Here is a 110,564-nt window from a genome sequence, read left to right as displayed (position 1 = left end):
TACGACACGGCGATGGCCGACCAGCTCGACACCGCCATCGAGCAGAAGGGCAAGGGCGACCTGGCCGCCCTGCTCGCCGGCAACGACACCTGGACGGTCGTCGGCTGAGTGCGCCGCCGTTCTACGAAGCCCGGGACCTGAGTTCCCGGGCTTCGTCGTACTCCCGGCGGGCCTTCTCCACGTCGCCCATGCGGGTGTCGGTCCACCGCGCCAGGGCGCGCACCTGCTCCGCCGCCTCCCGGCCGAGGGCGGTGAGCGAGTAGTCGACCCTGGGCGGGATGACGGGCTTGGCGTCCCGGTGGACCAGGCCGTCGCGCTCCAGGGTCTGGAGGGTCTGGGTGAGCATCTTCTCGCTGACGGTACGGCCGCCGAACCGGCTGACCGCGCGGCGCAGCTCGCTGAACCGGTACGGCCGCTCCAGCAGTTCGATCAGGACGAGGACACCCCAGCGGCTGGTGACGTGCTCCAGGACGAGGCGGTGGGGGCACAGCGCCTCGGCGTCCGTCATCCGGTTGCTTACCGTCATGCCAGTACCTTACTTCAAAGTGGGTACTTTCGCTTGGTTAGTGCACTACCTATGGTGAGTGGCATACGGCCCACCGAACCTCTCGGCACCCAAGGAGTCCCCACCATGAGCATCGTCGTCACCGGAGCCACCGGACACCTCGGCCGGCACGTCGTGGAGCAGCTGCTGGAGAAGGTCCCGGCGGAGCGGATCACCGCGGTGGTGCGCGACAAGGAGAAGGCCGCCGGCCTCGCGGCACGGGGAGTGCGGCTCGCCGTCGCCGACTACAACGCCCCCGAGACCTTCGACGGCCTGTTCTCGGCCGGGGACCGGGTCCTGCTGATCTCGGGCAACGAGTTCGACAAGGGCCGGGTGCGGCAGCACGAGGTCGTCATCGACGCGGCGCGGGCGGCGGGCGTCGCGCTGCTCGCCTACACCAGCGCCCCGGGCAGCCTGCGGGCGGCGCTCGCCGACGACCACCGGGCCACCGAGGAGGTGCTGCTCGCCTCGGGCCTGCCGTACAGCCTGCTGCGCAACGGCTGGTACCACGAGAACTACACCGAGAACCTGGCGCCGGTGCTGGAGCACGGCGCGGTCGTCCAGGCCGCCGGCGACGGCCGGATCTCCTCGGCCTCCCGCGCCGACTACGCGGCCGCCGCGGCCGCGGTGCTCACCGGCGAGGGGCACGAGAACACGACGTACGAGCTGGGCGGTGACGTGGCGTGGGGCTTCGCCGAGTACGCCGCCGAGCTGAGCCGGCAGACCGGCAGGGAGATCGTCTACAACCCGGTCTCCGTCGAGGCCCTCACCGGCATCCTGACCGGCGCCGGGCTGCCCGCGCCGCTGGCCGCGATCCTGGCCGGCGTGGACGCCTCGATCGAGAAGGGCGAACTGGCGGTCTCCTCCGGCGACCTGTCCCGGCTGACCGGCCGGCCGACCACTCCGCTGGCGGACGCCGTCGCCGCGGCCCTCAAGGACTGAGCCCTTCCCGGCATCCGGAGGGACCCCGCCGACGGGCGGAACCCCCCAGGTCAGCCCCTTGCGGCGCACCCGGCTCATGACTGTCATGACCGTATGGCGATACGGGCATGACAGCCGGGGGTGCTCGGCGTTACCTTCGTTCTCGCGTGCCTGACATGAGAGGGAGGGGCCCGTGGCCGGGACATCCAAGGGCGAACACCGGATAGGCCTGCTGAACGGCTTCGCCGCGTACGGCATGTGGGGTCTGGTCCCGCTGTTCTGGCCGCTGCTCAAGCCCGCCGGAGCGGTCGAGATCCTCGCCCACCGCATGGTCTGGTCCGCGGTCTTCGTCGCCGTCGCCCTGCTCTTCGTGCGCCGCTGGGCCTGGGCCGGGCAGCTGCTGCGCCAGCCGCGCCGGCTCGGACTCGTGGCGGTGGCGGCGGCCGTCATCACCGTGAACTGGGGCGTCTACATCTGGGCCGTGAACTCCGGCCACGTCGTCGAGGCGTCCCTCGGGTACTTCATCAACCCGCTCGTCACCATCGCGATGGGCGTGCTCCTGCTGAAGGAGCGGCTGCGGCCCGTGCAGTGGGTGGCGGTCGCGACCGGCTTCGCCGCCGTGGTCGTCCTGACCGTCGGCTACGGCCGGCCGCCGTGGATCTCGCTCTGCCTGGCCTTCTCGTTCGCCACCTACGGCCTGGTGAAGAAGAAGGTCGCCCTCGGCGGCGTCGAGTCGCTGGCCGCCGAGACCGCGATGCAGTTCCTGCCCGCGCTCGGCTACCTGCTGTGGCTCGTCGCGCACGGCGGCAGCAGCTTCGTCGACGACGGCCCCGGGCACGCGGCCCTGCTCGCCTCCACCGGCATCGTCACCGCGCTGCCGCTGGTCTGCTTCGGCGCGGCGGCGATCCGCGTGCCCCTGTCCACGCTCGGACTGCTGCAGTACCTGGCGCCCGTCTTCCAGTTCCTGCTCGGCATCTTCTACTTCCACGAGGCCATGCCGCCCGAGCGCTGGGCCGGATTCGGGCTGGTCTGGCTGGCGCTAATACTGCTCACGGGCGACGCGCTGCGCTCCGCCCGTCGTGGGGCCCGGGCGCTCCGGGAGTCCGGTGGCGTGCCGGCCGCGGTGTCCGACAGCCCTGTCGCGGCCGGTACCGCCGTCGCGGCCGGCGCGGTGGTCGCCGGGCCGGAGGCGGAGAGCCTGGCCACCGCCCCCGGCCCGGACCCCGAGGTCGCTACGCCGTAACTCCGGGCACGGGGGGGACGGCGCGGTGGGCCGGGCGGAACGGCACGGAAGACGTTCGTCCGGCGGGCCGTCGCGGCTATAAGTGGTCACCATGACCCAGGCACCCGCTCCCACCCCCGCCCCGCTGCACTGGAAGCTCGTCATCGACGCGGGCGACCCGCACACCCAGGCCGACTTCTGGGCCGCCGCGCTGCACTACACGGCCGAGGACAACAGCGCCCTGATCGAACAGCTGCTGTCCGCCGGCGCGCTGCCCGGCGCGGCCACCGTGGAGTACCACGGCCGGCCCGCCTTCCGTGACCTGATCGCCGTACGGCATCCCGACGACCCGTACGACCCGCGGACCGGCACCGGGCTCGGGCGGCGGCTGCTGTTCCAGCGCGTGCCGGAGACGAAGACGGCGAAGAACCGGCTCCACCTCGACCTGCACACCGGCCCGGGCGAGCGCCCGGCGGAGGTGGCACGGCTGGAGGCGCTGGGCGCGCGCGTGCTGCACGAGGTGAAGGAACCCTCCGGCGAGTGGGTGGTCATGGCCGACCCGGAGGGCAACGAGTTCTGCGTGCACTAGTCCCGCCGCCGCCCGTACGGCGGTGGCGGGCCGTGCGGTGCGGGCGCGCCGACGCCCGTACCGCGTACGCCGGTTACGCCTGTGCGGCGCGGGACGCCCGGTCGGTCAGCCGGACCATCCGGGCGCGGGCGGAGTCCAGGGGGCGCGGGTCGTCGGCCGCGGGGCCGGGCTCGGCGCTGAGGTCCGTCCACAGCTCGATCAGGTCGCGCCCCAGCCGCAGGCCCTCCTCGGGATCGCGCACCGCACGCCAGGCGGTCGCCGCGCTCTGCACGTTGCCGTAGGCCGCCTCGGCGTCCCGTGCGTCGCGGCGGAGCCGGGCGAGGTCGAGGGACTGACTGAAGGCGCGGACCGGGTCGCCCGCCAGGTAGGCGATGTAGGCGTTCAGTTCGCGCAGGTGCAGCACCTCGGTGTGGTGCGGGCCCAGCACGGTGGACGCCTCGGTGACCGTGCGGTCGGCGAGTTCCGCCGCCGTGTCGATGTCGCCCGCCCGTACGGCCTCGTTGATGCGGGTCATCGGCTCGGTGAGCAGCTCGGCCCCCTCGGCGGTCTCGGTCAGCGGACCGTCCCCGAGCACCTCCTCGGCGACGGCGTCGAAACCGCGGGGCGGGGTGTGGGTGGGGGCGGAGGGGATCTCGGGCTCGGGCTCGACGGTACGGGTCCGGGGCGTGTCGGTGCGCGCCACCGGCCCGCCGGCGAGGACCGCCGACACGTCCATGACCGGCGCGGGCAGGTCCAGGACGGGCGTGGGCAGGTCCGGCACCGGCGGGACCACCTCCGCGACCGGGGCCGCGGCCACGGCGAGCGGGACGGCGTCCACGACCGGCGGGGCCTCGTCGAGGACGGGCGGGGCCGCCTCCATGACGGGCGGGGGGCCGAACTGCCCGGTCGGCGCCAGTACGGTCCCCGGCGGCAGCGGCTGCCGGGCCGGAGTCCGCTCCGCCGCCGGCTCCCTGCGGCGGGCCAGCCGGACCGGCTCCCCGGTCACCCGGCTGGAGCCGTCCGCCGAGACCTCCAGGGGCACGACGCAGCCGGCGCTGTCGTCGTGCACGCTGGCGCGTATGGGCGCGCCCAGGCTGATGGCCAGGCGCTGGAGGTGGTTCAGGACGGCCTGCTGGATCTGCTCGCCCGGTGCCGCCACGACGGACGCCCCGCCCACCGACGCGCTTCCCGCGCCGAACACCCGCACGGCCACCACCGCCGGGTGCGCCGCGGGCTGCTGCGCCCGCTTCTTCTCGAAGCTGAGTCGAGACATCGGTTTTCCCTCACTCCCCCGGCGTCACGATCCGGTCGTACGCGTCCCTGTCGTCCAGTGTGGACTTTCCCCACGCCCTGTGCGTCACCGTGACGTCACAGCCTCGCACCAGCCACCCTGGAGAAAGTTGCTTGCATGTGCATATGATGCGCGCGTCTTTATTTCTGTGCCGACATCGCTCGTCTCTGGGGGACCCATGAGCCGCCGCTTCCTCTTCGTCCTGGGCAGCGCCCGCGCCGAGGGCAACACCGAACTGCTGGCCCGCCGGGCCGCCGAACAGCTGCCCGGTGACGTCGAACAGCGCTGGATCCACCTCGCCGAACAGCCGCTGCCCGGCTTCGTGGACCTCCGGCACGACAGCGACCACGTACGCCCGCCGTCGGACACCGCGACCGGCCGGCTGCTGGACGCCACCCTCGCGGCCACGGACATCGTGATCGCCTCGCCCCTGTACTGGTACTCGGTCTCCAGCCTCACCAAGACCTACCTGGACCACTGGTCCGGCTGGCTGCGCACCCCGGGCGTCGACTTCAAGGCCACGATGGCCGGACGCACCCTCTGGGGCGTCGCCGCACTGGCGGACGAGGAGCCGTCCGTCGCCGACCCGTACGTGGGCACGCTCAACAACTCGGCCGCCTACCTGGGGATGCGCTTCGGCGGGGTCCTGCTCGGCAACGGCAGCAAGCCCGGCGACGTACTGAAGGACACCGGGGCACTGACCCGCGCGAAGACGTTCTTCGCGCAGGACGCGCCGCTCGCCCGCTTCCCGCACCGGACCGCGTAGGACCGCACCGCCCCCGGGCCGCCCCGGGGGCTACGCGCTGATGTCCTTCGCCGCGAACCGCGCCCAGGCCGCCGAGCCGAACACGGCCGTGTACAGGGCCTGGAGTCCGAGGTTCGTCGTCAGGTCGTCCCAGTAGACGGGATCGCGCATCAGATCGGCGAAGGACAGCCAGTAGTGCGGGAAGAGGTACGGCTGCAGCGCGTGCAACTGGGGGATCTGGTCGAGGATCTGCACGGTGATCAGCAGGCCCACGGTGGTCGCCATCGCCGCGATGCCGCTGCCGGTGAGGGTCGACACGAACAGGCCGAGCGCGGCCACACCGGTCAGGGACGCGGCGACGACCAGGGCGATCAGCAACGCCCGGCCCAGGCCCTCGGCGAAGCCGATCCGGGTGCCGGAGATGGTCGTCAGATCGCCGAGCGGGAAGAGCAGGGCGCCGACGATCAGCGCCGAGACGGCGACGACCAGGGTGGCCAGCAGACAGAACACCATCACGGTCGTGTACTTGGTCAGCAGCAGGCGGGTCCGGCCGGCCGGGGCGACCAGCAGATAGCGCAGGGTCCCCGCGCCCGCCTCCCCCGCGATCGCGTCGCCCGCGACGACGCCGACGGCCATCGGCAGGAAGAACGGCAGCGTCGCCGCCAGTGCCGTGAACACCAGGAACAGGCCGTTGTTGGTGATCTGCGAGATGAACGCCGGACCGCCGCCGCCCCCGCCCGCCGACGAGCCGCCCCTGGTCTCGATCCTCACCGCGATCCCCACCAGCACCGGCACCGCCGCCAGCACACCCAGCAGGGCGAGCGTGCGCCAGCGGCGGACCGTGGTGACGATCTCGCTGCGCAGCAGCCCGAAGGTCCACAGGAGACGCGGCCGCCGGACGGCCGCCTCCCCGGGCGGCGCGGGAACCGGCGTGCCGCCCCCGCCGGCCGGGCCCGGGACCGTCTCAGCCCGCGACATCGAAACCCTCCCCCGTCAGTGCCACGAACGCGTCCTCCAGCGAGGCCCGTTCGAGCGTGAGGCCCCGGACGCGCACGCCCGCGCCGACCAGGGCCGCGGTCACCTCGGCGAGGTCCCGTGCGGGCGGCTCGCCGGTGACCCGGTCACCGTCCGCGGTGACGTCCCCGACACCCTGCTCCTTGAGCACCCGGGCGGCATCGGCCGCGTCCGGGGTGAGCACCACCAGCCGGCCGCGCGCCCCGGCCCCCAGGTCGGCGACCGCGCCCTGGGTGACGAGCCGGCCCCGCGTCATCACCGCCGCGTGCGTGCAGACCTGCTCGATCTCGTCCAGGAGGTGCGAGGAGAGGAAGACGGTCGTGCCGTCGGCGGCCAGTTCCCGGATCAGGGTGCGGATCTCCCGCATGCCCTGCGGGTCGAGGCCGTTGGTCGGTTCGTCCAGGACGAGCAGTCTGCGCGGCTGGAGCAACGCCGCGGCCAGGCCGAGGCGCTGCTTCATGCCGAGCGAGTACGCCTTCGCCTTCTTGCCCGCGGCGGCCGCGAGGCCCACCCGGTCCAGGGCGGCGGCGACGCGGACGCGCCGGGTGCGCGGGTCGGCGGTCGGGTCGGCGGCGTCGTAGCGCAGGAGGTTGTCCCGGCCGGACAGGAAGCCGTACAGGGCGGGGCCCTCGATGAGCGCGCCGACCTGCGGCAGGACCGCACGAGCCGCCCGCGGCATGGGGCGGCCCAACACCCGGGCCGTGCCCGAGGTCGGCTCGATCAGGCCCATCAGCATGCGGATGGTGGTGGTCTTGCCGGAGCCGTTCGGGCCGAGGAAGCCGAAGACGCTGCCCGCCGGGACGGTCAGGTCGAGACCGTCCACGGCGAGCTGTCCGCCGCGGTAGCGCTTGGTGAGTCCGCGCGTGGCTATGACGCCCTCGGGCGCCTGCGCCGGGTCGTGCTCCCGCGCGTCCTCCGGGTCGTGCCCCTCCCGCTGCGTGGCGGACGGTGCGTCCATCGGCTCCCCCCTCGAATCCTCGTGCCCGGGAAGGATTACTTCCCCGTGTCCGCCGCCTTCACCAGGGCCTCCTTGGTCACGGCGCCGGCGTAGACCTTGCCGTCGTCGGTGATCAGGGCGTTGACCAGGCGGGTGGAGAACACCGTGCCCTTGCCGAACTTGCCGGAGACCTGCTCGCCGAGCGAGCCCAGGAAGCCGCCCAGGTCACCGCCCTGGGAGCCGGTGGGCAGGCCGCCGCCGGCGCCGGTGTCGAAGGTGGCGACGGACGTCCAGCCCTTGCCGATGACGGTGGCTCCGTCCAGGCCCTTGCCGAAGTCCTCCCCGCCCTTGCCGAAGTCCTCCCCGCCCTTGCCGAAGTCCTCCCCGCCCTTGCCGAAGTCGTCGCCGCCCTTGTGGGCGTGCTCCCGCCCCTTGGGGCCGTCCTCGTCCTCGGTGACCTTCGCACCCCTGGGCGGGGTGAAGTCGAAGGTCGAGGCCGCCGGCTCGGCGAAGGAGACCTGGGTGAAGCCCGCGTCGAGAACGGCGGCCCCGCCGCTCCTCGGCGTCAGCGTGAACTTCAGCGGCGTACCCGTCTTCGCGTCCACCGCGATGCTGATGGCGCCGACCGTGCTGCCGGACTGCTTGGGCTTGATCAGCAGCTTGTAGGCGTCGCGGCCGGCGACCCGCATGGTGCCGTCGACGGTGACGGACGTGGTGTCGTCCACCGACTTCAGCGCCTCGCCGGCGAAGTCCTCGGGCGTGGCGGGCGGCTTCGCCCGGTGGTCCTCGCCGGAGTCGGCCGCGGTGGAGTGGTAGACCTCGTTGCTCTTGCTGTCGTAGCCCCAGACGTCCTTGCCGTCGTGGATGAGGCTGTACTCGGCGCCCCGCTCCAGCAGGGAGAGCTTCTGCCGGTCCGGGCCGTCTGCCGCCACACGCAGGGTGTGGCTGCCGCTGACCAGCTCGGTGAGCTTGGACTGCGGGTCGGCGGAGGAGCCGTCGCCGGAGCCCGGGGCCGCCCCCGAGGCGAGGCTGTTCTCCAGGCCGCCGAGGTCCGGCAGGCCCAGATCGGTGTTGATCTTCACGGTGCCGGACAGCTGCTGGGTGTCCGACTTGGCGATCTTCTCGATGAGCTGCTGTGCGCTGATCCTGGGCAGGTCGGGGTCACCGGAGTCGGCGAGTGCCGGGACCAGCCCGATCGTGGCCGCCGCCACCCCCACCACCGCGACCGGTACGGCGTACCGGGCGGCCTTGCGCCGGCCGGAACGCGCGTCCTCGTCCCGCGCCGCGCCCGCTGCGTCGTCGGATTCGTACGGTGCCATGTGTGCGTTACCTCCGTCGTCGGCGGCGGCTGTCCTCACGCTGGTCCACCTGAGCCGCCATTCTCACCCGAATCGGTGAGGAGTGGTGATTTCCGTGGTGTCCATCTGACCAAATCGGCCGTGAGGAAGCGTCAGACTGCGGCAGCAACTCGGTGTACGCCTGCGGTATGACACGCGGGGGCGGCGTCTCCCCCTACCCGTAGGGGTCGGCACCGCTCCCCCAGGGGAGAGACCGTCCGGGGCGCCGTTCCGCGGGCGCCGTTCCGTGGGCGCCGTTCCGTGGGCGGCCGGACTAGCCGGCGCGGTGCACCACCGCGTCGCACAGCTCGATCAGCGCCGCCTTGGCGTCGCACTCCCGCAGCGGCGCCAGCGCCGCCCGGGCCTCCTTCGCGTAGCGGATCGTGTCCTGGCGGGCCTGCTCCAGCGCGGGGTGGGCGCGCAGCGCCGCCAGCGCCTCGGCGTGCCGGGCGTCGTCGCTGAGGTCGGAGTCCAGCAGCTCGCACAGCGCGATGTCCTCGGCCAGCCCGAGCCGGGCGGCCCGCTCGCGAAGCCGGAGCACGGGCAGCGTGGCGATGCCCTCGCGCAGGTCGGTGCCCGGGGTCTTGCCGGACTCGTGGGAGTCGGAGGCGATGTCCAGGACGTCGTCCGCGAGCTGGAAGGCGACCCCGAGCCGCTCGCCGTACTGGGTGAGCACGTCGACGACCGTCTCGTCGGCGCCGGACATCATCGCGCCGAACCGGCAGGAGACCGCGACCAGCGAGCCCGTCTTGCCGCCGAGTACGTCCAGGTAGTGATCGACCGGGTCGCGGCCGTCCGTGGGACCGGCGGTCTCCAGGATCTGGCCCGTGACCAGCCGCTCGAACGCGAGGGCCTGCACCCGGACCGCCTCGGGACCGAGGTCGGCGAGGATCTGGGAGGCCCGGGCGAACAGGAAGTCGCCGGTCAGGACCGCGACGGAGTTGCCCCAGCGGGTGTTGGCGCTGTCCACACCGCGGCGCACGGCCGCCTCGTCCATCACGTCGTCGTGGTACAGCGTGGCGAGGTGGGTCAGCTCCACGACCACGGCCGAGGGCACGATGCCCGGCGCGTAGCGGTCGCCGAACTGGGACGCGAGCATCACGAGCAGCGGACGGAACCGCTTCCCACCGGCCCGTACGAGGTGCTGCGCGGCCTCCGTGATGAACGGGACCTCGCTCTTGGTGGCCTCGAGCAAGCCTTCCTCGACAGCCGTCAATCCTGCCTGGACATCGGCTTCCAGAGCCTGGTCCCGCACGCTCAGCCCGAACGGCCCGACGACGGTCACGAGGGGTCTCCTGTCTGCTGGTGTCTGCTGGCGCTTACACGGTTTGTCGATAGGTCGCTGCCATCACTCAAGTCAGCGTATCCGGTCCTCTTTCGATCACCGATAGCGCCCACCGGTCCAGCCTGGGCGGTATCGGATCATGACCGGTATGATTGTGATCGTTTGGTAAGAATGGACATTTATCGACTTAACAGGAATCCGCACACTTTGTCGCGAATCACGGCGTGAGCGGAGTAATGCCGACGCCACCCCGTGGACACCTCGGGAGCACACCGGGAGCGGCGACCCACTCGGGCGCAACGGATACAACGGGCACATCGGGCGCGCAACAGCACCCGACACCCACCCGGACACCCCCTTCTCTCGTCGCCGCACTTCACCTCTTCGCGCGCCGCGGCCACCACCACAACGACCGGCGCCTCGTCGCGGGTTCCGCCGCAATGCCACCTCGGCCGCAAATCACCTGAATCCCTCATGTCTGATTTGCATTATTTTGCTATTTCGTGAGTTGGCTCACTCGGGCGGGAGAATCACCCACACCCACCGGTACCCCCTTCTCCCCATGCCCTACTGGCGAGTTGAGAGTTGGCAACCGCAAAGGATCAAGCGTCTCAAAAGCCACAGACCAAGGTCAAATAGGGTGTTGTGCGAATCGGGTACTTGTTCCCGACATGTGCTCTCGCATACGTTCCGGGCCGTCGGGCGGACGCCTAATCCTGCCGCCGCCCGCGTAACCCATCGACGAACTCATTTCGTACGGCAGGAGCGGGGGACCCAGGTAAGTCATCGCCGTACCGGTCGGCACACGTCGCACCGGAACGGCTAGGGGTGAAGCCGTGCCTCCCCAGGGCACGGCCGGGCACCTCCCCGCCCGAACCCGACAGCTCACCTCGCAGGCGACGGAGAGGAACTTCCCCATGCCTGCTGCCGCTCAGCCCCGCCGCACCCGGAACAACCGCCTCGTCCGCACCATCGCCGCCCTCGGCACCGGCGCCGCCATCGTCGCCCTGCCGCTCGTCGGCGCCGCGAGCGCCTCCGCGGCCCCCACCACCGCCCCGACGGCCTCCACCACCCCCGCCGGGTACCCGAACAACCTCGACGGCTGGATCCGCGAATCCCTCGCGATCATGGCCGAGAAGAAGATCCCGGGCACGTACAACGGCATCCACCGCAACATCATGCGGGAGTCCTCCGGCAACCCCAACGCCATCAACCTCTGGGACTCGAACGCCGTCAAGGGCACCCCGTCCAAGGGTCTGCTCCAGGTCATCGACCCGACCTTCGCCACCTACCACGTGGTCGGCACCTCCTTCGACCCCTACGACCCGGTCGCGAACATCACCGCCGCCTGCAACTACGCGGCCGCGCGGTACGGCTCGATCGACAACGTCTTCGGCGCGTACTGACGGACGGGTCCGGCCCGTACCGGCGGACGCACCGGGCACGTTCCGGCGGACGTGCCCGGCGCGCACCGGCGGCGGACCGGAACCCGCCCGGCATCCCGCACCCGACGCCCGGCGGACCGGAGCGCACCGGCACCTGACGGACCGGCGCGCACCGGCCTCCGGGCGAACGGAGCAGTGCCGAACGGCCGGTCACCCGGCCGGGAAGAGTCCTTCGAGGACGACGGCCACGCCGTCGTCCTCGTTCGACTCGGTGACCTCGTCGGCCACCGCCTTGAGTTCGGGGTGCGCGTTGGCCATGGCCACACCCCGCGCGGCCCAGTCGAACATCGGGATGTCATTGGGCATGTCCCCGAAGGCCAGCGCGCGTTCCGGACCCACTCCGAGCCGCTCGGCGGCCAGCGCGAGCCCGGTCGCCTTGGTCACCCCGCGCGGCTGGAGCTCCACGGTGCCCGGCCCGGACATGGTGACGGTCGCCAGCGAACCCACCGCCGCGCGCGCGACAGCCGCCAACTCGTCGTCGCACAGGGTGGCGTGGCGCAGCAGGACCTTGCTGATGGGCTCGCACCACAAATCGTCGCGCCGGCCCACCCGGAGCGCGGGCAGCGTGGGGTGCGGCATCAGATAGCCGGGCTCGATGAGGGTGAGCCCGTCCACGCCGTCCTGGTCGACGGCCGCGAACACCTGGCCCACCTCCGCCTCGATCTTGCCGAGCGCGGTCTCCGCCAGCTCCCGGTCCAGCCGGACCGACCACAGCAGGCGGTCCGCCGCGGCGTCGTAGACCTGAGCACCCTGTCCGCACACCGCGAGCCCCGTGCAGCCGAGGTTCGCCAGCAGCGGCCGTACCCGCGGAGCCGGCCGGCCCGTCACCACCAGATGCCGGGCACCCGCTCGCGCCACCCGCGCGAGCGCGGCGAGCGACCGGTCGGAGACGGTGTCGTCGCCGCGCAGCAACGTCCCGTCCAGGTCGGTGGCGATCAGTGCATATGCCGGGGTGGGTGCCATGATCAGAGAATACGGACACCGCGCCCCGCCGACTCACCGCTCTCTCCACGTACTTACGTGCTGTTCGGCCCCAAGTGGCGTACCCCGGACCCTCGATGGCCCAGCCGCACCTCAGCCGTGCCGCGCGGCCAGGTGCTTCGCCAGACGGGGGAGGCGAACTCCGTACCGCACACGAAGCGCATCACCGGCCCGTGCGAGGGCGCCGCCGGACGGCCCCGTGAAGTACTGGCATGGCACCGAGGAGACACAGCCGGGGCCGAGCCTCGACGTGCCGCGGCTCACCGCGAGCCGGCTGCGCGGCCCGTGGCCGAGGAAGACTGTCGCCGCGATGTCGACGCGGTAGCCGGTGGCAGCGACATGGTCTGCGGTGAGCCGCTCGGTACGGCCGCCGAGGGTGCGGACGGTCAGGACCGGGTTGCCGTCGGGGGGCCTCGGCACCCACCAGCCGCTCGATCTCCTGGACCCGCACCCCGCTGTCGAAGCGCTCGCGCAGCCGCGCCGAGCGGGCCGGGCACCCGGCGGACCAGGTGGTGGTGGCGGGCGGGCTCGGGCAGGTAACGGTAGAGGTACGGGTAATTGCTGAGCGCTCATGGTGCGAGCAACGATTCGACCGATCAGCGGCGTCTGTGCCGCCGACTCGCCGCGCGCCGTCCGGAGTGCTGAAGGCTGCACCCCCCGAGGGCTGCGGGAGGTGCAACGCCGGAGTTGCTGGTGGCGAAGCCCGAGAGCTGCGGGCGGCACAGCCCAAGAGCTGCGAGAGGCACTGCCCAAGACACGCATCTCAGCCGTAACGTGTGGCGCGACCACATGGAACGCATCGCCATGCATGGCTCGGATGAGAGTGAGGCAGTACCCCCATGCCCCCCTTCGACGTCCCCGAGGGCGACCCCTTCGGCCCGCACAACCTTCCCTACGGCGTGTTCTCGCCCTCCGGCAGCACGGAACGCAGGGTCGGCGTCCGGCTCGGGGACCACGTGCTCGACGCGGGCGCCGCGGCCGTCGCGCTCGGCTCGCCGCACCACCCGCTGCTGGCGCAGCCCACCCTCGACGCGCTGCTCGCCGCCGGGCGCGCGGCCTGGTCCGACGTGCGGCGCGCCCTGACGGAGTGGGTGACGTCGTCCGCGCACCGGTCGACGATCGAGCCGCTGTTCCACCCCCTGTCGTCGGTGACCCTCCATCTGCCCTTCGAGGTGGCCGACTACGTCGACTTCTACGCCTCGGAGAACCACGCCCGGAACGTCGGCCACATCTTCCGGCCGGACGCCGAGGACTCCCTCACCCCCAACTGGAAGCACCTGCCGATCGGTTACCACGGCCGCTCCGGCACGGTCGTCGTCTCGGGCACCGACGTCATCCGGCCGTCCGGCCAGCGCAAGGGCCCCGGTGACCCCGCTCCCGTCTTCGGCCCGTCGATCCGGCTGGACATCGAGGCGGAGGTCGGCTTCGTCGTGGGCGCGCCCTCCGCACTGGGCCGGCCGGTCGCGCTCGGCGACTTCCGCGAGCACGTCTTCGGGCTGTGCCTGCTGAACGACTGGTCCGCGCGCGACATCCAGGCCTGGGAGTACGTCCCCCTCGGCCCGTTCCTCGGCAAGTCCTTCGCCACCTCGGTGTCGGCCTGGATCACGCCGCTGGAAGCACTGGAGCACGCGCGCGTGGCGCCCCCGGAGCGCACGCACCCGCTGCTGCCCTACCTGGACGACTCGGCCCCGGGGATCGAGCCCGGCGGTTACGACCTGCGGATCTCCGTCGCCATCAACGGCCATGTGGTGTCGGAACCCCCCTTCTCGACCATGTACTGGACCGCCGCGCAGCAGCTCGCCCACATGACGGTGAACGGCGCCTCGCTGCGCACCGGCGACCTGTACGGCTCCGGCACGGTCAGCGGACCCGAGGAGGCCCAGCGGGGTTCGCTGCTGGAGCTGACCTGGAACGGCCGCGACCCGCTGGAGCTCCCGGACGGCAAGAGGGCCTTCCTGGAGGACGGCGACGTGGTGACGATGTCGGCGTGGGCCCCGGGCCCCGACGGTCGGCGCGTCGCCCTGGGCGAGGTCACCGGGCGCGTCGTGTCGGGCTGAGCGACCGCCTGAACCCGTGCTCGGCCTGTCGGAGAACGCGGGACGTCGCAGGCCCGGGCGCGGGCGCCCGGGCCTGTGGAGGAAGAGGTGCGGCAGGCTGTCCGAGGGCCTGACTCCTGCCGCCCTTCTTCGTCATACTGACGGGGACACGCACCCCATGCGGCGCGCCGCCGCGCGCCGCTCCCTTGGCACCACCGAGACCCGCGCCCCTCTCCGACCAGGAACCGGAGCCCCGGCATGACCGTCTGCCTGCTCCTGCTGAGCGTCGTCGCCCTGACGGCCGCCGTGCCCATCCCGCGCGCGTTGACGCGGGCCGCCTGGACCGAGCGCGATCCCGTGGTCGCGCTGTGGGTGTGGCAGTGTCTCGTCGCCACCGTCCTGCTGTGCTGCCTGGCCGCCCTGATCCTGGGAGCGGCAGCCGTCTTCCACACCGTGCGCGACCACGTGTTCGCCCCCGCCCCTCCCGCCGTCACCGCCGCGTACGACCTCTCCGCCGCCCCGGTGTGGGCGGCCGTACTCACCCTGCTGCTGGCGTGCGGGGCCGCCTGGACAACGGCGATGCTGGCCCGGGAACTCGTCGAGGCCCGCCGCAGCCGCGGTCAGGCCCGGGCACACCTGCGCGAACGCGCCCCCGAGCTGCCGGCCGGACTGCCGACGGCCCGCGGGCCGATGCTGGTGCTGGAGGACGAGTACCCGGACGCCTGGTGGATGCCGGGGCACCCACCGCAACTGGTCGTCACCACCGGGGCCCTGCACCGGCTCACGCACCACCAGTTGGACGCCGTCCTCACACACGAGCGCGGCCACGCGCGCGCCCACCACGACTGGCTGCTGCACCTGTCCACCGCACTCGCCACGGGCTTCCCACGCGTCCCGCTCTTCGCCCATTTCTGCGACCAGACGCACCGCCTGGTCGAGCTGGCCGCGGACGACACGGCGTCCCGGCGCTGCGGGCACCTCACCACGGCCCTCGCCCTGATCGAGCTGAACCAGCACCGGGGTGTCCTTTCCTGCGCCTCCAGCCACCGCCTCCTCGGCGAGCGCGTGGACCGCCTGCTGGAGCCCCCGCCGCGGCTGCTGCGCCGGCACCGGGCCCTGACGACGACCGTGGCCGCGCTGGTGCCCCTGCTGCCCCTGCTCATCACCTTCGCGCCGGGGCTTACGGCACTGTCGTGACCTGCGGGCGGTGACGGCACCGCTGTCGCTGCCGGCCCGGTGTCGGCACCGGCGCCGCAGGGGGGAGCCGAAGCCCCCGGGGGGAGAGAAAGTCGGCGCCGGGTTGCGACCGGGTGGCAGATCTCCCCTTTGGCTCGGATGAACTCCCAGGTCAGCAGCGTTTTCCACACACCCTCACCTGGCGCAACACTTCAGCAACACCCCTTTCCCTACCTTCTCGGTATGGTTCCAGCCATGCCACCCACCGACCGCCCCCGCGACCATGCCGGTCAGGGCGCAGCGACCACCGTCGCCGCCCACCGCACGCGTCGCCGGCTGCGTGCGGACCGGGCCCGGCAGCTCGCCGACCTGCTGCGCCGGCAACTCCTCACAGGCGCCTACCAGGACGGCACCCTCCCCCACGAGTCGACCCTCGCCACCGACTACCGCGCGACCCGCAACACCGTCCGCCAGGCCCTGGACCTGCTCCGGGCGGAGGGTCTGGTGGACCGGTTGCCCGGGGTCGGAACCGTGGTCGTCGCCCGTAAGTACCCGCACGGGCTCGACCGTCTGATGGGCCTCGCGGAAACCCTCCGCGAACACGGCCGCGTCACCAACGAGGTCCGCACCATGGGCCCCTCTCCCGCACCCGCCCCGGTCGCCGAGCGTCTCCACGTCGCGGCCGGCGCCGACGTCCTGTGCATCGAACGTCTGCGCCGCCTCAACGGCCTGCCGCTCTCCCTCGACCTGACCTACATCCCGCTCGACATCGGCACCGCCCTGCTCGACGCCGACCTGGAGAACACCGACGTCTTCCGGCTGCTGGAGACGATCACCGGCCGGCCTCTGGGCCACGCCGAGATCACTCTGGAGGCCGTGAACGCGGACGCCCACTCCGCGGCCGTGCTCGAGGCCCCGCGCGGCGCCTCCGTGCTCATGCTGGAACGCCTCACACACCTCGACGACGGCCGCCCCGTGGACCTGGAGTTCATCCGCTTCCGCGGCGACCGCATCACCATGAGCGGCCTGCTCCACCGGTCGTAACCACCCGCCAGTACGCCTTCCACGCGTGTGCGTATTCCCGCCCGCACGCGACCCTGCCTGCACGTTTCCTGGAGACAGCCATGCCCTTGGCGCCCCAGCGGGCCGACGTGCCCGTGACCATCGACGAGTCGAAGTGCATCGACGGCTGCACCCTCTGCGTGGACATGTGCCCGCTGGATTCCCTGGCCATCGACACCAGCAGCGGCAAGGCGTACATGCACGTCGACGAGTGCTGGTACTGCGGCCCGTGCGCGGCCCGCTGCCCCACCGGAGCCGTCACGGTCAACATGCCCTACCTGCTCCGCTGACCTTCCGAACCGCTCCGGTGAGAGGCCCGACCACCATGAAACGCACGGCAGTTTCCCTGTCCGCCGCCGCTCTCCTCCTGCCCCTGTCCGCCTGCGGCGGCAGCGCCGAGGCGGGCAGCGGCTCCACGGTCACCGTGACCGTCGGCTACCAGTCCAAGACGATCAACACCGTCACCGCGGGCACCTTGCTTCGTTCCCTCGGGTACTTCGAAAAGCAGCTCAACTCCCTGCACGACGGGCACACCTACAAGGTCGACTGGCAGGACTACGCCACCGGTGCGCCGATCACCGCCCAGATGACCGCCGGGAAGATCGACATCGGTTCGATGGGTGACTTCCCGCTGCTGCTCAACGCGGCCCGCGGCAAACAGCTCGGCCGACCCACCCACCTGGTGTCGGTCACCGGCTACAACCTGCGCGGCGGCCTCAACACCGTGGTCACGGCGCCGCACTCCGACCTCACCTCGCTGAAGGACCTCGAAGGCAAGAAGGTCTCCACGAGCGTCGGCTCCGCCGCGGACGGCACTCTCGTACGGGCCCTGCAGCGCGCCGGCATCGACCCGAACAAGGGGATTTCCAAGCTCAATCAGCAGCCCGCGGTGGGTGCTTCCGCACTCTCCGCCGGCAGCGTGGACGCGCTGTCCCAGTTCGTCGCCTGGCCCGGCCTTCTCGCCTACCAGGGCAAGGCGAAGGCCCTGTACGACGGTGCCCGGCTGAACCTGCCCACCTTCCACGGGGTCACCGCCCGCGAGGACTTCACCGAGCAGCACCCGACGGTCCTGAAGGCCTTCCTCAAGGCGCAGGCGCAGGCGACGGACTACCTCAAGGGCCGGCCTGTCGCCGCCGCCGAGAAGGTCGCCGAGGCCACCGGACTGCCCGCCGAGGTCGTCTACCTGTACAACGGCGCGCACGGTATCGCCACCTTCGACCCCGCAGTCAAGCCGCAGCTGGTCGCCGCGCTGAAGCAGGACGTGTCCGTGCTGAAGGCCGCCGACCTGACCGGTGACGTCGATGTCGACTCCTTCGTGGACGACCAGAACGTGAAGAAGGCCCTCGGCGCGTCGTACGCCAAGCGGCTCGCCGCTTCGCCCCCGCCGGCCGCGAGCGAGGCGTGGGTGAAGGGCCGTGAGAAGACGGTCGCCTTCAAGACCCCGAAGAAGCTCCTGACCTATGTGGCCGGGCACCGCGATGCCGTCCGCGCCGCCTACGTCCCCGACACGACCACCGGCACGCTGTGGTTCGCCGACAAGGCGGTCTGGGTCGCCGACGGCGGACAGTTGCTGCCGTTCGTTGCCCCGGACACCGCGCAGGAGTACGTCTCCGCCCACGGCGACGCCCGTACTGTCTCCTACCGTGCGGCCCTGGAGCAGGCCTCATGACCCGGCGGCCCCTGGCCCGGTATGTGCTGCGGACTGCGTCCCTCGCCGTCGCCCTGGGCCTGTGGCAGCTGCTGACCAGCCTGGATGTCGACCTCTGGCTGCGTTTCTCGCAGTTCCCGACGGTCACCGATATCGCCCACGCCTTCTCCGACCGGGTCTCCGGCGCCGACTACTGGACCGACCTGACCGACAGCCTCACCCGCATCCTCACCGGTTTCGCGCTCGCGGCCGTCCTGGGCGTGGCGACCGGCGTGCTCGTCGCCCGCTCGCGCCTCGCCGAGGATCTGCTCGGCCCGGTCCTGGAAGTGATCCGGCCGATCCCGGCCATCGCCCTGGTGCCGGTCGCGATCCTCCTGTTCCCCTCCAACGAACAGGGCATCGTCTTCATCACGTGCACCGCCGCCTATTTCCCCGTGCTGGTCTCGACCCGGCACGCGGTCCGCGCGCTGACCCCGGTGTGGGAGGAGGCGGTGCGCACCATGGGCGCCGGCCGGCTGCGGATCCTGGGGTCGGTCGTGCTGCCCGGGGCGCTGCCCGGCATCTTCGGCGGGCTGTCGGTCGGCATCGGCGTGTCGTGGATCTGCGTGATCTCCGCCGAGATGATCTCCGGCCAGTACGGCGTCGGTTACCGCACCTGGCAGGACTACACGATCGTGAACTACCCGGGTGTCTTCGTCGGCATGGTCACGATCGGTGTGCTCGGCTGGCTCACCTCCACGGCCGTGGAACTCCTCGGCCGGCGACTGACTCGCTGGCTGCCCCGCACCTCGTACGTCCCCGGCGGCCGCACTCGCGCGGTCCGCCCGCTCCCCGCCCCAGCTCGCGCCGATGACGACGCCGAGCACCAGCCCCAGTCCGAGCAGCAGGGCAAGGACGACACCGAGGAGGCCCGCGATGAGCACCTCGTCTGAGACCGTCACCGCTCCGGTCGCACCGGCACCCGAGGGTGTCCGCGGCACTCGGCTCGCCTTCCGCGGCGCCGTCCTCGGCCGTCCGGACGCTGCGGTCCTCGCCGACGTGGACCTGGAGGTCTCCCCCGGCGAGATCCTCACCGTCGTCGGCCCCTCCGGCTGCGGCAAGTCCACGCTGCTGCGCACACTCGCCGGGCTGCTCGCCCCGCTGGGCGGCAGGGCCGAGGCGGACGGCAGCCTGTTGACGGGACCGTCGGCCGACCGCGCGCTGGTGTTCCAGGAGGACGCACTGCTGCCCTGGCGCACACTGCGCGGAAACGTCGAACTCCCGCTCGCCATCAGGGGCGTACCGCGCGCCGAGCGCCGTTCCCGGGCCGAGGCCTGGCTGGAGCGGGTCGGCCTCAACGCGCAGGCCGGACAGTTGCCGCACCGTGTGTCGGGCGGGCAGCGCCAGCGCGCCCAGTTGGCCCGCGCCCTGGCCGACAGCCCGCGGGCGGTCCTCATGGACGAGCCCTTCGGCGCCCTGGACGCCCAGACCCGTTCCGGCATGCAGGACCTGCTGGTCGAGGTGTTGCGGGGTACCGGCGCGACCGTCGTCTTCGTCACGCACGACGTGGACGAGGCCCTCTTCCTCGGCGACCGTGTGACGCTGCTCGGCTCGGGCCGGGTGGCCGCCGTACGGGACGTGCCGTGCCCGCGTGACCGTGCCGCGTTCGACGCCCCGGCCCGCGTGGCGCTGCGCCGCGACATCCTCACCTCGCTCGGATCGTGAAAGGCACCCCGGTGACCACCCCCGCGCCCACCCTCCCGGAGATTCCCGCCGTCGCCGACGCCGAGGAGCTGACCTGCGACGTCCTCGTCATCGGCGGCGGCACCGCCGGCACCATGGCCGCGCTGACCGCCGCCGAGCGCGGCGCGGACGTCCTGCTGCTGGAGAAGGCCCATGTCCGGCACTCCGGTGCGCTCGCCATGGGCATGGACGGCGTCAACAACGCGGTCATCCCCGGCCGCGCCGAGCCCGACGACTACGTCGCGGAGATCACCCGCGCCAACGACGGCATCGTCGACCAGTCCACCGTCCGGCAGACCGCCACCCGCGGTTTCGCCATGGTGCAGCGGCTGGAGTCGTACGGGGTCAAGTTCGAGAAGGACGAGCACGGCGAGTACGCGGTCCGCCAGGTCCACCGCTCCGGCTCGTACGTACTGCCGATGCCAGAGGGCAAGGACGTCAAAAAGGTCCTGTACCGGCAGTTGCGGCGGCGCGAGATGCGGGAGCGCATCCGGATCGAGAACCGGGTGATGCCGGTCCGGGTGCTCACCGTCGAGGGGCGGGCCGTGGGCGCCGTCGGCTTCAACACCCGCACCGGTGTCTTCGTCACCGTCCGCGCGGGCGCGGTGATCCTCGCGACCGGCGCCTGCGGCAGGCTCGGACTGCCCGCCTCCGGCTACCTCTACGGCACCTACGAGAATCCGACCAACGCCGGTGACGGTTATGCCATGGCCTACCACGCCGGCGCCGAGCTGACCGGCATCGAGTGCTTCCAGATCAACCCGTTGATCAAGGACTACAACGGCCCGGCCTGCGCCTACGTCGCCAACCCGTTCGGCGGTTACCAGGTCAACCGGCACGGCGAGCGGTTCGTCGACTCCGACTACTGGTCCGGGCAGATGATGGCCGAGTTCGCCGCGGAGGTCGCGGGCGACCGGGGCCCGGTCTACCTGAAGCTCAGCCATCTCCCCGAGGAGTCGATCTCCGCGCTGGAGTCGATCCTGCACTCCACCGAGCGGCCGACCCGCGGCACCTTCCACGCGGGCCGCGGGCACGACTACCGCACCCACGACGTCGAGATGCACATCTCCGAGATCGGGCTGTGCGGCGGGCACTCCGCCTCCGGGGTCCGCGTCGACGACCACGCCCGCACGACCGTCCCCCGTCTGTACGCCGCCGGCGACCTCGCCTGCGTCCCGCACAACTACATGATCGGCGCCTTCGTCTTCGGTGACCTCGCGGGCGCGGACGCCGCCCAGTACACGGCCTACGCCGGTGAGCTTCCCGCGGACCAGGTCCGCGAGGCACACGAGTTGATCTACCGTCCGCTGCGCCATCCGGACGGCCCGCCGCAGACCCAGGTCGAGTACAAGCTGCGCCGCTTCGTGAACGACTACGTCTCGCCGCCCAAGTCGGGCGCGCGGCTGTCCCTCGCCCTGGAGTCCTTCGAGCGGATGCGCGCCGACATCGCCGCGATGGGCGCCCGCACCCCGCACGAGCTGATGCGCTGCGTGGAGGTCTCCTTCATACGCGACTGCGCGGAGATGGCCGCCCGCGCCTCCCTGGCCCGTACCGAGTCGCGCTGGGGCCTCTACCACGAACGTCTCGACCATCCCGAGCGGGACGACGCCTCCTGGTTCCACCATCTCGATCTGCACAAGTCCCCCTCGGGTGCGATGGAGTTCACGGCCCGTCCCGTGGCTCCCTATCTGGTGCCGGTGGAGGGGTTCACGCCTGTCGGCGGCTCCTCCCGGCATGTGGGCGAGGTCCTGCCCGAGCACATGGCCACGGCCGGCCCACGTGAGGTGGCACCGGTCGCCACCGGACCGGCCTCCGCTCGTGCCGCCGATCCCGCCGACCGGGCCCACGCCCGGGACACCGCCGCCTCCCCGCGGCTCCTGGAACTGCTGGAGCTCGCGGAGGCCCAGCCCGAACTGTCGGAACTTCAGTCCTACTTGGCAGACACCGAGGCCGATGTCCGCCGTACGGCGGTCTCGGTGCTGACCGAGACCGTGCCGCCCGGTACCGGTCAGGCCCTCGCCGGTGCCCTGCTGGACTCCGACGGCGGCGTCCGCGCCGCTGCCGCCGCCTCGCTGCGCGAGCTCGTCGAGGCCCTGCCGCCCGAGCCCGCCCTGGGCACAGCCCTCACCGCCGCGCTCGCCCAGGCCGACCCCGTGGTCCGTGCCGCCGCCCTCGATGTGCTGCGCGCTCTGCGGCTCGGTGACGCCGGGGTGTTCGCGGCCGCACTGGACGATCCCGACATCACGGTCCGCACCGAGGCCGTGCGGGCACTCGTCTCCGTGGACGCGGTCGCGCCGCTGGCGGGTGCCGCGGACGATCCCTCCCGGGAGGTCCGGGTCACCGTGGCCAAGGCCCTGGCCGCCGTCGGCCCGGAGTCCCTCACCGCGTCCGGCCGGGGGCTGCTCACCGGCACCCTGGACCGGCTCACCGAGGACGCCGATCCGCTGGTGCGCGGCGCGGCGCTCGGCTCTCTGGCCACCACCGGCTGCCCTGCGCCGCTCGCCGCCCGTGCCGTGTCCGCCCTCTCCGACCCGGCCTGGCAGGTGCGGTCCGGGGCCGCGACCGCGCTGTCGGCCGCGCCCGCCGACACCGCGGTCCCCGCCCTCGCGAAAGCGCTCGCCGATCCGAACGCCGACGTCCGCAAGGCAGCGGTGCTGGCGCTGGCCCGGCATCGGTCCACCGAGCAGGCCCGGGCGGCCCTCTCCACGGCCACGGCGGACTCGGACGCGGACGTCAGGGCCTACGCGGCACGGGGACTGTGACCTCGCCCGCGGCGTGCGGCGACCCGCGCCGCGCCCCGCACGGGCGGGCTATATCCAGTCGTCGGGCTCGGGCTCGTCGGGCCAGTGGTCCTCCGGGTCCCCAGCGCCCGAGGGGGCCGTGGCTGGGGCCGGGGCCTCACCGTTCAGGGAGGCCAGCACCTCGAGGACGCCCTCGCCGTAGGTGACGAGCTTCTTCTCGCCGACGCCGTTCACCGTGCCCAGCTCACGCACCGAGGAGGGCCTGCGGGAGACGATCTCGCGCAGGGTGGCGTCGTGGAAGATGACGTACGCCGGGACGCCCTGTTCCCGCGCCTGCTCGGCACGCCAGGCGCGCAGGGCCTCGAAGGCGGGGAGAAGCTCCTCGGGCAGTTCGGCGACGGCCTTGGCCTTGCGGTCGCCGCCGGAGCCGCCGCCCGACCGGGACCGCGATCCGGCCGGCTTCTCGGGCTCCTTGCGCAGCGGCACCTCCCGCTCCCGCCGGAGCACCGAGCCGCTGCTCTCGGTGAGCACCAGCGTGCCGTACTCCCCCTCGACCGCGAGCAGGCCCTGGGCGAGCAGCTGGCGGACGACGCCCCGCCACTCGCCCTCTGCGTGGTCCTGCCCGATGCCGAAGACGGACAGCTGGTCGTGGTCGAACTGGATCACCTTGGCCGTGCGCTTGCCGAGCAGGATGTCGACGATCTGCATCGCGCCGAACTTCTGCCCGCGCTCGCGCTGCAGCCGTACCACCGTCGACAGCACCTTCTGCGCGGCGATCGTGCCGTCCCAGGTCTGGGGCGGGGTGAGGCAGGTGTCGCAGTTGCCGCAGGCCGACCCGTCCGGGTCCTGGCCGAAGTAGGCGAGCAGCTGGCCGCGGCGGCACCGGGCCGTCTCGCACAGCGCGAGCATGGCGTCGAGGTGGGAGGCGGCCCGGCGGCGGAACGCCTCGTCGCCCTCACCGGACTGGATCAGCTTGCGCTGCTGGATGACGTCGTTCAGGCCGTACGCCATCCAGGCCGTGGACGGCAGACCGTCACGGCCCGCGCGGCCGGTCTCCTGGTAGTAGCCCTCGATGGACTTGGGCAGGTCCAGGTGGGCGACGAAGCGGACGTCCGGCTTGTCGATGCCCATGCCGAAGGCGATGGTCGCGACGACGACCAGGCCGTCCTCGCGCAGGAACCGGGACTGGTGCTCGGCGCGCATGGCCGCGTCCAGGCCCGCGTGGTACGGCACCGCGTCGATGCCGTTGGCGGTCAGGAACTCGGCCGTTCGCTCCACCGAATTGCGTGAGAGGCAGTAGACGATGCCGGCGTCGCCCGCGTGCTCCTCGCGGAGGAAGGCGAGCAGTTGCTTCTTCGGGTCGGCCTTGGGCACGATCCGGTACTGGATGTTGGGCCGGTCGAAGCTGGCGACGAAGTGGCGGGCCGCCGGCAGGTTCAGCCGCTGGGTGATCTCCTCGTGGGTGGCGTGCGTGGCTGTGGCGGTCAGCGCGATCCGCGGGACGTCCGGCCAGCGCTCGCCGAGGAGGGACAGGGTGAGGTAGTCGGGGCGGAAGTCGTGGCCCCACTGGGAGACGCAGTGCGCCTCGTCGATCGCGAAGACCGAGATCTTGCCGCGGGACAGCAGGTCGAGCGTGGTGTCCAGGCGCAGCCGCTCCGGCGCCAGGTACAGCAGGTCCAGCTCGCCGGCCAGGAACTCGGCCTCGACCATGCGCCGCTCGTCGAAGTCCTGGGTGGAGTTCACGAAGCCGGCCCGCACGCCGAGGGCGCGCAGGGCGTCGACCTGGTCCTGCATCAGGGCGATCAGCGGTGAGACCACCACGCCGGTGCCGGGCCGGACCAGGGCCGGGATCTGGTAGCAGAGGGACTTTCCGCCGCCGGTGGGCATGAGGACGACGGCGTCGCCGCCCGCCACCACGTGCTCGATGATCCCCTGCTGCTCGCCCCGGAAGGCCTCGTATCCGAAGACGCGGTGCAGTGTGGCCAGCGCCTCGCTGTCGGCCGCGCCCGGCCCTTCGGTCACCATTGGCATCTCGCTGATTCCGCCCGTCGCGCCCATCGTCCTGTCCCCCGCCGGTCCCCCGTGTGTGTCGTCCGTCGACCACTGCGTCCACCATAGGCGCCTGCGCCGACAGTGCCGGACGGTTGTCCACAGGCCTGGTGTGCTTGTCGTATCGCACCGGGAGGTCGGTCGCCCGGCGGAGCCCGGCCGACGTGCGACGGCCCCGGTTCCCCTCCCGAGCGGGAACCGGGGCCGTACGGCCGTGCCGTGCGCGTCAGCGCACGAAGACTCCCGCCTGGCTCGCCAGGTTCAGGAAGTACTGCGGCGCCACGCCGAGCACCAGCGTCACCGCCACGCCCACGCCGATCGCCGCCATGGTCAGCGGTGAGGGGACGGCCACGGTCGGGCCCTCCGGCCTCGGCTCGCTGAAGAACATCAGCACGATCACCCGGATGTAGAAGAACGCGGCGATCGCCGAGGAGATCACACCGATGACGACCAGCGGGGCCGCACCGCCCTCGGCCGCCGCCTTGAACACGGCGAACTTCCCGGCGAACCCGGAGGTCAGCGGGATACCGGCGAAAGCCAGCAGGAACACCGCGAACACGGCCGCCACGAGGGGCGACCGGCGCCCGAGTCCCGCCCACTTCGACAGGTGGGTCGCCTCTCCGCCCGCGTCGCGCACCAGCGTGACCACGGCGAACGCGCCGATCGTCACGAAGGAGTACGCGGCCAGGTAGAAGAGGACGGAGGAGACGCCGTCCTTCGAGGTGGCGATGACACCCGCGAGGATGAATCCGGCGTGCGCGATGGACGAGTACGCCAGCAGTCGCTTGATGTCGGTCTGCGTGATGGCGACGATCGCACCGCCCAGCATGGTGATGACCGCCACCGCCCACATGACCGGCCGCCAGTCCCAGCGCATCCCGGGCAGGACGACGTACAGCAGGCGGAGCAGCGCGCCGAACGCGGCGACCTTGGTGGCCGCGGCCATGAAGCCGGTGACCGGAGTGGGCGCGCCCTGGTAGACGTCGGGCGTCCACATGTGGAACGGCACCGCGCCGACCTTGAAGAGCAGGCCCATCACGACCAGGGCGGTGCCGATGAGCAGCAGTACGTCGTTGCCCATGGTGCCGGCGAGCGCCGGGTCGACGTTGGTGACGGTGCCGTCGACGACCTGCGCGATGCGCGCGTACGACACGGAGCCCGCGTAGCCGTACAGCATGGCGATGCCGAACAGCGTGAACGCGGAGGCGAACGCGCCGAGCAGGAAGTACTTGACCGCGGCCTCCTGCGACATGAGCCGCTTGCGGCGGGCGACCGCGCACAGCAGGTACAGCGGCAGGGAGAAGACCTCCAGGGCCACGAACAGCGTCAGCAGGTCGTTGGCCGAGGGGAACACCAGCATGCCCGCGATCGCGAAGAGCAGCAGCGGGAAGACCTCGGTGGTGGTGAACCCGGCCTTGACGGCGGCCTTCTCGCTGTCGCTGCCGGGCACGGACGCGGCCTGTGCGGCGAAGGAGTCGACCCGGTTGCCGTGGGCGGCCGGGTCGAGGCGGCGTTCGGCGAACGTGAACAGGCCGACCAGGCCAGCCAGCAGGATCGTGCCCTGCAGGAACAGCGACGGCCCGTCGACCGCGATCGCGCCCATGGCGGCGATGTGCGCCTTGGTGGTGCCGTATCCGTCGGCCGCGAGTGCCACGACCGCGGCGAACGCGGCGCACAGGGCCACGACGGACACGAACACCTGCGCGTAGTACCGGGACTTGCGCGGGACGAACGCCTCGACGAGCACGCCGACCAGCGCGGCGCCGACGACGATCAGGGTCGGCGACAGCTGTCCGTATTCGATCTTCGGCGCGTCGATCTTCGAGATCGGGTCGGCCGCGGTTGTCCACAGGCTGTGGACGGCTGCTGCGCTCACTTGGCCGCCTCCACCTCGGGCTTGGGGTCCTTCTTCTGGACGTCGGACATGGTCTGTTTGACCGCCGGATTGACGATGTCCGTGACGGGCTTCGGGTAGACGCCCAGGAAGATCAGCAGAACGATCAGCGGGGCGACGACCACCAGCTCACGCGCGCGGAGGTCGGGCATCGCCGAGACCTCGGGCTTCACCGGGCCGGTCATCGTCCGCTGGTAGAGGACGAGGGTGTAGAGCGCGGCGAGCACGATGCCGAAGGTGGCGATGATGCCGACGGCCGGGTAGCGCGTGAACGTGCCGACCAGGACGAGGAACTCACTCACGAACGGCGCGAGGCCCGGCAGGGAGAGGGTGGCGAGACCACCGATCAGGAAGGTGCCGGCGAGCACCGGGGCGACCTTCTGCACGCCGCCGTAGTCGGCGATGAGCCGCGAGCCGCGCCGGGAGATCAGGAAGCCGGCGACCAGCATCAGCGCGGCCGTGGAGATGCCGTGGTTGACCATGTAGAGCGTGGCGCCGGACTGGCCCTGGCTGGTCATCGCGAAGATGCCGAGGACGATGAAGCCGAAGTGCGAGATCGACGCGTACGCCACCAGCCGCTTGATGTCCCGCTGGCCGACGGCGAGCAGGGCGCCGTAGACGATGCTGATGAGCGCGAGGACGAGGATCACCGGCGTCGCCCACTTGCTGGCCTCCGGGAAGAGCTGGAGGCAGAAGCGGAGCATCGCGAAGGTGCCCACCTTGTCGACGACCGCGGTGATGAGGACGGCGACCGGGGCGGTGGACTCCTGCATGGCGTTGGGCAGCCAGGTGTGCAGCGGCCACAGCGGCGCCTTGACCGCGAAGGCGAAGAAGAAGCCGAGGAACAGCCAGCGTTCGGTGTTCGTCGCCATGTGCAGCGAACCGTTGGCGCGTGCCTCGGCGATCTCCTGGAGGGAGAAGTTCCCGGCGACCACGTACAGGCCGATCACCGCGGCCAGCATGATCAGGCCGCCGACCAGGTTGTAGAGCAGGAACTTGACCGCCGCGTACGACCGCTGGGTGGCGGCCGTCTCCTCGCCGTGCTCGTGGGCACGGTCCCCGAAGCCGCCGATGAGGAAGTACATCGGGATGAGCATGGCTTCGAAGAAGATGTAGAAGACGAAGACGTCGGTGGCCTCGAAGGAGATGATCACCATCGCCTCGACGGCGAGGATCAGCGCGAAGAAGCCCTGGGTGGGGCGCCAGCGGCGGCTGCCGGTCTCCAGCGGGTCGGCGTCGTGCCAGCCGGCCAGGACGATGAACGGGATGAGCAGGGCGGTCAGCGCGATCAGCGCCACCGCGATGCCGTCCACGCCCACTTCGTAGCGCACCCCGAAGTCCGCGATCCAGGGGTGGGACTCGGTGAGCTGGTAGCGGGCACCGTCGGGGTCGAAACGGACCAGGACGACGGCCGCCAGGGCGAGCGTCGCGAGCGAGACGACCAGCGCCAGCCATTTGGCGGCGGTGCGTTGTGCGGCCGGTACGGCGGCCGTGGCGACGGCCCCGAGCGCCGGGAGCGCCGCCGTCGCTGTCAGCAGAGGAAAGGACATCGGTATCAGACCGCCCTCATCAGCAGGGTCGCGGCGACCAGGAGTGCCGCACCGCCGAACATCGAGACCGCGTAGGAGCGGGCGAAGCCGTTCTGGAGCCGGCGCAGCCGTCCGGACAGGCCGCCGAAGCCGGCCGCCGTGCCGTTGACGACGCCGTCGACCAGGGTGTGGTCGACGTACACCAGGGAGCGCGTGAGGTGCTCGCCGCCGCGCACCAGGACGACGTGGTTGAAGTCGTCCTGGAGCAGGTCGCGGCGGGCCGCGCGGGTGAGCAGCGAACCGCGTGGGGCGACGACCGGGACGGGCTTGCGGCCGTACTGGGCGTAGGCGATGCCGACGCCGACGACCAGGCAGACGATGGTCGCGCCGGTGACCGTGGTCGCGCTGAGCGGCGAGTCGCCCTCGCTGTGGCCGGTGACGGGCTCCAGCCAGTTCACGAAGCGGTCGCCGAGGTGGAAGAAGAAGCCGGCGAAGACCGATCCGACGGCCAGCACGACCATGGGGATCGTCATGACCTTGGGCGACTCGTGCGGGTGCGGCTCGGCGTGCTCGCCGTGGTGCTCGGCCGCGGGCTCGGCGCTCGGGGCCTCCGGGGAGCGGGTGGGCCGGTTCCGCCAGCGTTCCTCGCCGAAGAACGTCATCAGCATCACGCGCGTCATGTAGAAGGCGGTGATGGCGGCGCCCAGCAGGGCCACACCGCCGAGGATCCACCCCTGCGTGCCGCCCTTGGCGAAGGCGGCCTCGATGATCGCGTCCTTGGAGTAGAACCCGGACAGGAACGGGAAGCCGATGATGGCCAGGTAGCCGAGGCCGAAGGTGATGAAGGTGATCGGCATGTACTTGCGCAGGCCGCCGTACCTGCGCATGTCGACCTCGTCGTTCATGCCGTGCATGACCGAGCCGGCGCCGAGGAAGAGCCCGGCCTTGAAGAAGCCGTGCGTCACCAGGTGCATGATCGCGAAGACGTAGCCGATGGGGCCGAGGCCCGCGGCCAGCACCATGTAGCCGATCTGCGACATGGTCGAGCCGGCCAGTGCCTTCTTGATGTCGTCCTTGGCGCAACCGACGATCGCACCGAAGAGGAGCGTGACCGCGCCGACCACGGTGACGGTCAGCTGGGCGTCGGGGGCGGCGTTGAAGATGGCTCCGGAGCGGACGATCAGGTACACGCCCGCCGTCACCATCGTCGCGGCGTGGATGAGGGCCGAGACCGGGGTCGGGCCCTCCATGGCGTCCCCGAGCCAGGACTGCAGTGGCACCTGGGCCGACTTGCCGCAGGCGGCGAGCAGCAGCATCAGGCCGATGGCGGTGAGCCTGCCCTCGGAGGTGTCGCCGGTGTGGCTGAGGACCGGGCCGAAGGCGAAGCTGCCGAACGTCGTGAACATCAGCATGATCGCGATCGACAGGCCCATGTCGCCGACACGGTTGACCAGGAAGGCCTTCTTGGCTGCCGTGGCCGCGCTGGGCTTGTGCTGCCAGAAGCCGATCAGCAGGTACGAGGCGAGACCGACGCCCTCCCAGCCGACGTACAGCAGCAGGTAGTTGTCGGCGAGGACGAGCAGCAGCATCGCCGCGAGGAACAGGTTGAGGTAGCCGAAGAAGCGGCGGCGGCGCTCGTCGTGCTCCATGTACCCGACCGAGTACAGGTGGATCAGCGAGCCGACGCCGGTGATCAGCAGGACGAAGGTCATCGACAGCTGGTCGAGGCGGAAGGTGACGTCCGCCTGGAAGCTGCCGACCGAGATCCACGTCCACAGGTGCTGGGTCAGCGTGCGCTGTTCGGCCTCCTTGCCGAGCAGGTCGGCGAAGAGGATCAGGCCGAACACGAAGGAGGCGGTCGACATGACGGTGCCGAGCCAGTGGCCGACGCGGTCGAGTCGCCGGCCGCCGACCAGGAGGACGGCCGCTCCGAGCAGGGGCGCCGCGATGAGCAGCGCGATCAGGTTCTCCACGATTCTTCCGACCCCTTACAGCTTCATCAGGCTGGCGTCGTCGACCGAGGCCGAGTGGCGGGTGCGGAACAGCGACACGATGATCGCGAGGCCCACCACGACCTCCGCGGCGGCGACGACCATCGTGAAGAACGCGATGATCTGGCCGTCGAGGTTGCCGTGCATCCGGGAGAAGACGACGAACGCGAGGTTGCAGGCGTTCAGCATCAACTCGATGCACATGAAGACCACGATGGCGTTACGCCGGATCAGTACGCCCGTCGCGCCGATCGTGAACAGCAGGGCGGCGAGGTAGAGGTAGTTGACCGGGTTCACTTCGACGCCTCCTCGGACCTCTTGAACGTGGCCGGTTCGACCGCCCGGCGCTCCAGGCGTTCTTCCGCGCGCTGCTCCAGCGCCTTCAGGTCGTTGAGCGCCTCCATGGACACGTCACGGATTTGGCCGCGCTCGCGCAGCGTCTTGCTGACGGTCAGGTCGGACGTGGTGCCGTCGGGCAGCAGGCCCGCGATGTCCACGGCGTTGTGCCGGGCGTAGACGCCGGGGGCGGGCAGCGGCGGAATGTGCACGCCCTCGCGGATGCGCTGTTCGGCCAGCTCACGCTGGGTCTTGGCACGCTCGGTGCGCTCGCGGTGCGTGAGCACCATGGCGCCGACGGCGGCCGTGATCAGCAGGGCGCCGGTGATTTCGAAGGCGAACACGTACTTGGTGAAGATGAGGGCCGCGAGGCCCTCCACGTTGCCGTTGGCGTTCGCCTGGCCGATGCCGTCGAAGTCCTTCAGGGAGGCGTTCGCGATGCCGGCGAACAGCAGGACGCCGAAGCCGACCCCGCACAGAAGGGCCAGCCAGCGCTGGCCCTTGATGGTCTCCTTGAGCGAGTCCGCGGCCGTGACGCCGACGAGCATCACCACGAACAGGAACAGCATCATGATCGCGCCGGTGTAGACGACGATCTGCACGATGCCCAGGAAGTAGGCGCCGTTGGCGAGGTAGAACACCGCCAGGACGATCATGGTGCCGGCCAGGCAGAGCGCGCTGTGCACGGCCTTCTTCATGAAGACGGTGCACAGGGCGCCGATCACCGCGACGGTGCCGAGGACCCAGAACTGGAAGGCCTCACCGGTGGAAGTGGTGTAGGCGGCGAGCTGCGTCGCGTTCATCGGCCGATCACCTTCCCGGAGGCCGGCTCGTCCTCGCCGAAGGTGGACGCGGCCTCCTGCGGGACCTCGCCCTTGGAGAGGGCGACCTGCCGGACCGTACCGGGCGCGGCCTGCGTCACCAGGCCCCGGTAGTAGTCCTGTTCGTCCGTCCCCGGGAAGATCGAGTGGGGCGTGTCGACCATGCCCTCCTCGAGGCCGGCGAGCAGCTGCTCCTTGGTGTAGATGAGGTTCGCGCGGCTGGAGTCGGCCAGCTCGAACTCGTTGGTCATCGTCAGAGCGCGCGTGGGGCACGCCTCGATGCACAGCCCGCACAGGATGCAGCGGGCGTAGTTGATCTGGTAGACGCGGCCGTACCGCTCGCCCGGCGAGTAGCGCTCCTCGTCGGTGTTGTCGGCGCCTTCCACGTAGATGGCGTCGGCGGGGCAGGCCCAGGCGCACAGCTCGCAGCCGACGCACTTCTCCAGGCCGTCCGGATGGCGGTTGAGCTGGTGCCGTCCGTGGAACCGCGGAGCCGTGGTCTTCTTCTGCTCCGGGTACTGCTCGGTCAGCCGCTTCTTGAACATGGCCTTGAAGGTCACGCCGAAGCCGGCGACGGGGTTCTGGAAACCGGGCTTGGTCTCCTTGGGTTCCTCAGCCATCGGACGCCTCCTTTCCATCCGTAGGTCCGTCACTGACAGTGTCCGACCCGCCACTGACAATCAGCTCGCGGTCGCGGTGCGAGCGGCGCCTGGGCACCGGCGGCAGTTCCTGTCCGGGAAGCGGCGGGACGGGGAATCCGCCCGCCATCGGGTCGAAGCCGGCCGGCTGGGTGGCGGCCTGTTCGGCCGCCCTGCCCTTGTCGCGGAACATGTCGGCGACGAAGGAGAGCAGCAGCAGGGCGAGGACACCGCCGCCGACGTAGAGGGCGATGTCGGCGAAGTCGTAGTTCTCGTTGCGCAGCGCGCGCACGGTCGCGACCAGCATCAGCCAGGTCACCGAAACCGGGATGAGAACCTTCCAGCCGAGCTTCATCAGCTGGTCGTAGCGGACGCGGGGCAGGGTGCCGCGCAGCCAGATGAAGAAGAACAGCAGCAGCTGGACCTTGATGACGAACCAGAGCAGCGGCCACCAGCCGTGGTTCGCGCCCTCCCAGAAGCCGCTGATCGGCCAGGGGGCGCGCCAGCCGCCGAGGAAGAGGGTGGTCGAGACGGCCGAGACCGTCACCATGTTCACGTACTCGGCGAGCATGAACATCGCGAACTTGATCGACGAGTACTCGGTGTTGAAACCGCCGACGAGGTCGCCCTCGGACTCCGGCATGTCGAACGGGGCGCGGTTGGTCTCGCCGACCATCGTGACGATGTAGAGGATGAAGGAGACCGGCAGCAGCAGGATGTACCAGCGGTCGTGCTGCTGCTCGACGATCGTGGACGTCGACATCGACCCCGAGTACAGGAACACGGAGGCGAACGCGGCGCCCATGGCGATCTCGTACGAGATCATCTGCGCGCAGGAGCGCAGGCCGCCGAGGAGCGGGTAGGTGGACCCGGAACTCCAACCCGCCAGCACGATGCCGTAGATGCCGACGGAGGCGATCGCGAGGATGTAGAGCATCGCGATCGGCAGGTCGGTGAGCTGCATCGTGGTGCGTGTGCCGAAGATCGAGATCTCGTTGTCGGCCGGCCCGAAGGGGATCACCGCGATCGCCATGAAGGCCGGGATGGCCGCGACGATCGGTGCGAGGACGTAGACCACCTTGTCCGCGCGCTTGACGATGATGTCTTCCTTGAGCATCAGCTTCACACCGTCGGCGAGCGACTGGAGCATGCCCCAGGGGCCGTGCCGGTTGGGGCCGATGCGCAGCTGCATCCAGGCGACGACCTTGCGTTCCCAGACGATGGAGAACAGCACGGTCACCATCAGGAAGGCGAAGCAGAAGACGGCCTTGACGACGACCAGCCACCAGGGGTCGCGGCCGAACATCGAGAGGTCTTCAGCGGCGAGGTACGGGCTCATGCCTCCACCTCCTTGGGGGCCTCTTCGGCGACTGCCGCCGGGCCGATGCGGACGAGGGATCCGGGTTGTGCGCCGGTGCCGGAGGCGACGCCCGCGTCGACGGAGTTCAGCGGGAGCCACACCACCCGGTCGGGCATCTCGGTGATCTGCACCGGGAGTCGGACCGTGCCTTCGGGACCGGTGACGGAGAGGGCCTCACCCTCCGCGACACCCGCCTCGGCGGCCGTCGCGGCCGACACGCGCGCGCGTGCGGCGTGCCGGGTTCCGGCGAGTGCCTCGTCGCCCTCCTGCAGGACACCGTGGTCGAGCAGCAGCCGGTGCCCGGCGAGAACCGCCTCGCCCGCGGCGGGGCGGGGCAGGACGCCCGCGGTCTCGAAGGGCGCGGCGGCGCGCGGGCCGCCCCAGGAGCCGAGCCGGTCGATCTCCGCGCGCGTGGTGCGCAGATCGGGCAGGCCCAGGTGGACGTCCATGGCGTCGGCCAGCATCTGCAGCACGCGCGCGTCGGTCGGCGCGAGGCGGCGGGTCATCTGGTCGGGCTTGAGCGCGGCCTCGAAGAAGCGCACCCTGCCCTCCCAGTTGAGGAAGGTGCCGGCCTTCTCGGCGACCGCCGCGACCGGCAGGACGACGTCGGCGTGCTCGGTGACCTCGCTGGGCCGCAGCTCCAGCGACACCAGGAAGCCGACGTCCGCGAACGCGGCACGCGCGCGTGCCGGGTCGGGCAGGTCGGTGACCTCCACGCCGGCGACCACCAGTGCCGAGAGTTCGCCGTTCGCGGCGGCCTCGACGATCTGGTGGGTGTCGCGGCCGTAGCGGTGCGGGAGTTCGGAGAGCCCCCAGACGGCGGCGACCTCGTCCCGCGCGCGCGGGTCGGTGGCCGGGCGGCCGCCCGGCAGCAGCGACGGCAGCGCGCCCACCTCGACGGCGCCGCGTTCTCCGGCCCGGCGCGGGATCCACACCAGCTGGGCGCCGGTCGCGGTGGCCGCGCGTACGGCGGCGGTGAGGCCGCCCGCGACGGAGGAGAGCCGTTCGCCGACGACGATGACCGCGCCCTCGGCGCGCAGCGCTTCGGCGGCCAGGGTGCCGGGGTCCTCCAGGCCGACCCCGCTCGCGAGGGCGTCCAGCCATTCGGTCTCGGTGCCCGGCGCGGCCGGCAGCAGGATGCCGCCGGTCTTCTGCAGGCCCCGGGTCGCGTGGGTGGCCAGCGAGAACACCCGCTGCTTGTGCTTGCGCCAGGCCTTGCGCAGTCGCAGGAAGACGCCGGGCGCCTCCTCCTCCGACTCGAAGCCGACGAGCAGGACGGCGGGCGCCTTCTCCAGGGCGGTGTACGTGACGCCGCCGCCGTCGAGGTCGCGGCCGTGGCCCGCCACGTGGGCCGCGAGGAAGTCGGCCTCCTCGCCGCTGTGCACGCGCGCGCGGAAGTCGATGTCGTTCGTGTCGAGTGCCACGCGCGCGAACTTGCTGTAGGCGTAGGCGTCCTCGACGGTCAGCCGGCCGCCGGTGAGGACGCCGGCCCGGGAGCGGGCGCCGGTCAGTCCGCGTGCGGCCGCCTCCAGCGCCTCGGGCCAGGAGGCGGGCTCCAGGACGCCGTCGGCGTTGCGGACCAGCGGGGTGTCGAGGCGGTCCTTCTGCTGCGCGTACCGGAACGCGAAGCGTCCCTTGTCGCAGATCCACTCCTCGTTGACCTCGGGGTCGTTGGCCGCGAGCCGTCGCATGACCTTGCCGCGCCGGTGGTCGGTGCGGGTGGCGCAGCCGCCCGAGCAGTGTTCGCAGACCGACGGCGAGGAGATGAGGTCGAAGGGGCGGGAGCGGAACCGGTAGGCCGCCGAGGTCAGGGCGCCGACCGGGCAGATCTGGATGGTGTTGCCGGAGAAGTACGACTCGAACGGGTCGCCCTCGCCGGTGCCGACCTGCTGGAGCGCGCCCCGCTCGACCAGTTCGATCATCGGGTCGCCGGCGACCTGGTTGGAGAAGCGGGTGCAGCGGGCGCACAGCACGCACCGCTCGCGGTCGAGGAGCACCTGGGTGGAGATCGGTACGGGCTTCTCGTAGGTGCGCTTCTTGCCCTCGAAGCGGGACTCGGCGTTGCCGTGGGACATGGCCTGGTTCTGCAGGGGGCACTCGCCGCCCTTGTCGCAGACCGGGCAGTCCAGCGGGTGGTTGATGAGGAGCAGCTCCATCACCCCGTGCTGGGCCTTCTCGGCGACCGGCGAGGTGAGGTGGGTCTTGACGACCATGCCGTCGGTGCACGTGATCGTGCAGGACGCCATGGGCTTGCGCTGCCCCTCGACCTCGACGATGCACTGGCGGCAGGCGCCGGCCGGGTCCAGCAGGGGGTGGTCGCAGAACCGCGGGATCTCGATGCCGAGCTGCTCGGCGGCCCGGATGACCAGGGTGCCCTTGGGCACACTGATCTCGGCGCCGTCGATCGTCAGCGTGACGAGGTCTTCCGGCGGGACCGCCGCCTCTCCCCCTCCGGAGGGAGCACTGGTGGTCACGGTCATGCGTTCACCTCCGGGCGGTCCGCCCAGGCCGTCGACTTGGCCGGGTCGAAGGGGCAGCCCCGGCCCGTGATGTGCTGCTCGTACTCCTCGCGGAAGTACTTCAGCGAGGAGAAGATGGGTGAGGCCGCGCCGTCGCCGAGCGCGCAGAAGGACTTGCCGTTGATGTTGTCGGCGATGTCGTTCAGCTTGTCGAGGTCGGACATGACGCCCTTGCCGGCCTCGATGTCCCGCAGCAGCTGCACCAGCCAGTACGTGCCCTCACGGCAGGGGGTGCACTTGCCGCAGGACTCGTGGGCGTAGAACTCGGTCCAGCGGGTCACCGCCCGCACCACGCAGGTCGTCTCGTCGAAGCACTGCAGGGCCTTGGTGCCGAGCATGGATCCGGCGGCGCCGACCCCTTCGTAGTCGAGGGGGACGTCGAGGTGCTCGTCGGTGAACATCGGCGTCGAGGAGCCGCCCGGCGTCCAGAACTTGAGGCGGTGCCCGGACCGCATGCCGCCGCTCATGTCGAGGAGCTGGCGGAGCGTGATGCCGAGCGGGGCCTCGTACTGGCCGGGGCTGGCGACGTGACCGCTGAGCGAGTAGAGCGTGAAGCCCGGGGACTTCTCGCTGCCCATCGACCTGAACCAGTCTTTCCCGTTTTTCAGGATGGCGGGAACCGACGCGATCGACTCGACGTTGTTCACAACAGTCGGGCAGGCATAGAGCCCTTCGACGGCTGGGAAAGGGGGACGGAGCCGCGGTTGACCACGGCGGCCTTCGAGCGAGTCGAGCAGTGCGGTCTCCTCACCGCAGATGTACGCGCCCGCGCCCGCGTGCACGGTGAGTTCGAGGTCGAGTCCGCTGCCCAGGATGTTCTCGCCGAGGTAGCCGGCCGCGTAGGCCTCGCGCACGGCCTCGTGCAACCGCCGCAGAACGGGGACGACTTCACCACGCAGATAGATGAAGGCATGCGACGACCTGATGGCGTAACACGCGATCACGATGCCCTCGATGAGGCTGTGCGGGTTCGCGAAGAGGAGCGGGATGTCCTTGCACGTCCCGGGTTCCGATTCGTCGGCGTTGACAACTAGATAATGCGGTTTTCCATCACCCTGCGGAATGAACTGCCATTTCATTCCGGTCGGGAATCCCGCGCCGCCGCGGCCTCGCAGCCCGGAGTCCTTGACGTACGCGATCAGGTCGTCCGGTGACATGGCGAGCGCCTTGCGGAGCCCCTCGTACCCCTCGTGCCTCCGGTAGACGTCCAGGCTCCAGGCCCGGTCCTCGTCCCAGAAGGCCGACAGCACGGGTGCGAGCAGCTTCTCCGGGCTCGTGTCCTTGACCTCGGGTACCACGGTCATCACTCCCCCTCCTCGGCGGTAGGCCCTGCCGGGTGGGCGGGGTCGGAGGCCGACGTGTCCTGCGGCGCGTCATGGGAGCTGAGGTGCTCGGCCGGCGACGGCTGGTGCACCCTGTCCTGCGGATGCCCATGCGGACCTCCGCGCGGATGGACCACGCGCGCGGGTGCGGCCTCTCCCCTTGCCAGGCGAAGGCCCACCAGCGAAGCGGGTCCCGCACTGCCGCCCTCCTCGACGGCCCCGGGCCGCTCGTCGGGGAAGCCGGCCAGGATTCGCGCGGTCTCCTTGAAGGTGCACAGCCGCGCCCCGCGCGTGGGCTGCACGGGGCGCCCCGCCCGCAGGTCGTCGACCAGGTGCTTGGCGCTGCCCGGCGTCTGGTTGTCGAAGAACTCCCAGTTGACCATCACGACCGGTGCGAAGTCGCAGGCCGCGTTGCACTCGATGTGCTCCAGGGTGACCTTGCCGTCGTCGGTGGTCTCGCCGTTTCCGACGCCCAGGTGCTCCTGCAGGGTCTCGAAGATCGCGTCGCCGCCCATCACCGCGCACAGCGTGTTGGTGCAGACGCCGACCTGGTAGTCACCGGACGGCTTGCGCCGGTACATGGTGTAGAAGGTGGCGACGGCGGTGACCTCGGCCGTGGTCAGGTCCAGCATGTCCGCGCAGAACTGCATTCCGGTGCGGGTGACGTGGCCCTCCTCTGACTGCACGAGGTGGAGAAGCGGCAGCAGGGCGGACCGGGAGTCGGGGTAGCGCGCGATCACCTCGCGCGCGTCCGTCTCCAGCCGGGCCCGGACGTCGTCCGGGTACGCGGGCGCGGGCAGTTGGGGCATGCCCAGGCTGACGCCCCGCTCGGAAGAAGAGGTGGTCATCGGTCGACGCCTCCCATCACGGGGTCGATGGACGCGACGGCGACGATGACGTCGGCGACCTGGCCGCCCTCGCACATCGCCGCCATGGCCTGCAGGTTGGTGAAGGACGGGTCACGGAAGTGGACCCGGTAGGGGCGGGTGCCTCCGTCGGAGACGGCGTGCACCCCGAGCTCGCCCTTGGGCGACTCGACGGCCGCGTACGCCTGTCCCGGCGGCACGCGGAAGCCCTCGGTGACCAGCTTGAAGTGGTGGATCAGGGCCTCCATGGAGGTGCCCATGATCTTCTTGATGTGGTCGAGGGAGTTGCCGAGCCCGTCGGGTCCCAGGGCGAGCTGGGCGGGCCAGGCGATCTTCTTGTCGGCGACCATGACCGGTCCGGGCTGGAGCCGGTCCAGGCACTGCTCGATGATCCGCAGCGACTGGCGCATCTCCTCCAGACGGACCAGGAAGCGGCCGTAGGAGTCGCAGCTGTCGGCGGTCGGGACGTCGAAGTCGTACGTCTCGTAGCCGCAGTACGGCTGGGCCTTGCGCAGGTCGTGCGGCAGGCCGGTGGAGCGCAGGATCGGGCCCGTCGCGCCGAGGGCCATGCAGCCGGCCAGGTCGAGGTAGCCGACGTCCTGCATGCGGGCCTTGAAGATGGGGTTCCCGGTGGCGAGCTTGTCGTACTCCGGGAGGTTCTTCTTCATCTTCTTCACGAACTCGCGGATCTGGTCCACCGCGCCGGGCGGCAGGTCCTGGGCGAGTCCGCCGGGGCGGATGTACGCGTGGTTCATCCGCAGGCCCGTGATGAGCTCGTAGAGGTCGAGAATCATTTCACGATCGCGGAAGCCGTAGATCATGATCGTGGTGGCGCCCAGTTCCATGCCGCCGGTGGCGATGCACACCAGGTGGGAGGACATCCGGTTCAGCTCCATCAGGAGCACCCGGATGAGCGTGGCGCGGTCGGTGATCTGGTCCTCGATGCCGAGGAGCTTCTCGACGGCGAGGCAGTAGGCGGTCTCGTTGAAGAAGGACGTCAGGTAGTCCATGCGCGTGACGAAGGTGGTGCCCTGCGTCCACGTGCGGAACTCGAGGTTCTTCTCGATGCCGGTGTGGAGGTAGCCGATGCCGCAGCGGGCCTCGGTGACGGTCTCGCCCTCGATCTCCAGGATCAGGCGGAGCACCCCATGGGTGGACGGGTGCTGGGGACCCATGTTGACGACGATGCGTTCGTCGTCGGCGCGGGCCGCGGACTGGACGACCTCGTCCCAGTCGCCACCGGTGACCGTATATACGGTGCCCTCGGTGGTCTCGCGTGCCGCGGCGGCCGACGCGTCGGATGCTGACTGCGTGCTCACGAGTACGACCTCCGCTGGTCCGGAGCCGGGATCTGGGCGCCCTTGTACTCGACGGGGATGCCGCCGAGGGGGTAGTCCTTGCGCTGCGGGTGGCCCTGCCAGTCGTCCGGCATCATGATCCGCGTCAGGGCCGGGTGGCCGTCGAAGACGATTCCGAAGAAGTCGTAGGTCTCGCGCTCGTGCCAGTCGTTGGTCGGGTAGACGGGGACCAGGGACGGGATGCGCGGGTCGCTGTCGGGGGCGCTGACTTCCAGGCGGACGAGCCGGTTGTGGGTGATCGAGCGCAGGTGGTAGACGGCGTGCAGCTCGCGGCCCGCGTCCTCGGGGTAGTGGACGCCGCTGACGCCGGTGCACAGTTCGAAGCGCAGGGCCGGGTCGTCGCGCAGGGTGCGGGCGACGCGGACCAGGTGCTCGCGCTCGATGTGGAAGGTCAGCTCGTCCCGGTCGACGACCGTCTTCTCGATGGCGTTGCCGGGGAGGAGTCCCTGCTCCTCCAGGGCGCCCTCGAGTTCGTCGGCGACCTCGTCGAACCAGCCGCCGTAGGGGCGGCTCGCCGGTCCCGGGAGCCGGACCGAGCGCACCAGGCCGCCGTAGCCGGAGGTGTCGCCGCCGTTGTTGGCGCCGAACATGCCGCGCTGGACGCGGATCTCCTCGCCGCCCTGGCCGCGCTGGCCGGGGAGGTTGGAGGCGGCGAGGTCCTTCTCGGGGTTCACCCCGTTCGCGCCGTTGGTGCCGTTCGCGTCGCTCACCGCAGCAGCCCCTTCATCTCGATCGTCGGCAGGGCCTTGAGCGCCGCCTCCTCCGCCTCGCGGGCCGCTTCCTCGGCGTTGACGCCGAGCTTGGAGGACTGGATCTTCTGGTGGAGCTTGAGGATCGCGTCCATCAGCATCTCGGGGCGCGGCGGGCAGCCGGGCAGGTAGATGTCGACCGGGACGATGTGGTCGACGCCCTGGACGATCGCGTAGTTGTTGAACATGCCGCCCGAGGAGGCGCAGACGCCCATGGAGATCACCCACTTCGGGCTGGGCATCTGGTCGTAGACCTGCCTCAGGACCGGCGCCATCTTCTGGCTGACCCGGCCGGCCACGATCATCAGGTCCGCCTGGCGCGGCGAGCCGCGGAAGACCTCCATGCCGAAGCGGGCCAGGTCGTACCGGCCGGCGCCCGTGGTCATCATCTCGATGGCACAGCAGGCGAGGCCGAAGGTCGCCGGGAAGACGGACGCCTTGCGCACCCAGCCCGCGGCCTGCTCGACGGTGGTCAGCAGGAAGCCGCTCGGCAGTTTTTCTTCGAGTCCCATGTCAAAGGCCCCTCAGTCCCATTCCAGGCCGCCGCGCCGCCATACGTACGCGTACGCGACGAAGACGGTGAGCACGAAGAGCAGCATCTCCACGAGCCCGAAGATCCCCAGGGCGTCGAAGGTGACGGCCCAGGGGTAGAGGAAGACGATCTCGATGTCGAAGACGATGAAGAGCATCGCCGTCAGGTAGTACTTGATGGGGAAGCGCCCGCCGCCGGCCGGCGTGGGGGTCGGCTCGATACCGCACTCGTAGGCCTCGAGCTTGGCGCGGTTGTACCGCTTCGGACCGATCAGCGTGGCCATGACCACGGAGAAGATCGCAAAGCCTGCCCCGAGGGCTCCCAGTACGAGGATGGGCGCATACGCGTTCACCGCTCCTCGCTCCTCTCAGTCGGCGCTGACTGCTGGCGGTTGCACTGGGCTCACTTGCGCCTCACCGGTCCCACGAACCCCGCTCGTCCCGGCGAAGATCGAGAACATGTGAAGCAGGTCACAAGCCCAACTGCCTCGCATCTTATGCCCGCCGCTCTGTGATCTGCGACACGGGGTATTCCACAAGCTTTGTGATCTCCACCACCTGACGAAGGATCATGAAGTCGGATGATGAGTGATCTTCATACGCGAAGCGTTCAGTTGATCACCAGAAGTGACATTTTTGCTTGTCTTCGCAGGCCGGAGGGGTCGTCTCCATATCAAGAGACTTCCGCTGCATGCAAATTGGTGCTGGATGGGAGGGGCTGATAGTGGATCGCGTTCACACATCAGAGGGAGGCCGGGGGTGCGATGTGGACGCGGCCTCCACACCGTCTCGGCGCGTGCACGCGTTCACGAGCTCCGCGCGCAGCGGACGCAGCCCCTCCGGTGGCCGTTCCGTGACGTCCGCCACATCGATGAGAGATCCCTGAGAACCGGGCTTGGCCAACCACTCCAACCGGTGGTAGGCGCGGGGCAATTCGGACTTAATGATCAAAGACCGTGATCAAGGGCTTGATCACAGGCGTCCGCAATGTCCGTTACGGCGTCAATAAAGAGCGACACGCCCGGGATTCGGGGCTTCCGTTGAGCAATTGTGGCGCACCACACGTTTCTTGAAGATATGAAGGAGCCCCTGGTACCGGTTGTTCCCATGTCCCACACCGCTCACATACGCAGCCACCGGAAGCCCCGCCGCAGCGCGTCGACCCTCGCGATGCGGGCCGGAGTTGCCGGTGGCGTCCTCGGCACCCTGGCAGTCGCCGGGGCAGCCGGTTCGGCGAACGCAGCCGAGCCGGTGACGCAGACCCTCGAACTGCCCACCCTGACGGCAGACCTGGCCGCCCAGGCAGCGCAGTCCGCCGACGCGACCCAGCAGGCCGCCGCGAACTACCAGCTGCAGGCCGAGCGCGACGCGGCCGCCGCAAAGGCCGCCAAGCAGGCCAAGTCGGACCTCGCCGATGCCAAGCAGAAGGCAGCCGCGGCCAAGAAGAAGGCCGAGGAGGCCGCTCGCAAGGAGGCCGCCGCCCGCGCCTCCCGCAACGCCGAGCGCACCACGCTCTCCACCACGGCGGACGCCGGCTCGACCTCCACGTCCACGTCCACCGGCACGTCCACGGCCACCGGTTCGGCAGCCGCGGTCATCAGCTTCGTCAAGGCGCAGGTCGGCAAGGCGTACGTGTCCGGTGCCACCGGTCCCTCCGCCTACGACTGCTCCGGCCTGGTGCAGACGGCCTTCAAGCAGGTCGGCATCAGCCTGCCGCGCGTCTCGCAGGACCAGTCGACGGCCGGCACCCAGGTCTCGCTGAGCAACCTGCAGCCGGGTGACATCCTCTACTGGGGCAGCGCGGGCAGCGCGTACCACGTGGCGGTGTACGTCGGCGACGGCATGTTCGTCGGCGCGCAGAATCCCTCCACCGGCGTCGCGGAGAAGCCGCTGTCGTACGACCCGCCCACCGGGGCCGTGCGGGTGCTCTGACCGCACCAGGCGCCTCTCACGCGCACAGGGCCGCAGCCGCTCGGGGGCAGCGGCCCTTGCGTCGTTCCCGCGGCGCTCGCACCCGGCGTCCCGTACGTGGGCAACTGCCGTGACGGCGACCGTGTCGGGCATGTCGGACACATCGTCAACCGGTCCGGCGCGCCGGGCGGGTGAGACCTGCCGACGGACGAGCGGACCGGCAGAAAAAGGGCGCATCACTGCAAACGGCGGCCCGGCGGACACCTCGTCCCGCCGGGCCGCCGACGCGGCTTCTCTCACCCGCCGGGCGCCTCTCGGCGCCCCGCAGGGCGCCTTCTCAGGCCTTCGGGGCCACCTTGCTCAGGCCGTTGATGATGCGGTCCATCGCGTCGCCGCCCGTGGGGTCGGTGAGGTTGGCGAGCAGCTTCAGGGTGAACTTCATCAGCACCGGGTGGGTCAGGCCGCGCTGGGTGGCGATCTGCATGACCTTCGGGTTGCCGATGAGCTTCACGAAGGCGCGGCCCAGGTTGTAGTAGCCGCCGTAGGTGTCGCTCAGGACGCGCGGGTAGCGCTGGAGGGCGATCTCGCGCTGGGCGGGCGTGGCCCGCGCGTGGGCCTGCACGATGACGTCGGCGGCGAGCTGGCCGGACTCCATGGCGTAGGCGATGCCCTCGCCGTTGAAGGGGTTCACGAGGCCGCCGGCGTCACCGACGAGGAGCAGGCCCTTGGTGTAGTGCGGCTTGCGGTTGAAGGCCATGGGGAGGGCGGCGCCGCGGATGGGGCCGGTCATGTTCTCCGGGGTGTAGCCCCAGTCCTCCGGCATGGAGGCGCACCAGGCCTTGAGGATCTCGCGCCAGTCCAGCTCCTTGAAGGAGGCGGAGGTGTTGAGGACGCCAAGGCCGACGTTGGAGGTGCCGTCGCCCATGCCGAAGATCCAGCCGTAGCCGGGCAGCAGGCGGTCCTGGGCGCCGCGCCGGTCCCACAGCTCCAGCCAGGACTCCAGGTAGTCGTCGTCGTGGCGGGGCGAGGTGAAGTACGTGCGCACCGCGACGCCCATGGGGCGGTCCTCGCGGCGGTGCAGGCCCATGGCGAGGGACAGGCGGGTGGAGTTGCCGTCGGCGGCGACGACGAGCGGCGCGCGGAAGGTGACCTCGCGCTTCTCCTCGCCGAGCTTGGCGGTCACACCGGTGATGCGGCCGGTGCGGTCGTCGACGACGGGGCCGGAGACGTTGCAGCGCTCGAAGAGGCGGGCGCCGGCCTTCTGGGCGTTGCGGGCGAGCTGCTCGTCGAAGTCGTCGCGCTTGCGGACCAGACCGTAGTTCGGGAAGGAGGCGAGATCCGGCCAGTCCAGCTGGAGACGGCTGCCGCCGCCGATGATGCGCAGGCCCTTGTTGCGCAGCCAGCCGGCCTCCTCGGAGATGTCGATGCCCATGGCGACGAGCTGCTTGACCGCGCGCGGGGTGAGGCCGTCGCCGCAGACCTTCTCGCGCGGGAACTCGGTCTTCTCCAGGAGCAGTACGTCGAGACCGGCCTTGGCGAGGTGGTACGCGGTCGTGGAGCCGGCTGGCCCCGCGCCCACGACGATCACATCGGCGGTGTTTTCGGAGAGGGGCTCGGTCACGGCGGGATCTCCCCAAGGTTCTGAAATCTGTGTGCCGACCGGCACTGGACATGGGCAGTCTATTCAGCAGAATTGATCACCCGGCTGAAGGGCTGCCCTGTGAACCGACCTCTCCCCGCGGTACGGCTGCGCGTCCCCACCCACGAGGACGCGGTCGCCTGGCACCGGATCTTCGCCGACCCCGAGGTCATGGAGTTCTACGGCGGCAGGCCCGCGGCGCTGTCGGTCTACGAGGAACTCACCGCGCGCCAGCGGCGGCACGACGCGGAGCTCGGCTTCTGCCTGTGGACGCTGCTGGACGAGTCCGGGGACGTCATCGGCTTCACCGGAGCCCAGCCGTGGCGGCCCGACTGGGGTCCGGTCGGCGAGACGGAGATCGGCTGGCGGCTCGGCCGCGCGTACTGGGGCCGGGGATACGTCACCGCGGCGGCGCGGGAGACCCTCGTGCGGGTGCGGGAGGCCGGGGTGCCGGGGGTCGTGGCCATGGTGCGGACGGGCAACGAGCGCTCGATCGCGGTGACCCGCCGGCTCGGCATGGAGCCCGCGGAGACCTACGAGCACCCCACGCTGAACGAGCCCGCGCTCTGCTTCCGACTCCCCCTCGATCACGCACAGTAGCCGTCTGTTACAGAAAGACACCGGCGCCTTCCGGCTGGGGCGCCCGGGAGTTACCCTGCCAGTACCGCTGGGGGTGACATCTGTGCGCATACCACCGCAAACACCCGAAGTGCGCGTTCCGCGTCTGGTCGGTCTGATGGCCATGGACGCGCGCGAAACGGCCCGGGCGAGAGGCCTGTTCCTCAACGCGCCGGACCGCCCGGACTTCCACCGCACGGTCGTCGAGTACGTCGTACGCCAGTATCCGCAGCCCGGGGCCGAGGTGCCGCCGGACTCGATGGTGTACGTGTGGTTCGACTTCGGCGAGGGCGAGGGCGGCGGAGGCGTGCGCGAGCCACGCGTCCCGCGGCCGCCCACGGGCGGGATGGAGCGCGAGCTCGGCGAACCCGGCGACGCCTTCGAGATGATCAACAGGTGATCGGCAGGCGGGGGCCGGTCGGCTCCGCCCGGCTCCCCACGAGGCTCAGCGCCCGGCTCCCCACGACGCTCAGCGCCCGGAGCCCCGTCGCGCTCAGGCCTCCTTGAAGCCCCGGTGCAGCGTGACCACTCCGCCGGTGAGGTTGCGCCACGCCACCTTCGACCAGCCCGCCTTGCGCAGCTTCTCGGCGAGGGCGGGCTGATCGGGCCAGGCGCGGATGGACTCGGCGAGGTAGACGTACGCGTCCGGGTTCGAGGACACCTTCCGGGCGACCGGCGGCAGCGCCCGCATCAGGTACTCGGTGTAGACGGTCCGGAAGGGCGCCCACGTCGGGTGCGAGAACTCGCAGATCACCACGCGTCCGCCGGGCCGGGTCACCCGGTACATCTCCCGCAGGGCCGCGTCCGTGTCCTGCACGTTGCGCAGGCCGAAGGAGATCGAGACGGCGTCGAAGGTGTCGTCCTTGAACGGCAGCCTCGTCGCGTCGCCCGCCGTGAACGGCAGCCAGGTGTGCTTCCTCTTGCCGACCTGGAGCATCCCGAGCGAGAAGTCGCAGGGGACGACGTACGCGCCGGTCCGCGCGAAGGGCAGCGAGGAGGTGGCCGTGCCCGCCGCGAGGTCCAGGACCTTCTGCGCGGGGCGCGCGTCGACCGCCTTCGCCACCTCCTTGCGCCAGCGCCGGTCCTGGCCGAGCGACAGCACGTCGTTCGTCAGGTCGTACCGTTCCGCCACGTCGTCGAACATCGAGGCGACTTCGTGCGGCTGCTTGTTCAGGGAAGCGCGGGTCACCCGCCCATTGTTGCAGCCCGGTCTCACGGCAGGAGCCTGGGCTTCCTGCGTGCCGCGACGTCCTCCACCCAGCCGCACAGCAGGACCAGGACGGCGATCAGCAGCCAGCCGACACCGAACAGGAACCACTGGCTGTCCAGCGGCAGGTACGCCTCGAATGCGGGCACCTGCCAGAACCGGTCGATCAGCGGGACGGCGAGGACGAGGGCGATCTCGTGCCACAGGTAGATCGTCACCGCGCGCGCGTTGAAGACCGTGACCGTCCGGTCGAGACGGCGGAACCGGCCGAGCCACGCGAAGTCCGTGCGGAAGTACGCCTTCGCCCACATCAGCAGGAGCACGAAACCGGCCGACCAGAGGGCCTGCGCGAGCGGGTTCTCGTCGAGGTCGTAGGTGCCGAAGGCGGCCTGGTGCGAGAAGGCGTACCAGGCGCCGTAGCCCAGTGCCGCGGCCGCGAGGACGGCGACCGGGACCGGTCCGGCCCGCTCCAGCACGCCGTCGCGGTGGGCGAAGCCGAGGAGCCAGCAGAAGACGTAGGTCGACAGGTCCCACAGGGCGCTGCCGAGCCGGCCGTCGGGGGCGGTCCGGAGGAAGTTCAGGACGAGCACCGGGGCGAGGGAGAGGAGCAGCACGGGCACGGGAGCCTTGCGGAAGATCCACAGCAGCGCCGGGGAGAGCAGGACGAACCAGAGGTACGTGCGCAGGTACCAGAGGATCTCCCAGGCCTGCTCGCCCCACGCGTTCCCGGGCGGGTCGCCGAGCGGGACGATCCAGTAGACGATCTGCGGGCCGGGCATCCAGCCGTGCACGAGCATGGCGAGGACGACGAAGAAGCCCCAGAACCAGAAGGGGGGCAGGAGTCTTCTGAGGCGGCTGCTCAGGACGTTCGGGGCGGGGTGTTCCAGGGACCTCGCCATCAGGGTGCCGGCGAGGGCGAACATGACTCCCATGGAGGGGAACACCATGCCGCACCAGGCCCAGCCGAAGGTGTGGTACGTGACGACCCTGATCAGCGCGAGGGCTCTGAGGGTGTCGAAGTAGCGGTCCCTGCCGGCCGACCGCGGGCGGGACGGCCGCGCGTCGGGGGACGGCCGCCCGTCGGAAGGCGACCGCCCGTCGGAAGGCGACCGCACGTCGGGCGACGGCCGGACGTCGCGAGCGGGTCCGGTCCTGCTGTGTGCGCCCATGTCAGCCCGCCCCCGCCGGTGCGCCGACCTCGCCGGTGCGTTTCAGTTTCTGCCAGCGCAGCCGGCCGCCCGTGAGAGCGGTGACGCAGGAGTGGATGAGGACGAGGTACATCATCTGGCGGTAGGCCAGTTGCTGCAGGGGCATCATCAGGAGGTAGCGGTACTTCTCCCGGTCGAGGCGGAAGGCGTAGGCCGCGCACAGCAGTTGGACCGCCAGGACCGCCAGCCACGCCAGCAGGGCCGCGCGCAGGTCGACGAAGATCATCGAGTAGACGGTGAAGACGTCGATCAGCGGGGCGAAGACGGGTGTGACGATCTGGAAGAGCACCACCAGGGGCATGCCGACGCGTCCGAACCGGCCCGACGGCCCCTTGTCCGTGAGCGACCCGCGGTGCTTCCAGAGGGCCTGCATGGTGCCGTAGGACCAGCGGTAGCGCTGGGACCACAGCTGCCTGAGGGAACCCGGCGCCTCCGTCCAGGCCCTGGCGTGCTCCTGGTAGACGACCCGCCACCCCGCGCGGTGCAGGGCGATGGTGATGTCGGTGTCCTCGGCGAGGGTGTCGTCGCTCATGCCGCCGGCCGCGAGCACCGCCTCCCGGCGGAACGCGCCGATCGCGCCCGGGATGGTCGGCATGCAGCGCAGCAGGTCGTACATGCGCCGGTCCAGGTTGAAGCCCATCACGTACTCGATGTGCTGCCAGGCGCCGATGAGCGTGCCGCGGTTGCCGACCTTGGCGTTGCCGGCGACCGCGCCGACGGAGGGGTCGGCGAACGGCTGCACCAGCTGCCGTACCGCGTCCGGTTCGAACACCGTGTCGCCGTCCATCATCACGACGAGGTCGTGGGTGGCGTTGCGGACGCCGTTGTTGAGCGCGGCGGGCTTGCCCGCGTTGTCCCGGCGGATCACCCGGACGTTCGGCATGCCGAGCGACTCGGCCGCGGCGCGGGCGATCTCGCAGGTGCCGTCGGTCGAGCCGTCGTCGATCACGAGGATCTCGATCGGATGGGTGCTGCGCGCCAGTGACGCGAGGGTGCCCGCGATGCACTCCTTCTCGTTGTACGCCGGGACGATCACGCTCACCGGCCGGGTGACCGGCGGCCCCCAGCCGAACCGGCGTCTGTTGCGCTGCCGGTGGTGGCGGCGGGCGAGGACCACCATCATCGCGAAGCGGCCCATGACGGCCACGCCGACGACCAGCAGCCCGGCGGAGAGCACCGGCAGCGTCCACTCGGCGACGGCGACGGCCGCGACGAGCGCCTTGCCCTCGTAGAGGGTCGTGCCGGTGGCGGTGCGGTGGGCTGCCTGGAGGCGGGCGGTGCCGGCCGTCGTGGCGCCGCCGGTGAGGGCGCCCGCGGTCGCGTCGGGGACGCCGCCGGTACCCCGGTCCGTGGCGCGCTGCTGCTCCATGACGCCGCTGATGGTCGTGAAGGTGTAGCCCTTCGCCTTCATCTTCTCGATGTACCGGGGCAGCGCCGCGATCGTCTGTGAGCGCTCGCCGCCGGCGTCGTGGAAGAGGACCGAGGCGCCCTCGCCGTCCTCGGGGGTGGCCCACCGGACGATCTTCGAGGCGCCGGGCCGCTTCCAGTCGTCGCTGTCGGTGTCGACGAAGACGCTGGTGTAGCCGTCCTGGCCGAGTTTCTTGTAGACGGGCCAGCTGTAGTCGTCGACGGCGTCGGTCGCGGAGGAGTACGGCGCGCGGAACAGGGTGGTGGTGATGCCGGCCGCGCCGGCGAGGGCGAGCTGCGTCTGCTGGATCTCGCGGTCGACGCGGGCGCCGCTCTGGTACGACAGGTCGACGTGGGTGAAGGTGTGGACGCCGACCTCGTTGCCCTGCCGGACCATCGTCCTGACGACGTCCGGGTAGCGCGAGACCATGGAGCCGACCAGGAAGAACGTGCCGGGGACGTCGTACGCGCGCAGGATCTTGAGCACCTGCGGGGTCCAGGTCGGGTTCGGGCCGTCGTCGAAGGTGAGGGCGATGGTCCTGGACGGTACGGAGACCGTGGTGGCCCGGCCGCCCCGGAAGGTGAGGATCGGGCCGCCGTTCAGGATCCGGTCGGGTACGTCGGCGGAGCTCGCGCCGGTGCGCACACGCTGGTCGCCGCCGACCTCGGCGCGCAGATAGCCGTCGAGCAGCAGCACGCAGGTGAGCGCGAGCAGGAGCAGGAGGGCGAGGATGACGCGGGGCCGCTGGAGGGCGGCGGCCCTGCCCGCGGCGCGTTCGATGCGGGTGGGCGCGCGCCTGCGGCCCCGGGAGGACGTCGGAGTGGTCATGGCTGCCGCTGCGCTCCGGTCAGTTGGCGTCCGCGACGGCCGCCGGGGCGGACACCGGGGCGGACGGGGACGGGGTCACGGAGACGGGCGGCGCGGACGGCGTGCCCGTCGGCAGACCGGCCTGGCGGCCGGCACCGCCCTGCGGCCGTACGGCATCGGGGCCCCGGCCGCCGTCCGCGCTGCCGAAGGGAAGGAGCGAGGACGGGGTCAGGGAGGTGCCCCAGCCCATGAAGGCGGCGGCGAGCACACCCGTGTAGGCCAGGCAGACGGCGCCGACGAGCAGGCCGACGCGGCGCAGCATCCTGGAGCGGCGTCCGGTGGTGTCGACGAACACGGGTCCCCCGGCGGGCCCGTTGCCATGTTTGCGGCGGCGACCGCGCCCGGCGGCGCGACTTTCGATGGCGGGTTCGGATCGCATTCCCCGGACCTTAGGGAGCTTTCATGTGCCCTTTCCCGGAGTGGCTTTGAGCGGGCCGTGAGGGCTGCCTCAGGCTGTCATTTCCCTGGGATTCCCGGGAGCGCTCACGGTTTCGTGTGAGAGGTTTCCCGCCGGGGACGAGACGTCACGAGAACGGGTGCGGGCAGGATGAGAAGTTCAGTGAAGGCGATCGCCGGATACACCTGTGCGTTCGCACTTGCGGTGACGGGGTGCTCGCAGGGGCTGGGGCGGCCTGCCGGGAGCACCGGTCGGGCCACCACCTACGCCCCCTACGTCAGCGCGACCGGGGCCTCCGCCACCGACTCCGAGGGCTCCCCCGCCGACTACAACCTCGCCTTCGTGATCTCCGGGGGAGGTGGCTGCACACCGAAGTGGAACGGCACCGAGGCGATCGGCGACTCGGAGGTGAGGTCACGGATCGCGCGGTTGGAGAAGGGCGGTGCCGGGGTCCGTGTCTCCTTCGGCGGGGCCTCCGGCAAGGAGCTGGCCACCGCCTGCGACAGCGTCCCGGAGCTCGCCACCGCCTACGCGCGGGCGCTGGACGCGGCCGGCACGAACCAGGCGGACTTCGACGTCGAGGGGGACGGCCTCACCGACTCCGCCGCCACGGCCCGGCGTTCACGGGCGATAGCCAGGCTGCAGAAGGAACGCCCGGGGCTGGAGGTCTCGTTCACCCTGCCGGTGATGCCGTCGGGGCTCGACGCCCAGGGTCTCGCCCTGCTGGAGTCCGCGAACACGTACGACGTGCAGGTCTCCACGGTCAACCTGATGACCATGAACTACGGGGAGTCGTACGACGGCGACATGGGCGGCTACGCCGTCAGCTCGGCGAAGGCCGCGCACGCCCAGCTGAGGAGGGTGTTCGGGCTGTCGGACGCCGGTGCCTGGCAGGGGATGGCGCTCACCTCGATGCTCGGGGTCAACGACGTGGCCGGGGAGACGTTCACGCTTTCCGACGCCGCCCGGGTGCGGAGGTTCGCGGCGCGCGAGGGGATCGCCTGGGTGTCCATGTGGGCGACCTTCCGCGATCGGCCGTGCGAGGACGGGGAGTCCGGGCAGGACGACGCGGCGACCGACTGCAGTGGGGTGGAGCAGGGCGCGGGGGCGTTCGCGGAGGCCTTCGCGGGCTGAGCCGGCGTCCGGCCCGGGGCCGTGCGTCAGCGGCCGCGGTACACCAGCCGCCCGCCGATCACGGTCGCCACGCAGGTGCCGGCACCGCGCCGGACCAGTTCGGCGGGGTCCGCGACGTCGAACACGGCGAACCGGGCGGGTCCGCCCGGCACCACCCTCGGCAGCAGGATGAGCGGGGTCGGGGACAGCGCGGCCGGGCCCGGCAGACGGTCCGGCCGCTGTCCCACCGCCAGTCCGGCCCTGCGCACGGCGTCGACGACGGCCCTGGACCGCAGCTCGCCGGCCACCGCCACCGTGCCGTGCGCCAGCATCCGCTGCACCCCGCGGCGCGCGCTCGCGCCGAGGCGGGCGGGGTCGGCGCGGAAGATCGCCCGCGCCCGCTCCCCGCCGATGGGCTCGGTTCCGAGGGTGTCGGCCTCGCGCGGGTCGGGGTGGTAGGTGGCCTCCAGCAGCTCCGGACCGTACGGGTTCAGCAGTCCGGGCGTCAGGATGCCGGGCCAGCGCCGCACCCGCGCCCGCGGGTCGGCGTCGGCCAGTTCCTCGTACCGGCCGACGGCGGCGACGGACGCCCCGTCGACCAGCACCGCCGTCTCGGGCGACTGTTCGGCAACGTGAAGTGTCAGCACGGAACGCCCGGCCGGTCCTAGTTGGACGCCAGCAGCTTCAGCTCGGGGTGGGCCGTGCCGCCCTCGATCGCCGTGGAGGAGATGTGGGAGACCACGCGGTCGTCGACGGGGTCGTTGGCGGGGTCGTCGTGGACGACGAGGTGCTCGTACGTCGTCGCGCGCTGCGCCGGGACGCGGCCCGCCTTGCGGATGAGGTCGATGATCTCCAGGCGGTTGGAGCGGTGCTTGGCACCGGCCGAGGAGACCACGTTCTCCTCCAGCATGATCGAGCCGAGGTCGTCCGCGCCGTAGTGCAGCGAGAGCTGGCCGACCTCCTTGCCGGTGGTGAGCCAGGAGCCCTGGATGTGCTGGATGTTGTCCATGAACAGCCGGGCGATCGCGATCATCCGCAGATACTCGAAGAGGGTCGCCTGGGTGCGGCCCTTCAGGTGGTTGTTCTCCGGCTGGTAGGTGTACGGGATGAACGCGCGGAAGCCGCCCGTGCGGTCCTGTACGTCCCGGATCATCCGCAGGTGCTCGATGCGCTCGGCGTTCGTCTCACCGGTGCCCATGAGCATGGTGGAGGTCGACTCGACACCCAGCCGGTGCGCGGTCTCCATGATCTCCAGCCAGCGCTCGCCGCTCTCCTTCAGCGGGGCGATGGCCTTGCGGGGCCGCTCGGGGAGGAGTTCGGCGCCGGCGCCCGCGAACGAGTCCAGGCCAGCCTCGTGGATACGGGTGATGGCCTCTTCCACCGAGACGCCGGAGATCCGGGCCATGTGCTCGACCTCGGACGCGCCCAGCGAGTGGATCACCAGCTGCGGGAAGGCGTCCTTGATGGCCTTGAAGTGCTTCTCGTAGTACTCGACGCCGTAGTCCGGGTGGTGGCCGCCCTGGAACATGATCTGGGTGCCGCCCAGCTCGACGGTCTCCGCGCAGCGGCGCAGGATGTCGTCGAGGTCGCGGGTCCAGCCCTTCGCGGTGTCCTTGGGGGCCGCGTAGAAGGCGCAGAACTTGCACGCGGTGACGCACACGTTCGTGTAGTTGATGTTGCGCTCGATGATGTACGTCGCGATGTGCTCGGTGCCGGCGTACTTGCGGCGGCGTACGGCGTCGGCGGCGGCGCCCAGAGCGTGCAGCGGGGCGTCGCGGTAGAGGACGAGCGCTTCCTCCGGGGTGATCCGCCCACCGCCTGCGGCACGGTCGAGGACGGCTGTGACATCAGAAGAAGTGAGGTCGGCCTTCTCGGTCACCGGGGCGTCCCTTTCGTCAAGGGGTTGGACGGACCGAACCAGCCTACGCCAGCGTGTTTCCTCCGAGGACGTCAGGCCGTGTACGCGCCGACCAGCAGCCCGGCGAGGGCGCCGGCCATGAGGAACGGGCCGAACGGGATCGCCGACTTGCGCCCGGCCCGCCGGGCCACGACGAGCGCTCCGCCGTAGAGGGCGCCGAGCAGGAACCCGGCGAACGTGCCGAGCAGCACGGTGGGCCAGCCGTACCAGCCGAGTACGGCGCCCATGCCGACGGCCAGTTTCACGTCGCCGAAGCCCATGCCGGCGGGGTTGATCCGGTACAGCAGGTAGTAGCCGCCGCCGAGCGCGAGGGCGCCGTAGAGCGCGGTGAGCCAGTGGCCGGCGTGCTCGGGCAGCACGGCGGCGAGGCCCAGCAGGGCGAGGGCCGCGGCGGCGAGCGGCAGGGTGAGCGGGTCGGGCAGCCGCTGCACCCGGAAGTCGACGGCGGCGAGCAGCACCCCGACGGGTGCGAGCAGCAGCCAGACGGCCAGTTCGGGCCGGGTGCCGGTGGCGGTGGCGAGCGCGGCGCAGACGAGGACGGTCGCCGTGGCGAGGCGCACGGCGGAGGGGGTGTTCCCGCCGGGGCCGGGGTCCGCGGGTGTCCCGTCGTCCGCGCACGCGCCGCAGTCCGCGCCGCCCAGCCATCCCCGGATCCGGTGGCCGCCGGGGCACCGGTCCCGCCAGGGCTCCCCGGTCGGTACAGCGAACCGGTGCGCGGCGCGGGGCAGCAGCGTGCCCGCGAGCGCGCCCCATGCCCCGGCCGTGAGCGCCAGTACGCCCGTGGTGATCCCGCCCGCGCTCATCCGGTCCCGCTTCCCGTCGGCATCCGCGAATCCCCCGTGCTGTGTCGTGCCCGGCCCGTACGGCGGTCAGCGGACCTTCGTCATACGGGCCACCGGGTTGCCCTCGGCAGAGCTGTCCGAGGTGTACTTCAGGTCGTCGCCGGCCGGTGTCAGCTCCACCTGGTGCGGGGTGGGGTTGCAGCCGGCGTGGTTGGTCCCGGCGCCCTTCGAGGTGGCGAGGAGCCGGGTCTTCGTCACCTTCTTCAGGGTGAGGATGTCGGTGCAGACGGCGCCGATCGGGTCGGTCTGCCGCATCCGCCCCAACTCCTGTCCTACGGCGGCCTGGTGGACGGTGACCCGGAAGGTTCCCATGGGCAGGCTGCCGCCCAGTCCGGTGGCCGGGCCCTCCCAGGTGCCGAGGTAGCGGGCGGGGACCGGGCCGGGCGCGCCGCTCGCGGCGGTGCCGCTCGACGCCGCGCCGGGCGCCGGGGACTGGGCGCTGCCGCTGCCGGCGTTCGAGTCGCCGTCGCTCTCCTGGGACCAGGGCTTCAGCAGGGCGCCGGCGCCGAGGGTCGCCGCGGCCAGCGCGCCGGCGACCGCCAGGACGACCGTGCAGCTCAGTCTGCGTCCGCGGCCGCCCTGCGTCGGGGCGGAGTCCGCCGCGACGCTGACGGAGACCCGGCCGGGCGGCGGAGCGTCCCGCGGCGCGGGCACGACGGTCGGCGTACCGGAGGGCAACCCGTCCGCGGGTGTCGGCACCCCGAGCACCGCGCCGGGGCTGCCGGCCGCCACCCCCTGGTCCATCAGGGGCGCGGGCCCGAACACCCCGGCGCCGCCACCGGGATTCGTCCCGGTCGCGACGGCGGGCCCGCCCACCGAAGGGCTGCTGAAGGGCACCGGGCCCGAGTGCGGTGCCCCGGCCGTCTCCCCCGTGTCCAGGTTGAGCAGACGTACGGCGCTGCGGCTGACCTGTTCGACCAGGGGGCCCGGCAGCCAGCCGCCCGCGATCAGGCGCGAGGCTCCGTCGGGGGCGAGCCGCCGGCCCAGCTCGGCGGGGCCGGGCCGGGCCGCCGGGTCCTTGGCCAGGCAGGCCGCCGCGAGGTCTCGCAGCTCACCGGTGAGCGGGCCCAGTTCGGGTTCCTCGTGGACCACCTTGTAGAGCAGGGCGGCCGAGGAGTCGCCGCGGAAGGGCGGTTCACCGGTGGCCGCGTGGACGAGGACGGCGCCGAGGGAGAAGACGTCGGCGGCGCAGCTGACGCCCTTGCCGAGGATCTGTTCGGGCGACATGTAGCCCGGGGAGCCGATGGACACCCCGGAGGAGGTCAGGGACGCCGTGCCGTCCATGGCGCGGGCGATGCCGAAGTCGATGAGGAGGGGGCCGTCCAGGGTCAGCAGCACGTTGGACGGCTTCACGTCCCGGTGGACGAGGCCGAGTTCGTGCACCGCCGCCAGCGCCTCGGCGAGGCCCGCGCCGAGGGCGCGCACGGTGTGCGCGGGCAGCGGGCCGTCGTCGGTGACGGCCGCCGCGAGGGACGGCCCGGCCGCGTACGCGGTGGCGACCCAGGGCACCCGGGCGTCCGGGTCCGCGTCCAGGACGGGCGCGGTCCAGGCGCCGCCGACCCGCCGGGCGGCGTCCACCTCGCGCCGGAACCGGGCGCGGAACTCCTCGTCCAGCGCGAAGTGCGGGTGCACGATCTTCACGGCGACCGTGCGGCCGCCCGCGCTGCGACCCAGGTAGACCCGGCCCATGCCGCCGGCACCGAGCCGGCCGAGCAGCCGGTAGGGCCCGACGACGGCCGGCTCATCGACTTCCAGCGGCTGCATGGCGCACGCTCCCCCCAACGCCTCGTGGGCAGCAGCGTAGTGACGCGCGGCTACGACCGCAGCAGGTCCACCCTCACATCGGCGGGGAAGCCCGTCGTCGGGCCCACCCGGCGGGCGAACTCGGCGACGGCCGCGAGCTGCGGCGCGCCGAAGCTGAAGTCGAGGGTGGTGAAGTACTGCTCCAGGGTGACCTCGTCGAAGGCCTCCCAGCGGGCGGCCTGTTCGGCGACCTTGCCGACCTCCTCCAGGGAGAGGTTGCGGGAGGCGAGGAAGGCCTCGTGGACCTGACGGGTGATGGACGGCTCGCGTGCCGCGTAGTCCCGGCGGGCCGCCCAGACCGCGAAGACGAACGGCAGGCCGGTCCACTCCTTCCAGAGGGCGCCGAGGTCGTGCACCTCCAGGCCGAAGCGCGGGCCGTCGAGGAGGTTGGCGCGCAGGGCGGCGTCGCCGATGAGGACGGCCGCGTCCGCCTCCTGCATCATCAGGCTGAGGTCGGGCGGGCAGGTGTAGTAGTCGGGCTGGACCCCGTACCGCTCGGCGAGCAGGAGCTGGGCGAGGCGGACCGAGGTGCGGGAGGTCGAGCCGAGGGCGACCCGGGCGCCGTCCAGCCGGTCGAGGGGGACCTGGGAGACGATCACGCAGGACATCACCGGGCCGTCGCAGCCGACGGCGATGTCGGGGAAGGCGACGAGGTCGTCGGCGTTGCGCAGGAACTCGACCAGGGTGACGGGTCCGATGTCGAGGTCGCCGCGCACGAGCTGCTCGCTGAGCTTCTCCGGGGTGTCCTTGGTGAGCTCGAAGTCGAGGAGCGTGCCGGTTCTCGCGAGGCCCCAGTAGAGGGGGAGGCAGTTCAGGAACTGGATGTGGCCGACGCGCGGCCGGGTGCGAGAATTGTCCACATCGCGAGACTAGACCCCGCGCTGTACGGTGCTGGGACCGACCCCACCGCCAAACGGGCTAGCGATGGTTCAAACATCCGGGTGACGTGATCTTGATCCCTATTGCATTCGGCTGCCCACATGCTAGGCTCGCCGCAAGTTGCAGTTTGGTTTCCCTTGCAGTACAGAGCCTGCGGAGCATGTGACCGCGGGCTCTCGTCGTTTTCAGACGAATGCAGTTGTGCAGCACCGTTTCGCACGTGCAGGTTCTGGAGCAGGGCAACCCTTTTGGGCCCAAGGAGGGCTTATGGCTACCGGAACCGTGAAGTGGTTCAACGCCGAAAAGGGCTTTGGCTTCATCGCCCAGGAAGGCGGCGGCCCCGACGTCTTCGTTCACTACTCCGCGATCAACGCCGCTGGCTTCCGCTCCCTCGAGGAGAACCAGCAGGTGAGCTTCGACGTGACGCAGGGCCCGAAGGGTCCGCAGGCGGAGAACGTCACCCCCGTCTGATCACTGCCTGATCGCAGAACCTGAGTGCAGTACCCAAGGAGCCCCGCGCCGTACGGCGACGGGGCTCCTGCCTTTTCCCGTTCATTTCCGGTTTACATGTGCTGCATAATCAGGACGAACTTCGTTCCGTCGGCGAGCGCCTCGTAGGCGTGCGGCACGTCTCCGCGGTAGGACAGGTAATCGCCCGGTCCCAGTTCGACCTCCTGCCCTCGCGGCCCCGCCTTCACGCCGCCCTCCGCGACCACGATGTGCTCGGTGGTCCCGGGAATGTGCGGTGCGGAATCCCGTACGGAGCCCGGCTCCAGCCACACGTAATAGATGTCCCTGCGCGCGCCGGGCGGACAGGCCGAGAGCAGTGAGGCGAGGTAACTCGACTGCTCGGAGTGGACCGTGGGCCCCTGGCCGGCGCGGATCACCTGGACCGCCGGAGCGGGCGGTTCCACCAGCGCGCTGAAGGGCACGCCGAGTGCCACCGCGAGCGCCCAGATCGTCTCCATGCTCGGGTTGCCGCCCGCCGCCTCCAGCTGGGAGAGCGTCGACTTCGCGATGCCGGCGCGCTTGGCCAGCTCGGACAGGGACAGCCCGGCACGGGCGCGCTCGCGCTTGAGGGACGCGGCGATCCACTCCATCGGGAGCCGGGCGGGGACCTCGGACATGTCGTTCGCTCCATCGGTACGATCGTTCGCCTTGACGGACCGGCCGTCTGCTGTTCATTGTAGAGAACATGCGTTCGCTGCAACGAACACCTCTGGAGTCCGGCGACGGCTCCCTCGTCCGGGACAGCTCACTGGTCTGGCTGGCCGGCGGCATCGTCGGTGTGTCCTTCGGCGCCGTCTCCGTCGCCGGCGGGCTGCCGGTGTGGGTGCCCGTGCTCATGTCCGTGCTCGTGTACGCGGGATCGGCCCAGTTCAGCGCGGTGGGGGTGCTGCTCGCCGGGGGCGGGCCGGTCGCGGCCGCGGTCACCGGGCTGCTCCTGAACACGCGGACGGCGGCCTTCGGTCTGGCCGTCGCGGAGATCATCGGCTCCGGCCGCGCCACCCGTCTCCTCGGCGCCCATCTGGTCACCGACGAGACGGTCGCCTTCGCCCTCGCCCAGTCCGATCCGGTACGGCGGCGCAGGGCGTTCTGGATCTCCGGGCTCGGCCTGTTCGCCGTGTGGAACGTGGGCGTGGCGGTCGGGGCGCTGGCCGGGAGCGCGCTCGGCGACACCGCCCGCTACGGACTGGACGCCGCCTTCCCGGCCGTCCTGGTCGCACTGGTCCTGCCCGCCCTGCGCGCGGACGCGGCGGTACGGCGGTGCGCCCTGCTCGGCGCGGCGGTCGCACTGGCGGTCACGCCCGCCGTCCCGGCCGGGGTGCCGGTGCTGCTCGCCCTCGCCGGACTGTTCCTCCACCGCCGCCCGGCCGGGACGGGGGCCGCGGCATGAACGCCACACTCGCCGTGATCCTCGCCCTGGCCGTGGGCACGTACGCCTTCCGGCTCGTCGGGCCGGTGCTGCACGGGCGGGTCACCGTCCCGCCCCGGGTGCAGGAACTCGCCTCGGCCGGCGCGGTGGTGCTCCTCGTCGCCCTGCTGACCACGGGCGCGCTGACCGAGGGCGGCGGCTTCGCGGGCTGGGCCCGCCCCGCCGGGGTCCTGGTCGGGGGCGTCCTGGCCTGGCGCCGGGCGCCCTTCCCGCTCGTGGTCCTGGCCGCGGCGGCGACGACGGCGCTGCTGCGGCTGGCGGGGGCGGCCTAGGCGGCCTTCCGCCAGACGGTCAGGTCGCCCTGGAGGAAGGCGAGGTCCGCGATCGCGGTCGACTTCGTCTGGACCACGAACAGGGCGATGTTCCCCTTGGTGTCCTTCATGCAGATCTCGCTGCCGGCGGCCACCGAGGCCAGCGTCCAGTCGTGGTACCTGCCGCTCCTGAGCATGAGGCGGCACATGTCGAGCGTCGTGCCGTGACCGCCGACGATCTGGACGAACGCGGCCGTGCCGCTCGTCAGTTCACAGCTGGGCTCCCGGCAGTCGAAGCGGACGGCGTCCTTGCCGTTCTTCGCTCCGCCGTCCGGGTCGTCGAGGTTCAGCGGGTGCTGCGCGTCCACCGTCAGCGGGGCGTACACATCGGCACGCGGCCGAGGGGGCGAGGCCGCCGGGGACGGCGAGCTGCCTGCCTTCCCGTCACCGGTCCGGCCGGCCGCCGAGTCGGCGGAGCCCTTCGCGGGCGCCGAGGAGGAAGAGGAGGAGGACCGTGCCGCCGGTCCCGTCGCGGAAGTCCGGGCGCGGTCCGTGTCCTTGCCGCCCGCCGGAGACCCCGCGTCCATCAGCGACCACGCCAGCGCGACCAGCAGCAGTGCGCTGCCCGCCACCCCCGCACCGGTCATCAGCGCGCGACGCCTCCGGGTGCCGCCCTGCGCCGCCGTCGGCCGCTGCGGATACGCGATCAGGGGCTGCGGGACGACGGGCGTGGGGTCGGACACCGGCGCCGGAACCGTGACGTCCGGCCCGATGATCTCCCGCCACACGGCCGGTCCCCCGCCCGCGTCGGCGTTCGCCCCCAGCCGCTGCCGGCACCACTGGACGATCTCCGCCGGGGTGGCCCGCTCCGCCGGGTCGGCGGCCAGGCAGCGGGCGAACAGCGGACGCAGCGGCTCGGGCAGCGCGGCGAGGTCGGGCGCGGAGTGCACGATCCGGTACAGCACGTTGAGGGCCGCGCCCTCGCCGTAGAGCGGTCGGCCCAGCGCCGCGAACGCCGCGGTCTGGCCGAGCGCGAAGACGTCGGTCGCCGCCGTGACATCACCCCCGGAGGCCTGCTCCGGCGCCATGAACGAGGGCGTGCCGATCGTGCCGCCCGTCGCCGTGTACGAGGTCCCGTCGGCGGCCAGCGCGATACCGAAGTCGATCACCCGCGGCCCGTCGGCCGCCAGCAGCACGTTCGACGGCTTCAGGTCCCGGTGCACGACGGCCTCGGCATGGATGGCCTGAAGCGCCTCGGCCACCCCGGCCATCAGCCACAGCACCGCCGCCACCGGCAGCGGCCCGCGCCGGGCCACGGCCTCGGTCAGGGACGGGCCGGGCACGTACAGGGTGGCCAGCCACGGCGGTACGGCGTCCGCGTCCGCGTCGATCAGTTCGGCGGTGTACGCGCCCCGCACCCGCCGGGCCGCCTTGATCTCCCGGCCGAACCTGCGCCGGAAGTCCGGGTCGTCCGCCAGCTCCGGCCGCACCACCTTGATAGCGACCGGCCGGCCGCCCCGGGTGTGCGCGAGGTAGACCCGGCCCATCCCGCCGGCCCCCAGCCGGGCGGCGAGCCGGTAACCCGCCACCACGGGCGGGTCGTCCGCCTGAAGCGGCTGGAAGACCTCCGTCGCCTGGTCCATCGGCCCACAACCCCCCACTAGATGCATCGGCCAACGGCAGCAGCCTAGAGGGGATGTCGGTGCCGCCCGCTACGGTCCCTCCCCATGACCGAGACCGAGGACTTCCTGACCGCCACCCGCTCCTTCTACGACACCATCGCCGAGGACTACGCCGACCACTTCCGGAACCCGCTCGACGACAGGCCGCTGGAGCGGGCGCTGCTCGGCGCGTTCGCTGAGCAGGTGGGGCCCGACGGCACGGTCGCCGACCTCGGCTGCGGTCCCGGGGCGATCACCGGACACCTGGCCGGGCTGGGCCTGTCCGTCTTCGGCCTCGACCTGTCCGCGTCCATGGTCGCCATCGCCCGCCGGGACAACCCCGCGGTGCGCTTTCAGCAGGGTTCCATGCTGGAGCTGCCCCTCGCCGACGGTTCGCTGGCCGGTGTCGTGTCCTGGTACTCCAGCATCCACACGCCGGTGGAACGACTCCCCGCGCTGCTGGCCGAGTTCCACCGGGTGCTGGCTCCCGGCGGCCTCGCGCTGCTCGCCTTCCAGTCCGGTGACGTGCCGCTGCGCCTCGACCGTCCCTGGGGCCGGCCCGTGGTGCTCGACTTCCAGCGGCGCCGCCCCGAGCGGATGGCGGAGCTGCTGTCCGGCGCCGGGTTCGCCCTGCGCGCCGGCACCGTCCGGGAGCCCGTGGAGGCGTGGGGCGAGTCAGTCCCGCAGGCGTTCCTTCTCGCCCAGAAGGAAGAGTGACCACGCGGTGGGCGTCACGGTGAGACGGGGGGCGGTGGGCCGCCGCTTCGAGTCGCGGACGTGGACGGCGGTGGCCTCCAGGGCGACCTCGACGCACTCGCCTCCTTCGCCGCCGCTGTAGCTGGACTTGAACCAGGCGAGTTCCTCGGTGTTCATCTCTCTCCCAGCAGCTTCTCGATCAGGGCCAGGGATGCCGTCGGAGTAAGTGCCATCGCGCGCATGATCCCATAGCGGTCGGCGATCTTACGGACCTCTTCCGGGTCGGTGACCAGGCGGGGATACCCCTGCACCTCAACGTAAGCGACCTGGGCGCGCCTGCTGGGCGTCAGCAGATTGAACGGGCCGTCCATGTTGGGGTGTTCCGTCTGAGCGGAGGGCATCACCTGGACCTCCACGTTGCGCATGTTGCCGATGCGCAGCAATCGGCGAAGCTGGTCCTTGTAGACCTTCGTACCGCCGATGGGCCTGTGCAGCACGGCCTCTTCCAAGACGTAGCTGCACATGGGGAGAGGCCACTGCTCCAAGACCTGCTGGCGCGCCAGTCGGTCGGCGACGCGCTTCTCGATGATGTCCTCGGCGAGCAGGGGACGGCGCCGGGAGAACACGGCCCGCGCGTAGTCCTCGGTCTGCAACAGGCCGGGCACGCCCTGGTTGGCGTAGAAGTGCAGCTCGACGGAGACCGCTTCCAACTCGGCATAACTTCGATACCACTCCGGATGCCGAGTCCGTGCCTTCGTCATCGCCTCCTCCACCTGCGGGATGACCTCCGTGAACAGGCCTTCCGCCCGCAGGACTTCGTCCGCCCGCTGGAGGAACTCCGGCCTCGGTGTCCGTACCCCCCGCTCCACCGCGGAGATCTGGTCGGGGCCGTACCCCACCAGGTTGCCGAACTCCCGCTGGTTCAGGCCCGCCCGCTCCCGCATCAGCCTCAGCTGCTTGCCCAGGACGACGAAGACCGCCGCCGCCCCGTTCGCCTCCGCCGGTGTCTCCGGCCTCCGCTCCTCCGCCACGCCACCCTCCGACAAGCCGTACACCGGACCCACCGCACCCGTACGACTACGCACAGTCGCCGGGTCATCCCTGGTCAGCGTAGGGAGAACCGGCCACGCTCGGTGAGGTGAACGTAGAAATCTCCACCCCCCGGACCGAACTCGTGCAGCGGCTCAGCGCCACGCCCCGCGGTGCCCGGCTGGCCCGTCGGCTGACCGGCGGCGCGCTCGCCACCTGGGGGTTCCCGCACGACGGCGACCTCAGCCACACCGCCCAGCTCCTCGTCGCGGAACTCGCCGCCAACGCCGTCACCCACGGTCGCGTCCCCGGCCGGGACTTCGAACTGCGACTGGCACTCCTGCCCGGCAGGGACACGCTCCGCATCGAGGTGAGCGACACCCGGAGCGACCGGCCCCTGCGCTTCCTGGACGGCGGCCTGCTGGACGAGCACGGTCGCGGACTCGTCGTCGTCCAGGTGCTGTCCGCCCTGTGGGGCGTCACCACACGGGACGTCGGCAAGACCGTCTGGGCGGAGCTGCCGCTCAGCGCGAGGCGGCGACCGTGTCCGCGAACGCCCGCGCCGGAGGACTGAGCGCGTCCCAGCGGCGGACGGCCCAGCCGACGGGCAGCGGACGCAGGCCGGGCAGCGGGACCAGCCGCAACGGGCCCTCGCCGGGGACGGGCAGGCCGGGTACGGCGGGGACGACCGCCCGGCCCACGCCCAGCTCGGCGAGGAGCAGCGCCGTGTCCCAGTCGGCCACGCTGGGCTCGTAGGAGAACCGCACGTCCCGCTCCGCGCACGCCGCTTCGAGATGGGCGGCGGACGTGGAGTTGGGCGGCAGCCGGATGAGGCGGACGTCGGCGAGTTCGGCGGGGTCCAGGCGCGGGCGGCCGGCGAGCGGGTCGTCCGCGCGGACCGCGAGCAGCCACGGCAGTTGCGCGACCGTCCGCTGCTCGATGCCCCGCACCGGCGGGCCGATGGTGATCCAGGCCAGGTCCAGCGTGCCGTCGGCGAGGGCGTCGAAGGCGCCCCGGCCCGAACTGACCGTGCGGAACTCCAGGTTGACCCGGGGGTGGCGGTGGCGGAACGTGACGACCGCGTCGGACATGAAGTGCCGGACGGTGGTCGCGCCGGTGGCCACGCGGACGTGGCCGCCGTGGCCGTCGACCAGGTCGCGCAGCTGCCGTACGGCGAGGTCGAGACCGGAGATGCCCTCGGCCGCGGCGGCCTCCAGCAGCCGGCCGGCCCCGGTCGGGACGACTCCGCGCGGGCGGCGCTCCAGCAGCGCCACCCCGGTCTCCCGCTCCAGCCGTTTGACGTGCTGGCTGACGGCCGACTGGGTGCAGCCGAGGTCGCGGGCGACCGAACTCAGGCTGCCCGCACGGCACACGGCCACGAACACACGGAGATCGTCCAGGGTCACAACACCCAAGCTAACACTTGGGTTTGAGGAGAAAACCCAAGGATTGACTGGGCGTTGGGCGCGTACGAGGATCGTGTGCGGGCCGCGACCGACCCAGGCGGCAACCCGCTCCGCGCCCCGTCGAGTCCGGACGAGACGGGACCGGCGAGGAGCGGGTGCCGACCGTCGGTCAGCGGCGCTCGTACAGGCTCTCCACGTCCTTCGCGAAGTCCCGCATGACCTGGCCCCGGCGGAGCTTCATCGACGGGGTCAGATGGTCGGACCACTCGGTGAAGTCCACGGGCAGCACCGCGAACCGGCGGATGGACTCGGGCCGCGAGACCAGCTTGTTCGCCTCGTCCACCGCGCGCTGCAGGACGGCCGCGAGCTCCGGGTCGCCGGTGAGGAGTTCCGGCGGCACGGGATGCTTGCCGATCATCTGGCGCCAGTGGGTGATGCCGTCGGGGTCGAGGGTGATCAGCGCGCCGACGTACGGGCGTCCGTCGCCGACCAGCATCACCTGGGAGATCAGCGGGTGCTGGCGCAGCCAGTTCTCCAGCGGTGCCGGGGCCACCGACTTGCCGCCCGCGGTGATCAGCAGCTCCTTCTTGCGGCCGGTGATGGTCAGATAGCCCTCGTCGTCCAGTTCGCCGAGGTCGCCGGTGGCCAGCCAGCCGTCCCGGGTCGCGGGGACGACTCCGCCCGCCTGCGGGTCCCAGTAGCCGCGCAGCACGTGGTCGCCCGCGAGCAGGATCTCGCCGTCGGCCGCGATCCGGACCCGGGTGCCGGGCATCGGCCAGCCGACGGTGCCGAGGCGGGGCTTGAGCGGCGGGGTGACCGTCGAGGCGCCGGTGGTCTCCGTGAGGCCGTACCCCTCGAAGATCTCGATGCCGGCTCCGGCGTAGAAGGCGGCCAGGCGCCGGCCTAGGGGGGAGCCGCCGCAGATCGCGTACCGGACGCGGCCTCCCATGGCGGCGCGCAGACGGCGGTAGACGAGCGGGTCGTAGAGGGTGCGCTGGGTCTTCAGGGCGCGGTTCGGTCCGCTGCCGGTGCCGGTCTGGCGGGCTTCGAGGGCCTCGCCGTAGCGGCGGGCGACGGCGACCGCCCGGTCGAAGACGGCCGTCCGGCCGCCCGCCTCCGCCTTGGCGCGGGCCGAGTTGAAGATCTTCTCCAGCATGTAGGGGATGGTCAGCAGCGCGGTCGGCCGGAAGGCGGCCAGGTCCGGCAGCAGGTCGTCCGCGGCCAGGCTGGGCGCGTGGCCGAGGCGGACGCGTGCGCGGACGCAGGCGATGGCCACCATCCGGCCGAAGACGTGGGACATGGGCAGGAAGAGGAGGACCGACGGCTCCTCGTCCTGAGCCTTGAAGACCGGGTGGAGCAGTTCGATGGCGTTGTCGACCTCGGCGAAGAAGTTGCCGTGCGAGAGGGCGCAGCCCTTGGGGCGGCCGGTGGTGCCCGAGGTGTAGATGAGCGTGGCGAGGGTGTCGGGGCCGAGCATGCCCCGGCGCACGGCCACCTCGCCGTCCGGCACCTCCGCGCCCGCCTCGGCGAGCCGTTCCACGTGGTCCTTGTCCATCACCCACAGGTGCCCGAGGTCGGGCAGGTGCTGGAGTTCGGGGCCGATGGCGGCGGCCTGCGCGGCGGTCTCGGTGACCAGGGCGACCGCGCCGGAGTCGTGCAGGATCCAGCGGGTCTGGAAGACGGAGGAGGTGGGGTAGACGGGGACGGTGACGAGGCCCGCGGCCCAGGAGGCGAAGTCGAGCAGGGTCCACTCGTACCGGGTGCGGGCCATCACGGCGATCCGGTCGCCCGGCTGCAGCCCTTCGGCGATCAGCCCCTTGGCCACCGCGAGCACCTGCTCGGCGAACCGCGCGGCGGTGACGTCCGCCCAACTGCCGTCCGGCAGCCGGCGGCTGAGCGCGACGGCACCGGGGGCCGCCTCGGCGTTCTCGAACGGCAGGTCGGCCAGCGAGCCATGGGTGACCGGTGGCGCGAACGGCGGTACGGACGCCTCCCGGACGGCCCCGTCGAGGCGCCGGACCTCGGGTTCCACGAGGACCGGGCGGCCGTCGTAGTCGATGGCGGAGACCGGGGCGCCGGAGGAGACGGGGGCGTTCTGGTACGGGGTGGACACGGGGCGGCTCCTCAGGCGTGCGTACACCGGCGGTGGCCCCGAAGTGAGAGTTACCGACGGTTAGGCAGGTGATCGTACGGGTCCGCTGTGAGGGGGTTGTGCGGGTTCGGGAAGGGTCCGGGGCCAGGGATGTGCAGCCTCACGGGTTATGTGAGGGGGGCTCACTTTTGACTTACCTCCGGTAACCTTACTCTGGAGTAAGGATTTGTCAGCCCTTCGGAACCGAACCGCGCGGGAGCTGAGCCGCAGATGAGCACCGTCACCCTGAGCGCGCCCCCGGCACTGGCCCCGCTGCTGGCCCGGGGCGCCCTGCGCTCCCCCTTCAAGCGCCCGGCCCGGGGCGCCGGCCACCCGCGCACCCGGCTCCTGCTCCCCGGCCTCCGCGTCGACCTCGCGAGACTGGCCGCGTACGAGCGGGTGTGCGGCTTCGCCACCGGTGCCGACGCACTGCCCGTCACCTATCCGCACGTCCTCGGATTCCCGCTCGCCATGCGCCTGATGAGCGGCCGGGACTTCCCGCTGCCGCTGCTGGGCCTCGTCCACACGTCCATCGAGATCGTCCGCCACGCCGACCTGCCCGCCACCGGGGAGTACGAACTCGCCGTGTTCGTCGACGGACTCGCCCCGCACCGGCGCGGGACCGAGGCCACCGTGGTGACCGGGCTGCGGTCCGGCGGCGACCTCGTCTGGGAGTCCCGCAGCACCTACCTGGCCCGGCACCGCACCGCGGGCGGTACGGCGGCCGGGGCGCGGCGGGACGACACCGCGCTGCCCGCCGTCGCCGAGTGGCGACTGGCCGGGGACGTGGGACGCCGGTACGGAGCCGCCTCCGGCGACCGCAACCCCATCCACCTGCACCCGTTCACCGCCCGCCTGTTCGGCTTCCCGCGGGCCATCGCGCACGGCATGTGGACCGTGGCCCGCTGCCTGGCCGCCCACGGCACGGCGGGCTCCGCCGTGGTGCGGGCCGAGTTCCGGGCGCCGGTGCTGCTGCCGGGGGCGGTGACGTACGGGGCGGACGGCGCCGGCCGCTTCTCCCTGCGGGGCCCGGACGGCAGGCTCCACCTCACCGGCGAGGTGGTTCCGCTGTCCGGCGGCGTTCGGGGCGAAGTCCCCTAGGCCTCGGTCGCGGGCGGGGTCGTGGGCGGGGTCCACACCTGGCCGCTCAGCAGGGCGCCGAGGCCCGACCAGGCGAAGTTCATCAGGGTGGCCGCCGCCTGACGGGCCGTGACGCCCGGGGTGGTGTTGGCCCACGCGGCGAGGGACTCGGCCGCGCCGACCAGCGCCTCGGCGAGCCCGGCGACCTCACGCTCGGGCAGGTGCGGATCCCCGTGGGCGTCCCGCGCCGCGACCGCGATCAGCCGGGTCACGAACGCCACGATCTCCTCGCGCATCGAGGCGACCTCGGCCGCGAACCGCTCACCGTGGGTACGGGCCTGCAGATGCAGCACGGACCAGGCGTCGGGATGCTCCGAGGTGTGCGCGAAGAACGCCTGGAGCCCGTCCCAGAGTTGCCGGTCGGCGGGCAGGTCCGGCCGCACGCCGGTGCGCACCGCCTCGGTCAGCGCGGCGGCCTCCCGGCGGATGCACGCGGTGAACAGGTCTTCCTTGGAATTCAGGTACAGGTACACCAACGGCTTGGACACGCCCGCCAGTTCGGCGATCTCGTCCATCGACGCCGCCATGTACCCGCGTCGGCCGAAAATCCGTACGGCGGCGTCCAGCATCTGCTGCTCCCGCACCGCACGCGGCATCCGCTTGGTCTTCACGGCACCCATGGGACAAGCCTAGTTGGGGCCCGGGGCACCGGGAGCCGGATACTCGGTCAGGATGCGCTGCCCTGCGCGGCGGCCGGGTCCTCGACGCCGTCCTCCTGGTTGCGGTTGGCGTCCAGGTTGGCCTTGATCCGGTCGACCCGGCCGGCGACCTGCACCGAGGCCCGCTCGCGCTCCTTGCGCAGGACCACCCAGCTGACCGGCGCGGAGAGGACCAGGGAGAGCAGCAGGACCCAGAAGAAGTTGGCGTTGCCGTAGCCCCGCGGGAAGATGCCGGAGTAGACGGCTCCCCAGACGACGACGAGGCAGCCGGCGAAGATGCCGAAGCGCATCAGCGTGTAGCGGAGCATCTCAATCCAGTCTTCCGATTCCAAAAGGGGTCATCGTCCAGTGAAGCACGGCCGGCAGGCGATCATTCAGCGGGGTCAGCCGAGCGGCAGCAGCATGGTGACGTCGTCGCGGTCGTCGTCCGGGGCGACGCGGATGGCGGCGGGCACCCGGCCGACCTCCTTGTAGCCGCAGGAGCCGTAGAAGCGCTCCAGGCCGAGCCCGCCCCGGCAGGTCAGCCGTATCGCCTCGATGCCGTCGAGACCGCGGGCCGCGTCCGCGGCGGCGGCGAGCAGGTCGCGGCCGTACCCCTTGCCCTGGTGCCTCGGGTGGACCATCACCGTGTACAGCCACAGCCAGTGCGTCATCAGCCGGTGCGTGTTGTGGGTGAGGAAGGCGGTCGCGGCCACCTCGCCGCCCTCGTCCCGACCGACGACGAGCCGGGTACGCCCCTCGGTCATCTGGGCGAGATGCCGCACCAGTTCCGGCCGCACCTGCTCGCGGGTCACCGGGGGCACGAAACCGACGGCTCCGCCCGCGTTGGAGACGTCCGCCCACAGATCGAGGATGCCGTCGCGCAGGGCGGGGGTGAGGGCCGGGTCCAGCGTGAAGGTAATGGGCACAGCTGGAGTGTATCCATTACCCGAGGGCCTGCACAGCCACTTTCAGATCGGCCACCAGGCCCTGGTAGGCGCCCTCCCGGTCGTCCGCGCGCAGCACGGCCGAGGGGTGCACGGTCGGCACCAGCCGCTGCGGGCGCCCGTGGACCTCCTCCTCCAGCACGGTCCCCCGCACCGGGCCCACCCGGAACGAGGAGCCGAGCAGCGCCTTTCCGGCCGTGGCTCCCAGGATCACGATCAGCTCCGGCTCCACGACGGCCAGCTCGGCCGCGAGCCACGGGGCGCAGGCGGCTGCCTCCCGCAGGGTCGGCGGCTTGTGGATGCGTCGCTTGCCCGGCTCGGACCGGGTGAACTTGAAGTGCTTGACGGCGTTGGTGACGTAGGCGTCCGCCGGGTTCAGGCCGGCCTCTTCGAGGGCGCGGTCGAGGAGTCTGCCGGCGGGGCCGACGAAGGGCCGGCCCCGACGGTCCTCCTGGTCGCCGGGCTGCTCGCCGACGAGCATCACGCGGGCGGTGGCCTTGCCGGCTCCGAAAACGGTCTGGGTGGCGTCCCGGTACAAGGGGCAGCCGCGGCAGTCGGCGGCGGCCCGGCGCAGGGCGGCGAGTCCTTTGCGGGCGGGGAGGAAGGGCTCCGCCGTGTACGCGTCCTCGGGGGTTCGGGTGGCCATGGGGACCGAGTACCCGCCGTTGGGGGCCAGGCCGTGTTGTCGTTCGCGGGTGGGTGGTGGCTGGGCGCGCAGTTCCCCGCGCCCCTGGGTGGGGACACGGGGTGTCGGCCGGGAAGGCGCCGCGCGTCGGCGGTCGGAGGTCAGAGTCGCATCGGCTGGGGGGAATCGCGGCGGGACGGGTCCGGGCCGTCGTACTCGCGGATGATCTCGTAGCGGGTGTTGCGCTCCGCCGGGCGGAAGCCCGCGTCGCGGATCAGGTCGAGCAGGTCCTCGCGGGTCAGCTTGTTCGGCGTGCCGTAGTTGTCCGCGTCGTGCGTGATCTTGTACTCGACGACCGAGCCGTCCATGTCGTCGGCGCCGTGCTGGAGGGCCAGCTGGGCGGTCTGCACGCCGTGCATCACCCAGAAGACCTTCACGTGCGGCACGTTGTCGAAGAGCAGACGGGAGACCGCGAAGGTCTTCAGGGCCTCCGCGCCGGTGGCCATCTGGGTACGGGCCTGAAGGCGGTTGCGGATCTTGCCGTCCTTCATGTCCACGAAGTCGTGCTGGTAGCGCAGCGGGATGAAGACCTGGAAGCCGTTCGTCTCGTCCTGCAGCTCGCGGAGACGGAGCACGTGGTCGACCCGGTGCCGCGGCTCCTCGATGTGGCCGTACAGCATGGTGCACGGGGTCTTCAGACCCTTCTCGTGCGCCAGCCGGTGGATGCGCGACCAGTCCTCCCAGTGGGTCCGGTGGTCCACGATGTGCTGCCGGACCTCCCAGTCGAAGATCTCGGCGCCGCCGCCGGTCAGCGACTCCAGACCGGCGTCGATCAGCTCGTCCAGGATCTCGGAGGCCGACAGACCGGAGATCGTCTCGAAGTGGTGGATCTCCGTCGCCGTGAACGCCTTCAGCGAGACGTTCGGCAGGGCCGCCTTCAGCTCGCGCAGCGACCGGGGGTAGTACCGCCACGGCAGGTTCGGGTGCAGGCCGTTGACGATGTGCAGCTCGGTGAGGTTGTCCGACTCCATCGCCCTGGCGAGCTTGACGGCCTCCTCGATGCGCATCGTGTACGCGTCCTTCTCGCCCGGCTTGCGCTGGAACGAGCAGTAGGCGCAGGAGGCCGTGCACACGTTGGTCATGTTCAGGTGCCGGTTGACGTTGAAGTGGACCACGTCACCGTTCTTGCGGGTCCGCACCTCGTGCGCGAGCCCGCCGAGCCACGCCAGGTCGTCCGACTCGTACAGCGCGATGCCGTCCTCGCGGGACAGCCGCTCACCGGAGCGGACCTTCTCCTCCAGCTCGCGCTTGAGCCCGACGTCCATGCCAACACCTTTCTCCGACAGCCCGACCAACGGTATCCCTAGACCTCTTCGGGAAGCTCCCCGACCCGGTTCTCCCACTTCGTGGACAGCACGATCGTGGTACGGGTGCGGGAGACGCCCTTGGTGCCGCTGAGCCGCCTGATCGTCTTCTCCAGGCCGTCGACGTCCGTCGAACGCACCTTGAGCATGAAGGAGTCGTCACCGGCGATGAACCAGCAGTCCTCGATCTCCGGCAGGTCCCGCAGCCGCTGGGCCACGTCCTCGTGGTCGGCGGCGTCGGAGAGCGAGATGCCGATCAGCGCGATGACGCCGAGGCCGAGGGAGGCCGCGTTCACCGTGGCGCGGTAGCCGGTGATGACTCCCGCCGCCTCCAGCCGGTTGATGCGGTCGGTGACGCTGGGTCCCGACAGGCCGACGAGGCGCCCAAGCTCCGCGTAGGAGGCCCGGCCGTTCTCCCTCAGGGCCTGGATGAGCTGCCTGTCCACCGCGTCCATGCGATCGAAGCCTTCCGCTGAAGAGTTCCGAAGTGTGATGAGAGGTACTGCGCCTTGCTCCCGGCGGGCGCTACCGGCCGGCTGTGCCGCCGCCCAGCTCGCCCCGCCACCGCCGATACAGGCCGTGTCCGACACCCGCCGCGTCCAGCACCCGGCCGGCGACGAAGTCCACCAGGTCCTGGATGTGGGTGGCGCCCGCGTAGAAGGCGGGCGAGGCCGGCACGACCGTGGCACCGGCGTCGTCCAGCGCGACGAGATGCCGCAGTGTCTGTCCGTTCAGGGGGGTCTCCCGCACGGCGACGACCAGGGTGCGGCGCTCCTTCAGTGTGACGCTCGCCGCCCGCTGGAGCAGGTCCTTGGACAGGCCGAGCGCCACACCGGCCACACAGGCCGTGGAGGCCGGCACGATGAGCATCCCCTTCGCCGGGTACGACCCCGAGGACGGCCCGGCGGCGAGGTCGCCCGCGCCCCAGTACCGCACCCCGCTGACGTCCACGTCGAAGGTCCCGGGCTTGCCGTCGGCGCCCCGGGCCAGCCATTCCCGCAGGTCGTCCTGCCAGTGGGCGTCACGGAACGAGATCCCCGTCTCGTCCAGCAGCGTCAGCCGCGAGGCCCGGCTGACCACCAGGTCGACCGCTTCCCCCGCCCCCAGCAGCGCCCGCAGCACGGCAGCCGCATACGGCGTACCGGAAGCTCCGGACACCCCCACGATCCAAGGCTCGCGCCGCGATTCTCCTGCGTTCACACCTTGAGCGTACCGGCGGGTCGCCCAGCCCTCAGGCCGGGTCGCCCACCGCGCGGGATCCGGGTGTCGGGCCGCCCCGGTCAGACGGTCAGACCACGCACCAGGAGGTCCAGCAGCGCGCACACGAACAGGGCGATGCCGATGAAGCCGTTGACCGAGAAGAACGCCCGGTCGAGACGGGACAGGTCGTGCGGGCGGACGATGCGGTGCTCGTAGACGAAGGCGCCCGCCACGATCGCCAGACCCAGCCAGAAGAACGCGCCGGCGTGGGTGGCCAGGGCGTACCAGACGAAGAGCGCCGTGGTGACGGTGTGACAGGCGCGCGCACCCCAGATCGCCGCCGGGATGCCGAAGCGGGCCGGCACCGACCTGACGCCGATCTCACGGTCGGTCTCGACGTCCTGGCAGGCGTAGATCAGGTCGAAGCCGCCGATCCAGACGCCCACCGCGAGGCCGAGGATCACCGAGTCCCACGACCAGGACCCGGAGACGGCGAGCCAGCCGCCGATGGGGCCCATGGCCTGGGCGAGACCGAGGATGGCCTGCGGGAAGTCGGTGAACCGTTTCCCGTAGGGGTAGACCACCATCGGGATCACCGCGACCGGCGCGAGGGCCAGGCACAGCGGGTTCAGCAGGGCGGCCGACCCGAGGAAGACCACCAGGGCGACGAGGGCGCCGGTCCAGGCGTGGCGCACGGACATCGCGCCCGTCACCAGTTCGCGGTGGGCCGTGCGCGGGTTGCGGGCGTCGATCTCGCGGTCGATGATCCGGTTGACGGCCATCGCGAACGTGCGCAGGCCGACCATGCAGACGGTGACCAGCAGCAGCCGGCCCCAGTGGATGTTCTCGTCCCACTGGTACATCGCCGTGAGGGCGGCGATGTACGCGAAGGGCAGGGCGAAGACCGAGTGCTCGATCATCACCAGCCGCAGGAACGCCTTGGTGCGCCCCGGCCGGGGGATCGCGGCGGACGCGCTGCTCACAGGCCGTACTCCTTCCAGCGGCGGTCCACCAGGGCCGCCGTATCCGGGTCGGACAGGACCATGTCCGGCCACCCGCCGTCGCGCGTGTAGCCCTCCTCGGGCAGCTTCTTCGTCGCGTCGATGCCCGCCTTGCCGCCCCAGAACTGCTGGTAGGAGGCGTGGTCGAGATGGTCGACGGGGCCTTCGACGACCGTGAGGTCACGGGCGTAGTCGGTGTTGCCGAGAGCGCGCCAGGCGACCTCGTGCAGGTCGTGCACGTCGCAGTCGGCGTCCACGACGACGATCAGCTTGGTCAGGGACATCATGTGCGCCCCCCAGATCGCGTGCATCACCTTCTGCGCGTGCTTCGGGTACTTCTTGTCGATCGAGACGATCGCGCAGTTGTGGAAACCGCCGGCCTCGGGCAGGTGGTAGTCCACGATGTCCGGGACGATGATCTTCAGCAGGGGGAGGAAGAAGCGTTCCGTGGCGCGGCCGAGCGGGCCGTCCTCCGTGGGCGGGCGGCCGACCACGATCGACTGGAGCAGCGGCCGCTTCCGCATCGTCACGCAGTCGATCGTCAGCGCGGGGAAGGGCTCCTGCGGGGTGTAGAAACCGGTGTGGTCGCCGAACGGGCCCTCGGGCAGCATCTCGCCCGGCTCCAGCCAGCCCTCCAGGACGACCTCGGCGTTCGCCGGGACCTGGAGCGGAACCGTCTTGCAGTCCACCATCTCGATCCGCCTGCCGGAGACGAACCCGGCGAAGAGGTACTCGTCGATGTCCCCGGGCAGCGGGGCGGTGGAGGCGTACGTCACCGTCGGCGGGCAGCCGAAGGCGATCGCGACCGGCAGCCGTTCGCCCCGGCGCGCGGCGACCTGGTAGTGGTTCCGGCTGTCCTTGTGGATCTGCCAGTGCATGCCGATGGTGCGCCTGTCGTGGCGCTGGAGGCGGTACAGGCCGAGGTTGCGGATGCCGGTCTCGGGGTCCTTGGTGTGGGTCAGGCCCAGGTTGAAGAAGGAGCCGCCGTCCTGGGGCCAGGTGAAGAGCGCCGGGAGCCGGTCCAGGTCGACCTCGTCGCCGTGCAGGACGACCTCCTGCACCGGCGCGGCCGCGGACTTCACCTTCTTCGGCGGCACGTGCGTCATCGCGCCGAGCTTCCCGAAGGCCTCGCGCACGCCGACGAAGCCGTGCGGCAGCTCCGGCCGCAGCAGGCCGCCGATCTTCTCGGAGATCTCGCCGTACGACTTCAGGCCCAGCGCCTTGAGCAGCCGCCGGTCGGTGCCGAAGACGTTCATCGCGAGGGGCATCGCGGAGCCCTTGACGTTCTCGAAGAGCAGCGCCGGGCCCCCGGACTTCTGTACCCGGTCGACGATCTCCCCGACTTCCAGGTAGGGGTCGACCTCGGCCTTGATGCGCTTGAGGTCACCCTCGCGCTCCAGCGCCCGCAGCAGGGAGCGAAGATCGTCGTAAGCCATGGGGCCAAGTATCGCCGACGTACCGCTTTGTCCCGGCGGCGCCCCCGCCCGTACGCCCGTGGCGCGGCTGGAATACTCGTCGATCATGAGACGTCACCGCCGGCTGCCGCTTCTCGCCCTGCTGCTCGCCCTGGCCGGGTGCGCGCCCGCGACGGAGCCGGACGGCGCGTCCGGGCCGCCGCTCAGGAGGGTCCCGGCGGCCGACCGCGGTGCCGCGCCGGACCTCGCCGGCAGCACCCTCGACGGCCGGTCCGTGCGCCTCTCCGACTACCGCGGGAAGGTCGTCGTCCTCAACGTGTGGGCGCCCTGGTGCGGCCCCTGCCGTGCCGAGGCGCCCGAACTCTCCCGCGCGCAGGAGCATTTGAAGGCGAAGGGCGTGCAGGTGCTGGGCCTGGAGACGGACGCGGAGCGCGGGGCGGGCCTGGCGTTCCAGCGCGACCACGGGCTGGCCTACCCGAGCCTGCACGACCCCGGCGGCCGGCTGCTCACCCGGCTGCCCCGGGAGTTCCGGCCCCAGTCGCTGCCGTACACCCTGCTCATCGACCGGAACGGGAAGCTGGCGGGCCTGTGCGTCAGCCCCCTCACGGAGGCGGAGGTCACGGGCCTCACCCGCCCACTGCTGCGCGAGAAGGCCCGCTGACCGGTCAACCGCTGCGCAGACAGTGGTTGTTCTGGCGGACCGGCGCGACCAGCCGGCTCACCTCCGTCAGGACGGCGTCGGGCTGCCGTACCGAGTCCGCGATCGACAGCTCCACGGCGGGGCGCCTGCCGTAGGTGACGACGAGTTTCCGCCCGTCCCGGGACGCGGCCTCCCTCAGTACCCAGTCCACGCCGTTCACGGCGAAGCACGGGTCCTTCGTGGGCACCGGCGGTGTCAGGCCGCAGCGCAGCCGCACCGCCCCGTGGCCCCACACCGCGAGCCCCTCGAAGGTGACCCGGTCGCGGCGGTCGCCGTCCAGCCGGTCCGGGTAGCGGTCCGCGATCCGCGTGCACGCCGCGTCCTTCGCCAACGGCCCCTGCCGCAGGCCGAACACCGGCGAGGACAGCTCCCGCGCCACCAGCAGCCCGGCGACGAGCAGCCCGCCGGCGGCCACCCCGGCCGCCGCCCGGCGCCTGCGTGTACGCACTCCCATCGTGCCTTCCCCCGTTCCCTCCGATCCGCCGTCGGTCATCGGCGATCAAGGAACAACCATCATGGCCACCCGCTACCCTGGCCCGGTCACCGGGGCCGTCTCACATCGTCGGGAGATCGCACGACCATGCTCAGGTATCTGCCGTTCCTGCTGGTCCTGGCGCTGTGGATCTACGCGTTCGTGGACTGTCTGAACACCCCCGAGGAAGAGGTGCGCCACCTGCCGAAGGTGGTGTGGGTGATCGTCATCCTGCTCTTCGGCGAGGTCCTGGTCGGGCCGGTCGCCTGGCTGATCACCGGCAAGGCGCGGGGCGCCGGGGCGTACGGCTCCGCCTCGCCGGACGGGCACGGCACCGCGAGTGCCGGCTGGGTCGCCCCCGACGACAACCCCGAGTTCCTCAAGTCCCTCAGGAAGGACGAGCCCGAGCCCGGGTCCGAGTGACGGCCTGCCCGGTGCGGGGCACGGGCCGGGCCGGGCGCGGGCGGGTCAGCGGAAGACGGCCACCGGGTACTGGAGCACGATCTCGCGGGCCCGGGGGTCCCAGCTGGTCACCTTGCCCAGGCAGTGCGCCTGGAACTGGCCCTCGGGCAGCTCCCTGTCGGGGGTGAGCAGTCCGTCGGCGCGCAGCACGACCCGCAGACGGGCGGCCGGTCCGCCGTCCCCGTAGGGTGCCCGCATCACCAGTGTCGCCTCGCGCCGGTCGCCGGCCTCGAACCGGCCGGTGACCATGACGAACTCGCCGATCTCGCTGAGCGGTACCTCGGCGGCCGGTGCGGCGCCGCCCGCGGTGCGGGCCAGTTCCCGCAGCAGGGCCCGGTTCGGGGTGACCGTGCCGGAGTCCGCCCGCAGCCGCACCTCGACCAGGGCGTCGCCCTGTCTGAGGACGGACAGCAGCAGGCCGATGACCGAGATCGGCTCGCTCTTCTCCACGTACTTGGCGACCACCTCGGTGCTGCTGCCGCCCGTCACCCGGAACAGCAGGGACACCAGCGGGATCACCGCCAGGCAGCCGGCGTTGCGGATGCGCCGCTCCTCGACCTCCTTGCGCAGGGCGGTGCGGTAGTTGCCCAGCTTGAACAGGCCCATGACGGCGTCGTTGTCGAGGTACAGCGGAAGGTAGCTCGGGTCACTGGGGCCCTCCCGGCGCCGTACGACCTCCCGCCGCACCGCGTACCCGAGCAGCACGAGCAGGCCGGCGAGTGCCGCCAGCCACCACGCCATCGCGCCCCACCAGGCGCTCCACCAGGTGCCGTCAGTTACAGCCACGGATCTCCTTGAACGCGGCGGACAGGGACCGTGCGTGGGCGTCGACCATGCGGCCGCCGGTCACCGCGGCGACCCGGCGCAGCTGGGCGGGGTCGGCGTCGCCGAAGTACAGGGGGTAGGTGTGCACGGCGCGGACGTCGGCGGGGCGGGCCCGGTAGCGGCCGGCGAACGCGGCGCGGCCGATGCCCGCGTTGTTCTCGCCGTCCGTCATCAGCACGAGGGACACCAGCCGTCCCGGGTCCTCGCGCAACGCCCGCTCGGCGACGGCGTATCCGTGGTCCAGCGCGGACCAGACGGCCGTGGAGCCGTCGTAGCCGCCCTCCGTGACGAAGTCCTGGAGGGCTTCGAGGTCGGCCGGACCGCCGATGGTGACCGTGCGTTCGCCCAGCGGGCGCCCGCCGAAGCGGACCACGGTGAGCCGCTCGCCCTGGAAGAAGCGGACGAACTTGGCGCCGGCCGAGGTGTCCGCGCCGCTGAGCCCGGCGAACGCGGCCCGCAGCGCGGCCGTTCGGGCCCCGCGCATCGAGGTGGAGAAGTCCAGCAGGAAGATCACCTGGTCGGCGGCGCGGCGCCGGGGGTCGCCGTAGTCGTCGAGGAGCCGGTCCAGGACGGCCGGGTCGTCCGGGAAGTACAGGGCGTTGTCCAGGGGCGCGGTCAGCCGTGCGTCGCGGGCAACGGCCGTGCTCACCGGGCGGCGCAGGGTGCGGCGCATGATGTCCCGCTGATGTCCGGGCTCGGTCAGCCAGCTCACCACCCGGTCGTAGGCGTCGCGGCGGCCGGGGTCGAGCAGGAGCAGCGGATAGTCGGACAGCACCATGCCGTCGGCGGGGTGGACGATCTCCAGGGGCTGCCGCAGCCGGCCGGAGGCGTTCAGGGTGAGCAGTTCGGACTCGTAGGTGATCAGGGCGTTGGTGCGGCCCGGGCGGGCGGCGAAGGCGTCCAGCAGGGCGCGGGAGCTCTCGGCGGTGAGGCTCTGGCCGGACCGGAACCCGCGCAGCCGGTCGCAGCTGACGTCCGAGGGGCGCAGCGCGCCGCCGGTGCCGGCCGCGGCTGTGGCGACGCCGACGAGGGCGGCGAGGCCGCTGTTGCTGTGCCGGGGGTCGGCCATGCCGAAGCGGACGGTGCCGGTGGCGGCGGCGTCGGCGATGTCCGCCCAGGACAGACGGCCGCCGGGGGTCTTCGCGCGCAGGGTGCGGGCGGTGTCCCGGGTGAGGCCGACGACCACCGGGGAGCGCATGATCGAGCGGCTCTGCACGCCGGTGGCGGCCCTGTTCCCGGAGGGCGCCCGTCTGGCCTCGAGCCGCAGGTAGCGGTCGGAGGAGAGCCAGGCCAGGTCGTAGGAGTGGCGGCCGGTGAGCAGGGTGTCGCTCGCGTCGTTGGTGGGCCGGTAGTCCAGGTCCAGGCGGACGCCGGTGTCCTCGCGGAGACGGGCCAGCAGCGGTTTCATGTCGGCGAGTTCGTCGCTGGCGAGGACGCGGAGGGTGGTGTCGGGTCCGCCGCCGTCGCCGGAACAGGAGACGAGGCCGCCGAGCGCGGCGAGCAGGACCAGGCACAGGCCGGCGGTCAGGACGCGGGCCCTCACGGCGCCTCCCCGGCGGCCGCCGAGCGGGGTACCGGCTCGCAGTCGCCGACCACCTCGATCATCCGCTCCAGCAGGTCGAGGCGGGGCAGGACCGCCTTGGTGTCGTCCGCCGACAGGACCGGCGCCTGGATGCCCCGCTCGCGCAGGAACCGGGTGAGCGCGTCGCTCGTGGCACTGCCGCCGTCGGCGTCCCGGACCCTGAGGCCCAGTTCCATCGCCCGTCTGCGCAGCGCCGGGTCCTTGCCGATCAGCTCGCCGAGCCGGTCGCCCTGCGGGGTGAGCGCGATGAGCTGGGGCTCGGTGACGAACCGTGCCGACGGGTAGAGCAGCACCCGTTCGCCGTCGACGCGTCCGGTGCCGGCGCGGGCGGCGATCTGGTGGGCGAGGAACTGGTGCTCGTAGATCACCGCGATGGGCGAGATGCTCTTGCCCTCGGCGGAGACGTAGGTCTCGTTCTTCTCCGAGGACGGCATGCCCTGGTCGTTGAGGAGGAGCCGGATCCGCTCGGCGAAGCGGGTCGCCTCGGCCGGGGTCTGCGGGATGTTGTCGTGGTTCCACACGTAGGAGACGAGGCCGAGGTAGGTGCCGGCGGAGTTGGCCTCGCAGATGTCGGAGGTCTGGGCGAGCACCTTGTTGCCGTTGTGGATGCCGTGCCGGTCGATACCGAGGCCGTCCCAGCGGCGGCCGTCGGCGGTCGCCCGCAGGAACTTCGCCATGTCGAGCGTGTAGTACAGCGGACGGGCCCCGGCGGGCGCGCCGGGGAGCGGGGTGGCGATCCCGGCCGCCTGGAGGGTCTCGGCGTACTCGCGGTAGGTGCCGAGCACGATCGGGCTGACGAAGGGGCGGTACGTCGTCGCCGGGTGGCCCTCGGCCGCACGCCTGCGGGTGATCAGGTCGGCGGCGGGCTGGCCCGAGGGGAAGACGATGTCGTAGTCGTCGTAGCTCTGCTGGGCGATGCCGCGGGATCCCATGCGGGTGATGTGCACGCGGAAGCCGTGCCGGACGAGCAGCCGCTGGACCTCGGGGTCCTCGAAGTAGTCGGCCTTCGAGGCCATCTTGGCCTGGATCGTGACGATGCGCGCGAACGGCAGTCCGACGTGCCCCTGGGCGAGGACGACGATCGCGCACAGGGCGGTGGCCGCCGCGACGGCGCGGGGGATCAGCCTGCGCGCCGGCGAGCGCCGCCGGGGTGTGACGGCCGGTGCGCCGACCTTCAGGCGCGGCTCGCCGGTCCGACGGGGTTGGTCGGTCTCGGCTCTGTGTGTGGCCACCCGTTTCTCCTGCGTCAGCGGGGGCAGGATCGTCGCGGTCCGAGACGACGGCCGGGGGAACGCCCAACCAACGTGCGGTCACAAGGATGTGAAAGGCCGTCAGACAATTGCGGAAGACCCGCCTCACCCCTTCGGTGCGTGACGCCGGCCCGTCCCGGAGGCAGAGTGAGGTCATGGACGAACGACAGGTCCGCGTCTGGCTCGCCACCGCCGTCGAGGAGGCCCGGGCCGGCCTCGCCGAGGGCGGCATCCCGATCGGCGCCGCGCTGTACGGCCCGGACGGCACCCTCCTCGGCCGCGGGCACAACCGCCGGGTCCAGGACGGCGACCCCTCGGCGCACGCGGAGACGGCGGCCTTCCGCGCGGCGGGCCGGCAGCGCACGTACCGCGGCACGACCATGGTCACCACCCTGTCCCCCTGCTGGTACTGCAGCGGCCTGGTCCGCCAGTTCGGCATCTCCCGGGTCGTGGTCGGCGAGGCCCGGACGTTCCACGGCGGGCACGACTGGCTGGCCGCGCACGGAGTGGAGATCCTGGTCGTGGACGACGCGGAGTGCACGGCGATGATGCGCTCCTTCGTCGAGGACCAGCCGGACCTGTGGAACGAGGACATCGGTGACTGAGACGCCCGCCCCGATCCCGGCCGTCGACCTGCGTCCGTGGCGCGACGGGGACGCCGAGGCCCGGGCTCACCTCGCACGCACCGTCGACCGGGCCCTGCAGACCGCCGGGTTCCTGCTGATCACCGGGCACGGTGTGGACCCGCTCCTGCGCTCCGGGATCCGGTCCGCGGCCCGGCGGTTCTTCCTGCTCCCGCCCGAGGTCAAGCGGCGGTACGCGGCCCGGGTCGGCGGACGCGGCTGGCTCGGCCCCGGCGCCGAGGCCAACGGGTACGCGGAGGGCACCGAGACACCGCCCGACCTGAAGGAGTCGCTGACCTTCGCCACGGACGAGCCCTTCGGCGACCCGGCCGTCGACGCCGAGTGGTACGCGCCCAACGTGTGGCCCGCCGAGGTCCCCGGGCTGCGTCCGCTGTGCCAGGAGTACCTGGCGCGGATGGCCGGGCTGGAGACGGAGCTGCTGTCCCTGCTGGGCCACGCGCTCGGGCTGGAACCGGACATCTTCTCCCGGCACATGGACCGTCCGACGTACGGCTTCAACATCAACTGGTACCCGGGCACGGAGGTGGTCGGCCGGCCGCGGCCGGGGCAGTTCCGGATCGGGCCGCACACCGACTTCGGCACCGTCACCGTCCTGGACCGGCAGACGGGCCGGGGCGGACTCCAGGTGTACACCGACCCCGCGGACGGCGGCGCCGGCTGGCAGGACGCGCCCTGGGAACCGGCGGCCCTGACCGTCAACATCGGTGATCTGCTCGCCCGTTGGACCGGTGACCGGTGGCGGTCGGGACGGCACCGGGTGCTGCCCCCGCCGGTGGACGCGCCCGCCGAGGAGCTGATGTCGCTCGTCTACTTCGGCGAGTGCACCCCGGGCACCCTCGTGGAGTCGGTACCGGCGCCGGTGGGCCGGGTCGCGTACCCGCCGGTCGACTCGCACGTGTACCTGCGCGAGAAGCTCGATTCGATCAGCGTCGGCTGAGCCCCGAACCGCACCGTCGGTTAATCACTTCCGCGTTCGGCCTGCCACCCGTTCCGTTGAAATGAACCCGACGGGCATGTCCCGGCCGCGTCCCACGGCATTGCCTTGAGGGGGGCCCGCACCCAGGGGCCCCCTTCTGTGATGGGAGACGCGTGCGAATCACTGACATCCAGCGCTGCGAGGTCCGGCCGGGACGGCTCGTCGAGTGGACGCTGAGCCCGGCGACCGTCGCGGTGGCGACCGCACTGCCGGAGGACTCCCGGCGACCGGCCTACATCCAGGAGTCGCACATCAGGACGGCCCGGAGCGTCCGGGAGGACGGGCTGTTCGTGCCGACCTGGCTCGGCACCGCCTTCGACATCCCCGGCCCGGTCGACCTCGACGGACTGCAGGAGGCGCTGCGCGCCTGGACCGTACGGCACGAGACGCTGCGCAGCGGCTTCCGCTGGGCGGGCGAGGAACTGCGCCGGTTCACCCTCGACGCCGCCGACGTGACGCTGTGCCGCGAGGACGTGGGCGACTTCCCCGACGCCGACGACCTGGTCCGGCACCTCCAGGACCGTTTCGACACCGTCGCGGACGCGCTGCGCTGGCCGAACCTGATCTACACGGCGGTGGTGCGGGACGACGGCGTCAGCGTGTACATGGCCTTCGACCACAGCAACGTCGACGCCTACTCCCTGCACCGGATCGCCGCCGAGATCCACGAGCTGTACGCCGCGGGCCCGGCCGGAGTCGCCGCGGACCGCCCCGCCCCGGCCGCGAGCTACGTGGACTTCTGCGAGATCGAGCGGGCCGACGCGGACGGCATCGACGGGCGGCACGCCGTCGTGGAGCGCTGGCGCCAGTTCATCCACCGCTGCGACGGGACGCTGCCGGGCTTCCCGGTCGACCTGGGCCTGGAGCCGGGCGGCCCGCTGCCCCCGCAGCGGATGCTGTGCGAGCCGCTGGCGGACGCGGACGAGGCGGCGGCGTTCGAGGCGTACTGCCGGCCCTACGGCGGCAGCCTGGTCGGTCTGCTGGCCGCGACCGCGCTCATCGTCCACGAACTGGGCGGGCAGTCGGTGTACCGGACGGTGGTGCCGTTCCACACCCGGGTGAAGTCGCGGTGGAACGACTCGGTGGGCTGGTACGTGGGCGGCGCCCCGATCGAGGTGCCCGTGGGCCCGGGCCCCGGCTTCCGGGACACCCTGCGGGCGGTGCGGGCCGAGCTCCAGGCGAACCGGCCGCTGTCCCGGATGCCGCTGGCCCGGGTGCTGAGCCTGCTCGGCGCGGACTTCCGGCCGACCTCACCTGACCTGTACTCGATCGTCTCCTACGTCGACGCCCGGGACATCCCCGGCGCCGAGCGGTGGGCGGAGCTGAAGGCGCACGGCCTGCTCCGGGTCTCGTACGGCGACCAGGTGTGCGTGTGGGTGAACCGGCTGCACGAGGGGCTGTGGCTGGCGAGCCGCTACCCGGACACCGACGTGGCGGCGAAGAACCTGCGGCTCTACGTGGAGCGGTTGCGGGACCACATCGCCTCGGTGGCCCACGGGAGCCTCCCGGCGGCCTCCTGAACCGGCCGCCGCCGTCCTAGGTGAACTGGCCGGGGAGGGGCTCCGAAGGCTCCGGCTCCGGCCCGGAGGGGCCCTGCGGACCCCCCAGATGGGCGATCAGCCGTTCGAATCGGGCCCGCCAGCCTGCCTCCGACTCCCCCTCGCCCTGGAACTCGTGGGTGAAGCGCAGCGCGCACTCCGCCGCCCCCTCCCGCTCCAGGTGGAACCGGATGCGGCCGCCGCTGCCGACGGTGTACTCGGCGACCCGGTCCACGTCCCACGCCGTGACCTGCCCGGTGCCCAGGTCACGCAGGGCGACCATGCCGTCGAGCCGGGGTTCGAGCACGTCGACGGCGGTGCACCAGGCCCCGAGGCCCTCGGGGGTGGCCACCGCCGGCCAGACGTCCTCCATGCGCAGCGGGATCCGCACCAGGAAGTGGAGTATGTGCGTGTTCCCGTGCGTCTGGCTCATGCCCTGTTCGATGGAACCGCTCATGACACCAGTGTCACCGACGGGGTGGTCACACGCCCGCGTAGGAGTGCTTGCCGCTGACGAAGATGTTGACGCCGTAGTAGTTGAACAGCCAGCAGCCGAAGGCGATCATCGCCAGGTAGGCGGCCTTGCGGCCCTTCCAGCCGGCCGTGGCACGGGCGTGCAGGTAGCAGGCGTAGGCGATCCAGGTGATGAAGGACCAGGTCTCCTTCGGGTCCCAGTTCCAGTAGCGGCCCCAGGCGTCGCCGGCCCAGATGGCTCCCGCGATGATCGTGAACGTCCACAGCGGGAACACGGCCGCGTTGACCCGGTAGGCGAACTTGTCCAGGGACGCGGAGGCGGGCAGGCGCTCCAGCACCGAGCTCGCGAACGCGCCCGGCTTGCCGCCGCTCTGGAGCTTGTTCTCGTAGGAGTCCTTGAACAGGTACAGGATCGTGGCGACCGCGCCGACGTAGAACACCGCACCGCAGAAGATCGCGGTGGAGACGTGGATGTACAGCCAGTACGAGTGCAGCGCGGGCACCAGCTGGTCGCTCGCGGTGTACAGGACGGTGACGGCGAGACCGAGGTCCAGCAGGACCGTGGTGATCAGGAACAGGCCGAGCCAGCGCACGTTCTTCTTCAGAGCCAGCAGCCCGAGGTAGACGCCGACGGCGACCGTGGAGAAGGTGATGTTGAACTCGTACATGTTGCCCCACGGCGCCCGCTCCACGGAGGCCGCGCGGGTGACGACCCCGCCCAGCTCCACGAGGAACGCGAGCACGGTGAGGGAGACGGCGATCCGCCCGTAGAGGTCGCCCTGCACGTCACCGCCGTGGGCGCCCGGCCCGTCCGGCACGTCCCGCGCGCCGGACGACGAGCGGACGACGACCTTGGGCCGCTCCAGGACGGCCGTACCGCCGGCCTTGCGCACGGTGACGGCGGGGGCGCCGCCCTGCCGTGCGCCGTCCGTGGTCAGCGCGGCGGCCGTACGGGCGACCTTGCTGCGGCTGCCGAAGAGCCATTCGGCGATGTAGGCGAAGAAGGCCAGGGTGTAGACGGTCATCGACGAGTAGATCAGCGTGTTGCTGATGCTCGCCAGGTGTTCGTTGGTCGCGGCGGCGAGAGTCACTTCTCAGCCCCTTCGGCAGGTACGACGGTGGATTCGTTGGCGTCGTCGGGTTCGGGGGCCCCCGGCGCCCGGTCGTAGAGGGTTCCGGCGAGCACGCCCAGCTCCTCGGGCACCTTGGCGGACTCGCTGCGGCCGAGCCCGGCCATCTCGACGACCGTGACGCCGTCGGCACCGCGCACCGCCCGCACCCAGACGCGGCGGCGCTGGATGAACAGGGACCCGGCGAGCCCGAAGATCGCCGCGAAGGCACCGCCGAGCGCCCAGCCGCCACCCGGCTCCTGGACGATCTCGAAGCCGGCCCATTCCTTGACGTCCTTCTCGAACGTGATGGAACCGGCGCCGTCGGGCAGCTTCATGGTGTCGCCCGGCTGGAGCAGCTTCTTCAGCAGCTGGCCCTTGGCGTCCTTGAACGCCTTCATATGGGTCTTGTCGAGCTGGTACACGTTCTGCGTGCCCGTGTCGACGCCCAGGTCGCCGTGGTACGCGTTCACCGCGAGCAGCGGGTTCACCAGCGCCGGGAACTGCGAGAGCATCGTGCCGCTCTTCGGGTCGAAGGTCGGCACGAAGAAGGCCTGGAAACCGAGCTGGTCCTTCTTCCCCCGGGCGTCGCGGTAGCCGTCCATCACCTTCACCACGCCGTTGGAGGTGACGTTGCCGTCGAGCGGCAGCAGCGGTACGGCGTCGTGGTAGACGACCTTGCCCTTGCCGTCGCGGACGGTGACGACGGGCGCGTAACCGTGGCTGACGAGGTAGACCTTGGCGTCGTCGATCTTCAGCGGCTGGTTGACCTTGACGCTGGTCGTCCGCTGCTCGCCGTACGCGCCCACGCCGTAGGCGATCTTCGCCTCGAAGGTGCGCGGGGTGCCCTTGTTGGGGCCGCTGGTCTCGTAGGTGGCCGTGAAGTCCTTGAGGTCGAAGCTGAACGGCACCAGGTCGTCGTTCTGGAACAGGCTGCCGGACTTGAAGTCGTCGTACATGGGCAGCGCGTTCGCGAAGCCGTCGCCCTCCACCATCAGCTTGGTGCCGTCCGACTTGTACAGCTGGCCGGAGGCGAAGGCGACCAGCAGCACGATCAGCGCGATGTGGAAGACCAGGTTGCCGACCTCGCGCAGATAGCCCTTCTCGGCGGCGACGGCGTCACCGGCGGTGTGGGCGCGGAAGCGGCGCTTCTTCAGCAGGGCGAGCGCGGCCTCGCGGACCTGCTCGGGGTCGGCCTCGGTCCGCCATGTCGTGTAGGCCGGCAGCCGGTTCAGCCGCTTCGGCGCGCCCGGCGGACGGCTGCGCAGCTGGCCGACGAACTGCCACGTGCGCGGGACGATGCAGCCGATCAGGGAGACGAACAGCAGGATGTAGATGGCGGAGAACCACACCGAGCTGTAGACGTGGAACAGGCCGAGCTTGTCGTAGACCGGCGTCAGCGTCCTGTGGGCGGTGCGGAAGTCCTCGACCTTGCTCGCGTCGGCGTCGGTCTGCGGGATCAGCGAGCCGGGGATCGCGCCGAGCGAGAGCAGCAGGAGCAGCAGCAGCGCGACCCGCATGGAGGTCAGCTGCCGCCAGAACCAGCGGACCCAGCCGATGACGCCGAGGCCGGGCACGGTCGCGAGTTCCTCCCGCGGTGCCGTGGACAGCTGGGAGCCCGCCGCCCCCAGGTCGTCCTGGCTCTCGGTGCTCCCGGCTTCGCCCGGGGAGTTGTCGGTAGTGGTGTTGCTCATCGATCAGATCCCCACACTGAAGCCGTTGGACCAGGTCTGCATCTGCTGCACCAGGGCGTCCCAGGCACCGGTCAGCAGCAGCACACCGGTCACGATCATCATCGTGCCGCCGATGCGCATCACCCAGACATAGTGGCGCTTGACCCAGGCGAAGGCGCCCAGCGCCTTGCGGAAGGCGATCGCGGTGAGGACGAAGGGGACGCCGAGACCCACGCAGTAGATCACCGTCAGCAGGGCGCCGCGTCCGGCGCTCGCCTCGTTCCAGGAGAGCGCGTTCACCGAGGAGAGGGTCGGGCCCATGCAGGGGGTCCAGCCGATGCCGAACAGGGCGCCGAGGAACGGGGCGCCCACCAGGCCGTTCGACGGCCGCCGGTGGAAGCGGAACTCGCGCTGGGTGAACCAGGGCATCAGCCCCATGAAGAACACACCCATGAGGATCATGAGGACGCCGAGCGCCTTGCTCAGCGGGTCCCGGTAGTCCTGGAGGGTCGAGCCGAAGTAGCCGAACAGCGCGCCGCCGGAGACGAAGACGGCGCTGAAGCCGACGACGAACAGGGAGGCACCGGCGACCATCCGGCCGCGCCGGGCCTCGGCCAGGTCGGTGCCGGCGACGCCGGTGACGTAGGAGAGGTAGCCGGGGACCAGCGGCAGGACGCAGGGCGAGAAGAAGGAGACCAGCCCGCCGAGCAGCGCCAGGGGTGCGGAGATCAGCAGGGCGCCGTGGAGCACGGTCTGGTTCTGGCCCACCGCGGCCAGCGTCAGGGTCGCGCTCACGTCACTTCTCCGCCAGGACCGGCTTGAGCATCTTCAGCAGCCCGGCGTCGTCGAGCGGCTCCAGGGCCCGCGCGGCGACCTTGCCGTCCTTGTCGAGGATGAGCGTGGACGGGATCAGCTGCGGGTTGAGGGTGCCCTTCTTGAAGCGGAGCATGAGCCGGCCCGTGGGGTCGTACAGGCTCGGGTACCCGATCCCGTGCTCCTTCTCGAAGGCGACCGCCGGGGTGGTGCTGGTGTCCCGGGTGTTGATGCCGACGAACTGCACGCCCTTGCCGGAGTAGTCCTTCGACACCTTGGCGAAGTACTTCGCCTCCTCGCGGCAGGGGCCGCACCAGGAGCCCCAGACGTTGAGCACGACGACCTTGCCCTTGTAGTCGGCGACGTCCACGGTCCTGCCGTCGATGGTCTTGCCGGACAGGTCGGGGGCCGCGGCCCGCTCGCCCTGCGGCGCGGTGTCGATGCCGTTGTTGCCGGTGACGAAGTTGGTGTTGCCACCCCCGCCGGAGGTGCCGCCCTTACCGCACGCGGACAGGGACAGGGCCGCCACGGCGGCCACGGCACTGAGCAGGACGGCGCGGCTTCGGGTACTCATGTGAAAAGTTTCGCATGGCTGTTCCGGGGATCTTGCGCGCCCCCCTGCCGGACAGAGAACCGCATTTCAGGGCGTATTTACACGGGGCATTTCGGACTATGTGCCCCGTGGGGCTCAGGCGGCGTCCGAGGAGGCCGACTTGGTGTCCCGCAGGAACTCCTTCCAGCCGCCGGCGGGCCGCTGCCCGACCTCCAGCGTCCGCAGCTTCGCGAGCACCTCGGGCTTCTGCGCGTCCATCCAGGCCGCGAACTGCCGGAAGGAGACCAGCCGCACGTCCCCGCCCTTCTCCTTCTCGCGGGCGATGTGCCGGAAGGCCTCCTCGACGGAGTCCATGTAGATGCCGCCGTTCCACTGCTCGAAGTGGTTGCCGACGAAGAACGGCGCCCGGTTCGTCTCGTACGCCCGCTGGAATCCCTGGATGTACGCCTGCGCGGACTGCTTGCGCCAGCCCGGGTAGTTGTACGCGGGCGCCTTGGTGGAGTTCACGGACTGGTTGGCCAGCATGTTGTAGTCCATGGACAGGACCTCGAAGGAACGTCCGGGGAAAGGTATCTGCTGCAAGGGCAGGTCCCATATCCCCTGGCGCTTCACCGGCCAGGTCTGACGGCCGCCCGGCGAGGAGGCGTCGTAGCGCCAGCCCAGCTCGCGGGCGGTGGGCAGCAAGTTGTCCTGGCCGAGCAGACACGGCGTGCGGCCGCCGACCAGCTCCTTGTCGTAGTCGAAGGGCAGCGAGGGCAGGTCCGTCCAGCCGGTGTTCGTCCGCCACTCCTTGACGAACGCCTTCGCCTGCCGGATCTCGCTGCGCCACTGCTGCGGGGTCCAGTTGGCGACCGAGCCGCCGCCCCCGCAGAAGTGCCCGTTGAAGTGGGTGCCGATCTCGTGGCCCTCGAGCCAGGCGCGGCGCACGCCCGCGAGCGTGGCCTTGATGTGCGCGTCGGTGAGGTAGCCGATGTCCGAGGCGCCGCGCGGGTTGTTCGGCGGCTCGTACAGCCGCTTCTTCGACTCGGGCAGCAGATACAGCCCCGAGAGGAAGAAGGTCATGCTCGCGCCGTGTTCCTTGGCGAGATCGAGGAAGCGCGGGAAGAGTCCGTTGCCGACCTCGCCGGCGCCGTCCCAGGAGAAGATCACGAACTGCGGCGGGGTCTGGCCCGGCTCCAGCGGCTCGGGCCTGGCCGGCTGGTGCGGCTGCCTGCCGGTGAAGGAGGTGGAGCCGTCACCGATGGGCCGCGCCGGACGGGCACCGGGCCGGCCCTGGTCCTTGCCGTCGTGCCCGCCGCCGCCCGTGCCGGAACCGTCCCGGTGCCCCGCGCCGTCCGAGGACTTGAGTCCCCCGCAGCCGGCGAGACCGGCGGCGGCCGCCGCGCCCGCGCCGAGGCCGAGTGCCCCACGCCGGGAGAGGGTCCGGGAGATGGTGCGCATGGAGATCCCCGATTCGTCGCGCCTGCTGGATGGTCACCCAGTCAGAGGGCGTGACGATCGGGGAGGTTCCGCCAATTTGTGCGCTTTTCGTAACGATCCCCGCAAAAGCGCACCAAGCGCTTCAAAGGGACCTCCGGAAACGACGGTCCGTCAGGCCCCGAAGGCCTTCCCCTGGGCCGTGCCCTTCCCCTTCTGGGGCTTGGCGCCGGCGCGCAGATGGACCGGGACGAGATCGATGGCGGGCTCGCTGTAGCCGACCGACACGATCTTGTCGCCCTGGTACGTGAAGGTCGTCAGGGAGGCGAGGGTGCACTGCCGCTTGCGCGGGTCGTGCCACAGCCGCCGCCGCTCGACGTACGAACGGACGATCCAGATCGGCAGCTGATGGCTGACCAGCACCGCCTCGTGCCCGCGGGCCCGGTCCCTGGCCGCGTTCAGCGCGCCCATCATCCGCACGACCTGGTCGATGTACGGCTCGCCCCAGGACGGCCGGAACGGGTTGACGAGGTGCTTCCAGTTGTCCGGCTTGCGCAGCGCGCCGTCGCCGACCCCGAACGTCTTGCCCTGGAAGACGTTGTCGGCCTCGATGAGCCGCTCGTCGGTGTCCAGACCGAGGCCGTGCGCCTTGGCGATCGGGGTGGCCGTCTCCTGCGCGCGCTCCAGCGGCGAGGCGCACACGTGGGTGACGTCACGTGAGGCGAGGTGCTCGGCGACCCGGTCGGCCATCTGCCGGCCGAGCTCGGACAGGTGGTAGCCGGGCAGCCGTCCGTAGAGGACGCCGCTCGGGTTCTCGACCTCGCCGTGCCGCATGAGGTGGACGACGGTGATGTCCTTGTCGCCGGTGTTGCCGGTGCTGTTGCTCACGCGGTGGCCTCCGCAGCCGCCCGGGCCGCCGCCGGGAGGGCGTCGGCGATCGTCTGGATGGCCCGCTCGTCATGGGCCGTGGACACGAACCAGGACTCGAAGGACGACGGCGGCAGGTAGACGCCGTTCGACAGCAGCGAGTGGAAGAACGCGGTGAAGCGGTACGACTCCTGCCGCTTGGCGTCCTCGTAGTTGCGCACCCGCCGGTCGGTGAAGAAGACGGAGAACATGTTGGAGGCGCTCTGCAGCCGGTGCGCGACGCCCTCCTTGCTCAGCGCCTCGGTGACCAGCGACTGGATCTGCGCGGAGACGGCGTCCACCGTCTCGTACGCCGCGTCGTCGAGGAGCCGCAGCTGCGCGAGACCGGCGGCGGTGGCGACCGGGTTCCCGGAGAGGGTGCCGGCCTGGTAGACGGGCCCGGCCGGGGCGAGGTGGGCCATGACGTCGGCGCGCCCGCCGAAGGCGGCGGCCGGGAAGCCGCCGCCCATGACCTTGCCGAAGGTCATGAGGTCGGGTGCGACCCCGTCGACCCCGAACCAGCCGCTCCTGCTGGTCCGGAAGCCCGTCATCACCTCGTCGGAGATGTAGAGGGCGCCGTTCTTGTGGCAGGCGTCGCGCAGGCCCTGGTTGAACCCGGGGTCCGGCGGCACGACGCCCATGTTGCCGGGCGAGGCCTCGGTGATCACGCAGGCGATCTCGCCCGGGTGCCGGTGGAAGGCCTCCTGCACGGCCTCCAGGTCGTTGTACGGCAGCACGATCGTGTCGCCGGCCTGGGCGCCGGTGACGCCGGGGGTGTCCGGCAGCGCGAAGGTCGCGACACCGCTGCCGGCCGCGGCGAGCAGCGAGTCCACGTGGCCGTGGTAGCAGCCGGCGAACTTGATCACCTTGGAGCGCCGGGTGAAGCCCCGGGCGAGGCGGATGGCCGACATGGTCGCCTCGGTGCCGCTGCTGACGAGCCGGACCTGCTCGACGGGCGCCACCCGGGCGACGATCTCCTCGGCGAGGGCGACCTCGCCCTCGCCGGGCGTGCCGAAGGACGTGCCGCAGGCGACGGCCTCCTGGACGGCGGCGATGACCTCGGGGTGCGAGTGGCCGAGGATCATCGGTCCCCAGGAGCACACGAGGTCGACGTACTCACGCCCGTCGGCGTCGGTGAGGTAGGCCCCCTTCCCCGACACCATGAAGCGCGGGGTGCCGCCGACGGCACGGAAGGCGCGCACCGGGGAGTTCACGCCCCCCGGTGTGACGGCGGAGGCGCGGTCGAAGAGCGCCTGCGAGGCGGGCGCTTCGTACGGATAGGGCGTTTCGCTCAGGGCACTCATGACGTGCGAGTTCTCCGGCTTCTCGGACTCCGGTGGCGTGGTGACCCCCTCAGGGTAGGCCGCGCCCCGGCCGGACCGCGGTCCGCCTCGGGATCAGAGCGACGCCGTTCAAGATCAAAGCGGCTCCATCCCTCATCTGCGAGACTGACACCTGATACACACAGCTCATACGCACGTAATGATCAGGGGTCGGGAAGTTCCCCGCGTGGACTGTTGTTCCACCGCACGTTTCGGCGGGCGGCCGTGGGGGAGGTCACTGACACGATGATCGGGTTGCGCGGCGGGGGCCACGCGTCCTAGAAAAGCAGTCGGGTGGAGATATGCATCGCGGTGGCGGACTGGGCGAGGGGACTGATGACCTGGGTCCTCGACGTGCCCGGCGGGGAAGGCACCGGCGCGAGGCGGAGGAAGCGACCGAAGCACGTCAGACACAGGGTGTACCGAGTGAGCCCGAGCGGTACGACCGGCAGATCGACCAGCAGTCCGACCGGCAGACCGACCGGCAGCCGGAGCGGCCGATCGACCGCCGGCTCGACCACCGGGCCGACCGCCTGCGGGCGGGGAGCAGGAATGGTGGTCGGGTGGGGGTGACGTACAAATACTTCGGCGCGCCGGACGGCGCGACCGCGGCCCGCGTCCCCATCTCGATGCGTCCCGAGGAACTCGGCGGCGACGAGCTGGGCATGAACGGCATGTTCACCAAGATCAAGCCGGAGACGATGGCCGCGATGGTGCTGACCGGCATCGAGGGCGTGCCCCTGCACAAGGTCCCGCCCCTCGAACTGGTCGTGCTGCACCCCGACTACGCCGTCGTCAAACTCCCCATGACGGTCGTCGACCCCCTGCGCGACATCGGCGAGGAGGCGGTCGGCGCCGCGGCCTTCATCTGGTCGACGGTCCCGGACCGGGGCGGCCCGCGCGACGCGTTCAACGTGTACCAGCTGCTGCACGAGTGGCAGGACTTCTCGCACCGGTTGCACGAGGCCGGGCACCAGCCGTACTGCCTCGTCTGGCCCTGAGCCGGTCCCGCCGCACCGGTGCCGGGCGGGACTCCCGCGCGAAGTCGCCGGGCCGGGCGTCGGCCCGTCTGCGCTCCGGGCGTTCGCGCCCGCGGGCCGCGCGGATCGGGGAGCATGAGGCATGCGCCCCGACGACTGGCACCTCACCGACGACGTCGACGACTTCCTCGCCCGGGCCGGAGACTTCCTGCGCTCGCGGCCGACCCTGCACAACACACCGCTGACCACGGTCGAGAGACTGCGCACCCGTGAGTCCGGCGCACCGAACGGCGCGGCCACCGTCTTCGGCCGGCTGGAGACGGGCGGCGAGGTCCACGCCGTCTGCTACCGCCTTCCCTCCCGCCGCCTGACCGTCACCGCCCTCTCCCCCGAGCAGGCCGACACCCTCGCCGTGCGCCTGGCCTGCCTCCGCCACCCTCTCCCGGGCGTGCTCGCCGACCACGACAGCGCCACCGCGTTCGCCGAGGCCTGGCAGCGGCACACCGGCGCGAAGCCCGAGGCCTCCTGGTGGGGCCGGCTCCACCGGCTCGGCACGCTCACCCCGCAGGAGCCGGTCCCGGCGGGCGCGGGCCGGGTCGCGGGTGCGCACGACCACGAGCGGATCGTCCGCTGGTGCGGCGCGTTCTGCGCCGACGTCGGCGAGGTCCTCGCCACGGACCCCGGCTCCTGGGCCGCCTCACGCTTCGCCGACAAGCGGTTCACGTTCTGGGAGACCCCGGACGGCACCCCGGTCTCCATGGCGGGCTCGACCGCGATGGTCGGCGGCATGGTCCGGGTGGACCCCGTGTACACCCCGGCCCGCCTCCGGGGCCGCGGCTACGCCGGGGCGGTGACGGCCGAGGTCAGCCGGGCCGCGCTGGCGGCGGGCGCGACGGACGTCGTCCTGTTCACGAACCCTGCCAACCCCACCAGCAACGCCCTCTACCGGCGCCTCGGGTACGTCCCGGTCGCCGACTTCACCGGCTACGACTTCTCTTGCGACGCGGGGGCCGCGTAGGAAACGGCGGGCGGCGCCGCGTCCTGGTGGACGACCGTGATGTGCCGCTCGGCGCCCGGCGTCCGCAGTTCGTCGAGCACCGCGACCGCCAGATCCTCCGCACTGATCCACGAGCGGCCGTCGGCGGCGGTGAGCAGGGTGTCGGTGCCGCGCCGGTGCCGGCCCGTCCGTGCACCGGGTTCGAGCAGGGCGGGCGGGCTGAGATAGACCCAGTCGGCACCGGTGTGGGCCCGGCACGTCTCCCACTGGGCCAGACCGGCGGCGGCGACGGCCCGCACCTCGGCGGGCACGTACGCGGGGTTGTGCGCGACGAGCAGTCCGGGATCGTCCGGACTGCGCAGCGCCCCGGCGCCGCCCACCACGAGGACACGGATGCCCAGCCGCGCGGCGGCGTCCAGGACCGTGCGGGTCGCGCCGACCAGGAACTCCTCGTCGGCCGGCTCGGTCCGCACGGCCAGCACCACGGCGTCGGCGGCGCCGTGCGCGGTGGAGCCCGCCAGTGCCTCGTGCACGGCGTGGGCGTCCCGCACGTCGACGGCGACCGGTGTCACGGCCGGGTCCGCGGCCGGGTCGTGCGCCGCGGGCTTCCTGGACAGGGCCAGCACCCGGTGTCCACGGCGGGCGGCCTCGGCCGCCACCCGGCTGCCGACCATCCCGGTGGCACCCAGCACGGCGACCGTCATGCCCGGCTCACCTAAGGCCGCCGCGCGCTCTCCGGGATCCGGGGTCCCGCGCCGCGCCCGCCGGCCGGGGTGCGGGGGATCGAGCTGGGTGGCCAGCATGGCGGCCAGCGCGAGGAGGAAGCCCAGGGTCTGCGGAAGGCTCAGCGACTCTCCCCGTGCGATGCCGATGGCGGTCGCCACCAGCGGGGACAGCAGCACGAGCGGTGCGGACGCGCCGACCGGCAGGCGGCCGATCCCGCGGAACCACAGCGTGTACGCGATCAGCCCGCCCATGCTGCCCAGCCACAGGTAGCCGCCGACGGCCGCGGCGTCGATCCCGTGCGGTGTCCCCTCGATCACCAGGGTGAGCGGGAGCAGCAGCAGTCCGCCGACGGTCAGTTGCCAGCCGGCCAGGGCCAGCGGGCCGACCCCGGCGGGACGGCCCCAGCGCTTGGTGAGAACGACACCGCAGGCCATGGCGGCCGTACCGGCGAGACCCGCGGCGACACCGGTGGCGTCCAGCCGTGCCCGCGGCCCGAGCACCACCAGGGCGACGCCGAGCGCACCGAGCACACCCCAGGTCAGCCGCCAGGGGGTCGGCCGGTCGCGGAGCACCAGGCCGGCCAGCCCGGCGACCAGCAGGGGCTGTGCGGCGCCCAGGGTGGCGGCGACCCCGCCGGGGAGGCGTTCGGCCGCGAGGAACAGCAGGGGGAAGAACGCGCCTATGTTGAGCACGCCGAGGACGGCGGCCTTCCACCACCAGTCCCCGCGCGGGAGGACCCGGGTGATCGCGAGTCCGGCCAGTCCGGCCGGCAGGGCGCGCATCAGCCCGGCGAACAGCGGGTGACCCGGCGGCAGGAGCTCCGTGGTCACGACGTACGTGGTGCCCCAGGAGGCGGGGGCGAGCGCGGTCAGTACGACGGTGGCCGCCCGCCGCGCGGACGCGCTGCGCGGCGGGACGAAGGACCGCCCGGTCGAGGAATCCATGCGGGAAGTCTCGGCGGGCACCCGCCATGACTCCAAAGCATGGTTGTCATCGCAGCCATGAACGCTGACGATTGCCGCTGTGGATCTCCAGCAGATGCGGTACGTGGTGGCCGTCGCCGAAACCCGCAACTTCACGCGCGCCGCCGAGCACTGCGGCGTCGTGCAGTCCTCGCTCAGTCACCGGATCGCCGCTCTGGAACGCGAGCTGGGGGTCCAGCTGTTCGCGCGCTCCAGCCGACGTGTGGAGCCGACCAGCGCGGGCGAGGCGTTCGTCGTCGGTGCGCGCGAGTGCCTGGCCGCCGCCGAGCGCGCCGCGGCCGACGCGGCGGCCGCCACGGGCGTGGTGCGCGGCCGCCTCGCCGTCGGCGTGATCGTGACCACCGCCGCCGTGGACGTGCCCGAGGTGCTCCAGCGGTACCGCGCCCAGCACCCGGACGTGCGCGTCGTCCTGCGTTCCGGCCGCAGCGACGAACTGGTGACCGCCCTCCGGGACGGCGACCTCGACATCGCCTTCCTCGGTCTGCCGGAGGGCGAACGGCCGTCCGGTGTGGAGACCGTGGTGCTGGACCACGACGAGCACGTGCTCGTGCTGCCGGCCGGTCACCGGCTGGCGGGCGCCTCCCGGGTCACGCTCGGGGAGATCGCCGAGGAGACCTTCGTCGACTTCGTCGCCGGCACGCCCGCGCGGGCCCAGTCCGACCGGGCGTTCACCGCGGCGGGACTGGTCCGTGACGTGGCGTACGAGGCGGGCGTGGTCGAGCTGATCATCCGACTGCTCGAACGCGGACTCGGTGTCGCGCTGCTGCCCTCGGCGTACATCCGGCCGCTGGCCGCCCAGAACCCCGAACTGGCCCTGGTCCCGGTGGTCGACGGGCCGCACCGCGTGGAGTACCTGGCCTGGAGCCGTTTCAACCCCGGCCCGGCCACCCGGGCGATGCTGGACGTCCTCGGGGTCAGGCCGGCTGGAGGCGGTCCGCCAGGCCCGCCTTCTCGAACGCCCGGACGACGTCCTCCCGGGACTCCGTGAAATGGGCCCAGCTGTCGCAGTGGGCGGCCACCACCCGGCGGGCACCGAGCAGCCGGGCGGCCGTCGCCGTACCGGTGCCGTCGAGGACGAGGAGGGCGTCGTCGAGGACGGGCAGGCGGGGCGCGCCGGCGAAGAGGACGGCGGTGTCGACGGGGGCGTACCGCGCGGCGATCTCCCCGACCAGGTCCAGGGAGGCGTTGTCGCCGCTGATGTAGACGCCGGGCAGATCGGCGGAGGTGAGCAGGAAGCCGGTGACCTCGCCGACGATCGGCTCGGAGCCCTCGGGGCCGTGCAGGGCGGGGGCGGCGGTCACGGTGACCGTGCCGCCGTCGGGTCGGGGCAGGTCGACGGACTGCCACGGGGTGAGGGGCAGGGCGGTGCCGCCCAGGCGTTCCGCCGCCGCCGGGGTGGTGAAGGTGCGCGGCACGTCGGCGAGCAGGGCGCGGCCGGAGTGGTCGAGGTTGTCGGCGTGCTGGTCGTGGGAGAGCAGGACGACGTCCACGGGGCCGAGTTCGGCGGGGGTCGCCCGGGGCGGTGCGGTCTTGGTCAGGACCCGGCCGCTGGGCGAGGGATAGTCGCCGGGGCCGTCGAAGGTCGGGTCGGTGAGGAAGCGGAGACCGCCGTACTCGACGAGGACGGTCGGTCCGCCCAGGACCCGGACGGGTATCCGCTCGTCCGCGGCGGCGGAGGACACGGAGGGCTCGACGGGCTCGACCGGCTCTGAGGACGGCGCAATGGTCACGGCAACTCACCTCACGGAAGGAAGAATGTTCATCCGTGAGAAACGCTAGCCCCTTCTCACGGATAAGAGCAAGACGTACCATGAGACACGTGAACGAGAGCGACGCCGCGAACGACAGCGCCGAGCCGGCCCCGCCACCCGCCCCCGGCGCCGAGCTGCATCCCGCGCTCGACCTCGCCAACAGCACGATCGCCCTGCCCGGCGGGCAGTCGGCCGACCTCCTGGACTCGCCCGCCGCCGCGCAGCGCTGGCTGGTGGACCGTGCGCTCGCCCCGGCCGACGCCGATCTGCGCGAGACGTGCGCGAGCCGCCTGCGGTCCCTGCGCGACCAAGTCCGCGCACTGCTCGTCTCCCGGGTGGCCGGCCGGCCCGCTCCCGCCGCCGCCCTCGACGCCGTCAACGACGCGCTCACCCGCGCCCCGGCCGCCTCCCTGCTGCACTGGTCCGCGGACCGCGGGCTGTACCGGGCCGCCGCACACCCCACGACCCAGATCGTGGAGCACGCCCTGGCCGCCCTGGCCGCCGACGCCGCCGACCTGCTCACCGGACCCGACGCGGAGCGGCTGACCGCCTGCGGCTCCGCCCCCTGCAACCGCTACCTGCTCCGCCACGGCCGCCGCCACTGGTGCTCCACACGCTGCGGCGACCGGGCCCGCGCGGCCCGCGCCTACGCCCGCCGCACCGGCCGCCGCGGGCCGCAGTAGGCGCACCGATCCCGGAGCCGCCGCCGGCCGGAACCGGCTCGGCGAGCCGCTTCGGCCAGGGGTCCGCAGAGGGCCGGATCCGCACGCCGTCACCCACGACCGACCCTACGTAATGTAGGTTCCGAACCGCCAGCGGTCACGCGTCTGTCCATCGGGGGAGCCATGCAGGAGACGGAATCGGAAACGGGGGCCGTCTGTGTCCGCAGCCTCGCACCGACACTCGCCCTGCTGTTCGTCAGCCTGGTGATCGCCGCCGTCGGCGTGTACGAGCTGTGCGGCTTCGGGCTGCACAGCCTCGACCGGCGCCCGCACCTGTTCAGCGACGGCCTCGCGACCGGCGGGGTGATCGTCGCCGTGGTGGCCGCCGGGGCGGCGGTGGGCAATCTGGCCTGGCTGCTGGCGGCGGCCCGGCGCGGCACCGGCGGCTGACGGGTGAGACCCTGTGCCCGGACCGCGCGCATCCCCGCACCCGCGCCACCCGACACGCTGTAGGGTCTGCGGTGTCCCGTCCCCGTCCCCCAAGGCGACCGGTCACCATGCCCGCTCGACAGCCGACCCCGACCTCCCCGCAGGCCCCCGCTCCGCGCGGTCCCCGCCGCGTCCGGCTCCTGCCGAACCGCTTCCCGCCGATCCGTTTCCGCCCGGCACCCGACAGCCGGCTGCGCACCCGCGCCGCCGCGGCCACCGTCTGGTACCTGCGCGTCCTGGCCGTCCTGAACATCGCCGGGGTCATGTCGCTGCCCTTCCGCGAGGAGGTGCACGAGCACAACGCGGGCGAGTTCTTCACCCCGTACCTCGCCACCGCCGGCCTCGTCTCGGCGGCGCTGGCCCTGTTCCTGGCGGTGGTGATGCGCCGCCGCAAGCGCGCCGCCTGGGTGTTCAACCTGCTCCTGTCCGGCTTCCTGTTCTGCCTCTACGTCCTCGCGCTCACCCGCGACGCGTACCAGGAGCACCTGTTCAACTGGCTCTCCGCCGCCCTCACCGGCCTCTTCGTCGCCGCCCTGCTGCTCGGCCGGCGCGAGTTCTCCGCCATCGGCGACCGCTCCAACCCGCGCCTGGCCCTCGCCGTCGGCGTGGGCGGCACCCTCGTCGGCGGCACCGCGGGCACCCTGCTGGTCCGCGCGACCAACCAGCTGCCCGGCGCCACCCTCAAGGACGAGATCGCCTACACGCTGCTGCGCGGCATCAGCGTCGGCCCGCTCGCGGACCGTGTGCCCGCGGTGCACGCCCCCCGCTGGGCCGACGTGATCGTCAACGTCCTGATCGCCGCGGTCTTCCTGCTGGTCCTCTACGCCTGCTTCCGCGCACCGCGCGGCGCGTGCCTGCTCGCGGAAGAGGACGAGCGGCGGCTGCGGGCGCTGCTGGACCGGCACGGCGACCGGGACTCCCTCGGCTACTTCGCGCTGCGCCGTGACAAGGCGGTCGTCTTCTCCCCCAGCGGCAAGGCCGCCGTCACCTACCGCGTCGTGGGCGGGGTCAGCCTCGCCTCCGGCGACCCGATCGGAGACCCCGAGGCCTGGCCCGGGGCCATCGACGCCTGGCTCGCCGAGGCCCGTCGGCACGCCTGGGCACCCGCGGTGATGGGCGCGAGCGAGGAGGCGGGCACCGTCTACGCCCGGCACGGTCTCGACGCGCTGGAACTGGGCGACGAGGCGATCGTCGACCTCGCCGACTTCACCCTCGAAGGCCGCGCCATGCGCGTGGTCCGGCAGGCCCACAACCGGGTCCGGCGGGCCGGCTACTCGGTCCGCATCCGCCGCCACGAGGACATCCCCGCCGACGAGCTGGCCCTGCTCGTCGACCGCGCGGACCACTGGCGCGACGGTGCCACCGAGCGCGGTTTCTCCATGGCCCTCGGCCGCCTCGGCGATCCGGCCGACGGCCGCTGCGTGATGCTGGAGTGCCGCGACGCGAACGGCGAACCACGTGCCCTGCTCAGCTTCGTGCCCTGGGGAGAGCACGGCCTCTCCCTGGACCTGATGCGCCGCGACCGCGACTGCGAGAACGGCCTGATGGAGTACATGGTGGTGGAACTCCTGCTGCGGGCGCGGGAGTCGGGCATCGACCGGGTCTCCCTCAACTTCGCGATGTTCCGCTCGGTCTTCGAACGCGGCTCCCGCCTCGGCGCGGGCCCGGTCCTGCGCCTGTGGCGGTCGATCCTCACCTTCTTCTCCCGCTGGTGGCAGATCGAGTCCCTCTACCGCGCCAACGCCAAGTACCGCCCGGTCTGGGAGCCCCGCTTCCTCCTCTTCGCGAAGAGCAGCGACATCCCGCGGATCGGCCTGGCCAGCGCCCGCGCCGAGGGCTTCCTCACCTTCCCGGGAACGGGAGGCCGGTAGTAAGGAGCCGGTCCCGGGAAGCCGCAGATCCGGGGGCACCCTCAGCCCCCGCCCTGCGGGCCCCCGCTCCTGACGATGCCGCCGCCGACGGTGAACCCGATGACCGCTCCACCGCCCTCCCGCCGGTAGGCGAACGGTGCCCCGCCGTGTGCCATGGCGACCTCGCGCACGATGGACAGACCGAGCCCCGACCCGGGCAGGGACCGCGCGTCGGCGGCACGGTAGAAGCGGTCGAACAGACGGATGAGGTCGCCGTCGGCGATACCGGGTCCCCGGTCCGCCACCTCCACGCGCACGGTGCCCGGCCGGGCCGGCCCGGTGACCGAGACCTCGATCGGCGCCTCGCCGCCCCGGTCGAACTTGGCCGCGTTCTCGACCAGGTTGGAGATCGCCCGCTGCAGCATCCCGGGCCGCCCGTCGGTCGTCGTGTCACCGCTCGTGCGCAGCACGACCTGCCGTCCGGTGCGCCGCCTGGCCACGCCCACGACCTCCTCGGCGAGGTCGGCGAGGTCCACCCGCTGCGGGGGCTCCGCGTCGGACTGCCCGGCGGCGAGGTCGACCAGCTCGTTGACCAGGTCGGTCAGCTCCCGGGCCTCCTGTCCGAGGTCCGCGACCAGCTCCTCGCGCGTGCCCGGCGGCAGTTCGTCGATCCGGCGCAGCAGCGAGATGTTCGTCCGCAGGGAGGTCAGCGGCGTACGGAGTTCGTGTCCCGCGTCCTGGACGAGCCGCCGCTGGTCCTCCTCGGACTGGGCGAGCCGGCCCAGCATGCGGTCGAAGGCCCGCCCGAGCCGCCCGACCTCGTCCAGCCCCGCGACGGGCACCTCGATGCCCAGCTGCCGGGTGCGCGCCACGTCCTCCGCGGCGGACGTCAGGATCACCAGCCGGCGCGTGATCCGCCGGGCCAGCCACCATCCGAACAGGCCGGCGGCGACCACGACCGCCGCCATCAGATAGAGCGTGCGCTGCTGGAGCGTGCGCAGCAGGTCCTCGGTGTCGCTGAACTCCTGCGCCACCTGGATCGCGCCCCGTCCGTCGCCGAGCGAGACGGTGGCGATGCGGAACAGGTCCTCGTCGACCCGTACGTCCTTGTGCTGGACCACCCTCCCGGCCGACCGCGCGGTCGCCATGGCCTTGTCGCGGGAGGTCACGGGCAGCACCGGGCTGCCGTGGTCGACGATCTCGCCCCGGGTGCCCAGCACCTGCACATCGGTGCGGGCGGGCCGGACCAGGTCGTGCCCGGGGCGGGAGGAGGAGAAGTCCTCCGGGACCATCCTGTGCTGCCGCACCTCGTCCTGGACGTCCTGCACGACCTCGGTGAACACCGACTGCTGGTCGACGCGGACCAGACGGGCGGCGGAGCTGTAGGACAGGATGCCGACGAGGATCGTGACGGCGGCGGTGACGGCCGCGAAGGACACGGCGAACGTGGTGCGCAGGGAGACGAGCTTGGGCCGGCGCGGGACCGGCGGCCGCCGCGGGCGGCCCACTCAGTCCTCCCGCAGCACGTAACCCACGCCCCGCACCGTGTGGATCAGCTGCGGCGCGCCGGGCTCGTCCAGCTTGCGGCGCAGATAGCCGACGTACACGGCGAGGTTCTTGGAGCCGGGCCCGAAGTCGTAGCCCCAGATCCGGTCGTAGATGGTGGAGTGGTCGAGCACGATGCCCGCGTTGCGCACCAGCAGCTCCAGCAGCTCGAACTCGGTACGGGTCAGCTCCAGCTCGCGCCGCCCACGCCAGGCACGGCGGGCCTGGAGGTCCATGCGGATGCCGGCGGCCTCCAGCTGCCGGTCGGAGAGCTGGAGGTCACGGGCGGTGCCGGTGTCCGGGCCGGTGCCGCCGGCCGGTACCGCGCTGGTACGGCGCAGCAGGGCGCGCAGCCGGGCGAAGACCTCCTCCACGTCGAACGGCTTCACGACGTAGTCGTCGGCGCCCGCGTCGAGGCCCGCGATCCGGTCGGCGGTCTCCACGAGGGCGGTGAGCATGAGGATCGGCGTCCGGTCGCCCTCGGCCCGCAGCACCCGGCAGACCTGGAGCCCGTCGATGCCCGGCATCATCACGTCGAGGAGCAGCACGTCCGGCGGCGTCCGGTGGGCCTGCGCCAGCGCCTCCACCCCGTCGGCGACGGCCGTCACCTCGTAGCCCTCCAGCGTCAGGGCCCGCTCCAGGGCATGGCGGATGGCGCGGTCGTCTTCGGCGAGCAGCACAGTCTGGGGCACGCGTCCAGTCTGCCAAGGCGGCGGTGCTCCGGCCGGGGCGAGCGGGCCTACGATCACCCTTTTTACCGCCCTCTCACCGTCACAGCCCCAACCCGCACCGCGCGCCTCCCGTCTCCCTCGCCACCCGTGGCCGCGGCCACGGGTGGGCGGGGGTGATCAGCGCTCCAGCGCGGCCAGCTGCTCGGCGAACGGCACGACCTCGGGTTCGCTCCGGCGGGCGGACAGCGGCAGCAGGGCGGCCAGCTCGTCCGCCGCCCGCTCGATCCGCTCGGCCAGCCCCTGCGCACCCCAGTCCTCGGAGGCCGCGTAGACCCCGGTCGGCACGACCACGGCCCGCAGGTACGCGAACAGCGGCCGCAGCGCGTGCTCCAGCACCAGCGAGTGCCGTCCCGTACCGCCGGTGGCGCCGATCAGCACCGGCTTGCCGGCCAGCGCGTCCTTGTCCAGCACGTCGAAGAACGACTTGAACAACCCGCTGTACGACGCGCTGAACACCGGTGTGACGACGATCAGCCCGTCGGCACCCGCCACCGCGTCCTGCGCGGCGGCGAGGGCCTTCCCGGCGAATCCGTTGGTGAGGTTGTGCGCGATCTCGACGGCGAGGTCACGCAGCTCGACGACCTCGGTCCGCACCGGCGTCCGCCGGTCCACCGCGGCGGCCAGCCGGTCGGCCAGCAGCCGGGTGGAGGACGGGACGCTCAGTCCCGCCGAAACGACTACGAGCTTCATACGGCGGTCGCCTCCTTCGCGGCGAGCAGGGACTGGTGGGTCGGCGCCTCGGGCACGTCGGCCGGGCGCCCCTTCGCGAACTCCTCGCGCAGCACGGGCACGATCTCCTCGCCGAGCATGTCGAGCTGCTCCAGCACGGTCTTCAGCGGCAGTCCCGCGTGGTCCATCAGGAACAGCTGGCGCTGGTAGTCGCCGGCGTACTCGCGGAAGGACAGGGTCCGCTCGATCACCTGCTGCGGCGAACCGACCGTCAGCGGGGTCTGCTCGGTGAAGTCCTCCAGCGAGGGTCCGTGGCCGTACACCGGCGCGTTGTCGAAGTACGGGCGGAACTCGCGCACGGCGTCCTGGGAGTTCTTGCGCATGAACACCTGACCGCCGAGGCCGACGATCGCCTGCTCGGGCGTTCCGTGCCCGTAGTGGGCGTACCGCTTCCGGTAGAACTCGACCATGCGCTTGGTGTGGTCGGCGGGCCAGAAGATGTTGTTGTGGAAGAAGCCGTCGCCGTAGTACGCGGCCTGCTCGGCGATCTCCGGGGACCGGATGGAACCGTGCCACACGAACGGCGCCACGTCGTCCATCGGGCGGGGCGTCGAGGTGAAGCCCTGGAGCGGCGTGCGGAACTTGCCCTCCCAGTCCACGACGTCCTCGCTCCAGAGGCGGCGCAGCAGGGCGTAGTTCTCGACGGCGAGGTTGATGCCGTCCCGGATGTCCTTGCCGAACCAGGGGTAGACCGGCCCGGTGTTGCCGCGGCCCATCATCAGGTCGACGCGCCCGTCGGCCAGGTGCTGGAGCATCGCGTAGTCCTCCGCGATCTTCACCGGGTCGTTGGTGGTGATCAGCGTGGTGGACGTGGACAGGATCAGCCGCTCCGTCCGGGCCGCTATGTAGCCGAGCATCGTGGTCGGCGAGGACGGCACGAACGGCGGGTTGTGGTGCTCACCGGTCGCGAAGACGTCCAGACCGACCTCCTCGGCCTTGAGCGCGATGGCGACCATGGCCTTGATCCGCTCGCGCTCGGTCGGCGTACGCCCGGTGGTCGGGTCCGGCGTGACGTCGCCGACCGTGAAGATCCCGAACTGCATGGTCGCTCACCCTCCAAGTTGTTTACGCTTCAACTATATCCCGCCCAACGACCACCCACTCCCGGATATTCCGTCCCCACGCCCACCGGCAGCCCAGTGGGAACCGCTCCCCCTGCGCGCCCTCCGCCCCCTGGCCCACCCGCGCCCCACAGGACCGGCCGCACCCGGCCCTTGTCGGCCGGCCGCTCACCCGCCACCGCCGCGCCACCCGCCCACTCCCCTCACAGCCGGCCCCGCCGCTCCAGCCGCCGGCCCACCCGCACTCCCGGGCCCGGCCGCACCCGGCCCCTCAGGCAGCCGGCCCCTCGCCCCGCTTCACCGAGAGCTCACGCGGCAGGCCCCCGGCCGAGCCCGCGCGGCAGCGCCCCGCCTCCCCGGTCACCGCCCCGGGCCCCACCGGGAACCGGCCCTCCGCCAACCGAGCCCTCGTCGGCTCAGGGCACCAGCACCACCCGGCCGCGCAGGCCGCCCTCGGCCACGCGGGCGTGGGCCTTGGCCGTGTCGGCCAGGGCGTAGGTCTCCGCCACCCGCAGGGTCAGCACCCCCTCGTCCACCAGCCGGACCAGTTCCGCGAGCCGGGCGCCGTCCGCGCGCACCTGGACGGCGTCGGTCCGCACCCCGCGCACCGGAGCGGGCTGGGTGCCGGGGCGGACGCCGACGTACACGCCCCCGTCCCGCACCCACTCCAGCGCCGGCCCGCCGAGCACCGCCGCGTCCAGCACCGCGTCCGCACTCGCCGGCTCGACGCCCCCGGAGGTGAAATGCGCGGCACCGAACGAACGCACCAGCTCCTCGTCGCCCGGCCGGGCGTGCCCGGTCACCGTGATCCCCCGGCGCGCGGCCAGCTGCACCGCGAACCCGCCCACCGCACCCGCGGCGCCGGTCACCAGCAGCGACGCCCCCGGCGCGAGATCCAGCAGGTCCAGGGCCTGCGCGGCGGTCAGCGCGTTCAGCGGCAGGGTGCCCGCGTGCACCGCGTCCACCGAGGCCGGAGCCCCGGCCACCGCGTCCGCGGCCACCACCGCGTACTCGGCGTGCGCACCGAGCGGATCGGCGACCCCCGGCACCAGCGCGACCACCTCGTCGCCGACCTGCCAGGCCGCGCCGTCACCCACCGCGTCCACCGTCCCGGCGACGTCCCAGCCGAGCCCTGTCGCCGCCTCCGGGCCACCGAACAGACCGGCGCGCACCGCCAGGTCCACCGGGTTCACCGCACCGGCCGCCACCTTGATCCGCACCTGGCCCGCCCCCGGCTCCGGCACCGCGACCTCGACGATCTCCGCCGCCTCCGGGCCACCGAACGTCCTCACCACAGCAGCACGCATGTCAACTCTCCTCAGGAAAAAGCCAGTTGTCCGAACTCCAGCCGATTTCCCGGCCGCAGCACCAACCGTAGGAGAGCTACTATCCATAGGTAAGTAGTTACCCGAGAGTGCGTTGGTGACCCGGAGGAGAGCCCCCATGGCGACCATGACCGCCGCCCAGCGGCGCGAGCAGGCCCGCGCCGACTACGACGCCTTCCTGCGCGACTGCCCCACGAACCAGCTGCTCGGCCGGCTCAGCGACAAGTGGGTCGGCCTCGTCGTCGCCGCCCTCGCCGCCGGCCCCATGCGCTACAGCGACCTCGGCCGCAGGATCGCCGGCGTCAGCCCCAAGATGCTCACGCAGACCCTGCGCGCCCTGGAGCGGGACGGCATCGTCACCCGCTCGGTCACCCCGTCCGTGCCGGTCCGCGTCGACTACGAGCTCACCCCGCTCGGCGCCGGCCTGGCCGCCCTGCTGACCGCCGTGAAGGACTGGGCCGAGGCCCACTTCGACGAGGTCCGCACGGCCCGCGAACGCTACGACGAGCAGAACCCCGCCTGACCCGCGGGCTCAGAAGGCGTACGTGTCCCCCGTGGCCAGCACGAGCACCGCCAGGCTGTCGTTCGACCGGTCCTTGTCCACCACGTCCCCGCTCCACGCGGTCTCCAGCCGCACCTCCACCTCCGGCGGCAGCTCACGCAGCCGTACCGGCACGCGCAGCTGCTCCCCCGTCGCCTCGGCGGCCAGCGCCCCGGTCGCGCACAGCACCGTCCGCTCGTCCTCACGCAGGCAACGGGGAGGCAGCGACTGCGGGTCCACCAGCGGCACCGACCAGCGCAGTCGCACGGTGGCGTCCGTGATCGCCCCGGGCCCGTCGTTGCGCGGGGTCAGCCGCACCTCCACCTGGTCGCCGTTCATCACCACCGTCCCGTGGAAGGACAGGTCGGTCTCCGGCACGGGAGCGGCCACCGCGTTCCCCTGCGTCAGGACGGCACCCGCGCACACCCCGGCCGCCACCCACGTCCGCATCCGCATGCCTCACCACTCCTCACCACCGCACGCCGCCGCTCCCGGCCGCCGTACGGATGTATGCCACGCGCGCGGCACACCAGGCGCCCTCCAACAGGTGACACGCCCCCCGCGTGCGAAGCTGCCCGCATGCCGATCCTCCGCTCCGCCGCCCTGTTCGTCGTCGCCGCGCTGTTCGAGATCGGCGGCGCCTGGCTGGTCTGGCAGGGCGTGCGCGAGCACCGCGGCTGGCTGTGGATCGCCGGGGGCGTGCTGTCCCTGGGCGCGTACGGCTTCGTCGCCACCTTCCAGCCGGACGCCCACTTCGGCCGGATCCTCGCCGCGTACGGCGGGATCTTCGTGGCCGGCTCGATCCTGTGGGGCGTGGTCGCCGACGGCTTCCGCCCCGACCGCTGGGACATCACCGGTGCGCTGATCTGCCTCGCCGGCATGGCCGTGATCATGTGGGCGCCGAGGAACAGCGGGTGAGGCTCGCCTAGGCTGGACGAAAGCGCCGACCACCGACGCCGATTCCTCTCCCCCAGGAGCAGCTCATGGCCACCGCCGCCCCGTCCGCCGCCTCCCGCATCGCCGTCGTCACCGGTGCGAGCAGCGGCATCGGTGCCGCCACGGCCCGGCAGCTCGCCGAGGCCGGCTACCGCGTCGTACTCACCGCCCGCCGCAAGGACCGCATCGAGGCCCTCGCCGAGGAGCTGACCCGGGCCGGGCACTCGGCGGTCGCCTACCAGCTGGACGTCACGGACCGCGCGGCCGTGGACGAGTTCGCCGGCGCCTTCAAGACGATCGGCGTCCTGGTCAACAACGCGGGCGGCGCGCTCGGCGCGGACCCGGTGGCCACCGGCGACCCGGCCGACTGGCGCACGATGTACGAGACCAACGTCCTCGGCACCCTGAACGTCACCCAGGCCCTGCTCCCCAAGCTGGACGCGAGCGGCGACGGCGTGGTCGTCGTGGTCTCCTCCACCGCCGGCCACGGCACCTACGAGGGCGGCGGCGGCTACGTGGCCGCCAAGCACGGCGCCCACGTCCTCGCCGAGACCCTCCGCCTGGAGATCGTCGGCCGGCCGGTCCGGGTCATCGAGATCGCCCCCGGCATGGTCCGGACCGACGAGTTCGCCCTCACCCGCTTCGGCGGCGACGAGGAGAAGGCGGCGAAGGTGTACGAGGGCGTCGCCGAGCCCCTCAGCGCGGACGACGTCGCCGAGACGATCACCTGGGCGGTCACCCGCCCCAGCCACGTCAACGTCGACCTCCTGGTCCTGCGCCCGCGCGCCCAGGCCTCCAACACCAAGGTCCACCGGGAGCGGTGATGGCGGACGAGGACTCCTTCGAGAAGCGCCGCCTGGCCCAGGAGACGAAGGACGAACGCCAGGTCTGGTACTTCCTCGCCTACTTCTTGTTCGGCATCCACTTCATCGCCTTCGTCATGATCTACGCCGTGCGCCACGCGAAGTGAGCTCCGACCGCACGAGGAAGGCCCCCGGCACCGGCCGGGGGCCTTCCTCGTGGGCCTACTCCGTCAGCCCTTGACGCAGACGACCTGCTTCAGCTTGGCCACCACCTCGACCAGGTCCCGCTGCTGGTCGATCACCTGGTCGATGGACTTGTACGCGCCCGGGATCTCGTCCACGACGCCGGAGTCCTTGCGGCACTCCACGCCCCGGGTCTGGTCCTCCAGGTCCTTCGTCGAGAAGCGCCGCTTGGCCGCGTTGCGGCTCATCCGCCGACCGGCGCCGTGCGAGGCCGAGTTGAAGGACCGCTCGTTCCCGAGGCCCTTCACGATGTACGAACCGGTGCCCATCGAGCCCGGGATGATCCCGTAGTCCCCGGAGCCGGCCCGGATCGCGCCCTTGCGGGTCACGAGCAGGTCCATGCCCTCGTACCGCTCCTCCGCCACGTAGTTGTGGTGGCAGGAGATCTCCGGCTCGAAGGTGGGCTTCGCCTTCTTGAACTCCTTGCGGACGACGTCCTTCAGGAGCGCCATCATGAGCGTGCGGTTGTACTTGGCGTACTCCTGCGCCCAGAACAGGTCGTTGCGGTAGGCCGCCATCTGCGGGGTGTCCGCGACGAAGACGGCGAGGTCCCGGTCGACCAGGCCCTGGTTGTGCGGGAGCTTCTGGGCCACGCCGATGTGGTGCTCGGCGAGTTCCTTGCCGATGTTCCGGGAGCCGGAGTGGAGCATCAGCCACACGGCGCCGTCCGTGTCGGTGCACACCTCAACGAAGTGATTGCCCGACCCGAGCGTTCCCATCTGCTTCGTGGCACGTTCCTGACGGAACTTGACCGCATCGGCGATCCCGTCGAACCGCTTCCAGAAGTCGTCCCACCCGGCGGTCGCCAGCCCGTGGAACTGCCCGGGGTCGGTGGGATCCTCATGCATCCCCCGCCCCACCGGAATCGCCTGCTCGATCTTCGACCGCAGCCGGGACAGGTCGCCCGGCAGGTCGTTCGCCGTCAGCGACGTCCGCACCGCCGACATCCCGCAGCCGATGTCCACACCCACCGCGGCCGGGCACACGGCACCCTGCATCGCGATGACCGACCCGACCGTCGCGCCCTTGCCGTAGTGGACGTCCGGCATCACGGCCAGACCCTTGATCCACGGCAGGGTCGCCACGTTCTGGAGCTGGCGCAGGGCCACGTCCTCGACCGTCGCGGGGTCCGTCCACATCCGGATCGGGACCTTCGCGCCCGGCATCTCCACGTACGACATACGTTCCTCATTCCCCCGACAAAGACAACGAAAGGCTTATAAGCAACAAAACGCAAAAGCGGCGCCAAGGTCCAGGAAAGGGACAGGGGACCGGCGTCCACCGCGGTGCGTGCGATACACATTGTCTCCAGGGGGCGCCCCGCCGCGGCAAGCGAATAACCAGCGGGGACACTGAGCACCGAGCGACCGGCCATCGCCGTGTCGCACACCGTCGAGAGGAGCCCGACCGTGCAGCGCAAGGCGTACCTACCCGGCACCGCCGCTCTTCTCGCGGTGCTGCTGGCCGGCTGCACGAGCGGATCCGGGGACGAGAGCCCGACGGACGACGCCAACCCGGGCGACGCCGGCACGGCGACGGTCACGGCCCAGCCGGGCAAGTACCGCAGCCTGCCCGAGCCCTGCGGCGCGATCGACCACGACGGCCTCGACTCGCTGCTGCCCGGCATCAAGCAGATCACCGACCCCTCCCAGCGCGACAAGGCCTACCAGGGCCAGGCCACGCTCACCTACGACACCAACCGCAAGGTCGGGTGCGGCTGGAAGGTGGAGTCGGCCGACGCCACCGACCGTCTGTCGGTCGACTTCGAGCGGGTGGTGTCGTACGACAACTCGGTCAGCGACGCGGACCAGGCGAAGACGCTGTACCAGGACAAGGAGACGGCCGCCGACCTGCCCGAGCAGAGCAGCGGCTCGGCGACGACGCAGTCCCCGGCCGGCACCCCGACCCCCACGGCCTCCCACAGTGGCGGGGCGAGCCCGTCGGACTCCCCCTCCACCCCGGCGTCCGGGGCCTCCGGGTCCGCCGCGGGCGCCCCGCCGGACGACCTGCAGCCGCGCGTCCTGACCGATCTCGGCGATCAGGGGTATCTCGACGACCGGCTCAAGCCGTCCGGCTCGACGGCCGGACAGCGGACGGTGACTGTGGTGTTCCGCACGTCCAACGTCGTCGTCACCATCCAGTACGAGGAGCAGCCGACCGCCACCGGAACGGTCCCCGAGAGCAAGGAAATGCAGGACAGAGCCCTTGAGCTGGCCTCCCAACTGGACGACGAACTGGGCGGTTGACGGCCTTCGCGGACCCACCCCGGCCCGTCCGCGAAGCAGTCGAACGCAAACCGCACAGCTCCTTCACCGCGTACCGTGGGGCCCCGCAGGAACCCGCACGAACACCGAGCGTCACGAGTGAAGGAACCATGCAGCGAGCAGCCCAGCGAGACGTCCGTGTCCAGACTGACCAGCGAGCCAAGCGCCTTCGCCGTGCTCTTGTCTGCGCGGCAGCCGTCCCCGCGGTTCTGATCACCGCCGCCTGCTCCTCGGACTCGGGCGACTCCAAGGCCAAGGGCGGTGACGAGGCGTCCGCCCAGCAGTCCGCGGGCGGCTCCGGGAAGCCGTCCGCCAGTGCCTCCCCGACGGTGCAGGCCGCGGCCTACAAGAAGCTTCCGGACGCGTGCGCGGTGCTGACGAAGAAGACCCTGGGCGATCTGGTGCCGAAGGGCTCGGACTCCGCCAAGAAGGGCAATTCGGACGACCCGTCGACCCGGGCCTCCTGCGCCTGGAACAGCCTGGACAACAACGGCGTCAAGGGCTCCCAGTTCCGCTGGCTGAACGTCTCCCTGCTCCGTTTCGACTCCGACACCGCCCGGGGCTCCGGCGACGCGCAGGCGCACACGTACTACAGCCGGCAGCTCCGGGACGCCCAGGGCGTGGACGGCGCGAAGGACGTCAAGGCCACTCCCCTGTCCGGTACGGGCGCGGAGGCGACGACGGTGCGCTACGACCTGAAGAAGAAGGAAGGCCTCTTCAAGCAGCAGACGGTCGTGGCCCGCGTCGAGAACGTCGTCGTCACCCTCGACTACAACGGCGCCGGTCTCGCCGGTGAGAAGACCCCGGCCGCCGGCGACCTGACGAAGGCCGCGGAGAAGGCGCTCAGGGAGGCGGTCGCGTCCGTCTCGAAGGCCAACGGTGAAGGTTCCGGGCAGAGTTCGGACTCGAAGGGCTCGGCGTCCCCCTCCAGGGCCGCGTCGAAGTCCGCGTCGGCTTCGCCGTCGAAGTCCGCGTCCAAGGCGCCGTCCGCCGGCGCGTCCGCGTCCAAGTCGTCCGCCGCGAAGAACTGAGCGGCGGGCCCGTAAGGGCTGACCGGCACCACGTTCGCCGCACACGTGTGCCACTCTGTTGCGCGCAACAACACGCAATGGGAGGGGAGTACGAGTGGCAGCGCCACAGCTGACTCGGATGCACCGCGTTCTCATCGGCGTTGTCGTGTCCGGTGCGTTGATCATCGCCGGTATCGGCTTCGCCGGTTCGTACGCGGCCGTCCGTGAGCTGGCCATCAAGAAGGGCTTCGGGAACTTCTCGTATGTGTTCCCGATCGGCATCGACGCGGGCATCTGCGTCCTCCTCGCCCTCGACCTGCTCCTGACCTGGATCC

The 110,564-nt window shown here is 71.8% G+C and carries 109 protein-coding genes, 2 pseudogenes and 1 riboswitch; of the genes and pseudogenes, 42 read left to right on the top strand and 69 right to left on the bottom strand.

From position 1 onward, the window contains the following. Window positions 1–108: pseudogene (locus tag ACF08B_RS37175) on the top strand (2-oxoacid:ferredoxin oxidoreductase subunit beta); the annotation flags it as partial. Between the two features lie 13 nt (window positions 109–121). Here ACF08B_RS37175 and ACF08B_RS37170 read toward each other — a convergent pair. Continuing rightward, the gene (locus ACF08B_RS37170) at window positions 122–526 is read right to left on the bottom strand and encodes a winged helix-turn-helix transcriptional regulator (RefSeq protein ID WP_392321439.1); all 405 of its coding nucleotides are present in this window, start codon (window positions 524–526) and stop codon (window positions 122–124) included. A gap of 105 nt (window positions 527–631) precedes the next feature. Between ACF08B_RS37170 and ACF08B_RS37165 the strand changes: the two genes are divergently transcribed. From ACF08B_RS37165 to ACF08B_RS37155, 3 genes are all read left to right on the top strand, one after another. Continuing rightward, entirely contained in the window at window positions 632–1,486 is an 855-nt protein-coding gene (locus tag ACF08B_RS37165) for an SDR family oxidoreductase (protein WP_392321438.1), read from the top strand. Between the two features lie 172 nt (window positions 1,487–1,658). After that, window positions 1,659–2,708, top strand: a complete 1,050-nt coding sequence (gene rarD, locus ACF08B_RS37160; protein WP_392321437.1) for an EamA family transporter RarD — start codon at window positions 1,659–1,661, stop codon at window positions 2,706–2,708. 91 nt (window positions 2,709–2,799) lie between these two features. After that, window positions 2,800–3,276, top strand: coding sequence for a VOC family protein (locus ACF08B_RS37155; RefSeq protein ID WP_392321436.1), 477 nt, complete (start codon window positions 2,800–2,802; stop codon window positions 3,274–3,276). A gap of 73 nt (window positions 3,277–3,349) precedes the next feature. Here ACF08B_RS37155 and ACF08B_RS37150 read toward each other — a convergent pair whose 3' ends face one another. Then, window positions 3,350–4,528, bottom strand: coding sequence for a hypothetical protein (locus ACF08B_RS37150; RefSeq protein ID WP_392321435.1), 1,179 nt, complete (start codon window positions 4,526–4,528; stop codon window positions 3,350–3,352). Between the two features lie 196 nt (window positions 4,529–4,724). Here ACF08B_RS37150 and ACF08B_RS37145 point away from each other — a divergent pair, with 196 nt between their 5' ends. Next, window positions 4,725–5,312: a flavodoxin family protein gene (locus tag ACF08B_RS37145; RefSeq protein ID WP_392321434.1), complete on the top strand. Its 588-nt coding sequence runs from the start codon at window positions 4,725–4,727 to the stop codon at window positions 5,310–5,312. 30 nt (window positions 5,313–5,342) lie between these two features. Here ACF08B_RS37145 and ACF08B_RS37140 read toward each other — a convergent pair whose 3' ends face one another. The 4 genes from ACF08B_RS37140 to ACF08B_RS37125 form a co-directional block, all read right to left on the bottom strand. After that, window positions 5,343–6,269 carry an ABC transporter permease gene (locus tag ACF08B_RS37140; RefSeq protein ID WP_392321433.1) on the bottom strand — a complete coding sequence of 309 codons (927 nt, stop codon included), beginning with the start codon at window positions 6,267–6,269 and terminating at the stop codon, window positions 5,343–5,345. Further along, window positions 6,256–7,263: an ABC transporter ATP-binding protein gene (locus tag ACF08B_RS37135; RefSeq protein WP_392321432.1), complete on the bottom strand. Its 1,008-nt coding sequence runs from the start codon at window positions 7,261–7,263 to the stop codon at window positions 6,256–6,258. Before ACF08B_RS37135 ends, ACF08B_RS37140 begins: the two co-directional genes overlap by 14 nt. 35 nt (window positions 7,264–7,298) lie before the next feature. Then, window positions 7,299–8,561, bottom strand: coding sequence for an outer membrane lipoprotein carrier protein LolA (locus tag ACF08B_RS37130; protein ID WP_392321431.1), 1,263 nt, complete (start codon window positions 8,559–8,561; stop codon window positions 7,299–7,301). A 292-nt stretch (window positions 8,562–8,853) separates the two neighbouring features. Beyond that, window positions 8,854–9,864: a polyprenyl synthetase family protein gene (locus ACF08B_RS37125; RefSeq protein ID WP_392321430.1), complete on the bottom strand. Its 1,011-nt coding sequence runs from the start codon at window positions 9,862–9,864 to the stop codon at window positions 8,854–8,856. A gap of 729 nt (window positions 9,865–10,593) precedes the next feature. Next, a riboswitch (cyclic di-AMP (ydaO/yuaA leader) is annotated at window positions 10,594–10,776 on the top strand. A gap of 5 nt (window positions 10,777–10,781) precedes the next feature. Between ACF08B_RS37125 and ACF08B_RS37120 the strand changes: the two genes are divergently transcribed. Beyond that, window positions 10,782–11,270 (top strand): transglycosylase SLT domain-containing protein, encoded by a 489-nt coding sequence (locus ACF08B_RS37120; RefSeq protein ID WP_392321429.1) that lies wholly within the window; start codon window positions 10,782–10,784, stop codon window positions 11,268–11,270. Window positions 11,271–11,459: 189 nt separating this feature from the next. Here the strand turns inward: ACF08B_RS37120 and ACF08B_RS37115 are convergent, their stop codons facing one another. Beyond that, complete coding sequence (locus tag ACF08B_RS37115) at window positions 11,460–12,272, bottom strand: HAD family hydrolase (RefSeq protein WP_093696636.1); 813 nt, start codon at window positions 12,270–12,272, stop codon at window positions 11,460–11,462. A gap of 111 nt (window positions 12,273–12,383) precedes the next feature. Then, a pseudogene (locus ACF08B_RS37110) lies at window positions 12,384–12,859 on the bottom strand (NAD(P)/FAD-dependent oxidoreductase); the annotation flags it as partial. Window positions 12,860–13,129: 270 nt separating this feature from the next. Here ACF08B_RS37110 and fahA point away from each other — a divergent pair. The 8 genes from fahA to ACF08B_RS37070 all read left to right on the top strand — a co-directional run bounded on the left by fahA (window position 13,130) and on the right by ACF08B_RS37070 (window position 22,696). Then, complete coding sequence (fahA, locus tag ACF08B_RS37105) at window positions 13,130–14,347, top strand: fumarylacetoacetase (RefSeq protein WP_392321428.1); 1,218 nt, start codon at window positions 13,130–13,132, stop codon at window positions 14,345–14,347. A gap of 237 nt (window positions 14,348–14,584) precedes the next feature. Beyond that, window positions 14,585–15,523: a M56 family metallopeptidase gene (locus ACF08B_RS37100; RefSeq protein WP_392321427.1), complete on the top strand. Its 939-nt coding sequence runs from the start codon at window positions 14,585–14,587 to the stop codon at window positions 15,521–15,523. A 234-nt stretch (window positions 15,524–15,757) separates the two neighbouring features. Beyond that, the gene (locus tag ACF08B_RS37095; RefSeq protein ID WP_392321426.1) at window positions 15,758–16,546 is read left to right on the top strand and encodes a GntR family transcriptional regulator; all 789 of its coding nucleotides are present in this window, start codon (window positions 15,758–15,760) and stop codon (window positions 16,544–16,546) included. An 80-nt stretch (window positions 16,547–16,626) separates the two neighbouring features. After that, window positions 16,627–16,854 carry a ferredoxin family protein gene (locus tag ACF08B_RS37090; RefSeq protein WP_018568287.1) on the top strand — a complete coding sequence of 76 codons (228 nt, stop codon included), beginning with the start codon at window positions 16,627–16,629 and terminating at the stop codon, window positions 16,852–16,854. 35 nt (window positions 16,855–16,889) lie between these two features. Then, window positions 16,890–18,233 (top strand): ABC transporter substrate-binding protein, encoded by a 1,344-nt coding sequence (locus ACF08B_RS37085; protein ID WP_392321425.1) that lies wholly within the window; start codon window positions 16,890–16,892, stop codon window positions 18,231–18,233. Further along, window positions 18,230–19,144 (top strand): ABC transporter permease, encoded by a 915-nt coding sequence (locus ACF08B_RS37080; protein ID WP_392321424.1) that lies wholly within the window; start codon window positions 18,230–18,232, stop codon window positions 19,142–19,144. The genes ACF08B_RS37085 and ACF08B_RS37080 overlap by 4 nt, the downstream gene beginning before the upstream one ends. Beyond that, window positions 19,128–19,916 carry an ABC transporter ATP-binding protein gene (locus ACF08B_RS37075; RefSeq protein ID WP_392321423.1) on the top strand — a complete coding sequence of 263 codons (789 nt, stop codon included), beginning with the start codon at window positions 19,128–19,130 and terminating at the stop codon, window positions 19,914–19,916. The genes ACF08B_RS37080 and ACF08B_RS37075 overlap by 17 nt, the downstream gene beginning before the upstream one ends. Window positions 19,917–19,927: 11 nt before the next feature. Continuing rightward, window positions 19,928–22,696: a fumarate reductase/succinate dehydrogenase flavoprotein subunit gene (locus tag ACF08B_RS37070; protein WP_392321444.1), complete on the top strand. Its 2,769-nt coding sequence runs from the start codon at window positions 19,928–19,930 to the stop codon at window positions 22,694–22,696. A 48-nt stretch (window positions 22,697–22,744) separates the two neighbouring features. Here ACF08B_RS37070 and recQ read toward each other — a convergent pair whose 3' ends face one another. From recQ to ACF08B_RS36995, 15 genes are all read right to left on the bottom strand, one after another. Continuing rightward, the gene (recQ, locus tag ACF08B_RS37065; protein ID WP_392321422.1) at window positions 22,745–24,733 is read right to left on the bottom strand and encodes a DNA helicase RecQ; all 1,989 of its coding nucleotides are present in this window, start codon (window positions 24,731–24,733) and stop codon (window positions 22,745–22,747) included. Between the two features lie 217 nt (window positions 24,734–24,950). Beyond that, complete coding sequence (nuoN, locus tag ACF08B_RS37060) at window positions 24,951–26,600, bottom strand: NADH-quinone oxidoreductase subunit NuoN (protein ID WP_392321421.1); 1,650 nt, start codon at window positions 26,598–26,600, stop codon at window positions 24,951–24,953. Next, window positions 26,597–28,168 (bottom strand): NADH-quinone oxidoreductase subunit M, encoded by a 1,572-nt coding sequence (locus ACF08B_RS37055; protein ID WP_093476886.1) that lies wholly within the window; start codon window positions 28,166–28,168, stop codon window positions 26,597–26,599. Before ACF08B_RS37055 ends, nuoN begins: the two co-directional genes overlap by 4 nt. Window positions 28,169–28,173: 5 nt before the next feature. After that, window positions 28,174–30,120 carry an NADH-quinone oxidoreductase subunit L gene (nuoL, locus tag ACF08B_RS37050; RefSeq protein ID WP_392321420.1) on the bottom strand — a complete coding sequence of 649 codons (1,947 nt, stop codon included), beginning with the start codon at window positions 30,118–30,120 and terminating at the stop codon, window positions 28,174–28,176. Window positions 30,121–30,135: 15 nt separating this feature from the next. Continuing rightward, a complete protein-coding gene (nuoK, locus tag ACF08B_RS37045; protein WP_073901863.1) occupies window positions 30,136–30,435 on the bottom strand; it encodes an NADH-quinone oxidoreductase subunit NuoK in 300 nt (99 codons plus the stop codon). After that, window positions 30,432–31,277 (bottom strand): NADH-quinone oxidoreductase subunit J, encoded by an 846-nt coding sequence (locus ACF08B_RS37040; protein ID WP_392321419.1) that lies wholly within the window; start codon window positions 31,275–31,277, stop codon window positions 30,432–30,434. Before ACF08B_RS37040 ends, nuoK begins: the two co-directional genes overlap by 4 nt. Beyond that, window positions 31,274–31,915, bottom strand: a complete 642-nt coding sequence (gene nuoI / locus ACF08B_RS37035) for an NADH-quinone oxidoreductase subunit NuoI (RefSeq protein ID WP_123437563.1) — start codon at window positions 31,913–31,915, stop codon at window positions 31,274–31,276. The genes ACF08B_RS37040 and nuoI overlap by 4 nt, the downstream gene beginning before the upstream one ends. Beyond that, window positions 31,908–33,272 carry an NADH-quinone oxidoreductase subunit NuoH gene (gene nuoH / locus ACF08B_RS37030; protein WP_392321418.1) on the bottom strand — a complete coding sequence of 455 codons (1,365 nt, stop codon included), beginning with the start codon at window positions 33,270–33,272 and terminating at the stop codon, window positions 31,908–31,910. The genes nuoI and nuoH overlap by 8 nt, the downstream gene beginning before the upstream one ends. Then, window positions 33,269–35,773: an NADH-quinone oxidoreductase subunit G gene (locus tag ACF08B_RS37025; RefSeq protein ID WP_392321417.1), complete on the bottom strand. Its 2,505-nt coding sequence runs from the start codon at window positions 35,771–35,773 to the stop codon at window positions 33,269–33,271. Before ACF08B_RS37025 ends, nuoH begins: the two co-directional genes overlap by 4 nt. Further along, window positions 35,770–37,116, bottom strand: a complete 1,347-nt coding sequence (gene nuoF, locus ACF08B_RS37020; RefSeq protein ID WP_073901858.1) for an NADH-quinone oxidoreductase subunit NuoF — start codon at window positions 37,114–37,116, stop codon at window positions 35,770–35,772. Before nuoF ends, ACF08B_RS37025 begins: the two co-directional genes overlap by 4 nt. Further along, window positions 37,116–37,982 carry an NADH-quinone oxidoreductase subunit NuoE gene (nuoE, locus tag ACF08B_RS37015; protein WP_392321416.1) on the bottom strand — a complete coding sequence of 289 codons (867 nt, stop codon included), beginning with the start codon at window positions 37,980–37,982 and terminating at the stop codon, window positions 37,116–37,118. The genes nuoF and nuoE overlap by 1 nt, the downstream gene beginning before the upstream one ends. Next, window positions 37,979–39,319: an NADH-quinone oxidoreductase subunit D gene (locus tag ACF08B_RS37010; protein WP_093476870.1), complete on the bottom strand. Its 1,341-nt coding sequence runs from the start codon at window positions 39,317–39,319 to the stop codon at window positions 37,979–37,981. Before ACF08B_RS37010 ends, nuoE begins: the two co-directional genes overlap by 4 nt. Next, complete coding sequence (locus ACF08B_RS37005; protein ID WP_392321415.1) at window positions 39,316–40,068, bottom strand: NADH-quinone oxidoreductase subunit C; 753 nt, start codon at window positions 40,066–40,068, stop codon at window positions 39,316–39,318. Before ACF08B_RS37005 ends, ACF08B_RS37010 begins: the two co-directional genes overlap by 4 nt. Continuing rightward, complete coding sequence (locus tag ACF08B_RS37000; RefSeq protein ID WP_030742960.1) at window positions 40,065–40,619, bottom strand: NADH-quinone oxidoreductase subunit B family protein; 555 nt, start codon at window positions 40,617–40,619, stop codon at window positions 40,065–40,067. Before ACF08B_RS37000 ends, ACF08B_RS37005 begins: the two co-directional genes overlap by 4 nt. A gap of 12 nt (window positions 40,620–40,631) precedes the next feature. Further along, entirely contained in the window at window positions 40,632–40,991 is a 360-nt protein-coding gene (locus ACF08B_RS36995) for an NADH-quinone oxidoreductase subunit A (protein WP_003992243.1), read from the bottom strand. Between the two features lie 754 nt (window positions 40,992–41,745). Here ACF08B_RS36995 and ACF08B_RS36990 point away from each other — a divergent pair. Then, window positions 41,746–42,570: a C40 family peptidase gene (locus ACF08B_RS36990; protein WP_392321414.1), complete on the top strand. Its 825-nt coding sequence runs from the start codon at window positions 41,746–41,748 to the stop codon at window positions 42,568–42,570. A 316-nt stretch (window positions 42,571–42,886) separates the two neighbouring features. Here the strand turns inward: ACF08B_RS36990 and ACF08B_RS36985 are convergent, their stop codons facing one another. Beyond that, window positions 42,887–44,170, bottom strand: a complete 1,284-nt coding sequence (locus tag ACF08B_RS36985; RefSeq protein ID WP_093476863.1) for a geranylgeranyl reductase family protein — start codon at window positions 44,168–44,170, stop codon at window positions 42,887–42,889. A gap of 99 nt (window positions 44,171–44,269) precedes the next feature. Here ACF08B_RS36985 and ACF08B_RS36980 point away from each other — a divergent pair, with 99 nt between their 5' ends. Both ACF08B_RS36980 and ACF08B_RS36975 read left to right on the top strand, forming a co-directional pair. Beyond that, entirely contained in the window at window positions 44,270–44,788 is a 519-nt protein-coding gene (locus ACF08B_RS36980) for a GNAT family N-acetyltransferase (RefSeq protein ID WP_392321413.1), read from the top strand. Between the two features lie 109 nt (window positions 44,789–44,897). Next, window positions 44,898–45,206 carry a PASTA domain-containing protein gene (locus ACF08B_RS36975; RefSeq protein WP_107423876.1) on the top strand — a complete coding sequence of 103 codons (309 nt, stop codon included), beginning with the start codon at window positions 44,898–44,900 and terminating at the stop codon, window positions 45,204–45,206. A 93-nt stretch (window positions 45,207–45,299) separates the two neighbouring features. Here ACF08B_RS36975 and ACF08B_RS36970 read toward each other — a convergent pair whose 3' ends face one another. From ACF08B_RS36970 to ACF08B_RS36955, 4 genes are read right to left on the bottom strand one after another with little or no spacing between them, the layout of a single operon-like run. Continuing rightward, entirely contained in the window at window positions 45,300–45,995 is a 696-nt protein-coding gene (locus ACF08B_RS36970) for a demethylmenaquinone methyltransferase (protein WP_093476859.1), read from the bottom strand. 23 nt (window positions 45,996–46,018) lie between these two features. Then, a complete protein-coding gene (locus ACF08B_RS36965) occupies window positions 46,019–47,182 on the bottom strand; it encodes an acyltransferase family protein (RefSeq protein ID WP_392321412.1) in 1,164 nt (387 codons plus the stop codon). A gap of 1 nt (window position 47,183) precedes the next feature. Continuing rightward, window positions 47,184–49,457 carry a bifunctional polysaccharide deacetylase/glycosyltransferase family 2 protein gene (locus ACF08B_RS36960; protein WP_392321411.1) on the bottom strand — a complete coding sequence of 758 codons (2,274 nt, stop codon included), beginning with the start codon at window positions 49,455–49,457 and terminating at the stop codon, window positions 47,184–47,186. 19 nt (window positions 49,458–49,476) lie between these two features. Further along, window positions 49,477–49,791, bottom strand: coding sequence for a hypothetical protein (locus ACF08B_RS36955; RefSeq protein WP_392321410.1), 315 nt, complete (start codon window positions 49,789–49,791; stop codon window positions 49,477–49,479). A gap of 252 nt (window positions 49,792–50,043) precedes the next feature. On the opposite strand from ACF08B_RS36955, the gene ACF08B_RS36950 reads away from it, so the two are divergent. Continuing rightward, entirely contained in the window at window positions 50,044–51,027 is a 984-nt protein-coding gene (locus ACF08B_RS36950) for a chitinase (RefSeq protein WP_392321409.1), read from the top strand. A 26-nt stretch (window positions 51,028–51,053) separates the two neighbouring features. On the opposite strand, the gene ACF08B_RS36945 is transcribed toward ACF08B_RS36950, so the two are convergent. From ACF08B_RS36945 to ACF08B_RS36925, 5 genes are all read right to left on the bottom strand, one after another. After that, window positions 51,054–51,653, bottom strand: coding sequence for a hypothetical protein (locus ACF08B_RS36945; protein WP_392321408.1), 600 nt, complete (start codon window positions 51,651–51,653; stop codon window positions 51,054–51,056). A 17-nt stretch (window positions 51,654–51,670) separates the two neighbouring features. After that, the gene (gene mqnC / locus ACF08B_RS36940; RefSeq protein ID WP_392321407.1) at window positions 51,671–52,885 is read right to left on the bottom strand and encodes a cyclic dehypoxanthinyl futalosine synthase; all 1,215 of its coding nucleotides are present in this window, start codon (window positions 52,883–52,885) and stop codon (window positions 51,671–51,673) included. A gap of 71 nt (window positions 52,886–52,956) precedes the next feature. Beyond that, window positions 52,957–53,727, bottom strand: coding sequence for a prepilin peptidase (locus tag ACF08B_RS36935; RefSeq protein ID WP_392321406.1), 771 nt, complete (start codon window positions 53,725–53,727; stop codon window positions 52,957–52,959). Between the two features lie 66 nt (window positions 53,728–53,793). Next, on the bottom strand, window positions 53,794–55,530 hold the full coding sequence (locus ACF08B_RS36930; protein WP_392321405.1) for a protein kinase: 1,737 nt from the start codon (window positions 55,528–55,530) through the stop codon (window positions 53,794–53,796). A gap of 50 nt (window positions 55,531–55,580) precedes the next feature. Beyond that, entirely contained in the window at window positions 55,581–56,429 is an 849-nt protein-coding gene (locus ACF08B_RS36925; protein ID WP_093476850.1) for a menaquinone biosynthetic enzyme MqnA/MqnD family protein, read from the bottom strand. Window positions 56,430–56,715: 286 nt separating this feature from the next. On the opposite strand from ACF08B_RS36925, the gene ACF08B_RS36920 reads away from it, so the two are divergent. Then, window positions 56,716–56,919, top strand: coding sequence for a cold-shock protein (locus ACF08B_RS36920; protein ID WP_069779342.1), 204 nt, complete (start codon window positions 56,716–56,718; stop codon window positions 56,917–56,919). Window positions 56,920–57,011: 92 nt separating this feature from the next. On the opposite strand, the gene ACF08B_RS36915 is transcribed toward ACF08B_RS36920, so the two are convergent. Then, window positions 57,012–57,575: a helix-turn-helix domain-containing protein gene (locus ACF08B_RS36915; protein WP_392321404.1), complete on the bottom strand. Its 564-nt coding sequence runs from the start codon at window positions 57,573–57,575 to the stop codon at window positions 57,012–57,014. A gap of 68 nt (window positions 57,576–57,643) precedes the next feature. Here ACF08B_RS36915 and ACF08B_RS36910 point away from each other — a divergent pair, with 68 nt between their 5' ends. Both ACF08B_RS36910 and ACF08B_RS36905 read left to right on the top strand, forming a co-directional pair. Beyond that, window positions 57,644–58,345: an AzlC family ABC transporter permease gene (locus tag ACF08B_RS36910; RefSeq protein WP_392321403.1), complete on the top strand. Its 702-nt coding sequence runs from the start codon at window positions 57,644–57,646 to the stop codon at window positions 58,343–58,345. Beyond that, window positions 58,342–58,656 (top strand): AzlD domain-containing protein, encoded by a 315-nt coding sequence (locus ACF08B_RS36905; RefSeq protein ID WP_392321402.1) that lies wholly within the window; start codon window positions 58,342–58,344, stop codon window positions 58,654–58,656. Before ACF08B_RS36910 ends, ACF08B_RS36905 begins: the two co-directional genes overlap by 4 nt. Here ACF08B_RS36905 and ACF08B_RS36900 read toward each other — a convergent pair. After that, a complete protein-coding gene (locus tag ACF08B_RS36900) occupies window positions 58,653–60,278 on the bottom strand; it encodes a serine/threonine-protein kinase (RefSeq protein WP_392321401.1) in 1,626 nt (541 codons plus the stop codon). The two genes, ACF08B_RS36905 and ACF08B_RS36900, sit on opposite strands and share 4 nt — an antisense overlap. 84 nt (window positions 60,279–60,362) lie before the next feature. Here ACF08B_RS36900 and ACF08B_RS36895 point away from each other — a divergent pair, with 84 nt between their 5' ends. Beyond that, window positions 60,363–61,013 carry a class I SAM-dependent methyltransferase gene (locus ACF08B_RS36895; protein ID WP_392321400.1) on the top strand — a complete coding sequence of 217 codons (651 nt, stop codon included), beginning with the start codon at window positions 60,363–60,365 and terminating at the stop codon, window positions 61,011–61,013. Here ACF08B_RS36895 and ACF08B_RS36890 read toward each other — a convergent pair. Both ACF08B_RS36890 and ACF08B_RS36885 read right to left on the bottom strand, forming a co-directional pair. Next, a complete protein-coding gene (locus ACF08B_RS36890; RefSeq protein WP_392321399.1) occupies window positions 60,972–61,169 on the bottom strand; it encodes a DUF397 domain-containing protein in 198 nt (65 codons plus the stop codon). The two genes, ACF08B_RS36895 and ACF08B_RS36890, sit on opposite strands and share 42 nt — an antisense overlap. Further along, window positions 61,166–62,023: a helix-turn-helix domain-containing protein gene (locus ACF08B_RS36885; RefSeq protein ID WP_392321398.1), complete on the bottom strand. Its 858-nt coding sequence runs from the start codon at window positions 62,021–62,023 to the stop codon at window positions 61,166–61,168. Before ACF08B_RS36885 ends, ACF08B_RS36890 begins: the two co-directional genes overlap by 4 nt. A 107-nt stretch (window positions 62,024–62,130) precedes the next feature. Between ACF08B_RS36885 and ACF08B_RS36880 the strand changes: the two genes are divergently transcribed. After that, entirely contained in the window at window positions 62,131–62,595 is a 465-nt protein-coding gene (locus ACF08B_RS36880; RefSeq protein ID WP_093476835.1) for an ATP-binding protein, read from the top strand. Here ACF08B_RS36880 and ACF08B_RS36875 read toward each other — a convergent pair. Together ACF08B_RS36875 and ACF08B_RS36870 are read right to left on the bottom strand one after the other, a co-directional pair. Then, complete coding sequence (locus ACF08B_RS36875; protein WP_176985684.1) at window positions 62,546–63,427, bottom strand: LysR family transcriptional regulator; 882 nt, start codon at window positions 63,425–63,427, stop codon at window positions 62,546–62,548. The two genes, ACF08B_RS36880 and ACF08B_RS36875, sit on opposite strands and share 50 nt — an antisense overlap. Window positions 63,428–63,596: 169 nt before the next feature. Next, window positions 63,597–65,486 (bottom strand): AMP-dependent synthetase/ligase, encoded by a 1,890-nt coding sequence (locus tag ACF08B_RS36870; protein ID WP_392321443.1) that lies wholly within the window; start codon window positions 65,484–65,486, stop codon window positions 63,597–63,599. A 303-nt stretch (window positions 65,487–65,789) separates the two neighbouring features. Between ACF08B_RS36870 and ACF08B_RS36865 the strand changes: the two genes are divergently transcribed. Continuing rightward, complete coding sequence (locus ACF08B_RS36865; protein ID WP_392321397.1) at window positions 65,790–66,659, top strand: MaoC family dehydratase; 870 nt, start codon at window positions 65,790–65,792, stop codon at window positions 66,657–66,659. On the opposite strand, the gene ACF08B_RS36860 is transcribed toward ACF08B_RS36865, so the two are convergent. The 9 genes from ACF08B_RS36860 to ACF08B_RS36820 form a co-directional block, all read right to left on the bottom strand. Then, window positions 66,656–67,318 carry a TetR/AcrR family transcriptional regulator gene (locus ACF08B_RS36860; protein ID WP_392321396.1) on the bottom strand — a complete coding sequence of 221 codons (663 nt, stop codon included), beginning with the start codon at window positions 67,316–67,318 and terminating at the stop codon, window positions 66,656–66,658. The two genes, ACF08B_RS36865 and ACF08B_RS36860, sit on opposite strands and share 4 nt — an antisense overlap. 47 nt (window positions 67,319–67,365) lie before the next feature. Continuing rightward, window positions 67,366–67,665 carry a DUF4229 domain-containing protein gene (locus tag ACF08B_RS36855; protein WP_392321395.1) on the bottom strand — a complete coding sequence of 100 codons (300 nt, stop codon included), beginning with the start codon at window positions 67,663–67,665 and terminating at the stop codon, window positions 67,366–67,368. 75 nt (window positions 67,666–67,740) lie between these two features. Beyond that, window positions 67,741–68,265 (bottom strand): GNAT family N-acetyltransferase, encoded by a 525-nt coding sequence (locus tag ACF08B_RS36850; RefSeq protein ID WP_392321394.1) that lies wholly within the window; start codon window positions 68,263–68,265, stop codon window positions 67,741–67,743. 16 nt (window positions 68,266–68,281) lie between these two features. After that, window positions 68,282–68,929 (bottom strand): UdgX family uracil-DNA binding protein, encoded by a 648-nt coding sequence (locus ACF08B_RS36845; protein WP_392321393.1) that lies wholly within the window; start codon window positions 68,927–68,929, stop codon window positions 68,282–68,284. Between the two features lie 140 nt (window positions 68,930–69,069). Further along, window positions 69,070–70,233, bottom strand: a complete 1,164-nt coding sequence (gene mqnE / locus ACF08B_RS36840) for an aminofutalosine synthase MqnE (RefSeq protein ID WP_392321392.1) — start codon at window positions 70,231–70,233, stop codon at window positions 69,070–69,072. Between the two features lie 38 nt (window positions 70,234–70,271). Next, entirely contained in the window at window positions 70,272–70,727 is a 456-nt protein-coding gene (locus tag ACF08B_RS36835; protein WP_073901832.1) for an Lrp/AsnC family transcriptional regulator, read from the bottom strand. Window positions 70,728–70,797: 70 nt separating this feature from the next. Next, window positions 70,798–71,472, bottom strand: coding sequence for a UbiX family flavin prenyltransferase (locus ACF08B_RS36830; protein WP_392321391.1), 675 nt, complete (start codon window positions 71,470–71,472; stop codon window positions 70,798–70,800). Window positions 71,473–71,552: 80 nt separating this feature from the next. Next, a complete protein-coding gene (gene mqnP / locus ACF08B_RS36825) occupies window positions 71,553–72,455 on the bottom strand; it encodes a menaquinone biosynthesis prenyltransferase MqnP (RefSeq protein ID WP_392321390.1) in 903 nt (300 codons plus the stop codon). Further along, window positions 72,452–73,909 carry a menaquinone biosynthesis decarboxylase gene (locus ACF08B_RS36820; protein WP_392321389.1) on the bottom strand — a complete coding sequence of 486 codons (1,458 nt, stop codon included), beginning with the start codon at window positions 73,907–73,909 and terminating at the stop codon, window positions 72,452–72,454. The genes mqnP and ACF08B_RS36820 overlap by 4 nt, the downstream gene beginning before the upstream one ends. An 85-nt stretch (window positions 73,910–73,994) precedes the next feature. On the opposite strand from ACF08B_RS36820, the gene ACF08B_RS36815 reads away from it, so the two are divergent. After that, window positions 73,995–74,549 carry a TlpA family protein disulfide reductase gene (locus ACF08B_RS36815; protein WP_392321388.1) on the top strand — a complete coding sequence of 185 codons (555 nt, stop codon included), beginning with the start codon at window positions 73,995–73,997 and terminating at the stop codon, window positions 74,547–74,549. Between the two features lie 4 nt (window positions 74,550–74,553). On the opposite strand, the gene ACF08B_RS36810 is transcribed toward ACF08B_RS36815, so the two are convergent. Further along, window positions 74,554–75,042, bottom strand: a complete 489-nt coding sequence (locus tag ACF08B_RS36810) for a DUF3515 family protein (protein ID WP_392321387.1) — start codon at window positions 75,040–75,042, stop codon at window positions 74,554–74,556. 126 nt (window positions 75,043–75,168) lie between these two features. On the opposite strand from ACF08B_RS36810, the gene ACF08B_RS36805 reads away from it, so the two are divergent. Next, a complete protein-coding gene (locus ACF08B_RS36805; RefSeq protein ID WP_392321386.1) occupies window positions 75,169–75,483 on the top strand; it encodes a PLD nuclease N-terminal domain-containing protein in 315 nt (104 codons plus the stop codon). Between the two features lie 45 nt (window positions 75,484–75,528). Here ACF08B_RS36805 and ACF08B_RS36800 read toward each other — a convergent pair whose 3' ends face one another. From ACF08B_RS36800 to ACF08B_RS36790, 3 genes are read right to left on the bottom strand one after another with little or no spacing between them, the layout of a single operon-like run. Next, on the bottom strand, window positions 75,529–76,308 hold the full coding sequence (locus ACF08B_RS36800) for a hypothetical protein (protein ID WP_392321385.1): 780 nt from the start codon (window positions 76,306–76,308) through the stop codon (window positions 75,529–75,531). Next, window positions 76,295–77,890, bottom strand: a complete 1,596-nt coding sequence (locus ACF08B_RS36795) for a substrate-binding domain-containing protein (protein WP_392321384.1) — start codon at window positions 77,888–77,890, stop codon at window positions 76,295–76,297. The genes ACF08B_RS36800 and ACF08B_RS36795 overlap by 14 nt, the downstream gene beginning before the upstream one ends. Further along, window positions 77,887–79,161, bottom strand: coding sequence for a hypothetical protein (locus ACF08B_RS36790; RefSeq protein WP_392321383.1), 1,275 nt, complete (start codon window positions 79,159–79,161; stop codon window positions 77,887–77,889). Before ACF08B_RS36790 ends, ACF08B_RS36795 begins: the two co-directional genes overlap by 4 nt. Window positions 79,162–79,334: 173 nt before the next feature. Here ACF08B_RS36790 and ACF08B_RS36785 point away from each other — a divergent pair, with 173 nt between their 5' ends. From ACF08B_RS36785 to ACF08B_RS36775, 3 genes are all read left to right on the top strand, one after another. Then, the gene (locus ACF08B_RS36785) at window positions 79,335–79,784 is read left to right on the top strand and encodes a nucleoside deaminase (RefSeq protein ID WP_392321382.1); all 450 of its coding nucleotides are present in this window, start codon (window positions 79,335–79,337) and stop codon (window positions 79,782–79,784) included. Then, window positions 79,777–80,760: an isopenicillin N synthase family dioxygenase gene (locus ACF08B_RS36780; protein ID WP_392321381.1), complete on the top strand. Its 984-nt coding sequence runs from the start codon at window positions 79,777–79,779 to the stop codon at window positions 80,758–80,760. The genes ACF08B_RS36785 and ACF08B_RS36780 overlap by 8 nt, the downstream gene beginning before the upstream one ends. A gap of 152 nt (window positions 80,761–80,912) precedes the next feature. Further along, window positions 80,913–82,319, top strand: coding sequence for a condensation domain-containing protein (locus tag ACF08B_RS36775; RefSeq protein WP_392321380.1), 1,407 nt, complete (start codon window positions 80,913–80,915; stop codon window positions 82,317–82,319). A 16-nt stretch (window positions 82,320–82,335) separates the two neighbouring features. Here ACF08B_RS36775 and ACF08B_RS36770 read toward each other — a convergent pair whose 3' ends face one another. The 8 genes from ACF08B_RS36770 to hemL form a co-directional block, all read right to left on the bottom strand. Continuing rightward, a complete protein-coding gene (locus ACF08B_RS36770; protein WP_392321379.1) occupies window positions 82,336–82,794 on the bottom strand; it encodes a hypothetical protein in 459 nt (152 codons plus the stop codon). 25 nt (window positions 82,795–82,819) lie between these two features. Beyond that, on the bottom strand, window positions 82,820–83,902 hold the full coding sequence (ccsB, locus tag ACF08B_RS36765; protein WP_392321378.1) for a c-type cytochrome biogenesis protein CcsB: 1,083 nt from the start codon (window positions 83,900–83,902) through the stop codon (window positions 82,820–82,822). Continuing rightward, on the bottom strand, window positions 83,899–85,614 hold the full coding sequence (locus tag ACF08B_RS36760; RefSeq protein ID WP_392321377.1) for a cytochrome c biogenesis protein ResB: 1,716 nt from the start codon (window positions 85,612–85,614) through the stop codon (window positions 83,899–83,901). Before ACF08B_RS36760 ends, ccsB begins: the two co-directional genes overlap by 4 nt. Before the next feature lie 3 nt (window positions 85,615–85,617). Beyond that, window positions 85,618–86,388, bottom strand: a complete 771-nt coding sequence (locus tag ACF08B_RS36755) for a cytochrome c biogenesis CcdA family protein (RefSeq protein WP_093476791.1) — start codon at window positions 86,386–86,388, stop codon at window positions 85,618–85,620. A 1-nt stretch (window position 86,389) separates the two neighbouring features. Beyond that, complete coding sequence (locus ACF08B_RS36750; protein ID WP_176985683.1) at window positions 86,390–86,980, bottom strand: TlpA disulfide reductase family protein; 591 nt, start codon at window positions 86,978–86,980, stop codon at window positions 86,390–86,392. A gap of 114 nt (window positions 86,981–87,094) precedes the next feature. Beyond that, window positions 87,095–88,399: a hypothetical protein gene (locus ACF08B_RS36745; protein WP_392321376.1), complete on the bottom strand. Its 1,305-nt coding sequence runs from the start codon at window positions 88,397–88,399 to the stop codon at window positions 87,095–87,097. 150 nt (window positions 88,400–88,549) lie between these two features. Beyond that, window positions 88,550–89,209, bottom strand: coding sequence for a histidine phosphatase family protein (locus tag ACF08B_RS36740; RefSeq protein WP_392321442.1), 660 nt, complete (start codon window positions 89,207–89,209; stop codon window positions 88,550–88,552). Between the two features lie 50 nt (window positions 89,210–89,259). Further along, window positions 89,260–90,576 carry a glutamate-1-semialdehyde 2,1-aminomutase gene (gene hemL, locus ACF08B_RS36735; protein WP_392321441.1) on the bottom strand — a complete coding sequence of 439 codons (1,317 nt, stop codon included), beginning with the start codon at window positions 90,574–90,576 and terminating at the stop codon, window positions 89,260–89,262. Between the two features lie 590 nt (window positions 90,577–91,166). Here hemL and ACF08B_RS36730 point away from each other — a divergent pair. Both ACF08B_RS36730 and ACF08B_RS36725 read left to right on the top strand, forming a co-directional pair. Beyond that, window positions 91,167–91,604 (top strand): hypothetical protein, encoded by a 438-nt coding sequence (locus tag ACF08B_RS36730; RefSeq protein WP_010353923.1) that lies wholly within the window; start codon window positions 91,167–91,169, stop codon window positions 91,602–91,604. 121 nt (window positions 91,605–91,725) lie between these two features. After that, entirely contained in the window at window positions 91,726–92,601 is an 876-nt protein-coding gene (locus tag ACF08B_RS36725; RefSeq protein WP_392321375.1) for a GNAT family N-acetyltransferase, read from the top strand. On the opposite strand, the gene ACF08B_RS36720 is transcribed toward ACF08B_RS36725, so the two are convergent. Continuing rightward, window positions 92,568–94,250 carry an EamA family transporter gene (locus tag ACF08B_RS36720; RefSeq protein WP_392321374.1) on the bottom strand — a complete coding sequence of 561 codons (1,683 nt, stop codon included), beginning with the start codon at window positions 94,248–94,250 and terminating at the stop codon, window positions 92,568–92,570. The genes ACF08B_RS36725 and ACF08B_RS36720 overlap by 34 nt on opposite strands. 79 nt (window positions 94,251–94,329) lie before the next feature. Here ACF08B_RS36720 and ACF08B_RS36715 point away from each other — a divergent pair, with 79 nt between their 5' ends. Next, entirely contained in the window at window positions 94,330–95,277 is a 948-nt protein-coding gene (locus ACF08B_RS36715) for a LysR family transcriptional regulator (RefSeq protein ID WP_392321373.1), read from the top strand. On the opposite strand, the gene ACF08B_RS36710 is transcribed toward ACF08B_RS36715, so the two are convergent. After that, window positions 95,204–95,971, bottom strand: coding sequence for an MBL fold metallo-hydrolase (locus ACF08B_RS36710; protein ID WP_392321440.1), 768 nt, complete (start codon window positions 95,969–95,971; stop codon window positions 95,204–95,206). The two genes, ACF08B_RS36715 and ACF08B_RS36710, sit on opposite strands and share 74 nt — an antisense overlap. A gap of 128 nt (window positions 95,972–96,099) precedes the next feature. Here ACF08B_RS36710 and ACF08B_RS36705 point away from each other — a divergent pair, with 128 nt between their 5' ends. The 3 genes from ACF08B_RS36705 (at window position 96,100) to ACF08B_RS36695 (ending at window position 99,062) form a co-directional block, all read left to right on the top strand. After that, on the top strand, window positions 96,100–96,723 hold the full coding sequence (locus ACF08B_RS36705) for a CGNR zinc finger domain-containing protein (RefSeq protein WP_392321372.1): 624 nt from the start codon (window positions 96,100–96,102) through the stop codon (window positions 96,721–96,723). A 162-nt stretch (window positions 96,724–96,885) separates the two neighbouring features. After that, window positions 96,886–97,152, top strand: a complete 267-nt coding sequence (locus ACF08B_RS36700; protein WP_093476781.1) for a hypothetical protein — start codon at window positions 96,886–96,888, stop codon at window positions 97,150–97,152. Between the two features lie 107 nt (window positions 97,153–97,259). Next, window positions 97,260–99,062, top strand: a complete 1,803-nt coding sequence (locus ACF08B_RS36695; RefSeq protein ID WP_392321371.1) for a phosphatidylglycerol lysyltransferase domain-containing protein — start codon at window positions 97,260–97,262, stop codon at window positions 99,060–99,062. A gap of 41 nt (window positions 99,063–99,103) precedes the next feature. Here ACF08B_RS36695 and ACF08B_RS36690 read toward each other — a convergent pair whose 3' ends face one another. The 5 genes from ACF08B_RS36690 to ACF08B_RS36670 all read right to left on the bottom strand — a co-directional run bounded on the left by ACF08B_RS36690 (window position 99,104) and on the right by ACF08B_RS36670 (window position 104,414). Beyond that, complete coding sequence (locus ACF08B_RS36690) at window positions 99,104–100,549, bottom strand: ATP-binding protein (protein ID WP_392321370.1); 1,446 nt, start codon at window positions 100,547–100,549, stop codon at window positions 99,104–99,106. Beyond that, complete coding sequence (locus tag ACF08B_RS36685; RefSeq protein WP_392321369.1) at window positions 100,550–101,278, bottom strand: response regulator transcription factor; 729 nt, start codon at window positions 101,276–101,278, stop codon at window positions 100,550–100,552. It lies immediately after the preceding gene. Window positions 101,279–101,434: 156 nt separating this feature from the next. Then, window positions 101,435–102,007, bottom strand: coding sequence for an FMN reductase (locus ACF08B_RS36680; protein ID WP_392321368.1), 573 nt, complete (start codon window positions 102,005–102,007; stop codon window positions 101,435–101,437). Continuing rightward, the gene (locus ACF08B_RS36675) at window positions 102,004–103,089 is read right to left on the bottom strand and encodes an LLM class flavin-dependent oxidoreductase (RefSeq protein WP_392321367.1); all 1,086 of its coding nucleotides are present in this window, start codon (window positions 103,087–103,089) and stop codon (window positions 102,004–102,006) included. Before ACF08B_RS36675 ends, ACF08B_RS36680 begins: the two co-directional genes overlap by 4 nt. A gap of 434 nt (window positions 103,090–103,523) precedes the next feature. Further along, a complete protein-coding gene (locus tag ACF08B_RS36670) occupies window positions 103,524–104,414 on the bottom strand; it encodes an NADP-dependent oxidoreductase (protein WP_392321366.1) in 891 nt (296 codons plus the stop codon). A 136-nt stretch (window positions 104,415–104,550) separates the two neighbouring features. Here ACF08B_RS36670 and ACF08B_RS36665 point away from each other — a divergent pair, with 136 nt between their 5' ends. After that, the gene (locus ACF08B_RS36665; protein WP_392321365.1) at window positions 104,551–104,955 is read left to right on the top strand and encodes a winged helix-turn-helix transcriptional regulator; all 405 of its coding nucleotides are present in this window, start codon (window positions 104,551–104,553) and stop codon (window positions 104,953–104,955) included. A gap of 9 nt (window positions 104,956–104,964) precedes the next feature. Here ACF08B_RS36665 and ACF08B_RS36660 read toward each other — a convergent pair whose 3' ends face one another. Further along, entirely contained in the window at window positions 104,965–105,429 is a 465-nt protein-coding gene (locus ACF08B_RS36660; RefSeq protein ID WP_176985682.1) for a hypothetical protein, read from the bottom strand. A gap of 123 nt (window positions 105,430–105,552) precedes the next feature. On the opposite strand from ACF08B_RS36660, the gene ACF08B_RS36655 reads away from it, so the two are divergent. From ACF08B_RS36655 to ACF08B_RS36645, 3 genes are all read left to right on the top strand, one after another. Further along, window positions 105,553–105,891: a YnfA family protein gene (locus ACF08B_RS36655; protein WP_093476769.1), complete on the top strand. Its 339-nt coding sequence runs from the start codon at window positions 105,553–105,555 to the stop codon at window positions 105,889–105,891. A 65-nt stretch (window positions 105,892–105,956) separates the two neighbouring features. Continuing rightward, window positions 105,957–106,733, top strand: coding sequence for an SDR family NAD(P)-dependent oxidoreductase (locus ACF08B_RS36650; RefSeq protein ID WP_392321364.1), 777 nt, complete (start codon window positions 105,957–105,959; stop codon window positions 106,731–106,733). Beyond that, complete coding sequence (locus ACF08B_RS36645) at window positions 106,733–106,879, top strand: hypothetical protein (protein ID WP_392321363.1); 147 nt, start codon at window positions 106,733–106,735, stop codon at window positions 106,877–106,879. Before ACF08B_RS36650 ends, ACF08B_RS36645 begins: the two co-directional genes overlap by 1 nt. A gap of 63 nt (window positions 106,880–106,942) precedes the next feature. Here ACF08B_RS36645 and ACF08B_RS36640 read toward each other — a convergent pair whose 3' ends face one another. Further along, the gene (locus ACF08B_RS36640; RefSeq protein ID WP_073901802.1) at window positions 106,943–108,136 is read right to left on the bottom strand and encodes an RtcB family protein; all 1,194 of its coding nucleotides are present in this window, start codon (window positions 108,134–108,136) and stop codon (window positions 106,943–106,945) included. Window positions 108,137–108,364: 228 nt separating this feature from the next. Between ACF08B_RS36640 and ACF08B_RS36635 the strand changes: the two genes are divergently transcribed. The 3 genes from ACF08B_RS36635 to ACF08B_RS36625 form a co-directional block, all read left to right on the top strand. Beyond that, window positions 108,365–109,201 carry a hypothetical protein gene (locus tag ACF08B_RS36635; protein ID WP_093476763.1) on the top strand — a complete coding sequence of 279 codons (837 nt, stop codon included), beginning with the start codon at window positions 108,365–108,367 and terminating at the stop codon, window positions 109,199–109,201. Between the two features lie 128 nt (window positions 109,202–109,329). Further along, complete coding sequence (locus ACF08B_RS36630; protein WP_392321362.1) at window positions 109,330–110,250, top strand: DUF3558 family protein; 921 nt, start codon at window positions 109,330–109,332, stop codon at window positions 110,248–110,250. Between the two features lie 94 nt (window positions 110,251–110,344). After that, window positions 110,345–110,564: DUF2637 domain-containing protein (locus ACF08B_RS36625; RefSeq protein ID WP_392321361.1), on the top strand; the 220-nt coding region annotated here is incomplete at its 3' end.

Origin of the sequence: Streptomyces sp. NPDC015139 (assembly GCF_043079785.1) — a bacterium.
In the GTDB taxonomy this organism is placed as follows: Bacteria; Actinomycetota; Actinomycetes; order Streptomycetales; family Streptomycetaceae; genus Streptomyces; species Streptomyces albidocamelliae.
The sequence above is the reverse complement of the archived record's forward strand: the minus strand, read 5'-3'. Positions and strand labels throughout refer to the sequence as shown.

Bases quoted from the DNA above. Each gene is read 5' to 3' on its own strand.
- ACF08B_RS36915 (WP_392321404.1), bottom strand. From the start codon at position 57,575: ATGTCCGAGGTCCCCGCCCGGCTCCCGATGGAGTGGATCGCCGCGTCC.
- ACF08B_RS36805 (WP_392321386.1), top strand. From the start codon at position 75,169: ATGCTCAGGTATCTGCCGTTCCTGCTGGTCCTGGCGCTGTGGATCTAC.
- ACF08B_RS36745 (WP_392321376.1), bottom strand. From the start codon at position 88,399: ATGCGCACCATCTCCCGGACCCTCTCCCGGCGTGGGGCACTCGGCCTC.
- ACF08B_RS36930 (WP_392321405.1), bottom strand. From the start codon at position 55,530: ATGCAGCCGCTGGAAGTCGATGAGCCGGCCGTCGTCGGGCCCTACCGG.
- ACF08B_RS37140 (WP_392321433.1), bottom strand. From the start codon at position 6,269: ATGTCGCGGGCTGAGACGGTCCCGGGCCCGGCCGGCGGGGGCGGCACG.
- ACF08B_RS37025 (WP_392321417.1), bottom strand. From the start codon at position 35,773: ATGACCGTGACCACCAGTGCTCCCTCCGGAGGGGGAGAGGCGGCGGTC.
- ACF08B_RS36630 (WP_392321362.1), top strand. From the start codon at position 109,330: ATGCAGCGAGCAGCCCAGCGAGACGTCCGTGTCCAGACTGACCAGCGA.
- ACF08B_RS36785 (WP_392321382.1), top strand. From the start codon at position 79,335: ATGGACGAACGACAGGTCCGCGTCTGGCTCGCCACCGCCGTCGAGGAG.
- ACF08B_RS36905 (WP_392321402.1), top strand. From the start codon at position 58,342: ATGAACGCCACACTCGCCGTGATCCTCGCCCTGGCCGTGGGCACGTAC.
- recQ (WP_392321422.1), bottom strand. From the start codon at position 24,733: ATGGGCGCGACGGGCGGAATCAGCGAGATGCCAATGGTGACCGAAGGG.
- ACF08B_RS36675 (WP_392321367.1), bottom strand. From the start codon at position 103,089: ATGCAGTTCGGGATCTTCACGGTCGGCGACGTCACGCCGGACCCGACC.
- ACF08B_RS36640 (WP_073901802.1), bottom strand. From the start codon at position 108,136: ATGTCGTACGTGGAGATGCCGGGCGCGAAGGTCCCGATCCGGATGTGG.
- ACF08B_RS36705 (WP_392321372.1), top strand. From the start codon at position 96,100: ATGAGACACGTGAACGAGAGCGACGCCGCGAACGACAGCGCCGAGCCG.
- ACF08B_RS36950 (WP_392321409.1), top strand. From the start codon at position 50,044: ATGAGAAGTTCAGTGAAGGCGATCGCCGGATACACCTGTGCGTTCGCA.
- mqnE (WP_392321392.1), bottom strand. From the start codon at position 70,233: ATGGACGTCGGGCTCAAGCGCGAGCTGGAGGAGAAGGTCCGCTCCGGT.
- ACF08B_RS37120 (WP_392321429.1), top strand. From the start codon at position 10,782: ATGCCTGCTGCCGCTCAGCCCCGCCGCACCCGGAACAACCGCCTCGTC.
- ACF08B_RS36845 (WP_392321393.1), bottom strand. From the start codon at position 68,929: ATGGCCACCCGAACCCCCGAGGACGCGTACACGGCGGAGCCCTTCCTC.
- ACF08B_RS37055 (WP_093476886.1), bottom strand. From the start codon at position 28,168: ATGTCCTTTCCTCTGCTGACAGCGACGGCGGCGCTCCCGGCGCTCGGG.
- ACF08B_RS36965 (WP_392321412.1), bottom strand. From the start codon at position 47,182: ATGGGCGCACACAGCAGGACCGGACCCGCTCGCGACGTCCGGCCGTCG.
- ACF08B_RS36910 (WP_392321403.1), top strand. From the start codon at position 57,644: ATGCGTTCGCTGCAACGAACACCTCTGGAGTCCGGCGACGGCTCCCTC.
- ACF08B_RS37150 (WP_392321435.1), bottom strand. From the start codon at position 4,528: ATGTCTCGACTCAGCTTCGAGAAGAAGCGGGCGCAGCAGCCCGCGGCG.
- fahA (WP_392321428.1), top strand. From the start codon at position 13,130: ATGCCCCCCTTCGACGTCCCCGAGGGCGACCCCTTCGGCCCGCACAAC.
- ACF08B_RS37000 (WP_030742960.1), bottom strand. From the start codon at position 40,619: ATGGGACTCGAAGAAAAACTGCCGAGCGGCTTCCTGCTGACCACCGTC.
- ACF08B_RS36900 (WP_392321401.1), bottom strand. From the start codon at position 60,278: ATGGACCAGGCGACGGAGGTCTTCCAGCCGCTTCAGGCGGACGACCCG.
- ACF08B_RS36680 (WP_392321368.1), bottom strand. From the start codon at position 102,007: ATGAAGCTCGTAGTCGTTTCGGCGGGACTGAGCGTCCCGTCCTCCACC.
- ACF08B_RS37115 (WP_093696636.1), bottom strand. From the start codon at position 12,272: ATGGCACCCACCCCGGCATATGCACTGATCGCCACCGACCTGGACGGG.
- ACF08B_RS36855 (WP_392321395.1), bottom strand. From the start codon at position 67,665: ATGCTCCGCTACACGCTGATGCGCTTCGGCATCTTCGCCGGCTGCCTC.
- ACF08B_RS37165 (WP_392321438.1), top strand. From the start codon at position 632: ATGAGCATCGTCGTCACCGGAGCCACCGGACACCTCGGCCGGCACGTC.
- ACF08B_RS36695 (WP_392321371.1), top strand. From the start codon at position 97,260: ATGCCCGCTCGACAGCCGACCCCGACCTCCCCGCAGGCCCCCGCTCCG.
- ACF08B_RS37085 (WP_392321425.1), top strand. From the start codon at position 16,890: ATGAAACGCACGGCAGTTTCCCTGTCCGCCGCCGCTCTCCTCCTGCCC.
- ACF08B_RS36760 (WP_392321377.1), bottom strand. From the start codon at position 85,614: ATGAGCAACACCACTACCGACAACTCCCCGGGCGAAGCCGGGAGCACC.
- nuoI (WP_123437563.1), bottom strand. From the start codon at position 31,915: ATGGCTGAGGAACCCAAGGAGACCAAGCCCGGTTTCCAGAACCCCGTC.
- ACF08B_RS36665 (WP_392321365.1), top strand. From the start codon at position 104,551: ATGGCGACCATGACCGCCGCCCAGCGGCGCGAGCAGGCCCGCGCCGAC.
- ACF08B_RS36935 (WP_392321406.1), bottom strand. From the start codon at position 53,727: ATGAGCGCGGGCGGGATCACCACGGGCGTACTGGCGCTCACGGCCGGG.
- ACF08B_RS36655 (WP_093476769.1), top strand. From the start codon at position 105,553: ATGCCGATCCTCCGCTCCGCCGCCCTGTTCGTCGTCGCCGCGCTGTTC.
- nuoE (WP_392321416.1), bottom strand. From the start codon at position 37,982: ATGACCACCTCTTCTTCCGAGCGGGGCGTCAGCCTGGGCATGCCCCAA.
- ACF08B_RS37170 (WP_392321439.1), bottom strand. From the start codon at position 526: ATGACGGTAAGCAACCGGATGACGGACGCCGAGGCGCTGTGCCCCCAC.
- ACF08B_RS36815 (WP_392321388.1), top strand. From the start codon at position 73,995: ATGAGACGTCACCGCCGGCTGCCGCTTCTCGCCCTGCTGCTCGCCCTG.
- ACF08B_RS36720 (WP_392321374.1), bottom strand. From the start codon at position 94,250: ATGGATTCCTCGACCGGGCGGTCCTTCGTCCCGCCGCGCAGCGCGTCC.
- ACF08B_RS37130 (WP_392321431.1), bottom strand. From the start codon at position 8,561: ATGGCACCGTACGAATCCGACGACGCAGCGGGCGCGGCGCGGGACGAG.
- ACF08B_RS36920 (WP_069779342.1), top strand. From the start codon at position 56,716: ATGGCTACCGGAACCGTGAAGTGGTTCAACGCCGAAAAGGGCTTTGGC.
- ACF08B_RS36990 (WP_392321414.1), top strand. From the start codon at position 41,746: ATGTCCCACACCGCTCACATACGCAGCCACCGGAAGCCCCGCCGCAGC.
- ACF08B_RS37095 (WP_392321426.1), top strand. From the start codon at position 15,758: ATGCCACCCACCGACCGCCCCCGCGACCATGCCGGTCAGGGCGCAGCG.
- ACF08B_RS37145 (WP_392321434.1), top strand. From the start codon at position 4,725: ATGAGCCGCCGCTTCCTCTTCGTCCTGGGCAGCGCCCGCGCCGAGGGC.
- ACF08B_RS36740 (WP_392321442.1), bottom strand. From the start codon at position 89,209: ATGCGGCACGGCGAGGTCGAGAACCCGAGCGGCGTCCTCTACGGACGG.
- ACF08B_RS36835 (WP_073901832.1), bottom strand. From the start codon at position 70,727: ATGGACGCGGTGGACAGGCAGCTCATCCAGGCCCTGAGGGAGAACGGC.
- ACF08B_RS36895 (WP_392321400.1), top strand. From the start codon at position 60,363: ATGACCGAGACCGAGGACTTCCTGACCGCCACCCGCTCCTTCTACGAC.
- ACF08B_RS37135 (WP_392321432.1), bottom strand. From the start codon at position 7,263: ATGGACGCACCGTCCGCCACGCAGCGGGAGGGGCACGACCCGGAGGAC.
- nuoF (WP_073901858.1), bottom strand. From the start codon at position 37,116: ATGACCGTGGTACCCGAGGTCAAGGACACGAGCCCGGAGAAGCTGCTC.
- ACF08B_RS36650 (WP_392321364.1), top strand. From the start codon at position 105,957: ATGGCCACCGCCGCCCCGTCCGCCGCCTCCCGCATCGCCGTCGTCACC.
- ACF08B_RS36725 (WP_392321375.1), top strand. From the start codon at position 91,726: ATGCGCCCCGACGACTGGCACCTCACCGACGACGTCGACGACTTCCTC.
- ACF08B_RS36750 (WP_176985683.1), bottom strand. From the start codon at position 86,980: ATGAGTACCCGAAGCCGCGCCGTCCTGCTCAGTGCCGTGGCCGCCGTG.
- ACF08B_RS36865 (WP_392321397.1), top strand. From the start codon at position 65,790: ATGAGCACCGTCACCCTGAGCGCGCCCCCGGCACTGGCCCCGCTGCTG.
- ACF08B_RS37080 (WP_392321424.1), top strand. From the start codon at position 18,230: ATGACCCGGCGGCCCCTGGCCCGGTATGTGCTGCGGACTGCGTCCCTC.
- ACF08B_RS36660 (WP_176985682.1), bottom strand. From the start codon at position 105,429: ATGCGGATGCGGACGTGGGTGGCGGCCGGGGTGTGCGCGGGTGCCGTC.
- ACF08B_RS37100 (WP_392321427.1), top strand. From the start codon at position 14,585: ATGACCGTCTGCCTGCTCCTGCTGAGCGTCGTCGCCCTGACGGCCGCC.
- ACF08B_RS36820 (WP_392321389.1), bottom strand. From the start codon at position 73,909: ATGGCTTACGACGATCTTCGCTCCCTGCTGCGGGCGCTGGAGCGCGAG.
- ACF08B_RS36810 (WP_392321387.1), bottom strand. From the start codon at position 75,042: ATGGGAGTGCGTACACGCAGGCGCCGGGCGGCGGCCGGGGTGGCCGCC.
- ACF08B_RS37090 (WP_018568287.1), top strand. From the start codon at position 16,627: ATGCCCTTGGCGCCCCAGCGGGCCGACGTGCCCGTGACCATCGACGAG.
- nuoH (WP_392321418.1), bottom strand. From the start codon at position 33,272: ATGAGCCCGTACCTCGCCGCTGAAGACCTCTCGATGTTCGGCCGCGAC.
- ACF08B_RS36645 (WP_392321363.1), top strand. From the start codon at position 106,733: ATGGCGGACGAGGACTCCTTCGAGAAGCGCCGCCTGGCCCAGGAGACG.
- ACF08B_RS36770 (WP_392321379.1), bottom strand. From the start codon at position 82,794: ATGAGCGGTTCCATCGAACAGGGCATGAGCCAGACGCACGGGAACACG.
- ACF08B_RS37155 (WP_392321436.1), top strand. From the start codon at position 2,800: ATGACCCAGGCACCCGCTCCCACCCCCGCCCCGCTGCACTGGAAGCTC.
- ACF08B_RS36670 (WP_392321366.1), bottom strand. From the start codon at position 104,414: ATGCGTGCTGCTGTGGTGAGGACGTTCGGTGGCCCGGAGGCGGCGGAG.
- ACF08B_RS36960 (WP_392321411.1), bottom strand. From the start codon at position 49,457: ATGACCACTCCGACGTCCTCCCGGGGCCGCAGGCGCGCGCCCACCCGC.
- ACF08B_RS36890 (WP_392321399.1), bottom strand. From the start codon at position 61,169: ATGAACACCGAGGAACTCGCCTGGTTCAAGTCCAGCTACAGCGGCGGC.
- ACF08B_RS37040 (WP_392321419.1), bottom strand. From the start codon at position 31,277: ATGAACGCGACGCAGCTCGCCGCCTACACCACTTCCACCGGTGAGGCC.
- ACF08B_RS36700 (WP_093476781.1), top strand. From the start codon at position 96,886: ATGCAGGAGACGGAATCGGAAACGGGGGCCGTCTGTGTCCGCAGCCTC.
- ACF08B_RS36860 (WP_392321396.1), bottom strand. From the start codon at position 67,318: ATGGGTGCCGTGAAGACCAAGCGGATGCCGCGTGCGGTGCGGGAGCAG.
- ACF08B_RS37075 (WP_392321423.1), top strand. From the start codon at position 19,128: ATGAGCACCTCGTCTGAGACCGTCACCGCTCCGGTCGCACCGGCACCC.